This window comes from Teredinibacter franksiae (genome assembly GCF_014218805.1).
Classification (GTDB): Bacteria; Pseudomonadota; Gammaproteobacteria; order Pseudomonadales; family Cellvibrionaceae; genus Teredinibacter; species Teredinibacter franksiae.
Map to the genome: position 1 here is coordinate 346029 of NZ_JACJUV010000008.1, position 115343 is coordinate 461371.

Below are 115343 nucleotides of genomic sequence, written 5' to 3' on the forward strand. Positions count from 1 at the left end.
CTACTTAAGGGCACCGCCAGAAAACCCACCACCATCACCAACACCGGCATTGAAAAACGCCATTGCAGTGCCGCACGGGCCTCATTTGTACTCTGCTCGAGTAATTTTGATGTGGTTAACCCATCGGTGAATCGCTTAGCTTTCACCGCGTAATCGGGTTCAGGCAACATTTGTGAATAATGGGAAAAACTCACAACACGATAGTCCACATGGCCGGGTATACCAATATAGCGACGCCCATTTTTCAACAAGAGGTATTTGCGCCCAGAGTCTGGGTCTATCACTGTTTCGCCGGAGTCAGCAGTAACCACGGACAGGTCCAGTTCACTTTGCTGAGCCTGATCAAGCGCCATTGAAGGGTCGATGGGTGATACTTTGGCCATAAACACGTTGCGCAATTGCTTTTTGTCTGCCGATATAGATTCCGCGTAGCTGGTGCCCGTTCCGCTGTCGAGCGCATGGAAACGCGCAGGTTTGAGCGTTTCAAAGTCGGTACGACTGCGCTGCTCTGCCAACAAAGATTCCGACGCACGGACGCCCTCAGGCCCCAGGTACAAACTAAACACGCCAACCACTATGGCAACCACCAACGATGATACGGTTGTATAGACCACCAATCGCGCCTGGCTCATACCACAGGCATGTAAAACAGTCATTTCACTATCGAGGTACAGCCGCCCATAGGCGAAGAGGATACCGATGAACAAACCAAGGGGAAGAATCAGCTCTAAGTAAGCCGGTAAACGGTAGGCCATCAGCGTTAGTAGTATACCCGCATCTAGCTCACCGGCAGCGGCCTCGGCGAGGTAGTTCACAAATCGAGCACTGATAATAATCATCAGCAACACAAGGCTGACAGCGAACATACTGGTTAACACTTCACGAGCGAGGTATCGAAAAATAATCATTCTGGCTAGCGGTTGGGCAGATAATGGGAGGTTCTATTTAAGGTCGCGATTCTAGCAGATTTGCTGGAGAGAAAACGAACGCTTAAACTCCACCTTTAATTCCTTTCTCGTTTTGTATGGAAGTTCTCCCTTATGCTATTCACGAACAAAAAATCTGATGTGCTCTCGCAATCAACTCAGTGTGCCGCTGTCTTCGCCTATGGTGACACGCTGCTTGCCAGCGCAGACGCCATCGACAAGCAACAAGGTGGTGCACTAAGCGCACTTATCACCAACCATGATCTGAAGGATAAGCCCGGTAGCAAGCGCTGGATCACTATGCCCGTTGAGCCGAAGCGCCCCTATCAACGAGTAATGCTGGTACAACTGGGTAAACCAACTGGCAAAAAATCCACCTCGTTAAGCTCCGACAGCCTATTGACCGCACTGAGTGCTCTGGCCAACGCGCTCAGCCATGCTCCGGTAAAAGACGCCGCTATCTACATAGACGACATTTTCAGCGCCGGAATGAGCATACAACATGGGGACGAAACCGTAGGAGCCGGCTGGCTCGCCGAGCAACTAGCTGTGGCCTGTCAAAAAGCCTGTTATCGCTACACCGAAACCAAGAGTAAACCCGACCCCACCCCCAGCCTCAATAAAGTCATTTACACCAGCGTTGATGCAAATCGCCTAAAGCTCGTTCGACCTGCATTAATTAAAGGCTCTGCGATTGGTAGCGGTATTAACTACACGCGCCAGCTCGGCAACCTACCGCCCAATATTTGTACACCCGATTACTTGGCTGAGCAGGCTAAAATACTGGCCGCTAATTCCGAGAAAAAACTCACAGCCCGCAACCTAAACCAAAAGCAAATGGAAAAGCTGGGTATGGGTGCCTTCCTGTCTGTCGCCAAAGGAAGTGCCGAGGAAGGCCGCTTAATGATAATGGAATACAAAGGTTCGAGCGCGGCCAACGCTAAACCCCACGTTCTGGTGGGTAAAGGTATTACCTTCGATACCGGTGGTATTAGCCTGAAGCCCGGCGGCTCTATGGATGAAATGAAATTTGATATGTGCGGTGCCGCCAGTGTGTTTGGCAGCATGAAAGCGCTGGTAGAGATGAAAGCGAAGGTACATGTAGTCGCGTTGGTTGCAGCCGCCGAAAATATGCCCGCCGGCAACGCTTCCAAGCCTGGCGATATCGTGACTTCGATGTCTGGCCAAACCATAGAAATTCTCAATACCGACGCCGAAGGCCGACTGGTGCTGTGTGACACACTTACCTACGCCGAACGTTTCAAACCCAAATCTGTCGTGGACGTTGCAACCCTTACCGGCGCCTGTGTGGTCGCATTAGGCAACCATGCAACCGGCTTGTACAGCAATCACCAACCGCTTGCCGACAAACTACTGGCAGCCGGTATCCAGAGCAACGACAAAGCCTGGCAAATGCCGCTGTGGGATGAATATCAAAAACAATTAGACAGTAATTTTGCCGATATGGCGAATATTGGCGGGCCTGGCGGCGGCAGCGTAACCGCAGCCTGCTTCCTCTCGCGCTATGCGAAAAAGTACCCTTGGGCCCACCTTGATATTGCCGGAACGGCCTGGCACTCTGGCGCCAGAAAAGGCGCAACCGGTCGCCCCGTGGCACTGCTGGTTAACTACCTAGTGAATGCTTAATATGACACGTGTTAACTTTTACATACTCCAGGCAAACGAAGTGGTGGAAAGGCATCGCTTCGTTTGCAGACTGGTTCAAAAAGCCATTAACGAAAGCAATCGGGTACTGGTCGCCACCAGTACGCCGGAAGAGACTTTTCTGCTGGATGAACTACTCTGGAGCTTTAAACCCGAATCTTTCATTCCCCACAGTATTGTCGGTGAGCCCGACACAGAGAAAGTGCCGGTCGTTATTAGCCATACCAGCGACAGCCCAACTCACCATGATTTACTCATTAATCTACGGGCAATCGTTCCACCGGAGTTCAGCCGATTTAAAAAACTAGCCGAAGTTGTTGTTCAACAAACCGATATTTTACAAAGTACCCGTGAAAACTGGAAGTTTTATAAAGACCGCGGCTATGAGTTAACGTCTTTCAAAATATAATGTACAACTACCCAGAACCTATATATAAAGAACGTAATCGCCATGGCACGTATTTTCAACATATTACTTCTCTGCATTACGCTAGTGTGTGGTTCTATCGCCTGCACCACTTCCGCCGCCCCCACTGACGCTTTACGTTTAATTGGCCGCTTTGAACAACAGGGAGCCCAGCACCACTCCACTTGGCCTGGATCAGCTTTTGAATTTAATTTTGCGGGCAGCCAGGCAAAAATTGAACTGGCCAGCTCTGCGCGCGTGCGGTTTATTGTAGATGTGAACGGAAAACAATCGGACCTGTGGGTAGATGGCGCAGCAAAAACGTATACCCTCGCCGAAAAACTACCACAGGGTAAACACCATATTCGTGTTACCCGAGTAACGGAGTCTTTTGATATTGTATCCAGTATCTATTCCCAGCCGAAAGTGGACGGCAAACTTCTACCGCCACCAACTACTCTCGATAAAAAAATACTGGCTATCGGCGACTCCATTACCGCAGGCTATGGAATTGAGGGCAATAGTAAAGAATGTGGTTACAGTATGGAAACCAGTAACCAGCTCGCCACTTACGCGGCCATCGCAGCGCGTGAGCTCAATGCAGATATACAAGCAATAGCTTGGTCAGGTATAGGCGCATGGCGCTCATACGGCGAAAACACACCCGTTAACCCCACTATTTTAGATCGTTACGCCCGCACACTAGCAAACAATCCAACAAGCCAGTGGCCCCCAGAAAATTTTCAGCCCGATGTCATAACCATTGCAATTGGTACCAATGACTACTGGACCGGAAGCGTAACCAATGAATATCGCCTAGGCATGAAAAAACTCGTAGCAAAAGTGCGTGCAGATTACCCTGGTAAACCCCTCTATTTAATCGTAAGCCCCATGCTGGGTGGCGAGGCCCGGCAATCACAAATATCCGAAATGCAAACGCTCCAAACTCCCAGCATAAGGGTCGTAGACCTGGGTAAAATAGAAGCAAGCGACGGTTATGGTTGCGACTATCACCCCAATTCCATAACGAATAAGCGAATGGGCGAAGAGCTGATTCGGAGAATACGCAAAGATTTGCATTGGTGATTGGAAAAAAAAACCTAGACACACTCACACCTTGCAATCACCTTAAATTGCAGCAGCAGGATGTGCGGCTTCTCGCAAACTGAGCGCCTACAGCGCACATTAACGCGAAGCCAAAAAAAGCGTCGAAACAACGAGCACCCCCTTTCATGCACTATACCGCCTCCAATTTTCTTCAGGTTGCATTTATAACGGAACTGCTGTTCGGATTATTACTGCTATGGGGAAACCCTCGGTTTATCGCTCTTAGGCTTTACTTAGGCGCAGCGACAGTGCTTATGGCCCTGAATTTTTTGGAGGAGACACACGCACTACCCTTCCACTACTTACTAACACCGTCGTTTACGCTATTGGAAGGCCCGCTGTTTTACTGGGTAGTGTCACAGCTGGTATTTGCCAACTTTTGTCTCTCGCGAAAATCCTTACTGCATTTATTACCCGCTTTTATAAGCTTACTATTCAATAGCTGGCCCCAATGGGTATTAGCAGCGGGCACACTTAGCCAAATCATTTACTTTTATTTCGGTGTACGACTAACGCAACGTTACGCAATAGCGTCAGAACAAAGCCGGTCAGACGCGTTCGATATTCGCGCTGACTGGATAAGACACTTACTTTGGTTGATGATTGCCATAGCCGGTATCGACGCCATTCGCCACAACCTTCAACCCCACCTTCCTTCGCTAGGCTTAAAAGCATGGTATTTCACCATGCAGTTCTGTTATTTCCTGATGATGGGCTACATTATTATTCGCGCTGTTCGTGCACCCGCCATGTTCAGCGGCCTTAGCATCGCTGAGCTTAGTTTAAGCGAATCGTCACCGGCTATTGGCGAACAACAAAACAAAGAAGCAACTCATTTATTTAACGAACTCAATGCACTGGTGGAAGGCCAACACCTATATCGAACGCCACGACTATCCTTGAAAGACCTAGCGGTGGCTACGGGCCTAAATGAAAAGGATATTTCTTGGGCGGTAAATTGTGGTGGACAAACGAGTTTTAACGATTACATCAACGCCCTTAGGCTAACGGAAGTAAGCCTACAACTATCGGGGAATAGTCCTACCAATGCAGGTAATACTCTAACTGTATTGGATATTGCTTTTGCCGCAGGATTCAATTCCAAATCAAGTTTTAATACGGTATTCAAAAATCATTTCGGCGTTACACCAAGCCAATACCAGTCCCAACAGCGGTAAAACCTTACAAGACAAGCCCTAAGGAAGTTCAGAATCGTGATTCTGGGCGCTCTAGCGTGTTTCAGGCCTCAAGCTTCCACCTCAATTTTTGTGAGGTGATGCCATGACCATTATTCGATTTGCTCGAGTTTCAACCACAAGTATATTGCTTATTTGCGCCTTGTGCGCTGCCGTAGCCAGCCTCTTCTGGATCTATCGCTGGTACATGCCCCCAACACCATCACCGGTAGGTTCAGCGAATAACAGCATTGTAGTTGTGGGCGCACGCATTGTTGAAGTAAGCAAAGGTCGCATCACAGAGCAGAGAAATATACGCATAAAGAACGGCTTAATCGTAGAAATAACGCCAACAGCCGTAACTCCTTCCGCTAATGACTTAGTCATCAATGCAGAAGGAAAATACATCATGCCTGGGCTAATCGACATGCACACCCATGTATGGGAGAAAGCCGACCTTTATGCCATGTTAGCCCACGGCATTACCCGTACTCGAGTAATGTCGGGTAATTCACCTCAACGTATTTTTCGCAAATGGATTGCAAAAGGTAAGCTCCATGGCCCGGCCCTTAGCCTTTCTGGGGCGCCTATTAACCAACACTCTCAGTATGCCAGTGGCCCGCATCACAAATTTATCAGCACAGAAACGGAAGCCCGAGAACTCGTTCGTGCGCAACATCGAAGGGGCTATAACCTGTTAAAAATATACGATGGCCTGTCGCCAAAGTTGTTTAACGCCCTCTCAAACGAAGCGCACGTATTGAAGATACCATTCGCTGGACACCCACCTTTTTCGATCTCTCTAAGCGAATTTTTAGCCGCTAAACCCCAGTCTTTGGAACACGTTGAGATGATTTATCAAGCACACCTAAACTATGCATACGATACGGTGCGCATTAAAGAAGTAGCGGAAAAAATACAGGCATCCAAAGTGCCCGTGACACCCACCCTATACGTTTACGATGAGGTTGCGGCAATAGCCGATCGGGGCGAAGCTCATTGGCAAAAAATTCAAGTACCGCTAGAGTTCCTACACCCTGTTCTGAAGAAATTAGGCCATTCCGATGTAGCCCATATTCACGCACAACGAATGCAGCAGAATTGGCTACAGAAATCAGTATTTTTCGCTAGAATAACGAAACAATTACATCAATCGGGCGTTAAACTTTTGGTAGGTTCAGATGGCGGTATGCCCTACTCGGCCAATGGCATTAGTACACTGCGGGAAATGGAGCGCCTACAAAAAGCCGGTATACCAGCGGCCGAAGTACTTAAAGCTGCAACCGTTAATGCTGCGGAAACACTATTGGTTGAGAATAAAGTGGCGAAGGTAAAAGCAGGCTATGCCGCTGAACTGTTGATCTTACCCGAAAACCCTCTCAACGACGTTAACCATGTACACCAGCTGGAAGGCCTCATAAATGGAACTCAATACTATAGCTCTAACGCTATAGAGACAATGCGTAAACTGGCGAAACAACACATGTCGACATTCGAGTTTTATTATTGGTGGGTCATTGATAATTATTTTATCTAACCAGCATGTCGCCAAAATCATCAATCGAAAAAAGGTGTTTAGCCGTCAAGCACGGTCAAAATCAAACCAGCGGTATTACCCAACATTCTTTGAATACTTACTACATTCCCCCCACGCCCTTATGCCCCTAGTGGTCAGTCACGCTTCCTCACTACCCGTATGAAAATTTGCGAAAAAACCTGAAACGGGAAGTCGAAAATTACAATAATTTCAGTAAATAAAACACAAAGTGCTGGGAGACGGTAGAATACACAGAAACACGGGATTCTCGCTCATCAAAAATAGCTGTATCCCCGAAATATAAAACAAAAAATGCATTAATAGCATAATTTAGGGCACCTTTATCAAAAGAACATTAAGGACACCTGCCTCATGAAAATCCTGGTCGACGCCGACGCATGCCCCGTTGTGGTAAAAGATATATTGATCCGCGCTGCAGAAAGAACAGCAACGCAGGTTATATTTGTCGCGAATCAATTTATCAAAACACCACCGTCGCAATATATTTCTTCGCTCCAGGTACAAAGCGGCTTTGATGTTGCAGACGAACAAATTGTTAATATGACCGATACCGACGATTTGATTATCACCAGCGATATTCCGCTGGCTGCCGAGATAATTGATAAAGGCGCTTTGGCCCTCAGCCCAAGGGGCGAACTATTTACCGTAGACAACGTAAAATCACGGCTGAATATTCGCGATTTTTTGGAAACCATGCGCAGCAGTGGCATACAGTCTGGTGGCCAAGCGCCCTTCGGCCAACTGGAAAAACAAAAGTTTGCCAATCAACTAGATCGATGGCTGGCGAAAGGAGGGAAGTAAATGCCTAGTATTGACACCACAACGCACATTCGGCCAAGTACAGAATACGATATGCCCGTTATGCTTAACTTGCTGGCATTACTCGGTTATCCGCATACAGAAAATAGCCTATTGCAAAATGTAAATGCCATAAGAGCGCGCGGTGGTGAACTATTTATCGCAGAAAACAAACAAGGTGTTGTTGGTTGTATCTCTGTCATTTTGGATGTGCGCTTAGCCGAGGGCTAAAGGGCGAAATTGTAAGCTTGGTTGTCGACAAATCTGCTCGATGCCAAGGTATTGGCAGATGCTTGGTTAACGCTGCCGAGCAGTGGCTCTTAAAAACTACGCCCCACATTCAACTACGGGCCAATACTTTACGCCGCGATGCCCACCGGTTTTACACATCACTTGAATACGCAGAAGTTAAAACACAAACAGTCTTCAATAAAAAAATGGCCTTCTAGGTCTTCAATAGTTTAACACTATTACTGATTATTAAACCGGCTCCATGGTATACCTACATCCTGGGCCGCCGTTCCCGCACATGACGTGCATGGACGCACTAATGCAGCGATTGCATGGATGCAATGGAGCTGCCCTTGTGCTCCAAGGCATACCTACATCCTGTAGGCAAAAGCCCAAGGTTTTTGGCCTTGGGCTTTTTGGGTTAGGCAGTTTCTGCCTGGTAAGAACAGCTAACTTTCGTTATCACCACCAGTAAACAGATGCCCAGGGGAAATCACCCGCTGTTGACTGGAAGTAGTAGTAGTCATTAGCAGCCTTAGCTGGCAAAGAACCACCAACGGTGGTTACCGCCGTACCGGAACCGTTAATGGTTACGGAAATACTGCGACCGGCGAAGTTAGAAGCACCCCAACCATACACGTTATCTTGCGTACGGAAGCAATGTGCATCGGTAGTACTGAAACTACCAGACTGCCCACCCGATACATCTACACAGTTGCCCACAGAGGAACTGCTTGACGAACTGCTGTTAGATGACGAACTCAAACTACTAGAACTACTAGAACTACTAGAACTACTAGAAGAACTGGAGCTACTACTAGAGGAGCTGGAACTACTAGAAGAACTGGAGCTACTACTAGAGGAGCTGGAACTGCTAGAAGAACTGGAGCTACTGCTAGAGGAGCTGAAACTGCTAGAAGAACTGGAGCTACTCGAACTAGAGGAGCTAGAACTACTGCTCGAAGAGCTGGAGCTTGCACCACACGCACCCATATCCGACCAGGAGAAATCACTACCCGGTACCGTATTGGTGTACCAGTTAGCTTGATACAGCACATTCTCGTAGACCATCTGATCACCAGCGCTGGCGTGATTGTAGTCACCGCCGGCCCAATCTTTCGATGTCCAGTTTGGATATACATTCACTCCCGAACAGCTACCACCGGTTGAACTAGAACTAGACGAGCTGGAGCTGCTGCTTGAACTCGAACTACTGCTAGAACTCGAGCTGCTGCTAGAACTCGAGCTGCTGCTAGAACTCGAGCTGCTGCTAGAACTTGAAGAGCTAGAAGTACTGGAGGATGAGCTAGAGCTGCTACTAGAAGATGAGCTACTGGAGCTGGAAGAGGAAGAACTCGAGTTTCCTGCCGGGTCGGCCATCATAATACCACGGCCATTAGTACCCAAATAAACACGACCGTGTATACGAGGGTCTCCGGTAATCGCTTCACCCATGTTACCAAACTGGTTGGCATCGTCGTTAATACGAATCCAACTAGAGCCTTCATCATCGGAACGGAACACACCGCGAACGCCTTCCACCTGAGCGACTAAGTATATGGCAGGGTAGTCAGAACTTGGAGCAGCCTTACCGAAGCCAACGTTATCGCCTTCATCCACCAAAGGCATTTGCGTAAAGGTTACGCCGCCATTTGTCGAGCGCCACAACCCGTGGGTTGTCACGCTTGGGTCTGTGTCGTCGATATAACCACCGGCCAGCCATATGTGCCCTTCGTTACTAGGCGCAACTTTAAACTGCAGATGACCAGCAGACGGTAAACCGCTCGCGGAGGATGCTGTGAAGTTTGCACCGCCGTCTGTGGAGTAGTAGAAAGTTCCGTCGCTATAGGCGTAGAACCTGTCACCGTTAACGCGGTCGGCTTCCACTTTTGCGCCAGCGGGGACACCACTCGAAGCTGTCCAGGTTGAACCAATTGTGGTCGAGTAGTGGACACTACCACCGCCCACACTCCATACAATAGTTCCGCCATCAGCGGCCATTGCAACGGTACCACCCTTAGTTGGTGTTCCTGCATTGGATGCCTGCCACCAGGAATTACCGCCAGACGTCGATACACCGATGTAAACAAAACCATCGGGGGTATCACCTACAGCCTGACCGACACGCACCATATAATTCGGGTCCAGTTCGGCAAAGTCGATACTGGTGGTCGTGCCGTGGAAAGGAGCCTGAAACGGCAAACCAGGTACAAGCGTCAAATCATCGTGTTTAAATCCACCGATGTCAGCCAATGCTGAGAACAGGTGTGCACCCGCGGGGGGGCTCACTAGATCTTGAACAGCAGTTTCTTCCAAACCTTTCACCATTGGGCGAATGGTGACGAGGCTACCGGTGGAATCAAAAGAGTCCCAATTGGTTAGGTTTGTCGAACCATAAATGGTGGCACCTGTACCGTAGAAGAAGCGATCTGAATTAAAAGGGTCAATTTCAACAGACTCGTTCATCCAACCCAACTTCAAAGACTCTTCGGGTGGCTGTGGGTTGCCGCCGAAATCCAACCAGGGCACTTCGCTAATATCATGTTCGTAACGCTTGGTACGATTAGGGTACCCAGCCCACTCCCAAATACCTTTCCATGTTGCTCCTCCATCTGTGGAGCGGTACATAAGCAGATCCGGCCACCAAGAAACCTGCGAAGCCACCATAATAGTGCTTGGGTTTTGACGGTCGATTGTCAGGCCACTGTAGCCGAAGTAACCACCGTTAGCCACAGACAGCGGGGTAATATCGGTCCACACCCCGGTGTTAACGTCGTATTTCCACACCTCCCCTTCAGAGCCATCGTAAGGGCCACCGGTATTACTGGTGGCGATATAGAGGAGCCCGTTTACATCATCAAACTTACCTTTGTGCGGAATATAGCCTGTAGGTGCGCCAGGAATAGCTTCCCACGTTTGGCCGCCATCAAGACTCTGATACAGTGCTTCGTTAAGGTCGGCAACGCCCACAAAAATTCGTTCTGAACCGCTTCCCGAAGAACCTGAAGTTGGATCGAAAGTTACCCACACCACACCCTGAATTTTATTCAAGTAGTCATACTCGTCGGCAGGGTCTTGAATATAGGTGCCCACATTGGGAAAGTTGTTGACCTTGTTCCAGGTAACTCCGTAATTGGTCGAACGCAGTAAGCCTTCACCCAGCTCAGCACCAAAATAAATAGTACTGTTGTCGTTGGGGTCGATGCTTAAACGCTCACCCATGCCACGACCAACCATATTACCGCCCACTTTAAAGGGCAACGGAGTCAAATCCCAAGTATCACCGCGATCGGTTGAACGCGCGATGGCGCCGTTATTGGGATCCCAGTCATTGGTGTACATACCTACAGCCATATAAACACGGTCTGTGTCGACAGGGTCTGTTGCGAGACTAAGGGTGCCGTAGTAGCCCCAGTTGTCCCAGCCTACCCAGTCGGATATTGGATCCCATTCTTGGTTAGCTTCGTCCCAACGATAAGCTCCACCAATATCAGTGCGAGCGTAGGCAAGGTTGGCTTCTGATTCGTTAAAAATAATGCCGGGGACAAAACCACCGCCATCAACGCGAACGTTTTCCCAGGTGTGCTCTTGAGTACTTAAAGCACTACTGGTGAGAGGGGCTAGCGATAAAGACACTCCGGCAACGGCAAACGCCGCGCACCGAATAGCTTTCCGCAAACATGATTTAATTACCATCTAACACACTCCTTCTTATTAACATGTGCGTGTTTATGAGGCCTGATACAGCAAAGTTAGGCGTTATTGCGAGTTTTAGAGGTTTACTGCTCGGCCGTGGCGTCACAGGGTTCAACCGTTTTTATTGTTATTATTAGTTACTTCTTAAGTCCGATTGCATGAATCGAGTGAAATTGTATTGCATTGAGATGTTTTTATATGCGGACAACCGTCCATATTTAAAATATACCTAGAATTGATCCTAGGAGAAAGAGTATGCAGATGCAATACAGAACATAACCTAAATCTGCCAACCACCGCCGATTTTATAAAAGAGCACGATTTAGTGTTACGTTAAACCTAATACCTAATTACCAGTATTTGTAGGGTAATACCCATTCATGTAGCTTAACAGCGCCTGCATAAACCGCTAAGATACACCTTTCGCTAACCATTGAGATCTCGCCAATTGAGCTCAAAATTGTCTGAAAAACCCTCTGCATCGAGGGAAGAGCTGCTTCATGAGCTGGAAGATATCCATTCTTCCCTGCTCTCGGGCACGCCTGTCAGTCGAAAAAGTGCAGTTGATTCCCCCCCAACGGAAACCCTCCCGGAAAATTCAGCACCGGAAGATTCTGCTATCTATGATGAGGAAATACCTTTAGTGAACGACCCGGATGATGACCTGACCCCAGCAAACAATACTGAGCCCGTTTTACCTGGCCAACAATCGCTCTTTGATGAGCAAAACCGCCGCGCTGCAATCGAAGATGCAACCGAAAGCGATTCAACTGCAACACCCGAGCTAAAGGCCGAAAACCCGTTTTTACCGGCCCATATTCGAGAAAAACTCAACCAAAACCGCTCTGATATGCTGGAAAACCTAGCCAATGTTGGCGCTACTCTGGCACAACAGGAAGACGCCCTTCACCACCAAAAAGATCGCGAGCAAGGGGCTGAATCATCTTCGGACGTAAGTGGGTTGGTGGATGAACTCGTGCAAAAATACCTACCCATGATGGAAAAAGAGTTACGCATACGCCTTGGGCAACGCCTCTCCGAAGACGAAGACTCCTAATTTAACCAAAACACTACCCACTAACTCTAATCACGCGCTGCAAGTCCCGAACTTGCAGGGTATAATCCCGCGTCTTTAAATTCTTAAAACTCCTCTACCTATACGGTGCATGCACTAACCCTATGGACAAAACTTATCAGCCCTCGGCAATAGAAAAGCAATGGTACGAAACCTGGGAAAGCAAAGGCTACTTCGCCCCCAGCGGCAAAGGTGACCCCTACTGCATTATGATTCCACCGCCCAATGTCACGGGCAGCCTGCACATGGGCCACGGGTTCCAAGAAAGCATCATGGATGCCTTAATTCGCTACCACCGCATGAAGGGCTGTAACACCTTGTGGCAAGTAGGCACCGACCACGCCGGTATTGCCACGCAAATGGTGGTAGAACGCCTGCTGGGTGCCGAAGACAAAACACGCCACGACTTAGGCCGCGAAAAATTCATCGAAAAAGTATGGGAATGGAAAGAAGAATCCGGCGGTCACATTACACGCCAACTTCGCCGCCTAGGTGCATCGCCCGACTGGAGTCGTGAACGCTTCACCATGGACGACGGTTTTTATAAGGCCGTACAAGAAGTGTTTGTGCGCCTATACGAAGACAAGCTCATATACCGAGGCAAACGCCTGGTTAACTGGGACCCAAAACTGCACACCGCGATTTCCGACTTAGAAGTTATCAACGAAGAAAAGAAAGGCCACATGTGGCACTTTCGCTACCCATTAAGTGATGGCAGTGGTCATCTCACCGTCGCCACTACCCGGCCGGAAACCATGCTCGGCGACACCGCCGTTGCCGTAAACCCGGAAGACGAACGCTATAAAGCGCTTATTGGTCAAACCATTAAGCTACCGCTTACCGAGCGTGAAATTCCGATTATTGCCGACGACTACGTCGACAAAGACTTCGGCACTGGCTGCGTAAAAATTACGCCCGCCCACGATTTTAACGACTACGAAATGGGCCAACGCCACAACTTAGAGATGATCAACATCTTCAATGACGATGCACAACTCAATAGCAACGTGCCGGAAAAATACATTGGTATGGACCGTTTTGTTGCACGCAAGCAAATCGTAGAAGATCTAGATGCACTTGGTCTGCTCGACAAAATAGACGACCACGTACTTAAAGTACCTTACGGCGACCGCTCCGGTGTCGTCATTGAACCCTACCTCACCAACCAATGGTACGTTAAAACCCAGCCACTGGCCGACGAAGCCATTAAAGCTGTTGAGGAAGGCGATGTTAATTTCGTACCCAAGCAATACGAAAATATGTACTTCAGCTGGATGCGCGACATTCAAGACTGGTGTATTTCCCGTCAACTATGGTGGGGCCACCGTATTCCGGCCTGGTACGACGAAGCCGGCAATGTGTATGTTGGTCGCAATGAGGAAGACGTGCGCCAGAAACACAACCTCGCCGATGACTTAGCATTAAGGCAAGATGAAGACGTACTCGATACTTGGTTCAGCTCTGGCCTTTGGACTTTCGGAACATTGGGCTGGCCAGAAAATACCGACTTTTTAAAGACCTTTCACCCCTCCTCCGTGTTGGTTACCGGTTTCGACATTATCTTTTTCTGGGTGGCGCGCATGATAATGCTAACGCTCTACTTCAAAAAGGAAGTGCCCTTCCACACCGTTTTCGTTCATGGTTTAGTGCGCGACAGCCATGGCCAGAAGATGAGTAAATCGAAAGGTAATGTACTCGACCCCATCGACTTAATTGACGGTATAGAGTTGGAACCCCTCGTTGAGAAGCGTACCGCTGGCATGCAGGTGCCACAGCTTAAACAAAAAATTGAGAAGATGACGCGCAAGGAATTTCCTGAAGGTATTGCCCCTTACGGTACTGATGCCCTGCGCTACACCTATTACTCATTAGCCTCTACCGGTCGCGATATTAATTTCGATGTAGGCCGAATTGAAGGCTACCGTAACTTCTGTAATAAAATCTGGAATGCTTCGAATTACGTTTTCATGAATACCGAAGATGAAGACTGTGGGCAAGACGGTTCAGACAATTACGCATTAACACTAGCGGACCGCTGGATAATCTCCCGCCTACAGCAAGCCGAGGCAGCCGTTGCCGAAGGCATGAACACCTACCGCCTAGATTTAGCATCACAGGCGCTATACGACTTTATTTGGAAAGACTACTGCGACTGGTACTTGGAACTCACCAAGCCGGTACTCTGGGACGAAAACGCCAACCCCGAGATTAAAAAAGGCACGCGCCGCACACTTATTCGCGTACTCGAGACCACACTGCGTTTGGCTCACCCAATGATGCCGTTTATTACCGAAGAAATTTGGCAGCGTGTTAAACCCCTAGCGGGCGCCGAAGGCGAAAGTATTATGTTAGCCGCCTATCCTGAAGCCGACGAAAGTAAAATCGACCCGCAGGCCATGGCCGACATCGAATGGGTTAAAGACGTTATTGTTGGCGTGCGCAATATCCGTGGCGAGATGAATATCCCACCCTCTAAGCAACTGCCCGTTTTCTTTAAAAACGGTAACGACAACGACAAGCGTTGCTTGAACGACAACAGTCAATTCCTTAAAAAACTGGCGGCTTTAGAATCTACCGAATGGCTAGACGCCAACGAGGAAGCGCCGCTCTCGGCTACAACACTCGTGGGCAAATTAGAAATTCTAGTGCCTATGGCTGGTCTTATCGATAAAGACGCCGAATTGGCTCGCCTACAAAAAGAAAGCGATAAACTGGAAAAAGAAGTGGGCCGATTAAACGGCAAGCTCAATAACCCCAAGTTTGTGGATAAAGCACCCGCCGACGTTGTACAGAAGGAAAAAGATAAGCTAGCCGAAGCCCAGTCAGCTCTAGGAAAATTACAGGAGCAGAAAGAAAAAATTGCGGCCTTATAACCCACACAAGAAAAGGGGCGCACAGCCCTTTTCTTGTGCTTAGGACGAGATGTCGGAGCGTACACCTAACACCTACTGCTTTTAACTTTAAGGCACCTCTTTTACTAACTTTAGGCCTCTAGGTTCATCCGCAAGGAAAGAATTGCAGGCATGCTGCTGTGGCTTGGTGAAAAAGCTTTAACTCCAAGTATCAATGACACACAGAGCCCCGAAGGACTAAGCTTGGCAAACCGTGAGAGGCAAAAAAAATTATTAGAGGAGTCCTTTATCGACAAGGTTTTCTTTAAATACCGACCGACACCCCAAACAAATACTTACTCCAAATAATACTCACACCAATATATTCAGAGCAAAAATCACTACTTTTATAGTAATATTTCGTCCATTGCCGCTGAACGGGTATTACCAACAGGTGTGTTATCGCTGCTATGGTAGGTAAACACCAGTGATAACTTAGTGGTATTCGTTAAATTTCTGGAAGCGCGGTGCAGTAGATTGCAATGAAAAAACAATAAGTCGCCCGGATTTAACACTAGGGTTATCGCTTGTTCAATAAACGAAATATTTTCATATTTATCTGCAATAAAAAAAGTGCTCTCGTCGAACTGTTGTGGCGAAAAATTTTCACAATGACTTCCTGGAACAACCTGCAGCGCACCGTTTTCTGCCGTTTCATTCCCCAGAGCCAACCAAGCCGAAATAAGCTCGTTTTTTTTGAAGTGCCAATAGCGGCTGTCTTGATGCCAGCCGGTATCGCTACTATAGAGCGGCGACTTCGTCATCAAGCAATTGTGGTGCGCCTGACTAAGGCTAATGTCTGAGCTATTTAATAGTCGCTGGATGCAGCCTTTTAATGGCTCACCCGTAGCAAGCGCACGCCAAGACGGCTCTCGTTGACAGGCACCGAGTAAGCGCCGAATGGTTTGGCCACCCGTCTCTTCAATCGCTAAAGGCGCGCCAGGGTATCCAAGCTGAGCTTCTAGCTCCCATGGTTCGGTCGGGTGCCTATACTGCTGCTGGGCCAACTGTTGCAGTTTGCCCAGAGCATCGCCCGTAAGCCATCCCCTAACCACAAGAAAACCATTTTTCTTAAAACTGGATAATTGTGCTTGAGTTAAGCGAACATTATTGCTGGTCATTTACTTTCCAAACTTTCCACATGGGTAAGGTAACTACCAAACTGAAACAAGTCACTTACGCCAAGACTCCGGCAGCCAAAAAAGCCGGCTATAATACCCTATTCCGCGCCATCGATTTGGCCCAACTTTCTCACCCTATTTTTTTATCCAACGCGGTGTCCTGCTTTAACAAGGGTGGAACACTCAGATTTCGCCTGATGAAAGAAAACGTATTACTCATGGTTTTCCGAAGGATGCTAAAATGATTTGGCAGAACCTTAGCCATGGCATTTTCTTGCGTTATATTGCTATATCTAGGAGTCAAAAATGACAGTCGGCCCGTGCCATCTGAAGAAGCAAGGGGACCCCTGCTCATATCCAACTTAGCAGCGAAAACCGCTATTTCTATACTTGTCGAAGTCGGATATACATAAGAGATGCCACTCGGTATGACTAAATTCTTGTGCCTTCAGAATCAGCTTTCCACTTTGAAGTACTCCCCAAAATATTTGCCTTTGGATTGAAAAACATCTATTACGTTGCTGAGATCGGCAATAATATATGGAGCGAAAATGAGATTAGGATCATAAACGCTGTGGATAAAGTATCATTTGAGTTTCTTGGAAAAGACTGCTCCTAATAAGCAGCTCAATTATTAGGGTGACCTTACGGTAAAGCCTAACAAAAAATGTGCCTACAAAGCTCCTGTAGTTATTGCTAGAAAAACCGACTCTTAACCCAAAATCACTATCTATACTCCCACTCAAAATTTACAACATGCCGGTTGTCTATTTCACACTCTCGCACATATCCAACATCCACATTCCTCAACCGTACATCATTCACAGGAGCCAGTTCATTGCCATCGATTTTACTGATATAACTCACTTCCCCTACCGTAATGTTGTACAAATCAATGCCTTGAATATGGGTAAAGCGTTTTTCATAAGCCGCCATCAATTCCCGCCACTGATAAAGCACATCGGTTTCAATGGCAATCACACTGCCACCGATTTTTTCAGCGCTGCAATTATGTACGTACACGTTACGCACATAACCTCCACGATAGGCGTTGGTTTTTAGATACACCAAATTCCCAAAACTATCGGCATCAGGCGTGCCTTCGACGTACTCCCTATTTGCCGTTGAACCATTTTCAAAATGACAATTTTCGATAAATATATTTTCAATACCACCCGAAAGTTCGCTTCCAATCGCTAACAGGTGGTGTCCATTTTTTATAGTGCAATTACGCATCACAATGTTTTTGCAAGGCGTGTTCAGTTTCCACGCTTCACTATCACGACCCGCCTTGACCGAGATAGCATCATCGCCCTGATCAAAGACACAATCTTCAATGAGCATATTTTGGGTCATTTCCGGATCAACGCCGTCATTGTTATGGCCATGCGCTTCAATCTTTACCCGGCGAACTATGACATCTTTGCAAAGGTACGGATGCATCACCCAAAATGGACTGTTTTTAATCGAAATACCTTCAACCAACACCTGTCGACAGCGGTTGAATTGAATAAAATGCGGTCGCAGATTAGCGCCTTCATAGGTCATGTCTCGCTCTTGTAACGGTACGGCCTCAGCAGCCATTTTATAGAGTGATTCAATGGCCTTCATATGCGCCTTAGGGCGTTCGTACCAACTCGTCCAAATATCCAACTTCGCTTGCAGGGTTCCTTCACCGGTAATCGCAACATTCTCGCATTCATAGGCATAGATTAACGGAGAATAATTTATGCACTCCATCCCTTCCCAAGACGTTTTTACTCCCGGCAAATAGTCCTCCGGCGTTTCGGAAAAGAGAAGAACGGCCCCCTTGCTCAAGTGTAAATTGACATTGCTCTTTAAATGAATTGCCGTACATGGCCATATCCCCTCAGGAACGAATACAACCCCACCACCGGCATCACTTGCAGCATCAATGGCACGAGTGATAGCCTCCGATGTTTTTTGCTGATTTGCACAATCAGCACCGAATTCTGAGATAGCAAATTGTTTGACACGTGAAAACCGTGGTACCGATATAGCTGGCATTTTGAACGGAGCTGGAACCTTTATCTTTGCATGCATGTTTCGACTGTTACTATTTCAACGACCCCAATAGAGTTACGCACCTCAGCTGCGGTGCCCCCATAAAACAAATTGATTGTACCTGTATACTATGTGACTATAAACGACTTATTTTGATCATTTTTGGATCATAGTTACGGCTCGCCTCTCATCATCGGCAGGGTCGAAATACCCAAGAGGTTTTTATGAAGCATGCTGTCTATCTGCCCTTTTTGCTCCTTTCGCTCACAGCCTGCGGGGGTGGAGCAAAAACCGATGAGAACTCGCAAAGCTCAAACAGCTCTTCATCAACCGCCAGTATTTCTTCAAACCCCAGCTCCTCAAGCTTTTCCAGTAGCTCCAGCTCCAGCTCCAGCTCCAGCTCCAGCTCCACAGACAACGCTAGCTTTTCGAGCGCGCCTAGCTCAACGAGCAGCTCGAGCTCTATTATTGGCTCCAGTTCTTCTAGTAGCTCCAGTAATTCCAGTTCTTCTAGTAATTCCAGTTCTTCTAGTAGTTCCAGTTCTTCTAGTAGTTCCAGTTCTTCTAGCAGCTCCAGTAGTTCCAGCTCTTCTAGTAGCTCCAGTAGCTCTCTCGAATACGGTAAATCCGACTGCAACGCGCCGAATATTGCACCAGCAGCCATTGTTGATGGTGCCTATTTTGTTGCCCCAGACGGTGACGACGAAAATACAGGTACCGAAGCCGCTCCATTTCAAACTGCGCAAAAAGCACAATCCGTTGTGCAGGCGGGAGGTACAGTTTATTTCCGTGGTGGACGTTATGTATTTGATGATTTAAGTACAGACATCGGTGTACTTTTTAACAAAAGCGGTGAATCAGGTGCGCGCATTCACTATTTCGCCTACCCCGGCGAGACACCGGTTTTCGACTTCTTTGATTTAACACCGCAGGCACGTATTCGCGGCTTCAGTGTTCGCGCAAACTGGTTGCACTTCAAAGGGTTAGAATTAACCGGTGTACAGCAAATCTTAACTAACGTTAATGAAAGCTGGGCCATTCGTATAGAAAACGGGGCCAGTAATAATATTTTCGAACACTTAAACCTGCATCACAATGAAGGGCCAGGATTATTTATTGCCGATGGCGGTAACAACCTAGTGCTTAACGTTGACTCTCATCACAACTACGACCCGGATCGCGGCGGCGAAAATGCCGACGGCTTTGGCTGCCACTCCAATGATGAAGGCAATATTTTCCGAGGCAATCGCGCTTGGTACAACAGCGACGACGGTTTCGATTTTATTAATTCCTCAGGCCAGTGTACTGTCGAATATTCCCTCGCCTTTTACAACGGCTTTATTCCCGACACCACCATAGCCGCAGGTAATGGTGCCGGAATAAAAGCAGGCGGGTTTGGCTTGGACTCATCTAGATTTCCCGCTGTTATACCCCGGCATATCGTTCGCTTTAATTTGGCCGTTGGCAACCGCGCCCAAGGCTTTTACGCAAACCATCACCCTGGTGCTCTGGAATGGATCAACAACACAGCCTACCGAAACCCCAAAAATTTCGATATGCTCGCCGATATGGGCGCTGCGGGGCATTATTTACGTAACAACATTGCACTATCACCGGGTACCGCCTTGGCAAGAGCAACGACATCCGAAATTAGTCAACAAGCGAACTCGTGGAATACCGGCTTCAGCGCTAGCAATAATGATTTTGTCAGCTTAAACGAATCCGATGCGCTAGCAGAACGAGACAACAACGGTCACCTTCCTGCCAACCTATTTATGCATTTGGAACCTAGCTCCAGCTTAGTAGATACAGGTAGTATTGTAGGTTTTGACTATCATGGACGTGCGCCCGACCTGGGCGCATTTGAAAACTGGGGTTGCGAGTGAAGCTTAAACTCTATCAGCTTCCGCCGAAGCCGCTTGCAGCCAAAGCTTAGTTAAACAAGCAAAGGTGTCTTCGGCATCCGCGGGGCCGGTATCTTCCAGTAAAATAGGTACGCCTTGTTTTCCCGCTTTAAAGAGTCGGGTAAACACACCCAGCCAATCCATTTCTCCGGTACCCGCAGGTATAGGGCCAGATTTTTCCGGGCCATTAGGGCCGCTTTCCATACGATAATCTTTCGCATGCAATGCAACAATGTGCTCACCAAAGCAATCGAAACAATTATCCAAAAAAGCCTCCATATCGGCGATGCCTTTTTGGGGAACTAAGTTTACAGGGTCGAATATAATCCCCAAAGCATCCGAGTTCATTTCCTCTATCAATATTCGTGCATGCTCTGCCGACGACAACGCATGAATATCGGCGACCGGCTCCAAGCCAACCTTCACCCCATTAGGGCCGCTTTTTTCAGCGACTGTTATTAACCGGCGTAAGGAATGCAGCGACACCCTAAAAGCCGCTTCAATAGCGTCTGGCCCAGTGCCATAGGGAACAGGCGAGCCCGTTTCGGTACCTACAATTTTACAGCCGAGCTTAGGCGCCGCCTCTATGTGTGCTTCAAAACGTTGAAGCGCAGCCTCACGCTCGCTCATATTAAGCGTAACCATATCGATATAGCACCCTAATACAACAACGCTCAATTCACTTTCTTTAAAGGCGTTACTAACAAATGCCAAACCACTTTCACCTAAGTCGCTGGGTAACATCGGTTCATTAGGCAAAGCTTTGGCAAGCGCGAGCTGAACACAGGCCGCACCAGAATCGGCAATACTAGGTGCAAGCGCCTCTGCGGGTAAGGTTCCAAAATCGTGTGCACGAAGTCCGAGTAAAGGTTTCATCATGGCGTATCTTCTTTCATTATTCACATTGAATAGTTGATGGTTATTGATTGGTGAGATTCCTGTAAGGCGGTAGTACTCAAAAGCCGTACCCCTCGTTTTCGATATAGTTCATATCCCTACTTACAGCACTTAAAAACAACAAAAGTGCTCGGTAGGGCTCTATCAAGAAGTAAAAAGAACTGTCCCGACGATATCAGAAAACGCCCCTTTTAAACGCCTGACTGCTCTGCTCATAGGGTTCATGTCTAGGCATTTTCCGAATCAATAGTGTACAAAATAACAGCTCAAAATGCCAGATATTGACCACAAATGATCATTTATGACTAATCCAAGCACATTGGCCACTAAAATGAGGTCTGACACAAGGTTTGACTAATGGGCCGCGCTTCAAGAGGCTTTTAAGAATTACAAATAGCAAAGGCCCCAATGACCATAACCACTTAATAGGCGGGCACTAAGGGGGCTTATTAACCCGATTGTGAAGACGGCGCTTACGAACACGCCTCAGCCCTGCCACAATTACGCTGTAGTACCTTGTGCATATTCGCAACCGAACCTGCACTAGAGGCATAACCGAGGCCAAAGTTCATTGGTGTTTGCACTGCGCTTATAGTCTGGCAAAGTTTGGCCCATGGAATCTACAAGCGCAAAACTTCAATATTATCCAAACTAAAAAGCTGAGGTTTTCTTATCGTGGCTGTCAAATTTTTATTACGGAAAAAAGACTGAAACGCGTGATTATTAAATACCCATCACGGCGCTGAGACAGCGGCAGAAAAGCCCGCGGCTATAATAGCTAAAAAGCCCAGGCCATCTCTGGCTAGGGCTACTGCAGCTAAGGGGGAGAACAATTTCAAAAAAATAGGTACCAACCGTAAGGCATGCGCCCTAGGATTTTTTGCCCCTATTGTCTATCATAATCCAACGGGTACATGTCGAATGAATTGTCTACGCCATCGTTATCGGTATCGAATGGGTAGTCGTCTTGCGCATCCAGTGAGCCATCGCCGTCACTATCCCGATAAACTACACCATTGAAATTCAAACCCGGCAACTGATTTGTTTCACCAAAATCCCAATAAAACACGGGTTCACCGTCACTGTTGTAGTAGTCGAGGTAATCCCATCCATTATATAAATAGTTCGTACCATCACATGAAACAGGGACGTACGCCCCTTCATGTAAAATAGTGCATTGTAAATCTACAATAGATTGAACTGTTTTTGAATTGATACGCTGGGCATTGTAAACACTCTCTTGAGCACCGGTAGAATCAAGCGGAAAGTAACTTCGATAGATTTTTGATGTCGAATTTCTTCCCCCTGAACCTGCAAGCGCCCCACCCAAACCAGTGGATGTTATACGGCCCGTGGAATAAACATAGCGCATCACACTGCTTGTATAGAAATACCCAACCAATCCGCCAACATATTGCTCTCCCGTTATGGCGCCAGTATTAAATGCAGTTTTTATCTCAGTTTTATACGTATGACCAACCAAACCACCAACCCGATCGGCACCGCTGATAGAACCGGTATTGAAAAGGCCAGTCAAAGCTCCGCTAGACATCGCTCCCGCAAAAGCACCAACGTAATCTGACCCGGCCACAAACATCAAAGACCCGGCAAAACCAAGGTTAGATACCTCTACACTTTTTACAAAGCTGAAAAGCCCAACATGAGTAGTTTGCGGCCGATTAATATATAAATTGTAGATAACATGGCCATTTCCAGCAAACCGAGTATTAAGCATACCGGCTTGACCACTTATGGGGAACCAACCTTCTCCTTCGTTCCAATATGCGTCCTGCTCATCCATAACGCCGTCAGTATTAGTATCAAAATCAAGGTCTTGGGTAAGCTCAAAACCAAAACAGCCACCAGCGGGGCAGCCCATTGACTGACCGTATAATGTTGTGCCAAAAAGATAACCGCTATTATAATAGGTATTATTACGGATTTCGTTTAGATCCTCCAAATCATTAATTTCAATCAGACCATTACCGTCAACGTCATAATCGGTACGGCCGCCCTCCGCGAATGCGGCCATTGACCCCAAAAAAAATACCAGAAAGGTTAATACAGTTTTACCATTTATCAATTTAATAAACTCCTAAAACGATGATTAAGTTACTTGCTGTAACAGGTTTCAGTAACTTATCAGATTAAATTGAACGCCACCTGAACCACCCCGAATTAGAAGAGGTTTCAACGGAAATACCCTATACACCACTCACCAGCGTGTTATTTTGGCACGATTTGATTTGCCTGCATATATACATAGAAGCTTGTCTTCTCACACAAACGCCTTTATCAGCAAAAGATATTTTTCGTACCGTAATAATCTAAGTAGCCCACATTGAGTGAATCACATCGCCAAGAAATGGGTGCATTTACGCCGGTTTGTAGATATTACCCACAGGGCCATTCGCAAAATATATGTGATTTTATCGACAACCATCTACCGACCTATTCTCGATAGGCTCATTATCTCAAGCCCCAATGGTTTATACTCACGACCCAGTTTGGAGTAAACTTAATACTTAGCGGGCTTCAAAGAAAAACTAATAATTACAAAGAACATCCGCTTAGGCCAATTATGACGCGATATTGCACCAACAATTCCACATAAGGTTAAACCCCGCTCCACGCTCTTCCTTAAAAAAAAGTCTCGCACGATTTTTTTCGAGACGAAGCATTCCACACCAAGCATAATTACCAGCCAAAAAACATAGAAATAATATCATAATAAAAAAATTTCATTTGATGTATTCTTTTGACGTGGCTGCCTAGATTTTATAGGAAAGCTTTGAAAATCCTAATTATTAGCTATTAGTTTTAGAACTGAGACATCGGCAGAAAGGTCAGCCTCTACAGCTAAAAAACCCCAGCCATATCTGGCTAGGGTTTTTCCAACAAGGGGGGAAACGATCTCAAAAAAGACCTGACGGCAAACGTAAGGCCTAACCCGAATCGCACTTACCTACGCCTTATGGTCCTCCAGCATCAATGCGTGTGCATATTTGTGAACACCCACATTAACACAGCTTTTCGGTGGAGCCTTTATCGAAAAACCATCCAATTAATTCAGTGTGTTTTTTTGACGTGACTGTCCTACTTATTTCCATCGCATATGATCTGTTGTGAGCAAACCAAACACCCCACCCCAAAATGAGGCCCAACAGCCCCCCCTAATTAATAACAGCTCCATTTCAAGGTGCGCCCGGAAAGAGCCTTGAGGTTTAAGCAAGAGAAAAGCAAGCGTCATGGCCCGAAAGGCCAAAACACCGTAGAACCAAGCATTAGCCCGTATTGGCGTAAACCGCCTGCGAACACGCTACACCCTTGCCGCAATTACGCTCAAACACCTGGGCGTAATCGGCCATGCGCGCCACCGAACCAGCACTGGAACCATAACGGCGGCCAAAGTTCTGAACGTGGTCGATCCACTTATTTGGATTAATACCCAACCGCGACACTATGGCCGGAAGTTCGCTGGCGATGGCTCCGCGCTTATCGTCTCGCAGAATACGGCCGGTGGTATCCACCAACTCAAAATAATCTTCACGGGTAAAGGGCAAGGCATGGTGAGTATCGGTATGGGAGGAACCATCAAAGGGCATTAACGGCGCTTCGGGTAAGGCATCCAAACCCATTTCAGCTTTTATTTCACGCTGCTTTTGAATACGAGCATTCAATTTCTGCTCGTCTTTAGATTTGGTATTTTTGTATTTTACGTAATCGAATAAGCGCTGCTGTATGGAGGTGAAATCACTTTCCATAAGATCTGTTTCCATCGCCGCCCGAATGGGGTTGAGGTCGACATAGGCCATGCAGAAGCGCTGCTGTATGGAGGTGAAATCACTTTCCATAAGATCTGTTTCCATCGCCGCCCGAATGGGGTTGAGGTCGACATAGGCCATGCAGCTTAGTAGTGCGGCTTCATCCAATAGAGCCTGACTTTTAAAACGCCCTTCCCAAAACCGGCCTTTACAGTTTTCTTCCTCGTTGGCCATACGGGCTATGGTTTCATTAACACCGCGCATAAACCAGCTGATATCGTATAAGCGTTTACGCCACTTTTCGATAATCTCATCCACTGCCGCTTGCGTAGCCACATCAATAGCCTCCGGGTTCTCCAGCCAGTGATCAACCAGCATATGGCCGCTATACAACTGCATCCAGCGCTCGGCCACTTCTTTATTACTCCATGCCTGCGCCCTAGCCTTATCCGCATGCAGCACAACATGGTAGTGGTTGCTCATTACCGCATAAGCACACACGTCCACCGCATACACATACGACAAAAACCGCAAGCGCGATACGATCCACTGCTTGCGGTGATCGTAATTCTCACCCGTCGAATGATCTTCACCACACAAATATGCACGCCGAACACAGCGTACATAGCAATGGTAAAACGGTGTTGAATCTAGAGAGATTAATGTTTCGCGGCTTTGGGTCATGGTTGCATAAATTACTAGAGCCCGGGAGACTTGTCAAGTTTTTGGATGTCCTTTTCTTTTCACCTAAACTCTAAGTATCTGATAACTGGAGATAAATATGGGACTTCTTTATTCACATTTGTCACTTCACGAACGGCAATTAATGTTTAATTGGCATCACTACCACAGCATACCCATTCGAGAGATTGCTCGCAGACTCGGTCGTTCTCACTCTACAATTTCACGAGAACTGAAACGCAATATCTCAAGCTACTATGTACCAACCTGGTACCCACACCTTGCCCAATCGATGTATGAGCGGAAAATGAGGGTTAGAGCGCAACGGGAAAACCTGAAAAGTAGCAACACTCAAGGCTACGTCATTGAAAAACTCAAGATAGGATGGACACCAGAGCTAATCTCAGGCCGTTTAAAGCACCATGAAACTCTACCCTATGTTTGCCATGAAACAATCTACCAATACATTTACAAAGAAGCACCTGAACTAATTTCCTGTTTGGCACGAAAACACAAATAACGTAAAAAGAAATATCCTGCTAGAAAATACAAGCAAGCAATCAACAACAAAACATCCATCCTAGAGCGCCCCGAAATAATCAATGACCGACTTGAATTTGGTCACTGGGAAAGTGACTCCATCATCTCTGCAGGTCAAAAACCTGGCTGTAACGTTGTTATTGAGCGCTGTACTCGCATGGTTCATATCACTAAGTTGAATGCAAAAACGGCAGAAGAAACGGAAAAGGCCCTTGTAAACAAGCTTATTCACCACCCATGCGATTTCGTAAAATCCATTACTTATGACAACGGAACCGAAAACTCTAACCACTTAAAAACTAATGATCAGCTAAAATGCGACTCGTTTTTTTGTCAGGCTTACCACTCATGGGAAAAAGGTGCTGTCGAACAAGTGAATGGCTTAATTCGTCGTTTCTTACCCAAAAAGACCGATATCACTCAAATTTCAGATAAGAAAATATTAGAGATTGAACATATTCTAAACTCTCGCCCAAGAAAATGCCTTAATTACCGAACACCACTCGAAGTATACGAACAGTATCGCAAAGATCTTCCAATAAGCTCAGCCTAGAATGAAAAAGGCCGACTAGAAATTAATTTCTGTCGGCCTCAACTTGTCACGGCCATCGGCTCCTCAGCCTGTACCGCTAATTTAGCGTAGCACAGCAGGATTAACTTGTCCAAAAATACCTGCGGGGTTTGGGGCGGCAAGCCCCAAGAGCTAAAACACAAAACAACTATCTCTTAGTGTCGATTGGTATAAGCAAACCATTGATCCAGAAACTAAAAAGTAGTTAACTTGTGCTGCCCGTGCACTTTAATCTTGAAGCTGGCGAGTCTGGAAGACTTGTCAAGTTTTTGGATGTCCTTTTCTTATTTTCGGATGTCCTTTTCTTATTTTCCGGCCATCTCTGGCTAGGGCTTTTGCAGCTAAGGGGTAAATGAATTCAAAAAAGACCTGATGTCAAATGTAAGGCCTGACCCCTAGGGCTTCTTTGGATGTCTTTTTTCGTTCAAAATGAGCCCAACAGCCCCGGCCATCTCTGGCTAGGGCTTTTACAGCTAAGGCACTAATTAACGTGGCTGCCCCGCTAATTAACGTCGCTGCCCTATGTGTTGATTCCTACAGACAATTATCAAAAACTCCCAACACTATCGCTACGACCAATGACACATTAAGAGTTAGGCTAGCGCCAAGAACCCCCTTTGCAAAAAAGTACTTTAACATCTCACCATCCTCATCGTTTATCAAAAACCCCATCTGTGCTACTACAATCACGGTTCGACCGACCACTTTCAATCACATTTTGACCTGTCTGCCGATTAACTAGGTATGTGTAGGTGGTTAAATGCCCTTGATGCTCGTACGTAACGCTATATTTCGATTCACCCGGCTCATGTGTTCGAGATTGTGCGTTAGCTTCACCGTATACATGTGTACCGTATAACCCAAGCCCCGAGACTACAACCCCAGGTATAAAACCAAATACTTTCCCCACCGCTGCACCACCAACCAAAACAATTACACCTGTAGAGGTTTGATTGCGATTAACCTCCGATGCTCTTTGCTTATTCCAACTTTGAGCTTGGCTAGGCGTTAGCGGTCCATAGCCGATATTCACATCAACAAGTCTCCCACTCTCTGATCCACCGCTTTCACACCCACATTTCGACAACCCCATCGGGTCAACAAAATTCAAAGGGTCCCCCCCAACATAAGCATAAGTATTAATCCCCCCACCCAACCCAATCGGATCACTCTGAACATACCGCCCCAACGCCTGATCATAGTGACGATGCCAGTTATACCAAAGGCCAGAAATCTGGTCTAAATACTGCCCAGGAAGACCGATTTGAACACCCAGAAGCGGAGCCGCAGGATTATGGTGTTCAAAAACCCGACCAAAAGCGGAGTTTTCAGCACTCCAACCCAGCTTATTATCCGATAAGCGGTACGCCTCATAAGGGCGGCCCAAATGATCGTTGTAGAGTGCATAAAAATTTTGTCTATCATCAACAATACCAACAACCTCCCCGCCTAAATACACATACACTTGCATCTGGCTCGTGGAACTCCAGCTATTACGTCGCGTTTCAGCCAACAATGCACCGTTAGTACTATAGAGATAATGACGGCTTTGCCCATACATATATTTTTTAACCGTTCGCTGTCAAGTTTTTGGATGTCCTTTTCTTCATCAATGTTTGGATGTCCTTTTTTTTATATATTGGATGTCCTTTTTTTTATATAGGACTGCAATGTCTTTATATAGTGGTTTCTTAACCTGGCTGTCCTATTTATTTATAAAAAATAGTATGTGTGGCATTAAGCCAACCAACATCTTCGCTACAAAGCCCGAAACTCCAAACAAAAAATAGGGAGCCAATGGCCCCCTATACATACAAACTAAAGTTCAATAAACACTACTACGGAAAGGTAATATCTCCCTCGGCATCGGGTGCACCTGTGAACTTAAACTGATACTGATAAACACTACCCGAGTTTAGAACAATACTGTCGCTGCCGTCTGCAGCAGTACCAGTACCATCATCCACGAATACGCCGTAATTTTTTACGCTTTTCGAAATTCGCTTACGCGGTGCTCCGTCCTCAATACGGTATAACTCAAAATCATTATCCGCTTGGGCAGGGTCGAAACCCTGAAGATTCCAGCGTACCTCAATAGCATTACTACCATCTTTAGCCACAATGCGCGTGGACATGTTCGACCCATCAGCGGGTGCCGTACCGTAAGTAATTTGAGCCTCCGGAACGGTGCTCACAGCAGCAGGATTATTGATTTTGAACATATACCAATAATCAACGCCTTTAAACAGAGGCTCAACACTTCCGTCGTCAGTGAATGTACCAGTAGCATCTACCCCTGCCGCAACACGCACACGCTTATCCGTAGAGTCTTTGTCATTACGGTAAACATCTATGGCGCCATCAATCACATAACCCTGAAGGTCCCAACTTAAATCAATGGCATCACCATTAAGTGTGGACGTAAGGTTGGTCATCTGAGGCTCAGCCGTCGGCTCAACTGTTGGTTCAACTGTTGCGCTAAAGACTATATGACCCACTTCAGCGGAATTAGTACCGTCGGCTATGAACTTAAACTGATAGTGATAGGTATCACCTAAAACCAAATCACCTGTCGCTGCCGTGTCATCACCATTATCTTCAAATGTACCCCAGGGCTTAACACCTCTCGAAATACGTGTACGCCCAGAGACGCCACTTTGGTAACGGTATAACTCAATGGTGCCGTTAGTAAGAGCAGGATCAAATCCCTGAAGGTTCCAACGTACTTCAATGACATCACCATCCGGAGTGGACTTGATGGAAGTCGTCAGGTTTTCCCCATCAGCGGGTGCCGTACCGTAAGTAATTTGAGCCTCCGGAACGGTGCTCACAGCAGCAGGATTATTGATTTTGAACATATACCAATAATCAACGCCTTTAAACAGAGGCTCAACACTTCCGTCGTCAGTGAATGTACCAGTAGCATCTACCCCTGCCGCAACACGCACACGCTTATCCGTAGAGTCCTTGTCATTACGGTAAACATCTATGGCGCCATCAATCACATAACCCTGAAGGTCCCAGCTTAAATCAATGGCATCACCATTAAGTGTGGACGTGAGGTTGGTCATCTGAGGCTCAGCCGTTGGCTCAGCCGTTGGCTCAGCCGTTGGCTCAGCCGTTGGCAATGCTGCTACGTTATAAACAATCTCCGCTTCAGCGTCAGTATTCGGGTTACCACCATTAATCTTGAACATGTACCAGTAGCTTTGCCCATCAACCAAGGCTTCTACACTGCCGTCATCAACAAAGCTGCCACTAGCCAGCAAGCCTACTGCGATGCGACTTCGTCCGCCTATTGCATCAATTGTATTACGGTACAACTCAACAGAAGTAATTTCAGATGGGAAGTGTTTCAAATCCCAGCTGACATTAATGCCATTCGCAACCAAACTCGTTTCCAAGTTGGTTTCGGGAGGCAAGCTCACAGAGTTTGTAACCTGCGAAGGCTGGATTTCACTGTCAGCGTCTGTTACTTCAACCCAGTAGTAATAGGTCGTATCTGCTGCCGGCGCTGCATCAACCCAAGACGTTTCAACTGCATCGACAGTTCCCATTGATTCACGCTCAGATCCATCCGGATTAGTGCCTCGGAAGATTTCAACACTGGCAACATCAACACTTGAGATTTCCCACGAAACTTGCATTTGCAGAGGTTCAGTGCTCTTCACTTCAGCCCAAGCACCTACCATTGGTAACCCTTCATCAGGAGGAATGAATGCATGTACACGAGGCATTACGGGTTTTGCGCCGCCCTGCAATGTAACCTTTAACGTGTACCAATAGTTCACACCAGGTAGGGCTGGCCCCCAATCACCTGCAGACCTCCGTGGAGTATTGTCTACATATGAGCCAGAAACAGGAGCACTTGATAAAATACGAACACGACCACCATCACTATCACTGGTATTTCGGTATAGCTCTACAGAGATAATATCCTGGGCGAAGTTACCTACTTCCCACGTTATTTCGATTGTATTATTAACGAATTCAGCTTCAGTTGTTCGAATGGACTCAGGTACGTGCACACCAAAACGTGCATCCGATAAATAGGTTGCGGCTGCAGTTGCATCGCTAAATTCTACCCAATAGAAATAGGCTGCCCCCTCTACAACACTACTTTCATCAATCCAGAACTCCGCCGATGCATCAACTGAGCCAACCAAAGTTTTAGCACTCTCGTTAGGAATATCATCAGCAGCGAGAGCGTCTACACGATAAATTTTGATTTCGGAAATATCAATATTCTCAGTTTCCCAAACCAGCTTAACGGGGCCCTCATTAAAAGCTTGTGATTGAACAGCACCCACCCAATTGTATGGCAATAACGTGGAGGTGAGCCTGGTTTTACTGGTGTGCACCTCATCCCCTACGGTAGATGACAGCTCGGCCCAGTAGTAATAATCGACATCGGGTACCACGTCAGTGTCAACGTAGACAAGCGCATCACCCGTCAAGGCTTCAGACGTCAGGTTCGCGATTGAAACACGCCCTTCTGGATCTGCATCGCTATCGCGGAAAATTTCGATTCCGCCGATGTCAAAGCCATTCGTGTGCAAGCGCACTTCAACGTCGTCAGCATTACCCTGAGCAACAAATTTCGCCCACTCCCCACCTTCGATGGCAGTGACATTGGCTTCCCAGCGTAAATCCATACCTGGCCCCACATAGAAGCTTGGGTGCGGTGGCTGGTTGTAACCCACATTCTGCCACGCAACGGCTTTACGGTACTGATCATCGTGCATGAGTGTATGCATACGCGTACTAGCGGAGTGCGGTGACGAATAGATCATCAGCTTACTGTCGATCGAATCGGACCACACAACCTCTTCACGCCAGTCACCAAACAAGTCAGCCTGTAAGCTGGGGTTGGCTTTAGTCCCATTATTGGACGAAGCGCCATCATCACCAGCGTTCAACATGGTGTAGTCTTCGGCGCCCAAGTAGTTCCACTTAGAGATACTGGTTCCATCAAGAAGTTCGCGTAACAAATCACCTTCCCACCAAATAGCGAAGTTGATTGTACTTGGCATGTCTCCACCAAGATCAGCTCCATCAGCCGCCGTAAGGTTGCCTCGCGAGGCCCAACTTTCGTTACCAATAAAACGCGGGTCAATATCGGCACTTATACCACGACCTACGTCACCCGTAACACCGGGAACACCCCAAAGAATCTCGCCTGTCGCGGCATCGTGCATTTCTACACCATTTTCACCATAGCAATCTTCGCTTTCGTGCGGGCTAAAAACTTCCAAACCCGCGCGCGCCGGATTAAAGTCGCCCATATGGATCGCGTCACCATCACATAACCCTGTGGCGTAAAGAATGCGGCCATCATCATCAATAGCACCAGAGCCGTAAACAATTTCATCTTTGCCGTCGCCATCCACATCACCTACGGTTAGGTTGTGATTGCCTTGCCCATACATGTCGCTACTGAATTGGCCATTAGCCCCTTCTACGGCGATGTCGCTATCAAACACCCAACGGTCAACGAATGCACCATCTACCCAGTCGAAAGCCGCAACAACTACACGGGTATATACACCGCGAGTCATAACCAAACTAGGATTGCCCTCACCAAAGGAAGCAACAGCGGCCATCATACGGTCAACGCGGTTACCGTAGGAGTCACCCCAAGCACTGACAACACCACGCTCCGGAGAGAAATCTATTGTATCTAGCGCTTCAGCCGAAAGGCCATCAAACATGGTGAGGAATTCTGGCCCCTCAATGATGTAGCCACTGTCATTGCGGTATTCTGCCTCAGAGTCACCAATTACAACACCACGTCCATCAACGGTGCCGTCGGCGGTTTTTATGGCCAGCTCAGCACGACCATCACCGTCAAAGTCATAAACTATGAAGGGATTGTAGTGGGCGCCAGCGCGAACATTTTTACCTAAATCGATTCGCCACAACTGTGTGCCTTCCAAGGTATAGGCGTCGATAAATACATTACCTGTAATACCTGACTGAGAGTTATCCCTTGAGCCACCGTTCACCTGCCCCTCAGCGGTGTCTACTGGCATCCACTTAAGAATGATCTCGTACTGGCCATCGCCATCTAAATCTGCCGCACTCGCATCGTTCGCGTCATAAGTGTATTTTTCATCGCCAATCCGCCCATCTTTTGGCCGATTCAGATCAATGGTGTGGTAGGCCGCAGCCCAAGGTTGAACAGCTGCTGAGGCACCAACCTCTGTGTCGCCAACCATACCGAGCACCTGGTAGCTATCACCAGGCTGACCGTCTTCATCACTAAAAAAGGTCGTGTGCGTAAGTGGAGACTCGTTTAATTTACTGCCATTTCGATAAACATCAAACGCGATCAACGAACTATCTGTTCCCAGTAATCGCCAACTAACGGCATTGCCTTTAGTAACCGGAAAGACAACCAAGCCCCTATCCAGATACTCCACTTTAGCCGGGTCCGTTTTAACAATGGGCTCTGGCGTTGGTGCGGCCGTTGGCACAGGCACCTCTACAGGTGCGGGTGTAGCCGTTGGATTCGGTTGTTCAAACGACTCACCGCCGTTATATCCACCACCACAGGCACTCACGAGAAGTGCTGATGCCAGCGTGAGGCAACCCCGTTTCGTAATTTTTTGCCAGTAAGTACTGGCGCAGGTTTGTTTGAACATCTATATGTCTCCAGGTAAGAGAGGCGAAACAGCGTAAAAATGCACGCAGATCTAACGCTTTTTAGTTTAGCTCAAGCCATTAGAGCGCCTGAACACTTCCGCCGAATATCTTGTTAATAGTGAAAGCCATTTTTATTGTCGAAACAACAGAATCATATTCCATCAGCTTTCATCATAACAGCTCATTTAAAATCATTTCAATGATTGTGCGAGATTTCGACAGATAGTTTTTTTATTTCTACAATTAATTCCGAGCTAGCAAAAAAAATACAATTTAAAACTAAAACATTAAGCGAAATCGATCAAAAACAACTACTTTAGTGGTATTAAATATGTATTTTTCCTTTTATTTTCAAATAGTTATCGCGAAAAAGCTCAATATCCCCACCACAATCCCTTATATCAACTTTTTTTTACTGCTAAAAAAACAAGTTGCGAGAAGATTATTTGGGTCAAATTTACTCAAACAACAAAACCTCTTTGTTTCTTTTTGCACGCAACCTGTTCCGTTTGGTTACAAAAACGTCTAATTAGCCATGGTTTAGTCGCTACAACTGACCGCTAATGATTGGTATTGATTTAATATGCGTTGACCCGAGTAATAGTTCTGCTTATTATCGGGACCATAAAACGAAACCGCTTACATCCTGCTGGGAGATGACAATGATAAGCACCACTCAAGATCTACCGTACGAAACACCCAAGCCCAAGGCTAGTTTTAGTAAAAAGCTTTTGGCACAGCACATTGCCAGCCTACTTTCAGGTATATCACTTACTGTTCTAGCTAGTAGTGCGGCGCTCGCACAAAACACCTCCGAAGAAGCTGCTGAGTTTGAATTACTGGAAGAAGTTGTTGTTACTGGTATTCGTGCCAGTCAGCGCGGCGCTATCGACCTCAAACGCGAAGCTGGCACTATGGCCGACGCCATTATTGCTGAAGATGTGAGTCAATTTCCCGATAAGAATATAGCCGAGGCACTACAACGCATTACTGGCGTGCAGATGACTCGAGACTTTGGTGAAGGACAAGGCATCAATATTCGCGGTATGTCCCAAGGCTTGAACCGCACTGAAGTTGATGGTGTGTCCGCACTAGGCGCTGGCTCCAGCCGAACCGTTGACTTTACTCAAATGGCTTCTGAGCTGGTTCAGGTGCTAACGGTAGTAAAAGGTTCTGAAGCTCGTATAACAGAGGGTGGTATCGGCGGAACCGTGCAAATTGAAATGCGCAAGCCCAACGATTTCGATGATCATTTCTTTTCTACTTCTTGGGAGGCAGAAGTTAACGACCTAACTGAAAACGCCAGCCCCAAAGGTAACATCACCGGCGTGTACAAAATTACCGAAGACGTTGGCGTAATGCTAAACCTCACCGCATCCGACAAAAAAACCATGATCCACGCGCTGCGGAATACCGACTGGGATCGCTGGGCTGATTACGATAACTCTCCAGAAAAATCTGTTGTTAACCCCGATTTTGCAGGCGCTCAAACAGTAGAAGATTGCACCACCGCATATGGCGTGAACGGCAGCGATAACACAACTGATCTTAGAGACTGTGAGGAGCAATGGTGGGACTTCACCCCAACAACACCGCGCTACGGCATGTGGTCGCGCGACGAACGGAGAATTAGCACGAACCTTGCCTTTGGCTGGACAGTTAACGAGAACCTCAACACCTTTGCAGATGTCACCTACAACGAACGTGACAAAGAGGCTCTTGACCTTAACTTGCATTTAGAGTCAGGTAGTGCAGCGCGCATTTACTCAGACTCTGTAGTGGTAGATGATGAGCATAACGTACGTGCATTCACAACGGCAAACTCTGGCATCACCAACCGAACCCTGCAATTCGACTGGGTACAACGCAGTGCGCAGGGGAAAGTCGGGTTTGAGTTCAATAAAGATGCTTGGGATATTTCGGGTATTGCTTCCCACTCTACTAGCTATCAAGATATTGATTCTCGCGACACCCAAATTACGCAGAAAGGCGTCGCAGGCGTTCGGGTGGAATTGGATGAGCGCGGCGCACCGGAATTCGACCTCACCTCAGGTTATCGCTGGCAAAACCCAGACGCGCCAGAAAACGAGCCGTTTGAACGAATCAGCGTAAATGACCCCACCAACTATAACGAGCGCGCCCGCTACAAGTACGCGCCCTTGCATGAAGAACAGGACGAAAGCTCTGCAAAGATAGATATTGCCTATAACTTTGACGAGTTTTTTGTCACCAAGCTGCGTACCGGTGCCCGATGGGCAGAGCAGTCTATTGAGTCCACCGAATATCAGGTCAATATTATTCGTGACGTAGGTACCAGCTACGGCGTAACAGACGCAAACGGTAATCCTGTGCTCGGCGACGACGGAAAACAGCTTTCGCGCGAATGGACCATCGAAGACATGAATGATGTAGTCCAGGGTTCTACTTCTCTATCGCCCGAATTATTCAGTAGCTTTGATCTAGATGTGGCCACCATTGGCAACTACCAAGCCGTCGATACAGCCATCTTGATTGACCGGCTTACCGCTATCGATGCAACGAGTGTCGACCGCAACCAGCTACCTCCACGCGCAGGCGCACTCGAAATTACGGAAACAACGGCAGCAGCCTATCTACAAGCCGATTTTGAAACGGCCATTAAACATATGCGCCTCTGGGGTAACGTGGGCGTTCGCTATGTTGAAACAGAAACCGCAGCTGTAGGTGATGTGCGCATTACCACCAAGGTCGACCCGATTAAGTACCTCGAGGACGGTGTAACACCTGACCTAGATGAAAATGGTAATACCCAAATTGATCTAGATCCCATCACCCTGTTACCCAAAACGGCAGTAGATGTAGCCTCTTTCGATGGACGTGATCAGTCCCAAGGTAATTACAGCGATGTATTACCCAGCATTAACTTAAACCTGGAAATAACCGAAGACCTTAACCTTTACGCAGGCTGGTCAAAGGTTATGGCACGCCCCACTATCACAGAACTTAATGTCGACGCGAACTGCACCAAGTGGGAAACGTCACGCGCGGAGATCAATAACAGACAGAATACCTGTACGGCGGGCAACCCGGATCTCGACCCTTACAGGGCCACTCAGTATGACATTGCACTATCTTGGTACCCCAATGACGACTCTATCGTTTCGCTGGCCTACTTTAACAAACAGCTCACCAGCTACCTCGGCCCAGCACAAGTCTTCGAAGACAAAGATTTCTTTGAGGGCGGGGAAAACGCTGGCGTGCTTTACGATGTTACCCAAAAAACCAATATTACGGGTGTAACCACAAGCGGCATCGAATTCCAAGTAAAAACAATTTTCGACTTCTTGCCTGCACCGTTCAATAACACCGGCGGAGACTTTAACATCACGGTCATGAACGACGCAGACGATGTACCCCACACCAGTAAACTGGATGGAGAAGTACTTCCTCTGCTAGAGCAGTCCAAAAGTAGCTTCAACATTGGCGGTTTCTATGAAGACGATAACCTTTCTATTCGCCTAGCCTACAACTACCGCGAAAAATACCTGAAAAGGACAGCCGGTAAATCTGGTGCACCGGTATTTGTAGACGAAGCCGGCCATCTTGACGGCAAGGTAATGTACACCATCGGGGAATCTGGCTTCACAGTGTTTGCCGACGCTCGAAACATGTTGAGTGAGGTTTACTTGGAATCAGCTGGCGAATCACGGCTTTCAGATTTGCAGTGGGCTGGCAGAACCTATGCCTTTGGTTTCACCTACAAATACTAATTAGGAATCGAGTTGCCCACCTTAGGGTGGGCAGAACTTCCTAACCGGATTAACGACTACTGAATAATGAATTAATTGGCGGAACAGCAAATGAAAAACGATAGAAAAGCGCCGTACCCTTTAAAGCAAACCGCTTTTGCGTTGCTTCCACTGGCAGCAGCCATCGGCTTAACTGGCTGTGGTGGTGGTACCGAATCTTTCAACTCTACAACTCCCACACCTCCCCCACAGTATCAATCGGAAACAACCGAGGTTATGTCGGGGTTAGTGGCTTATTACGATTTCGAAGGCTCACTTACCGATGCGGCCGAAGTGTCTTTACAGGCGGTAGCCGTTGGCACCACGACTGAAGAGACTGACTACGGCAGCATGCTATATGACATTACCGGCGGTATACACGCCATGTCTACAACCGGCGTATTTGGTGGAGTGTCGGGATTACTGCTGCCTGGAGACCTACTGTCAGGTGACAGCTACAGTGTTTCAATGTGGGTGAAACCCGAATCTGGTAATGAAGGCCCATTGTTTTTTGCCAAATCAGAGAAAGGCGCCATAGTGCTCGACCACAGCGGGCTCACTGTTTCAGGCTTAACCGGGCAAGGTAAATATGGCGAATCTACGGTAACCTATACCAGCAATGATTACACCATTCCCTCAAATGTATGGTCACATGTAGCTCTCACTGTTGAAGAAGGCCTTCCAAACGTTTACGTTAACGGCGAACGCGCTTACAAAGGCGGTACTCTCACCGAATTGAGAACCGAGCTTGCAGACGAGCTTGTGCCGGAAGCCGAGCCTTTCATTATGGAAGCCGATAACTTCAACGATCTATTCTCCGGCACCTATAACTCTATTGCTATTGGTGTAACAGACTCAGATGATACTGCACCTTTCGCTGGTAAGATCGACAACTTGCGTATATTTGACTACGCCCTGTACTACGGCAATGTCACTGTTCTTAGCCGCGAGCCGATTAATGAAGGCCCCGCGGCCGACATTACGAGCACCTTTTCAGGGGCCGATATAACCGTTAGCTGGATTCTAGATCGCTTCCCTGCCGACAGCATAAGTATCAGTCGAGAAGCTTTTGAGGGGGCAACAACTGAACTCACTATCCCCGCTTTAGCTGGCTCGGAAACGTCCTATACAGATGCGGCCGTACCAACCGGCGAAAACTACCGCTATTCTCTCACCACAATGGATACCACTGGCCACATCTTTACCTCTGAAGCGAGTGATTATGTGCGCGTTCCCGGCAATGCTCCCTACGCCGGCGTATCGGCCATGCTGAATGAAGAAAGTGAAGATATCGAGTTAAACCTGTACACCGAAAACCTAGCGGTTGGCAGCTATGACGTTCTTCGAAGCATCGACAATATTATTGATAATGCTGAAGTCATTGCCACCGGTATTACCGAAAGCAGCTACATTGATGTCAAAGATGACGACTCGAAACTCGCAGCCGGTACGTCCTACTACTATTGGGTAAGCGCTACCGATGCAAATACCTTAGCCGTCACCAACTCCCTCTCACTACCGGCCGCGTCAGCAACAGCCGCTGGCGAATTTATTCCGCAAGGGGTATTCGTACTGCAAGAAGAAACCGATGGCCAGTGCTATGCCGATGGTGCAGCTTTCCCTGCTGCGCCTGGCAGTCTAGATGGCTTTGAGAACACCAACCAGGGCTTCACTGGACTCGGCTACATTAACACCGACAACTATGTTGGCGCAGGCATGTACTGGCGCGTTAACGTCGAAACAAGCGGTAGCTACGACCTGACTATCCACTACACCAACAGTGATAACGAAGGCGAAGATCGCTCAGGCATACTGAATGTGAACGGCGAGGAAGCTGTCAATCCAGTAAGCCTGGTAGTAACCGACGAGTCCGGCCTCTGGCAAGTCTACGGCGATGTGAAACACGCCATCACTCTCGAAGCTGGCGACAACACCCTATCGCTTAAAGCTCTGACATCCAAGGGCCTAGCCAATGTCGATTACCTTAGGTTCGAAGCCCGAGACCCAGATGGCGCCACGCCAGTAGGCGTGCCTTGCCGACAATAGTTTTCATAGCTCTCCTAGCATGACCTTACTCAGCCGGGCCTAGCCCGGCTTTTTTTCGTCAGCACTAATGACATGCCAGCCAGAATAATCAATATCGATCAGTTTCAATCAATCAAAGCCTTTATGTCAGGTTAGCCGAAAAAACGCTTTTCCCCTTTAAAAACAAGGTATTATGGAGCTGTCGCCAAAAAAAACCCCGAAAACATCGTAACAATCCATATGATCCTGCTCATGTAAATGTATTTTTTTGATCGTTTTTGGCGTGATTTTACAGCGCTGGTGTATTACTATCAGTGTAATGAAACCAACGGTTTATAGCCGCGATTACTTATTCAGAGAATTAACAGGAATTACGTACAATGCCACTACTTGCCCACGACATTCCCTTCAACACCCTGCAAACCAGCATTGATAAACTCATCGACAATCTGGTAAACATCACCGACGAAACCGGCGAATTTTTGTTAAAGCTAGAGGACGGTCGGGTAATCGATACCAAAGGCTGGAACGACTGGGAATGGACCCACGGCATTGGCTTGTACGGCCTACTCAAACATTGGGACATCACCGGCGATGACAATTCCCGTGTAATTATAGAAGACTGGTTTAAAAACCGTTTTGCCGCCGGAACCCCCACTAAAAATATCAATACTGTCTCCCCCTTCCTAACTCTCGCTTACATGCAAGAAAGAACAGGGAACCGCAGCTACCTTCCGTATCTAGATACTTGGGCAGAATGGGTTATGCAAGGCTTACCCCGCACCGAAGAAAACGGCTTTCAGCATATTGTTTTCAACTCTGAAAACAATCAGCAAATGTGGGACGACACTCTAATGATGAGCGTATTACCACTGGCAAAAATTGGCCTGCTGTTGAATCGCCCTCACTATGTAGAAGAAGCCAAGCGGCAATTTATGCTACACATTAAATATTTAGCCGATACTAAAACAGGCCTATGGTTTCACGGGTGGACTTTCGACGGGCGGCACAATTTTGCCAATGCACTTTGGGCGCGCGGCAACTGCTGGGTAACCATCGCCATTCCCGAATTTATTGAATTACTCGAGCTACCCAAAGACGACGGCCTGCGACTATTCTTGTTAGAAACATTAGAGACTCAGGTTAAAGCGCTTGCAGAATGCCAACATAAAAACGGCTTGTGGCACACACTGCTAGACGACCCAACCTCCTACCTCGAAGCTTCTGCTGCCGCTGGTTTTGCTTACGGCATTATGAAAGCAGTAAGAAAGGGTTACCTGAAAGAAGAGTACGAAGAGACCGGTATTAAAGCGATGAAAGCCGTACTGGACAACATCGACGACACCGGCGAGCTTCAGCAGGTCTCTTTTGGCACCCCCGTGTTCGACGACCTTCAGGGTTACAAAGATATTCCGCTCACATCCATGCCCTATGGCCAGTCCATGGCAATCTTGGCCTGTGTCGAGCTTATGAACCGCTACATTTAATCGCCAACGAACAATAATCGCTTCAACAATAAATACAGAGGCAGAGCATGCAAGAACGAAAAATCGGTTTTACTAACTATGCAGCCTATGGTCTGGGGGATGTCCTCGGAGCAGGCTCCATGGCCGTAATCAGCACCTGGGTACTATTTTTTTACACCACTTACTGTGGTTTGGGAGCATTACAAGCCGGTATTATTTTTGCCACCGCTCGTATTATTGACGCCGTTGCCAGCCCATTAATTGGCTATATGTCGGACAACGCCGATTCTTCACGCCTCGGTCGCCGTTTCGGTCGTCGGCATTTATTTTTACTGCTTGCCATTCCACTTCTACCCAGCTTTGGATTTATGTGGGTCAGTGGTCAGCACTTCTTCTATTACCTTTGTACCTACGTTTTCTTCGAAATGGTATACGCCTCGGTATTAATTCCCTACGAAACACTCGCCGCGGAAATGACCGACGATTTCCGTAAAAAGGGCATGTTCGCAGGCTCGCGTATTTTGATTGGGCACCTATCAGCCATTGCCGCCACCATACTGCCCGCTTGGATAGTTTCGGCCCTTGGCGGTAAAGATTCGCCCGATACCTTTTTAATTATGGGCGGTATTTTTTCCGTGGCTTTTATGGTGGTTGTAGGCATAGTGTATTTATTCACCTGGGAACGTAAAAAAACCGAAGCAGAATTAATACAGGCTCAAAGCAAGAAGCAATCTATTGGCAGCGTTTTTGCCAACCTGTACAAAGGGCTAGGCTTTACCCTGAAAATACGGGCCTTTCGTTTGCACTTAGGCATGTATTTGGGTGGCTACATTAGCCAAGATATCTTCAATGCCGCTTTCACCTACTTTGCCGCATTTGTACTGGGGGGCCTGTTCGCTTATTCATCCAGCGAATCGCTATCACTCACCTCTTATATGGCAGCGGGTATTTTCACTGTTCAAACGCTGGCCGTTGCCGCCGTGTTTGCAGCCGTTGCGTTTTTACCGAGATTTTTCCCAGCCCATACTTACCGTTACGCAGTGGTCGCCTACATTATTGGCATAATCGGCTTAGCGTCATTTTATGTGTTAACACCAGAGAGCCGTAGCGCACAATTATTATGGCTAATTATTTCACTTGTTTTCGCAGGCATTGGTCGCGGTATCCTTAATTACATTCCGTGGAATACCTATAACTACATGGCCGATGTAGATCAAATTGTTACCGGTCAACGGCGTGAAGGCAGCTTCGCGGGTGTAATGACCTTTATTCGCAAAGCAGCCCAAGCAAGTGCGGTATTTTTTGTTGGTGCTGCGTTGGAAATGGGTGGGCTAGAAAAAGGAGCAAAAATTCATAGTGCCGAAACCATGGAGTCGATTATTTTAATCATGACCGTTGGCCCCATTTTAGTTTTGCTTTTTGGCTACTGGGTTTCCACCAAGTTTCATCTAAATACCGATACCCACAAAGTATTGATGGGTGAAATCGCACGGTTCAAAAATGGCGAACACGAGGCTTCTAGTCCCGAAAGTAAAGCCATTGTTGAGGATTTAACTGGCTGGAAATACGAACAACTCTGGGGTAAGGCACTTAAACTCGGCGAAACACCGACTACCCAAGAAACCACTGACAAACCGGCATAACAACCGTCAGTAGACCCACCGTCTATGCATTGCAGCGGCATTCATTAGCTCTGGCTTGAGCTTGCCGCTGCAATGTATTTAAAAACTTCTAAATACACCCTCCTCTTTAACACCAAACCTACCGCTACTAAATACTGTATGTTCGACAGTTTTCACTATGTCGACTCTCGATGAAAGCTAACCTCCGGCAATGACCAAAACCAACTCAACGCCATGTCGCTGCGCCGCAACCAGCTAAATGCCTATTACCCGCCCATATTCGTGCAGTTACCCTTTGCGCAAAATTCGGTACTGACGTGGTGGCAGCCCCATGAGCTTGCGGAATACCCGCGAAAAATAATAGGGATCTTCGTAGCCTACTTCGACTGCAATAGGCAGAAACGGCGCTAGGTAATCGTAGTTTTTTGTGAACAGCGGCGTTCTTCACTGTAGAAATGTGCGAACACCTGCGTTGAACCACCGTAGTAGCTCCCCCTCTTTACCGGTGCCGCCAACATCTAGGTGGCCTCGCTGTATTTACGCGGCCCAATATCGGCGCGTATACCATACTCCTCGGCCTGCAACGTAGGAACGCAGGCAAAGGCGGCTAATACCGCCAAACACCCCCAAACACCCCATTGAGATACACCTCTCAACAACGGTGAATGGTTGCGCTCGCGACGATTTTTTTCTATACAAATCGCACGGCTTGCCATTGGTAGGCACCGACTCGCAATGATTTACCGCGAATTTTCTCACCGGTAACGGCATCTACCGCCTTACCCGGTAAACTGACTTTTCCGCCCTTACCATCCATATTAATCAGCACCCAAAGTCGCTCGCCGCTTTCGGTTATGCGTGGACAAACCACCGTGCCAGCCGTTGCTTCGTGTCGCTCTGTTACACCGGCCAAATCGGCATAGTGAGCAACAATACGGTCTAGCATTACTCGCCCCTGCTCGCCATGTGGATGGGCGCCTAACAATACTACACGGCCCTTACCGAGCTTGTGCTCCGTAATAAAAGCCCTGCCTTCGGCTACGCCGGAACGGATGTGACCTTTGACTTCGGTACCCTCAAGCGGTTGTACGGCCGCACACCAACCACTCAATTCACTGGTAATACCAAAGGCTTCGCCCTTGGTACCTGTGTCGGTTAAAGGCACAACAAATTCCGTTTTCACGTTGAGAAGAGCATCGAGTAAATTGAGGCCCGCGTTCAACGGTATTGAATGATCTTCGCCACGAATACCCGTAGCAGGCCCTGCTACCCAAATGCCTCCCGCCTCAACAAATGCAATTATCTTTTTAACAAAGACCGCATCAACATAAGGCATGGCTGGGGTAACCAGTAACTTCAGCCCTTCGAGCCCTGCCCCCTCGAAACGCACATCGCGGTGAAGTCCCAAATCACGAAGCTGGGCATGCCACATCTCTATTACGCCACGGTAAGTAGTTGGAAAGCCTTCGCGTTTGTCGAGGTTTTCGGTTTCTATCATGGCCCGCGCGCGGTCAGAATAGGTCAGCGCTACCTCTGCGGACGCTACCTTGCTTGCCGTTAATAGGGGTTCGAGTAACTCGCGTGAACGGTTAACGGCTTTCACTTCCTCATAGCCGATACTCGGCTCGTTCCAGGTAGACTTAATTGCGCTGTGGGAAATTTCTACTCCTGCACGCTGTTGACGCCAAAGCCAGTAACCAAAGCCTTCGGCCCCCAATGCGTAAACCAGCGAGGCTTCTATGGCAACGTAGCCTTTCGGGTGCACCGGGTGATGTTCCCCCAGCCAACCGTTATGCGCAACACTGGTTTCCATTAGCCAGAAAGGCCTGCCGGGAATAGCTGCTCGGTAAAGGTCTGAACGAAATACCAAAGCGCCCCATTTGTCTTTTGTGGGGTAAGCATCGAAGGCAGCAAAATCGAGCGCTTCCATAGAGCCCTCGTGGTGAATGTTAAAAGCGGGGTTGTCATTATGGGTTATCGGCAAATTCGAATGCTTGCGAATGATCCGCCGCTGCTCTTTCATGAAATCAACAATGGCCTCCCTGGAGTAAAGTCGATAGGCCGTACTCAGAGACGCACTGTGCATAAAGGGGGTTTTAACCGGTGCAGGTACCTGCTCAAAGTTTTGGTAGTACTGGCTCCAGATCTGGGTGGCCCAGGCCTTGTTTAACGCCGCAATATTACCGTAGCGATCTTTCAACCAACGGTGCCAGCCAACAACGGCTGCATCACTGAAGTCTTCAGCAACATGGGCCTTCATCTCGTTATCGATTTGCCAAGCAATAAGCGCGGGGTGACTCGCTAGCTCACCGACGATGGTATCAATGATTTTAAAGCAGGCTTTTTGGACTTCGGGGTGGGCGTAACTAGCGTGCTGACGTGCCCCGTGTGACATGATATCCCCGTCTGCATCCTTGAAACAGTGTTCCGGATGACCATGCGTGAGCCATATCGGCGGGGTGGCCGTTGGTGTACAAAAAACGACATCAATACCTGCCGCGTGAAATTTGTCGAGGCTACGCTTGAAGATGCCTAAATCAACTGAGCCTCGCACGGGCTCGATGGCCGACCAGATAAACTCCCCCATACGTACAACGTTAATACCCAGGGTTTTCATCTCTTTTATGTCGGCATCGATATTTTCTTCCGGCCAAAGCTCGGGGTAGTAGCAAACACAGTGATAAAGCTTTTTAAGCTTGTAGTGCGCATTGGCTGCCCGAGAAGCCGACAATTCGGTGTTGGCATTGGTGCCAGCGCCAAGCGCTACTGATGAAGCTAAGGACGCGCCTGCAGCTGCTAGGCCTGTGAGCTTGCAAAGCTCACGACGGTTAACGGTCATGTAGAGTCTCCCCGGTGACACAGTGGTCACACTGTTATTGTATTGTTAGGGCATCGCCCAAACCCGTTATATTACGCTCATTAAGACCCGGCTTCACTCATAAATACTCATTACAGCTCATATTAAGTCAACCTAAATTTAAAAGAACATAAAGCTGTGTATCAGCTCACTTAAAGGGTCGCTACATACGACAACTGTATGAATTACCCTCAAGAAATAGAAGCCTAAAGCATTGTAATATTAGACGTTAAATTAGAGACTTCAGTCCTAAACCCTTTACCGGAAAGTATTTATAACAAATCTACAAAAAGCCCACATAAATGGGCCCTCAATTTTTCACCGTTTAATCACCCCCCCCCCCCGCTAAGAGTACAATTTTTACCTGCATCGCTTAGTGAGTTTTTAGTTACATTTTTCGTTCATCACCCTCTAGGGCACCTTCATAAATAACTCGTAACACGTCGAAAACGCTTCATGAAATCTGGTGCTCACGCTCAATTCGTCCAGAATTTATCCGTAGCAGGACAATCCGGTAATAATGCATTTCAAAATCAATATATGTGCGAACCAGATGTTCTTATCGTTCAAATAGTTCACCTAACCGAATCGCCATACATTAAGCTAAAGCAACAAATAGAATAAGCATTTAAAAGCATTAGAATATCAAGGCCCTACCAAAATAATAGTTAAACGCACCGTCATTTTAGAGGGCAAGGATAAACTCAGCTGTAAACAACATATCGGTTACTAACGCAATCAATTTTTTGCAGCTATTCTTGACAAAACAGCACGAGTCAGACATAAATACTCACTTCATATAGCCTCACAATAATCATCCGTGGTTGGGAACTACAATATGCAAAAAATACTATTTTTATGTGTAGGTGTTGTAATCGGCACGCTAGCAAGTTACTTCTATTTCGCTACTTCGATAGAGGGCAGCACACCAACGTTAGGTAACTTGAATTCTGGTAATCAGGCAAACGCCACCGCTTCTGCTCCTTTAGGCAATGACTCTGCCTGCGCCCCAGCCACTTCATCAATGATGGCTCAAATAAAGCCAGAATCCTTGCGTTCAGATAACGCCTCCCCACTCGCTAACAAGGCTGAAGTAGAGCACTTAATGAAGGCATTTCAACTGGGCAGTGAAAACTTATACAGCAGCAACGAATTCAAAGATTTGGCCTATCTGGTCAGACACAATAAAAGCGTTGTTGAGAAAATAAAAAATCAAATACTGGAAAGCGAATCGTATGATGAGCGCATGTCCTTGATTGCAGTACTTGCCAATGATGAAAGCGAGGAAACCGTTGACTTTGCTACATCGTTAATTCAATCCATAGATAGCGAAACACAGAATTTTGGTTTTGAACTTTTGTTCTCCATGGGGGACGACAGAGTTAACACGCCGGCACTTAACGCAACCCTTCTAGATGCAGCAAGCTATGAAACAAACCCTCAATCTCTAGGAAATATAATAAACCTATTAACCGCGGGAAAGCTCGACGAATCGACAAAAGCCAAGGCAAACGAAAGCTTTCAACGCCTAGTTTCAAGGGGCGAAAATAGCACCGTTACCGCAAGAGCGATTGATGGTATAAGCCGGCTCGGTAATCAGGACGCCATTTACCTAGCCGTAACAGACCACTTAATTGACCCCGACCCAGACGTTAAAACGGCGGCTATTAATGCTATTAGTTATCTGGATAAAAACAAAGTAAACCAGGAAATGATTGAGACCCTAAAACACCTAGCCAATAATTCTGAAGAACCGTCAATTGTTCGAGAATACGCAACAATGATTCTGAAGGACCTTTAAGCTCCTTCAATAATTATTTTTTTGGACACGGATCGTCCACTCTGAAAGTGAACATTTATTCATTAGCTTCCCAAATCATTCTATTACCGCTTATCGGCATCCGTCACACTAACAGCAACAGAAGGAACCATAAGCAGCTACCTTCAGCTATTGTTGACCTCATCAACTACCGGCCACCGACAAACTCAACCCTTTCGGCACTACTCTCAAGAAAAATCCACGGTGCTTTCCTTCAGGCGAACAAAACCCCACAGTGAAAGTAGTAGTAATGAACGAATTCTCGAGCCCCCAATAAAAGTATAAATACGCTTAAAGACACATCTAATAATCAATTTTACCTATGCGCAGACGGGCAAGCCTTAGCGTAAAGCGGACCGTGTAGCGGTAGGCTGGCAGCCTTTCCAAACAAGGCAAGGCTGCAACAAAGCTTTCAGGGCCGCGCCCTTCGGCGCCTGCCAATGTATACATAGACGCTATTAACAATAGGTATGAATAGCCGATGAAAAATTTCCAGCTGTAACTGATAATATCTAACGCCGTTAAACTTTAAGCAACAACAAAAGCCAAGGCAGCCGAACACTTTAAACGCCTTATTTCAACGGGCGATTGCAGGGAAATTACCACAAGAAAGTAATCATAAACAATCCCCGAAACCGCGGAAAAAATAGATCACATGCACTGACTGTCACGCCAACACACCGCTTACTTAAAATAAAAAAATATCTCGCGAACACCAAAACAAAATACAAACGGCTACGACTAGCACAACCAATACAGCTAACAGGAATTCAGATTCAGAAGGGGGGATTTGACAGAAAAATTTGAGCCATTCACCATATAATATGGGGTATTTCGAGAATCAATAATACCGAGAGAATTTACAATAACACTTTGGAAGAACTATAGGCCACAGCTAAACTATATTGGAGCACTCCAATTTTTTTACTGTTGTAAAACCAATAGTGGTCTCCCCGCGCTGCCGGAAAACCACTACTGACCTAGAAACCATCGAAAATTAACTCTTGGGTACGCTACTAGGTACCAGTACTTCCATTACAATTCGCACTAATGGAACTTCCTGAGCTGTTTCGAACTCGACAGTTTACGCTACCCGATTTTTGTACATTACCGCTCTTAACTTTGTTGTTCGAGCCTTCCTGAATATAAATACCTTCTTTATTGGCGCCAGAAATATTAACAGAATTCACCGTAATACCTTGAGAACCCGACACAACAAAATAACCGCGTCCTGAAGATCTTGATATCACTTCACTTACGCTAATGTTAGGACCTGCGCTGTTAGCAAAACGTAATGTGGCATAACCGCCATTCTCATCATTGTCTGTACCATATACTTTACCAACACTGCCGTTTTTACTGCGATTTAGTAGTAACCCACAGTATTTAGTGTTGTGCATCTCGATATTGCTGATGTTAAAACCATCAACATCCCAAAGTTCTATTCCGTGACCATTCAAGTTCTTACCATTAATATTGCTCAATGTGATATTACTATTGGAGGAGCCTTTCTCGAAACGGATGCCACCATAGTTCGTATCGCGTAAAGTAACGTTGCTAATGGTTAATTTTTTGCAGTTCTTTACCCAAATACCAAATTGAGGAGTATCCTTTATGTTTACATTTTTTAAGGTAACATTTTCCTTACCATGACACTTAAAAAGAGGATTACTACCAACTTTATCGCCGTAAATATTTCTTCCCCCAAAGTCATAGGTTTGTCCGCTTTGTAGCGATACAGTTGAGGTTGGGTGACCGGAAATTGTACTTGTGTCATATGCATGAGCATTAAGCGCGAAGCAGGATAAAACACAAACAGAACTCAGGACCAATAAGCTACAGTTTATTTTATTTGAAAACTTTTTCATTTAAATGCCTTTTTTTATGATTCAGGTGTTTACGATCAATTATTTCCCTACATAGCTTCAACAAGAAATAATTATCGAACATAGGGTATTCAAACCCATATACCTACTCCTTAGCAATAAAACTCCAAAAGCGTTGGCCTTTTCAGCCATTTTTATTTGTAACTACCTTAGTATAAACGCCCTACTTTACTACGACTTAAAACGACTATCTTCCTCCTAAGTTGCTGCAAAATTAGTATCGGGCGCAACCAACATATACACCCCCCTCACCAATTCAATGCCTCAATGACCGAGTACTTCCAATGACTAACGAGGCCTTCGATTACCTTTAGACGACAATTTCAGTGCGACAGCTCTGCCGGCAAGACCAACAAGCAACAAAGCTCACTTCCTTCACAACCAGCGAAGCTCAGCCTTGGTGAGCGTCCCCAGCGTTTATTGTCGTGCTCAATATGAGCCCAACAATCAAATCATATGCCTACGCCCAAAGGCGCGTCAATATATTTACGTCACTATCGATCATAGTCGATCAAACTGAGTTGTTAAGTGGCACGAAAACAAACTTAATGTAACTTTTTGTGACACGTATCGAAAAAATATTATCAATGCTCGTCAATTGAGAAGGCGTCGAGCCACAAAAATCAACGGTTTATTTCCATGGTCAGCAGTAGGAGCCTCTGCAGCCAGTTTACTTTCACACACTCGCTATAATCACATTATCGTAAGTGAAAACCTACGAACCAAAGTTCACGCACCCTCTTAGAAGAGGACATAATAAACCATTGAAAATCAAAAGTTTTATAGTAATTTGGCCGCTCTGAAGCCCCAAAAAACACTATTTGATCAAGCCGGTTCATTACGCCAATATTGCCAGCATCTTGTATAATAACTGTACATATCGACACCCACAATCAGACCTACCCGACAAATCTTTTCCAACCCGGTCTCCCGGGATTGCATCACCTAACCGAAAGAAAAACAGCTCGACCTAAATTGACGTATTATGATCAATAATGACTGGAATGTAAGGGGGGTATCCGTATGACGGCAAGGGAGGTGGCCGGCAACCGATTATCGGTATTTGCTCATTCCACCTCACAGCTACCCTGGAGAGCGCGGCGCCAAAGGCATCGAGTTTTCCTTAAGTGCCTCGCTCCAACATCTCGATGTCGATTCATCAATCCCGATTGCAGGTTTTACAATTATGCACTGCAAGATTTCTGTCAGATAGATGTGGCAGAGTTAGGGGGCTACGTATACCACTAACCAAGCTTTAGGTGATTACGGCGTGCTCAGAGCCCAATAGCAGCTGACAAAAATATCGTTTTTTCGGCCAATGGGATAAGAAGTAGGGTTACTATTAAAACTCGCGACAAAGCTAGGGTTTTGTCGCGAGTACATTACTTACATAGCGTCGCGGTATATTTGCACCGTTTGCGCGAGGTTAACGTCTCTAGGGTTAGTGCCTTTACACACGTCGTTCAGTGCATTTTTTGCCATTGTTTCTAAATCACCTTCTTCTACACCCAGCTCTTTAAGGCCTCGCGGAATACCGACACGGAGGCTTAGCGTCTCAATGGCTTTTAAGGCCGCTCTGTTAGCCTCCTCAAGGCTCATTCCATCGGTGTTGGTCCCTAGCGCATCTGCCACTTTGGCTAGCTTATTCCCACAGGCTGATGCATTAAAACGCTCAACGTGAGGAAGAAGAATGGCGTTGCAAACACCATGGGGTAAATCGTACAGACCGCCTAGCTGGTGGGCCATAGAGTGAACGTAACCCAGACCACAGTTATTGAAGGCAAGTCCAGCAATATAAGACGCCCATGCCATTTTACTGCGCGCTTCGATGTTTTCCCCATCCGTAACGGCCGCTTCTAAACTACTGCCAATCAATTCGATAGCTTTTAGTGCAAGGTGATCGCTCAGCTCAAAGGCACCAATCGACAGGTAAGCCTCAACAGCATGGGTTAGGGCGTCCATGCCGGTTGCAGCGGTAAGGTCCGCTGGCTTTGCCAGCATTAACTCAGGGTCGCTAATGGCCACACTTGCCAAACAGTTTTTGTCGACCATTACCATTTTAATTTTGGTCTGTTCATTGGTAATAACGTAGTTAATGGTCACTTCGCTGGCCGTTCCGGCCGTTGTGTTAATGGCGATGATGGGCGCAGACTTTTTTAACGATTTGTTAATGCCTTCGTAATCGGCAATTCGCCCTCCATTAGTGGCAAGAATACCTATGGCTTTAGCCGCGTCTTGAGGAGACCCTCCCCCAAACGACACAAGGGCATCGCATTGCTCATTTACATACAGTGAGAGGCCTGCATCAATACACGCCGTATTGGGATTGGGCTGCACTTCATCAAAAAGGGTATAGTTTATAGAGGCTGCTTTAAGTATTTTTTCGAGCTTGGCCACCAGGCCAATAGCGGTCAGTACTTTATCGGTCACAATTAGAGGCTTTGCACAGCCCAGCCCTTGTAGTTCTTCAGCTAAAGATCCAATCGCTCCGGGGCCTACAAGGCTTATTGCGGGCATCATTAGGCGGCGTACTTGGTCCATTGTCAGTTCCTCATGGTGAGTTTGAATCATGTCCCGACCATTAACGCTCATTTACAGTCATAACCGCTTAATCTGAATCAGAAAGAGGCCGTAATATTGAATTATTAGCTTCGAGGACGGCAATCAAACACGCTAACGTAAAGATATAAGGAACCATTACTCCAAGCCGGGGGATGAAGAGCGGTACTTCAGAACAGGGGGGTGGGCAAACCGTTGATGGGCACATTTAGACGGCTAGTTAGAACGTGTATCGGCTACTACAGCTATACCCCAGATCATGGACGATACCTCAAGCCGATGCTAAGAGGGCCCCCCTCAGGGCGCCTACGGATCTAATTTCGGCCGCCTACTTTTAATTATGTAGTAATAGGTGCAATGACGATAAAGGGACGTCCGGGAGCTACTGCAAACCTGTATTAAATTGTTTAATTACTCAGGTGTTGCCCCTGTTTAAAAAAAGAACCGGCTTGGCCGGTTACTGAGGAAGCCTAAAACTATCCGGAATCTCCTGGCGGCTAACAAATATCTGATCCAAGACTACTCCTGAATCAACACCATAGACACGAAGTCGCTGTTTACCTTGTTTGACCGAACTCACGAAGGCGCTCATGCGTACGCTCCCGCTTAAAACCGCGCGTTTCCATTGCCGATCTTTCACTTGCCTTTGCAGTGTTACCATTTGAATTCCAGAGGTAGAATCACCCATTGAAAAGGCAAGTTTCAATGTGGTCTCGGTATTGACAGGAAAGCTAGGCAGCAGTGAAAAGTAGATATAGTAGCCCCCGGACTCGGACAACTCAAACTCATATTCCAGATAAGGCGAACGTTTTTCTATATCGCTTTCAGTATCGGCACGCTCAACCATAGGGTATAGCACAACGGCATCTCCTACCCGCCCCAGATCGCGAACGACCTCCCAAGACGAGCCTGACTGACTATGGGTTTTTATAAAAGCTTCGGCTTCCAGATAAACATCAGGTTGCGCGTTGCTCACGCCTTTGTATTCAAGGGTGATAGGCGTTTTCACTGCGCCCAATAAAGTGCTGGCAGGGAGCTGCACTGAGCTCTGCCGGTACGATCGCCACAGGTTATCGGCGGGCTCTACCGACATCATTCCGTGCCATTTGCCGTTTGAAATATCTTCATTATATAGGCGCGTTAATTCGGTTAATGCTTCTTGCGCTTTAACCGCCCGCTGCCCATGAGTCTTTGCCATCGCTAAGGATTCATGAAACCAGCGAGAATATTGCTCCGCATGAAAATAACGCCGGTTCGCCATGGCACTTGCCAATACCGGGTATTCGACTAATTGAAAAAATGCATCGTATTGCTCTGCCGATATATATGTCTTAATCGCGAGCACTTTATCTTCCAGCTTTTCAAAGTTAGCCAGACGAATTTTCACTTCATCGGCGCTTAGATTACTGCCTTTGCTGCGGGAGTGCGGTAACCACCATTGAAGATGTTCCGGCTTACGCTGGAAATTCAGTTCAAAATACCCCCGCATAATTTCGCCGATTTTTTTACTCTGACCTGGATCAGCTTCTAAACCGTCACCGGAAAATTGCTGCTGAGCCCAGCTTTCTAAATACGTATGCTGATTCTCCAGGGTCCACCGATCAATATCCCATGCCATTTGCAAAAAGAAATCCATTCCAATTTCCGCAGGCTTTATATCTCCAACGTTCGCTATCCATAGCTTTCGCGCGCCCAAGGCATAAGCTTTAGTCATTTCCTCCCAAACCAAAGACGTAGGTGTGCTATATAACCACAAATAGGAGAGAGGTGAACCAAGGTACGACAGGTGATAATAAACACCAGATCCTCCGCTGCGACTGCGCTCTTGGTCGTTGGGTAATTGGCGTATATAACCATGGTTATCATCAGGCCATATAAGGCTAATGTCGTCAGGTACAGTCAATCCATCACGATACAATGCGAGAACTTCTTTATAAGGAGTAAATGCTTGGGGAATACTGGCTAACTTGGGGTCAACGTGAGTTTGTAACTGCTTACGTTGTTGTTGGAAAATATCTTCCAACAATGCAATTTTTTCTTTGTTCGATGCGCCACCGCTCATGCCTGAGTCGTGGATTCCACGCATACCTATGGAATAAATGTTTTCATACTGCCCATTTTCCTTAACTCTCTGCTCCCAGTAGTTAAGAACCTGCTGCCGATGCGTGGCGAAATTATAAGATGATTTAGCGTTTGGCCACTCTTTTACGTTGTTTCTCAACATCGGTTCGGCATGTGAGCTTCCCATTACAATACCGTACCGGTCAGCCAATACTTTATTCTCAGGCACTTCATTAAAAGCCAAACTAACCTTGTGCATTGCCGGCCACAGGGTGTTTGCTTTTAGGCGCAATAATAAATCAAAGACTTTTTCGTAGGTTTTCGGGCCAATATTACCCAAGCCCTTTTCATACTGACTGGCCCAAGGTTGCAACCCCCAATCTTCATCATTGATAAAAATGCCCCGGTACTGAACAGACGGAGGTCCAAAGCGATGTAAACCCTTATTAATATAAATCGCCTTGGCTTTTTGAGGGGTAACATCAGCCCACCAATGCCAAGGAGACACACCCATCGCTTGTGAAAGCTCGTACACCCCATAGGCGGTGCCACGTCTGTCACTTCCCGCTATCAATAGAGCGCTCTTTCCTGGGCGTTGTGGGTCTTCAACGGTTTTTATTACAAAGGACTCCCAAGCGCCCTCCAAATGTGACAGATCCAGAGACGTAGAGTGAACAATACTTTTTATTAAGGGGGAACGTTCAACAGACCCAACAATTATGCGCATGCGAGAAGGCGAACCAGGAGATGCCGACAACGCCTCTTCTCCCGTGACTGAAAGTAAATCGCTCATCAACCCACGGGCGGCGATTTTTACCACTTCGTAGTCGCCTTCGTCCCACACCACTTCAGCTGGGCGGTTTTCTCCATGTAAAAACAAATAACCCGGCCGGGGATTTTTCGACACCAATTGTTCATCGGAGCTATGTGTCAAAGGAGCCCAAACAGACAGAATGGGCAACAGAGCTATTAAACTAATAATGTATTTCATTTAAAGGAGGCCTTGCTTTACTCTGCTTTCTAGTGTGCCTTCGGCATGAAATTTAACGATGAAAAAGCGAGAATTTTTCGCCAATCATTTATAGCAACATATCGCGATTCAACTCACTAATTTTGGTGTTACCCGAAAGTCCCATCGCAACGCGCATTTCATTTTCTAAAATTGAAATGACTTCCATAACGCCCGCTTTTTTACGTGCACTCAGGCCATACACCCAAGGTCGACCAATCATCACTGAACTAGCGCCCATGGCAACCGCACGCACAATATCCAAACCTGTTCGTACACCGCCGTCTAGAATAGACGGAATGTCACCCTGCAGCGTATCAACAATATCGGGTAAAGCTGTTATGGCCGACATTGCGCCGTCTAACTGTCGACCCCCGTGGTTAGATACAATCACGCCATCGGCACCTAATTTTTTTGCCTCCAGTGCATCCTGTGGGTCCAAAATACCTTTTATAATTAAATTGCCTTTCCAGTTTTCGCGAATAGTCTCAAGTGTTTTCCAGGTCACACTGGGGTCAAAGTTTTTATTCATCCAAGTCCAAAATTCGTCAATGCCCGCATTCTGTCCTAATGCCGGGGCAACGGTACCTAGGTTATGTGGACGGCCCAACAGCCCCACATCCCAGGCCCAAGCTGGGCGAATCATCGATTGAAATACCCGCGCGCATTGACGGCGCAGCATACTGCCGCCGGAAAGACCCGAACGAATATCACGGTACCGAGAAGATGGAATAGGCATATCCACTGTGAATACCAGGTTTTGGGTACCAGCTTCGCGGGCAGATTCCAAAACACTGTTAAGGAACCCTCTATCTTTAATCATGTACAACTGAAACCAAATAGGCTTTTCCACGCTTTTCCGCACTTCATCAATGGTGCAAACGCCAACGGTGGATAAACAAAACGGCACTTTCTTCTCTTCCGCCGCCTGTGCAGCCAAAACTTCTCCGCGCCGAGCATTAAGCCCAGCAATGCCAACCGGCCCCAATATCAATGGCAGGTTGTATTTTTCACCAAATAGAGTACAACTGGTATCAACTGAAGAAATATCCCGCAATACCCGTTGGCGCACGCGAATATCCTGAAAATCGGATGAGTTCTTTCTCAAAGTGGTTTCGCTAAACGCGCCACCGTCTATATATTCAAACAAAAATTTGGGTAAACGTTTTTTCGCAAGAATACGGTAATCTTCAATATTTGCTGGAATCACTTTGTAACCTATTGATCGTTAACATTGCGGCTGCATTGCAGCCGGGAACAGACATTTTGGGGAGTTGTAACAGAACATGCACCCATTTTTATACAGGTGCATGCCGGCACTTTAGGACAATCTATTTTGATTTATTACGGCCTAAAGCCTGCCCAACCAAGGCTAGATTTTGAATGGCCGCCAAACCCCATTGGGCCGCTTCGTTGGTCGATAACCAAGGAGCCTCATCTATTGGATTTAATACATCAGGTCCTTCAATTCGTTGAGACCCAATAACTTTTTTGCCTCTCCATTCGCGCTGAAACTCTTGCCACGCACGAACCGCCAGCTTTTCATCGCCGGTTTCCGCTGCCACATACGCCGTTAGTCGAGAATGAGCCACTGTCAAGCTATTGCCCTTCAGGCGCTTACCAAGCTTTCGCTCTTGCTCCTTCGGGCTAGCGTTGTAGTAACGACCATACTCTAGCCAAGCTTGCTTAAAGCTAGGTACATCCAGCAGCTGATTTAACTCGGTACATATTTCGATCAAACCAAAAACCGCACTAAGATGAGAAATACCTGGGCTAACATCCTCAGGTGCTAATAGCTTTTTGTTTTCTACATCATAACCAAATACACCGGTAAAAAATCCATAGGGTTGGCCACCAATAGTGCGCATGGCATCCTCCAAGCGCTCGCGATATTGAGAGTCGCCGGTTCTTTCCCAGGCTGTCAGCCAATTTGCCGCAACCGATCCCCAGTCGGTACCCACGCCCATACGCACATCGCCAGGAACCGGTTTTTTGTTGGGTATTTTTCGCGTGGGTATTACTTGAGCCAATTGAGTATCGGCATTAATGACTTCGTCGAGCACATCACCGGTTCGCTCATCACCGGTTAAAAAATAATGGAACCGCCGATAGGCCGAAGTACTGATGCGTAACTGCTTTGCACTGCAACCCCAATGTTGAACATTGTGGCGAGAACCAAAACCTTTAAAGCGACCTAGGTGGTATATATCAACATCGCGATTGTGACGAGTCATGGCTTCGGCTAAACGGAAGGTCTCGGCATCGCCAGTACGTAAATAGGAATACCACAACCAAAGATCGGGCGATAATTCTGAGTTGTCCCAAGCATAACCACCTACATCATAACGCCATACATGACGATCGGCATCGTAGGTGTGCATGATGTCGCCGTAATTCCAAAAGCCATACCAATGCCGTTGGTCAACCTGCTGCTTATAGAATTGCACCGACCAAGCTAAACGATCTTCAATGGCGCCTTTTTCCGGTGACGATCGGTCCGGTAAGCTCCAAAGAGCGCCAAACACCCCTGACGCTAAATAATCTTCAGGAGCAGCCACGACTTGACCCGGCTGGCGTATAGCATCAGCCATCTCCACAATATCTTGGCGCGCAGGCGTGTGACTGTGTAGCTGAAGGGTCATTTCGGTGGTACGAGCAACACCCTGTGCTTCACCGAAACCTGGTTCGTAATCCTCGTAAGTGATATTAAGTGCATCGAGCTGCTGTTCGTGTGTTTCCTGTCCTAAACCATCGTGATAAAAGCGAACATCCATTGCCGGTGCCTCGGGCGACCAGAACCACATGGTAGCCGTAGCTGTATCAGTACCAGCATTTCGGACATCCAGTTGCACAGGGTGTAATTGCCAAAAATCGCGCATACCCATCAGCAAACCGCCGGAAACACCGCCTACATAAGCAACACCCGCAGCACGACTACCCTGATCTGAATCGATCCAGCCGTGGCCTGTCTTGGTACGTTTACGAATTGAAAATCCATTGGCATTCAGCTGCGTAAGCGTGACATCGTTCCAGACCGGTATCCAATGCATGCGACTGCTTACCCGTTCATCCCACTCTTTTAGTGGTGGCGTGGCAATACCCGCAACCTGAGCATCGCGAACAACCTGGCCCGGATCTCGGCGTAATCCGGTAATTCCCTGGGGTGACTCCCCCCAAATGCCATCGCCCTCTCCCACTATTCGAATATGACGATTGTATAGCTCGTCGCGCATGGGGATATCAACTTGAAGGCCCAAACCACGAATAAAGTCTCTGTCACTTTCACCGTCAAAAACAAAGCTATGACTGATACGAAGGCTATCGCCACCAGCATAGAAATAAAGACGCAGAGAGAACGGCAGCCATTCACGATTTTGTTCGGTACGATGAGTTCCGGTAACCTTTATCGTTGCACGCACAGGGCCAGACTGTTCAACAATTACCCCTCCTATTTTCGACTCAAACGATTCCACCGAACAGCTTTCACCGGGCTCACATTCAGGCTTACTTTGCACCAAACCAACCAAACGGGCATTTTCAGCAACTAACTGCCCCTTCCGCAGCATTTGCTGAATTATCTGATTACCGGTACGCGGGATTTTGCATGTGATAACGCCAGTATCAATTTCGATATAGCGGCGCTTTTCCTTCACCTTGACAGTACTCGCGGGCCTAACAGTTACACCCTTCCGAACGGAAAACTGTTCACCTAGGGTTGTATTGGCCGGTACCGCATGCGCAGTCCATTTAACAGACCCATCAGGCCAATAGGCCGTAGGCCATGATTGAAGAGGTAGTGCTGCGCCATTTTGAGATTGCAACGTCAATGACTCTTTTGTCTGCAAGGTGCCGGGCTTCCAAGGCTGCCCCCAAGTAACAAAAGGGTGCGCTGCTGGCTCCTGCCCCTCCAACCAGCTTAAAAAGCCGGGGACACGCTTAGGCGTTTTTACTGGCGCCTGCATCGCCGAAAAAGCAACACCGGAGGCAAATGGAAGTGTAGTAGCAAGAGCTCCATTAAGGAGCAGTTCGCGTCGATTCATTGAGTGAACACCCTATCTATCGTTATGTTGCGCCATAGTTTCAGCATTATTTTATATCACAGATGCCATTTTATGACTACTATTGATTAAATATGATCGTTTTAACCAATATAATATTGTAAAATGTAGGAATATCGAGATTTAATTATGCTTAAAAGATTCACCATCAGTTTAGTGCTTCTGCAACTCGCGCTTTCCTGCGACGCCGATAAAGGAGAATTGCTATACAGCAATTCTTTCGGCAACCCGGAAAATGTGCGCAACTGGACTATGGAGGGCCCTGGAAAGCTGACTTTTGAAAACGGCTGGATGACGCTTTACTCTCCCAATGAAACGATGCACCACGTATTCTGGTGCCCTCAAGAATTCCCAAACAGTTTTATTGCCGAATGGGACGCTCAGAACTTGAATTCTGAGGCTGGCTTGGCCATTGTATTTTTTGCAGCCAAAGGGATGAACGGCGAGGATATTTTTGATTCGGCGTTAAACAGACGCAATGGCACTTTCAAACAATACGTGCAAGGCGATATACGCAGCTACCATATTAGTTACTATGCCAATGCCGCACACAATAAAAATCGGGGCCATGCAAACCTACGTAAAAACAACACTTTTACTTTACTGCAAAAAGGTGCTGAAGGTATCCCTACCGAATCAATGGCAATACATAAAATTCGCTTAGAAAAGCACCAACGTCAAATTACTCTTTGGGTAGACAGTAAAAAGGTTATTCATTATGTCGACAAAGACGATAACTATTGGAAAACAGGCAAAATAGGGTTTCGTCAAATGCAATGGAGCCGCTTTCGCTACAGAGATTTTAAGATTTGGGCTTTGAAACCAACCAAAAAATACGATTAAACAAGAATATACCAATAACTATTTGAAACTTAAGAACTTTTCCGATATAAGGTCGGATCAGAACGCCTCATTAATGCTAAACCACCATCACGAACGAAAGCTGAAATTACCATGTTAGAAAAACAACGCCACCAACTGATCATCGATCTAGTAGAGCAAGCACGCTTTGCCAGTGTTAGTCATCTATCTAATGAACTCAGCACTTCTGAAGCCACCATTCGCCGCGACATAAATAAGCTATTTGAGCTGCAAAAACTGAAAAAAATTCGCGGCGGCGCCGAATCGATTGCAAGCGGGAAGGAGCCAACACAACGGGCATTATCCGCCAGTTCGTTCGAAACCAATCACGAAATGCATTCCGACAAAAAACGCCGTATAGCCGAAAAAGCTGTCGAGATTTGCCAAGAAGGAGAACCCATTATCGTAAATGGAGGAACAACCACCTTCATGATGGGAGAGTTTCTGGTCAAACGCAGCGTAAGTATCCTAACCAACTCCTTTAAGCTGGCTCACTACATTGGCAAGCACGGGGAGAATCAAGTTACGTTGCCGGGTGGCGAGCTTTATCGTGAGCAAGGCATTGTTCTTAGCTCCTTCGAGCAAGATACCATTCAGTATTATCACAGCAGCAAAATGTTTATGGGTACCCAGGGCATTACCCGTGTAGGTGTAACCGAATCTGACCCACTGCTGATTCGTGCCGAACAAAAAATGCGCAAACAGGCCGATCAGCTTATCGTGTTAGCCGACAGCTCAAAGATAGGCCAGCGAGGCAACTTTATTTTCTGCCTACCAGAAGAGGTCGATATACTAATTACTGATGACGAGGCAGATCCAAAACTACTGCAGGAATTACGCGAATTTGGCATTGAAGTGATTATATCCTGAGGTCATTAGCTCCAAGTTCTATTGATTTTTAGTCCATAACTACGGACTATTCCAGCAGCTCGACTTCCATTCTATTTTCTCTACAAACTATTCTAGGGCTTCGTATTATAAGAACGCCCTGCTACGAGTCACAGCGTGTATTCGGGGAGAATACTTACCTAAAGCGCTTATCTATATGAACGAGTCCACACGCAGCTGACCTTGAGAGAGCTTTACCCCCCCTCAAAGCTGCGCGTTAACACTTGACTGGAAGACACAAAATGCCTTTTATACGATTCCAGAACCACTTTGCCCGGTGGAGGGTCGCTCTACTGCAACCTTGCTACGGTATTGGCTATCTCGGAAGGCCTGAATAGGCGCTACTGCGCCGCCATTATTAGTTCTGGCCATAACCAAAATACTGGAAACATCCGTATTAAAAGCCTCCTTCAAGGTGTTACTTGCCATGAGTGCGTCATTGCTTTCTTGATAACCGTATAACGTTTCACGATTTACCAGCAGCGCCTGAACATAGCTGCGCTGGACTTCAATAGCCGAATTCATCAAACTTTCGACTGGGTCCGTAACATTGTGTGATTGATCAAGCATATAAGATGGATTAAAACCTTCTTGCTTGCGATACTCAGCATCAACCAGCTCATTAAAAATAAGGAATTGTTGATACGGGTGAATACTGCCGCTATCCAGGTCGTCATCACCATACTTACTGTCGTTAAAATGAAAACCCGCCAGCTTTTTAAACTGTATTAAACGCGAGACAATCATTTCGATATTCACATTAGGCGCGTGGTGACCTAAATCGACCAGTGATTTTGCTTTTTCGCCCAATTCCATGGCACACAATATGTTGGTGCCCCAATCCTGCATGACAGTCGAGTAAAACGCAGGCTCAAACATTTTATGTTCGATAGACATTGTCCAATCGCCAGGTAATGCCGCATAAATGGCTTTCATGCTATCGAGATAACGCTCCAGTGAATGTTGAAAATGCTGCTGTCCTGGAAAGTTCGAGCCGTCTGCTAGCCATACCGTAAGGGCATTGGAACCAAGCTTTTGACCAAGCTCAATACATTCCACATTGTGCGCTATTGCTTGCTCGCGTGTGGCTTTGTTGGTATGACTCAAACTGCCGTATTTGTATGAGTGCTCTTGATTGGCCTGATCCTGAAACGTATTAGAATTAACGCCATCAAAACCCAACCCAAGGTTATCAGCATGTTGCTTTAATTCACCTGCGTCTTCTACTTTGTCCCATGGAAAATGAGGAGACACCTTACCGGTGCAACGTACCAACTGGTTTATAACACCGCAATCGTTCATTTTTTCAAAAATATTGCGCGGCTCACCAACGTTAGGGAAACGTGCAAACCGGGTACCGCCAGTGCCAACCCCCCATGAGGGGACTGCCACCTGAAAGCGACTAGCCTTTTCGGTAATATCGGCAATGGATATGCCGCGCTTTTCCAGTCGTTCGCCCAGCGCATCGTGGTCCTGCTTTACCGTTGGCAGGTGGCTCTCATTATGCTCCGCTACAAACTCTGGTGTAATCGTATATCCCATTTTTTTAACCCTGTTTCAAGTAATATGATCTTTGCGCCCTCTATCCGCACAGCCGTATTTATTATCGTGTGAAGCTTGCGGCGTTGCCCGCATCCACATTAATAATGTTACCCGTGCTTTTTGCAGATTTTTCCGACGCCAGGAAATAAATTGCTTCTGCAACGTCTTCAGGCAAAACACTGCGCTTTAACAAGCTGCGCTTACGGTAATGATCTTCAAGGTCATCACCGCCTTTACTGTATGCCGCCGCGCGTTCTTCCCGCCACTTACCGGTCCAAATTTTCGAACCTCTCAAAACGGCGTCTGGATTTACCGCATTACAGCGGATACCCAGCGGTGCACCTTCCAACGCCACAGAACGACTTAACTGAACCTCTGCTGCTTTTGCAACACAGTAAGCCGACGCATTAGGTGAAGCGACTAATCCATTTTTACTCGCTACCACAACCATGCTGCCACCTATAGTTTGCTGTTTCATAATTTTGAAACCTTCGCGCAAGGTAAGGAAGTAACCCGTGGAGAGGATATCCATATTGCGATTCCACAGATTTAAGTCTGTTTCATCCAATGGTGCCGAACTGGCGATTCCGGCGTTAGCAACCACAGTATCCACTCCGCCAAATTCAACTGCGCTGTATTTAAGGGCAGCGACGACCGTATCCTCTTTTGTAACATCACAAAGAACACCGCGAACCACATCTTTGCCAAACACCTGCTGCAGCTCTGCAACACTTTCGGAGAGCGCGCCTTCATCGATATCTGCGAGACACACACATGCTCCCTCTGAGGCCAAACGAATAGCAGTCGCTTTACCAATACCTCCAGCGCCTCCCGTAATAAAACCAATTTGACCTGCCATTGATTTGGCTTTTGGCATTCTTTGTAGCTTGGCTTCTTCTAACAACCAATACTCAATATCAAAAGCTTCTTGCTCATCTAGGCCCACATAGGTATCAACGCCCGCCGCTTCGCGCATTACGTTGATGGCGTTGATATAAAACTCACCGGCAATACGCGCAGTAGCCTTATCTTTCGCAAAAGTGAGCATGCCGACGCCAGGAATAAGATACACAATAGCGTTTTGGTCACGAATAGCAGGGCTGTTATCGCGTTTGCAGCGTTCATAGTAGGCCGTGTAACTTGCTCGGTATGACTGTAGCTGCTCATCCAACTGTTCAGCGCAGGCGGAAATGGCCTGGAGAATATCGGCGGCCGCTGGGTCAAAAGCTACAACAAGAGGGGCAATTTTTGTTCGCAGGAAGTGATCGGGGCAGGAAGTACCCAATGCGGCCAATGGTGCAAGCTCCTTCGAGTTTACGAACTGTAAAATTTCAGCTGAATCGTTGAAATGCCCCACCTTATATTGATCGTCACTGATCTTGCCACGAATCGAAGGCATCAACTCTTGAGCGATTTGTACACGCTGCTTGGCGTCCAGAAGATTGTTGTATTTCACCCCACCAAAAGCTTCAGACTGGTTGTTCTCTTCCAACCAAGCCGCGCATTTTTGGATGATTTCCAAGGTTTTCAGGTAACAGTTTTTAGCGCTATCACCCCAAGTAAATAAGCCATGCCCCTGCAACACAATTCCGTGCATGTGCGGGTTAGCTTCGGCCATGTCTTCAAGCTTTAAGCCAAGGTCAAAACCTGGACGCTGCCAAGGCAACCAACCCAATTCACCACCGAAAATTTGCTCCGTAAGAGATCGGCTATTGGCGGTACAGGCAATAGCAATAACCGCATCGGGGTGCATGTGATCGACATGGGAATGGGGAATATAGGCATGCAGTGGCGTGTCAATACTGGCCGCACGGGGGTTGAGGTTAAAGGTACAGTGCGGCAGGTATGCCACCATTTCATCTTCAAATTCCAGCCCGCGATACAGCTCTTTAAGTTGGTACAACTTCTTCAGGTGCAGGGTGGAAAAACCATTCAATTCGATGGAGCCAAGGTCTCCGCCAGAGCCTTTTACCCAAAGCACTTCCTCATCAAGCCCCGTAAGCGGGTCTTTCTCTATGATTTTGGCTGAAGTGTTACCACCACCGTAATTGGTAATGCGCAAATCTGAGCCTAATAGGTTTGAACGATACTTTAATAGCTCCGGCTCGCTAAGCGTGGCCGCGTATTCATCGTCCCACAGGTTTTCCAATACAGTTCCCATAAAATAAACACCTTTATCTTGTTCTAATTACACGTAAAAAACTGCAACAGAATATCGCTCAACTACATGTAATGATTTAATTTGATCACTTTCGATTGTAACTGATTGGTTTTTAACAGGCAATCGTCATTGCACAAAAACAGCCACGCCGGCCGTCAGACCATATGAAAAACCTGTCTCAGCGGCGTAACCACCGGGCTACCATCGGGGTTTGAGTCCATTATGTCGGCCATATAAGCCCACCATTTTTTCATGATGGCCGTTTCTGGCAACTGATCCATACCATGATTATCAGTACGCCAGAGTACGCCATAGAGGGTATTCGATACTTCATCTAAAAAAATGGAGTAATCCTGAATACCTGCAGCCTTAAGCTCCTCAACCAGCTCCAACCAAATGTCGTCGTGGCGCTTTTTGTACTCTTCTTCACAGCCCGGATTGAGCTGCATAGTGAAAGCAATCTTTTCCATTATTTGCTCCTTATGTTTATTGCCTGCCACTGGTATGGGCCAATTTCGACCGAATGACCTAACGACTGCCCAGTTTGAGCCTCTATCGACCTTGGAGGCAGTTGCAGCCGGCCTCCCTTGCCGTCCATATTGACTGCCAGCCATAGCTCGCCACCAGCAGCCGTCATTCTGGGGCTAACAATGGTACCCGGTGTTACCTCAAACTTTTGAGTGACTCCAGCTCGTTCGGCATAGTGTGAAATCATTTTTCGGACTAGAGCCAAACCCTTTTCACCATGGGGTTGTGCCCCTAAAACCACCACTCGCCCGCGACCCAGCTTACGCTCACTGATAAATGTCTCACCGGCGGCAACGCCACTCTCTATAACACCAAGACTCTCTGTGCCCAGCTCAGGCTCCAACGCAGCACACCAGCCACTTAACGGAACAGATAAACCAAAAGCCTTACCTGTTGTATTCGTTTTTGTGAGCGGTACCACGTAGCGGGTGGCAACCCCAGCCAGCGCATCCAGCAACCCTAGGCCCGCCTCCGTTGGCACCGTGTGCTCACGCCCCCGAGTACCCGTAACCGGCCCGGCGATCCATATCCCTCCAGCCTCAACAAATTTAAAAATTCGCTGCGTAAATGCTTCGCTTACATAGGGCATTGCAGGCGTAATCAGTAATTTCAGACCAGATAAATTTGCCCCTTCGAAACGGACTTCACGGTGATAACCTAGGTCGCGAATGACCGAATGCCAGTGCTCAATGACTCCTCGGTAGCGCTTCGGAAACCCCTCCCGTTTATCCAGAGCTTCGGTTTCGATCATTGCGCGCGCATGATCAGAGTATGTAACGGCTACCTGCGGCGTTAACACTTGAGTGCCAATCAGCAAGGGCTCCAACTGTTCACGTGCCTGACCAACCTGCTGCACCTCACTGTAACCAATACTCGGTTTGAACCAAGCACTCATCACCGCACTATGTGGCAGCTCTGCACCGGAACGCTGTTGACGCCAAAGCCAGTAGCAAAAGGCTTCGCCTCCCAAGGCGTAAACCGAAACGGCTTCAGCTACTAAATAGCCTTTAGGGTGTGGGGGTTGATGATTGCCCAACCAACCGTTGTGTGCCGTACTGGTCTCCATTAACCAAAAAGGCCTACCAGGTATTGCAGCGCGGTATAAATCAGAACGAAATACCAGAGAACCCCATTGCTGAGCGGTGGGATAGGCATCATAAGAAGCAAAATCCTGCGCACGCATGGAGCGCTCGTGGTGGATATTAAATGCTGGGTTGTCGTTGTGAGTAATAGGCTGGGTGGAGTAGCCTTTTAGAATATTCCTTTGCGCCACCATAAAGTCGGCAACACTTTCGCGGCAGAACATGCGGTAGGCCGTACTCAGTGAGGCATTATGTAAAAAAGGTGTTTTTAATGGCGCCGGCACCTGTTCAAATCGCTGGTAATGCTGGCTCCAAATGTGTGTACCCCAGGCTTTATTTAACTGTTGAATCGTACCAAAACGTTTCTCCAACCACTTATGCCATGCGGCCACCGCGGCATCACTAAAGTCTTCCGCCACATGGGCTTTCATTTCATTATCGAGCTGCCAAGCAATTAATGCTGGATGACCGCCCAACTCTTTTGCCATCGCTTTTATTATGCGAAAACAAGCTTTTTTTACGGCTGGGTGCTCATAACTGGCATGCTGGCGGGCGCCATGAATATAAATTTCGCCTTCGGCGTTTTTGTGGCAACGCTGCGGATGGTTGTGAGTGAGCCAAATGGGTGGTGTAGCCGTGGGCGTGCACAATACAACGTCAATGCCGGCTGCATGTAATTTGTCCATTACCCGTTTAAAAAAATCGAGCGATATTTTTTCCCCCTGTTTCGGCTCCATGGTAGACCAGGCAAACTCGGCCATACGCGCGACGTTAATGCCAAGTTTTTTCATTTCACCAATATCACGATCGATATCGGCTTCCGGCCAGAGTTCTGGGTAGTAGGCTACCCCGTGATAAAGCTTTTTCGGTTGATAGGGTACCGGAGACGACGCCTCCGCCCGAAGCCCTGGCACCGGTAGCGTGCCAGCTACAGCGGTGAGCTTTAGCAACTGCCTTCGATCGAGCGTCATGAACTTTCCCTCAGCACTTAATTTGTAATGTCACTCTGACAAATAATCCAACTAACAACCGAACTAGGGCAAATTGAAAGCCATAGCAAGCTCATCAATAACAGCATCGTTCATCACTTTGACGCTACCTAACTGATGCGCCCCAATAATGGCTTTTGCTGTGTACTCCGCAACTTCTAGCCGGTCGAATGCCTGCAATAGACTTTCGCCCGTGACCAAAATGCCATTGTTCTGCACCATCGCCAATGGTTGGCGTGCGGAGATTTGATTAACTATACGTGTGTGATCTTGGGTGAGGCTCTCAATAGGCAGCGTTGCAATATCACGCAGCAATATATACGCCTCGGGAATAATACGAGAATTCAATTCTTTACCGGCGACATTAAACGCCATCACATTGGGCGCATGGGCCAGTATAAAAGCCTTAACATCAGCATGTACTCGAAAAAGTTCGGTTACCAATCTACTCGACCTACTTGGAAATTTTCCCTTTTCTCGACGACCATTTTTCACCAGAACAATATCACCTTCACACAAATATTTTCGATCGTAACTATAAGGCGAAATCAAGAAAGAAGTATCATCCAGCCGAACGGCAAAGGTGCCATCAGTACTGGTGATGAGGCCCTGTTTATAACTGCGCCGCATCATTTGAACTATATCGCGCCGAATCGCTTTTTCTTTACTGGAGGGAGTGCCGGGGATGAATTCGGGTAAGTCGTTACATTTTTTGTCGTAGATTGTCATTTGCTCAACACTAATACAGCTATGACCACCCAACACCTGGGCCTTTATTTGTATACGAGCAGAAAAATCCAACGTTTCAAATTGTTTGAATGCTTCAAACAAATTTGGAGAGGCCGTTACAACACCATGATTTTCCAGTAATACTGTATTGAAACCTTCCCCAAATGATAACGCTATTTTTTCTCCCAAATCTGCACTACCCGGCAAACCGTAGGGTACAAAATCGACTGCCTTGCAGATATGTCGTGTATTCGGCAGCATATGTAAATCGGGTGTTTTACCGGCTGCAGAAAACGAAACAAGCGCCGGAGGATGTGCATGTAGAACTGCATCTAAATCGGGCCGAGCCTCATAAATAGCCAAATGAAAAGGATATTCAGAAGAGGGCTTGTGCTTACCCTCAACCTCACCATTTTGAAGTATGCAAACGATATCATCTCGAGTAAGGCTACCTTTGTCGACACCTGCCGGTGTTATCCATATTCGGCCTTCTTCGTCTCGTATAGAAATATTGCCACCAGAGGTGGTTGTCATTTCATAGTTATAAATACGCTCCATGATCATTACGATCTGGTCAACTGGGTGAAGATACTTAAATTTTTGGTCCCGAGCGTCTTGTGAATTCTCGTTCATTAACAATTACCTTGAAAGCAGTGACAGCCATGCTTGTTTATAAGATGAGATAAAAGATTGGAAAACGGGCGTGGCCTCCGCCGAAAAAAGTTCGTAGGGCCAGTTTTTGGCATTGGCCTGATCAAAAAGGCATGCTGTTCCGGCTGTTGTACCGGTTGCATCTCGCGAAAATAAAATTTTATGCTTGCTGCGTAAGCTGGCCAATATTTGCATTAGCCAAGTATTGCGGGCAAAGGCACCTTCAATAATGACTGTGGAATTTTGATTTAGGAATTCAAGACAATGATCGGTCATAAGTGCCAGATACAAGGTTGCCAAAGCTGTTTTTTCGCTTTCGCTCAGTTCCTGTGTTTCTATGCCGACAATTGTCCCTTTTTTGTTTCTATAGGGCCCGCCTTGCTCCGAAAAGGCTGGTAAAGCAAAAATACCGCGTTGGTGAAGCGCAATAAAATCGGCCTCCGAAGCATCTTCGGTTCCCGCCAGCACTTGCCATTCTCGCCCGCCCATAAAGCGAATGCAGGAAGTAGGTTCAGCAAAAGCATTAACATTCGCAAGCATGTCTTTGTCTTCGTCCAAACAACTGGTGGGACTGCCAATGCCTGCAATAATTATCCAAGTACCAGACGACACAACAGCAAAGGGTGCCTCTTGACGAAAAAGGTGTGGAACCAGTGAGGCGTTGCTGTCGTGAATACCGTTATAAACTTCACAGCTATCTGGTAAACCCAGCTCCTCGACTAATGCCGGGAGAATGAAACCAAGGCGTTCACCGGTGGCCGAGATAGGAGGGAAAAGCTTACTCCAGCCTTGGGCTTCAACCAAGGAAGAATAACCCTTCGTGTTTGGGTTCCAGAGGTCGGTATGGCAGCCCAGCGACGTCATTTCTGACACTGAGCGACCGGTCAACAGATAACACCAGTACTGCGGGTAGAACAATAGCTGTTGCGTTTGAGCAAAAGCTTCGGGAAACTTTGTCTGAAGCCAAAATATTTGTGCGCCCAAGTTCAAGCCAAAAGGCAGTGCCGGACTTAAGGTTTCAGTAAAAGGTGGACGCTGGGCATTGTATTCGTGCCGAATCTCGTCGATTGCACCGTATTCATAATCGAGAACCGGTAACACCAAGCCCTCCTTGCCGACACAGGCAATGGTGGCACCATGGGTGGTTACACCAATTCGTTCAATTGCAAACTCCCCTGCCCACTGTTTTATCTGATGCTTAAACCAGCACCAGATAGAATCAGTATTCGCACTGCGGTATTCCCCAGTTTCAAGCACATGATTTTCAGTTAGCGCACTGGCTATCAATTCACCAGAAGTACTGTCTAACAGGCTGAGTTTGATATTGGTTTTGCCAATATCAAACACAGCGCTACAGCGTACGTTCGCTTGTGTAGTCAATGGTACCTCTCCTAACACATCACTAACCGACCAAAAATTAGTCATATTCGACTATTACTAACCATCCAGACCTATAATATAACACCTTTTGACATCATATGATCGAATTTGACGTTTTTTCATTTGATGCGAGTCATCAATTCCCCAAGACGGGTCCATACACGCTAGGGCTGATATCAGAATTACTTGGAGCAATAATACGTACAATGAGGTAGGTGGAATGTTGCTTCATAGCGTATACGCTATGCTTGGTTAGCTTGTTTTGACTAATGTATGACTCCCCCCTGGAACACCTGTCACACTCAACATTACCGCACCATACCCTAACGGCAAGAACTTAGTTTTGTCGGCATACAAACCCATCATTTGACCTGTTGCCTCGAATTTGGAATACGCTTTTAGCTTGTGCGGGGGAAATCACCTCGGGGCTAAAACGCATTTATTGCCCAACACATACGGCCCTTTTAATTCTGTAGGAAAGAGAGAAGCTTTTGGCTTTTATAACTGCACCTTAAAAGGTTCTGCGGGTAGACCAGCGCCATCCATTAAATTGGCATTAACCGGACTATCATCCCAAGCATAACGTACTTCTACGGGTGAACGGTTTTTCAGCTTGAGCACTACTTTTGTACCTTTCACTAGCCCTTCCAAAGGCACGAGCTTTCCAGCTTGATCTACTACCTCAAAGCCCAATACGGATGCCTGACCATCTCGAATAGCCAAGCCCTTTGCCGAATTAAATTTTATGACCAATGACGTACCTTTTAGTTTTACGCTCTTCAGCTCTGGGCCCCGGTAATGCTGTTTTTTGTCTCCATAGGTTTTATTAAGTGCAATGACAGCCAGCCGCTCACCTACCGTTTTTTTATCGCGCGGGTGTATATCATTCGCATCACCAACATCGATTGTTATCGCCTGCCCAGTGTTGGGTAGCGTTAGTGCCGCCGTTTGTGATTCGCGCAAAGTTGCCCAGGGCCTCACTAACGAATCGCCATCATTCGTATCAAAACTAGCGAGCTGTACCCAATAGAAGGCTAACTCAGGCTGAGCCCACTTTTGTCGCCACTCGATAATCATCTGCTGAAACTGGCGGGCATACTGCGTGGCCCGAGTTTCCTCAAAAGCATTGGATTCACCTTGATACCAAATCACGCCTTTTACCGGGTACTGAAACAATGGGTACATCATTTTATTATACAGCGCTGTTTCAACCTGATTCATTGCACCGTCGGTATCAACAAATACTTTATCTGGCCTAAATAGCCATTCACCCGCTAGAGACGTTTTTTTACCTTCGGCTGTCTGTACGTACAACAGCTCTACATCGGAATAAATTCCACCACCACCGCCGGTATCTTCTACGCGAATCGCAACGCTATTAAGCCCAGGCTTTAAAGCTGATTCAGGAACAGAGTAAGTGCGAATTTCATTAAACGCTCTGGTTTCCCCAACCTTTACACCGTTTACCCAGGTAATATCGTTATCATCAATTCGGCCTAAACCTAGCGTAATTCCGCCAGCGATATCTTCGTGAGTTAATTGAAACTGTTTACGGTACCAAATAATCCCATCGACACCATTGTAGCCCTGCCCTTCCCACAAGCTTGGCACAGAAATTTCGGCCCACTCATTCGTTTGTAATTCTGCAGTACTCCAGTCCGCATCGGCATCACCTAATTTATTTACCAGTGCACCGGGCCAACGCTGCATTTGTTTTAGCTGTGCCGACCTGTAATCATCATTTTTTTGTTTGTGCTTTCCCAATACTTGTTGAATTTCCTCAACCGATAAACCCAACGCCCTATAGCTCATCCAGGCTTCAATAGAGCTGCCGCCCCAATTACTGCCAATAATGCCAATGGGTACACCCGTTTGTGCAGCCACTTTTTTGGCAAAGAAATACGCCACACCACTGAACTCACCCGCATGCTCGCTCGTTGCAGAAAACCACTCGCCACCCGCCAATCTATTTTCAGGTGCTACACTCCAGCTTTTCGGGATTTTAAAATGGCGAATATTGGTATTATTAAGTAATTGTAATTCCGTTTCTGCACCTAGGCTGTCTTGTAACAGCCACTCCATGTTGGACTGCCCCGAAGCAACCCACACATCACCTGCAAGCATATTGTTGACTGTTTTTATCTCGCCGCCCGCCTTAACCACAAGCGATACACTTACGCCCGCTTTCAGCGGTTCAAATATTGCCTGCCACTCACCTTGGGCATCAGAATCTACGACTTGAACACGATCATTCAGCTTTATGGTTACGGCCTGCTCCGGTTCTGCCCAGCCCCAAATAGATACGGGTTGGTCGCGCTGAATAATAGCGTCATTACTCAGCAATAAGGGCAACTGAATAGACGCCATGGAAAACGCCGGCAGTAACAATACGCCCAAAGTTACAACCCTATGAAAGAACGGTATAAACCTCATATTTTTCTCTTTTTAAATCGTATTGATGGTAATTTGACATAAGAACTTTCACCCTGCTTAGCGTAAACCTACTATTGGGTAACCTATTATAAGATTATTTTGTTCGCGGCCCGTTACGAGCACAGAGGTCTTTCGGCCAGGGGTACAGCCAATAATTCGATTTGTCCGTAGGAACCCAATCAGGAATCATGGGGTTACACATTTTTATAATGGTTCGCTTTTCAAAATTAAGTTTTTTTAGTGCCGTTGACGTCGTTGGGTGCGTATAAAAAAGTTTATCTACACTGCCATCGGCAATGGCTATATTTAACCCATACTCCAAGCGTTGCGCTAAATTCTGGCGCTCTGGATTGACGTAAAGCGCGGTCATGCTGGGGTAACTCAATACCAATTTAGACTCCACCTGAACAGGCAACCCTTCGTAAATTTTAAGTTCTGGAATAAGTTGGCGTGCACCACGGGGGTAATAATCAAACCGCCCAGCTACGAGCATATTTACCAGCGAAGGTACATTATCGGTAGTAACACTGCGCAAACCGGTTTGCGCCAGAACTTCAACATCCGACCAGCCCTTGCCCTGCCCGGCGACAAAACCCCTTAAATCCTCAAGGTTGTTAATCTGACTAAAACGCGGCTGATCCCCTTTACGAATAATGAACACGCGAAAACCCACCATGCCTTTGGCAATAGGGATTTTGATAGGGATTAGCGTGGTCTCCCGCTTTTGATTTACGGTAAGCGAGATTACGTCTATCAATTCATTTTTTTCCAAATAGAGCATCATCCGTCGCAGGGGTAGATCACGCCTTAGAATGCGTACGTCGCATGGGCCATATTTCGCCTCAGATTTATTCAGAATAAGCTGAATGATTTTGAAGGTGTAGTCTTCCGCTGGCTCCTTCGCCTTGTACTTTGGCGGGAACCATAGCATAGGCGTCGATTCACCATCGCGCAGCTCACAAGCAGCGACGAGGCCTGATAACATCAGGCCTAATGCAAGGCACAAAAAAAAACGGATTAAAAAACAGCTCATGTATATTTTTATAGCGCTTGGCTGTGCATTTAACTGTCGATTATAAGGTTTTAAACGTGCGAGTCTCTACGAAAATTGATTGAATTTAGAGCAAACACGCATTTCCCATACGCTTATGTAATTATTTAGGTCACAAAAAAGCCCGCACGAAGCGGGCTTTGTGACGTAATTTAACGGTTAACCGTTAAAAGGCGGGAAGCTCGTCCAATGTGATAACTAGGTTGTGGTTATACACATGAACTTTATGAGCGTTGGTATTGTAGTACTCACCCGTCCAGAAGTTGCCACTACTGGAAACACCCTCAGCTGTATCCGTGTCGTTCCAGACCATGAAGTACAGCCACCAAGCGCCGTCCTGCTGCATCAGATCTGGGTCTGGGATGTTGCTGTTCTCACTCATAGCCACCATCTTCTGTTCGTGCGGGAAGCTGGCGGTGAGATCGTACACATCCACTTGAGACTCGTAGTTCTGTTCACCGTCGTAGATATCATAACTAACGATATCGACGTAGTTATCACCGGGGTACCAAGCGGAATTCTGACCGTTCCAGATCCAGATCAGGTTGTTCAAGCCATAATCGTTAGTGAGCGAGTCATACAACCACTGCCACAGTTTTACCTGAGCATAGGCCGGTGGTACGCCGTCGGTACGGTCGCTGCGACCCCACCAGAACCAACCGCCGGAAGCTTCATGCAAAGGTCTCCACATCACCGCAACACCCGCATCTTCAAGACGCTGCAGCTCAGCGGCAACCATGGCCACGTTGACTTCCATGTTAGCAAAAGCCGTACTGCTGGTATCCAGCTCACCGTTAGCCATTGGAATCTGGAACGCCGTGTCTGCAGTGTAGAAATCGCCGGAATGAGCCGTATCTGGGTCACGCCAATGCCATGCGAATGAAACCAATCCACCTCGATCCCAATGCGCAATGGCTTCTTCAGTTTGCTGCAGCCCAGGCCAGCCTTCATTACCGTACATCAGGAAGTCGTAGCCCATTACTGCAGGAGCCCTACCAGTGTCGTTAATAACACGCTGATACATGTCTATGCTGTCCTGCCAGGTAAGATCCTGCTGACCAGCCAACATGTAGTTACCCCAGATAGAGCGCAAATAATCGTATACGCCCTCTGCAGTTGCATCAGAATTTGGGTTGACCAAATCTGCGCGCATTGCGCTCTGAGTGTTATCTGTCATACCTGGGCACATAGTTGCAGAAAGGCAAATGTTGCCGCCTTCCGTACCCCAGCTACCAGTATCGGTTGCACAAAGGTCAAGCTGACTACCGCCAATTACACAGTAATCGTAATTGCCAACACCGGGATCAGCTGCAGATCCGTATACGATACAGGAGTATGCATTTTCCCATCCCCAGCCATCACCATCAGGGTCAGAATCTCCCGAGCGACAGTAAGGGAAGCCATTACTTGCTGCGTTTGGAATAACATTACCGTTAGAAGATGAGCTGCTTGAGCTTGAAGAAGAACTACTGGAAGAGAAGCTACTGGATGAGCTTGAAGACGAGCTACTAGTCGACGAGCTTGAAGAAGAGCTGCTAGAGCTAGAGGAAGAGCTGCTAGAGCTAGAGGAAGAGCTGCTAGAGCTAGAGGAAGAGCTGCTGCTCGATGAGCTTGAACTACTAGAAGAACTAGAGGTTCCGTCACAGGAGCCCTGGCTGGTCCAAGAGTAGTCACTACCTGGAATGGTATTGGTATACCAGTTCGCCTGATAGAGTACACCCTGATAGACCATCATATCACCCGCGCTAGCGTGGTTAGGGGTGCCACCTTCCCAATCTTTCGAAGTCCAGTTTGGATATTCGTTTACGCCGTCACAAGTGCCGCCAGTAGAACTACTAGAGGAGCTACTTGAGGAGCTAGAGCTGCTGCTGGAAGAACTACTAGAGGAGCTACTTGAAGAGCTAGAGCTGCTGCTGGAAGAACTACTAGAGGAGCTACTTGAAGAGCTAGAGCTGCTGCTGGAAGAACTGCTAGATGAGCTGGAGCTAGAACTACTGCTGGAAGAACTGCTAGATGAGCTGGAGCTAGAACTACTGCTGGAGGAGCTGCTACTAGATGAAGAACTGCTAGATGAAGAACCTCCATCACAAACACTGCCCGTCACAGTAGGGATTTCGATTCCGTCTGGCGATGACCCCTGAAAGCCAAATTGTACGGTTTGGCCAGGCTGAATAGCCCCATTCCAACCCATATCGCTTGCGCTATAAGGGTTGCTACCCGAAAGGCTTGCATTCCACAGGTTGGTCACTTGGTTATCACCGGCGTATTCCCAACCAACCGTCCAACCATTTACGGCAGAACCTGTGGTGTTGGTAATTTCGATACTTGCTGTGAATCCCGCGCCCCAATCATTGGAAACTACGTATTCGCAATCAGCAAGTGCCGCTGGCGCAGCAACACTTAAAGCAACCGCAGCACCGGTAGCTTTAAGTGTACGCCTCATTGCACGTTTTAAGCTAATGGCATACTTATTTTTATCTGCCATGAACATTGTCCTCTTATAAAGTTTGATTTACACCGATACTCATTACCAGCCCTGCGAAATGCACAGCGGTAACTATCGGCAATCGGTTTAGACTCTTCAACTTATGCTGCAAACCACTACCTCTGGTTTTTCACTCTAGAGCCCAAGCTGTATAACCCACACCGGTTTTCACCGCGGCAAATATCGCCGCTTAAATTGAATAAAGTTAGGATTGCACAGTGATTTGGTAAACACATATAAAACGTCAAAAAAAGGGGCGTTTACCGCCCCAGCTTTTAACCTTTAGTTAGCAGCACCCACCAATGCGTTAATGATATCGGGGTAAACCTGATTACCGCTGTTCCGATCAAACAGGCCCATACCACCATCACCGGTATAGCCGTTATCCCAGTAAACCGGTACCAGCCCATGATCAACTGCCGACTGCGTGATGTACTGATTCCAGCGAACCCGCGAGGCTTCGTGCCCTGACACACTCTGACGCGAGACGACACCGTACTCTCCGAGAATTACCGCAACACCCTGATTCACGAAATTGGATTGCATCGTTTGCATTTGTGCATCGGCCCAAGATTCGTTGGCCCAAGTTTCAACAGTGCTTGGCCACTCGGTGACACTGCTATCAGTATTAAGGGTGAAGTTGTAAGGGTCGTAGTAATGTACTTCCATGAACAAGCGATTACTTGCACTGTCGGAAGGTACAACCGCGAAATTTATTGTGTGATCAATATTGGTGTTAAAACCCTGCACCACCAAATACCGGTCTGCGTTGATGCCACCGGTTGCACGAACTGCATTCACAAATGTCTGGTTGTAACTGTTCTGTACATCTACATACTCTTGGGTAGGTGTACCGTAATCACCTTCGTTCATGACTTCGTTGGTACCGGCAAACAGCAAGCGATGATCGTAATCACGGAAGTGGGTGGCGATCTGAGTCCACATAATTGACAAGCGATTATTAAGTGTATCCTGATTCGCGTAGAAAGGATGATTCAACCAACCTCCATCCCAATGCTCATTCATGATCACATACATATCTTCGCTAAGCGCATAATTTACCACCTCGGCTACCCGACTCATCCATACGGGGTCAATGGTGTAATTGGTAGAATCAGTGAACACACTCCAAGCAACAGGGATACGAATAGTATCGAAGCCGGCCGCTTTAACCGAACTGATTAGCTGCTGCGTTACCGCAGGATTACCCCATGCCGTTTCATTGCCGGGGCCCATGGCTTCGAGTGAATTACCCAAGTTCCAACCAACACCCATCTGCTGCGAAAACGCAACCGCATCTGAGCCACTGGTAGATGAAGAGCTTGACGAGCTATTAGAGCTAGATGAACTTGAATTACTCGATCTGGAGGAACTGCTGGAACTGGATGAGCTGCTGGAACTGGATGAGCTGCTGGAACTGGATGAGCTGCTGGAGCTCGAGGAACTGCAGCTATTCACTACACCACCATCGCCCCATTGAGTATTGCAGGTGTCGACACCTATACAGCTTTGGTTGTTTTCCCAACCCCAGCCTTCACTCTGGTTTTCACATGCGGCATACAAAGTGCCGTACCAATCACACTGAGCGGAACATTCACCTGCGGAAGAGCTGCTGGAGCTAGACGAGCTGCTGGAGCTAGACGAGCTGCTGGAGCTAGACGAGCTGCTGGAGCTAGACGAGCTGCTGGAGCTAGACGAGCTGGAGGAGCTAGACGAGCTGGAGGAGCTAGACGAGCTGGAGGAGCTGGAGGAGCTGGAGGAGCTGGAGGAGCTGCTTTGCTCCCCACCGTCTGCGCTACACCCAAGGATAGTCGCGCTGGAATCATCACCATCCCCCTGAAAACCGAAGGAAACCGACTGGCCCGGCTGAACACTGCCATTCCAGCCCAAATCTACCGCAGTATAAGGGTTACTACCTGAAACATTGGCGCTCCACGAACCGGTAACCGCAGAACCACCGTTTTGAGACCACTCTACCTCCCAGCTACTTATTGCACTGGAACTATCGTTAGCGATTGAAATTGAAGCCGTAAAACCCGAACCCCAATCGTTCGTAACACTATAGTTGCACTGAACAGCAAGTGCCTGCGATGACAGCAAAGAAGCTGCCAGGAAAACACAGCCTACTGTTAACGAACGCAGGGGCTTCCATAAACGACTTATAGACATAGCTTTATCCTCTGAATTTTTCGTAGGCGATGCTCTGAGCACAAGTCAACGAAACGTCTCTAGGTTAAGACAAGATCACAAATATGATTTATTGAGAATCTGTTGCGCAAAAAGCGCTTTTTTTATTTCAATACCGACGCAGAGTTGAGAGGAAATCGACTTCAAAGTATTCCCGACTGATAGGTAAATTTTTATTATTCCTACAGCTCGGTCGCGTTTGACCCTATTGAACGGCAGTACAAATACAGCACAAGCGCGTTAACCCTATTGCTGCGTCTATCGAAGCATAGCGCGTTTATTTGGTGAAATCGACCGATCACTGCACACTAAAGACTTCAACAAACACTGCAATAAATAACCGAGGCCGGCAGCGCGTTAATAAAATTTTGCTTTTCATTTATGGAATATTCAGCAGCGGATAAACTGGCTAATAAATATTGATGAAACCCCTCGTAACTAACGGGCAACACCCTTGTTTGATGACCATACACTTCCCCACCACAAAAAAAGAAATCAGTTAATTCCCAATATTAGTCAATACACAAGCTTGCATCATCATATTTAAAAAACACTTTGGTGGGTTTACGCTATGAAGGAAATTAATTTTCTTGATCAATTTAACCCGTATTTTGCGATGAGCATCAACTAAAACGCCTTGATAGCCACGCACTTTTGCCAAGGTTTACCACAAAGACACAGATAAATACGCCTAAAACATATCGAAAACACGAGCGGTACGAAGCACCTATAGCCTACTCCATTGCATCTCAATCATGAAAAAATGGCAGTAAAAGGGAATGGATTGGATGCGGGTGGCGCGCAGATCAACACACATCAGGCAAACCCCTCCACTCTGACCTAGAATGGTAAACACTCAGTCAATCAGCAAAAATGGTGGCCCTTTGGACGCTATAGACAAGCTAGAGCTATCTCTTGATAACTCTGAATTCACAAGAGAGGAAGTGCTACGTAAGGCGTGCGAATGCGTACACGAGCTCATACCAAAGGCCAACCTTGTCAGCCTTTGGCGGTTTAATGAGGACCGCTCCTCGATTATCAGTTTGGTCAATTACGACGCCACAACCGGTAAATTTGATGATAATGTAAGGCTAGACGAAAGTCGCTTCCCCGTATATTTCCAAAATATTGTTGAGCAGGAACTCATCGTCGCTTCAGACGCCAGAGAGCACTCAGCCACAAGCTGCTTTAATGAAGACTACTTCGAACCCAATAATATCTACAGTCTGCTAGATTTCGTGCTTCAAAAAAATTATAAACCTGCAGGTATTATTTGCTGCGAGAGCAAAGAAGTGAGAGCAAGCTGGAGTGCGCAAGACATTGAACATATCCGCATGGTGGCGGCACTTATTTCCTTCTTTTTTGAGGTTTAATCCCCATGCTAGCCTCTAGGGTTTTTACCCACTTCCAAAAGCTCCAATTCGAATACAAGCACGGAATTAGGTGGGATTTTTGAACGATTTTGACTTCCATAACCCAGCGCCGGCGGCACAAAAATCTCGAATTTATCGCCCTCCTTCATTAATTGCAGCCCTTCAGTCCAACCTCTTACAACGCGATTCACATAGTATTGCTTTGGTTGATTAGAGCCAGACGTTGTATCAAACACTGTACCGTCAACCAAACGCCCCGTATAACGAACCAACACCGAATCTTTTGGCCCAGGACTCACACCGTTCCCCGGCTGCACCAAACGGTATTGCAACCCACTATTAGTCACAACGACACCTTCTTTACTTTTGTTTTTCTCTAGAAAATCATTTGCAACAATAAGGTTGTCTGCGCGCAGGCGGTCAATACGCTCTTCGCCCATTTTTACTAATTGCTTCTGAAATGTCAGGTATACCTCACGCATTTCCTCTTCAGGGAACTGCAGCGAATCGCTTAGAGCATCCTCAATACCTTGCAGATACATTTCCATATCAAAATCGATACCAGGGCCCACCACGCTCTCGGAGAGCAACTTAGCTTTCTGCCCAATATTGATACCAGCACTGTATGCTTGCTTTTGGGCTTGAGTTGCAGGCTTCTTTCGTGAGTCCTGCTCTACGATTTCACCGTTACATGCACTGAGAGTAAAAAGAATAGATACTAACACTACAATTTGAATACGCATCGAAATCTCCATCTGTACTTATTTTTATAAAGGACACCCCTAAGAATTACTTTTAGGCTTGCGCATTAACCGAACCCAAAGCCGGGGCCTAAAGCAATTAATAGAACTCCCCTAGAGAGGATTCACACAAATTTTACCGAAACAAGCCTAGGATTCAACCCGATAAAAATGAAATAGTCTGTTTTTAGTCAGACGTCACAGAGAAACGGACAAAGAAAAAACAGCAATGTCTTAGTAGAAATCAGGCAACACAACGTATTGATTAGTCGTTAAAACCGACATCCAAGAGGTATGGCTTATCGCGCTCGTAGATGCCCGGAGGCAAATTTGTATTTTCCAGAAAAAATACTTTTCTGTTAGCACTACTTATCAACCGAATAGCTTCTGTATACGATTTCTGAAAAGTTTTATCCAGCTCACCAGACGCGTTCAACTTTTTTAAACCGACCTCCAGGCGTTCGGCAATTTTCGGGTGGGCTTTATTAACATTGATATAGGAAGGTAAATAAGTAAATAGGGCAAACCATTCAACAACCGTCAGGTCGGGATTAGACGACGCAAACTTTGCTTTTTCCCATATAACTTCGTGTGTACCTCTCATAAAAAGATCAAAACGATTCGCCGTGAGCATATTAGGAAAAGCATGATACGTGTCTGAATACACAACATGAAAGCCATTATCCTCCAGAATTTTTGCCGTGGACCACCCTCGCCCTTGACCAAAGCGAAAGATTTTAAGTTGCTCCAGCGAAGTGATATTTTTTAAAATTGGCAGGTTATACTTACGCGCAAAAAACATGCGGTAACTGGATAAACCTTTGTTTACCGGAAAGGGAACAATCAGTGTTTTTCCTTCCCAAGCCGCCTTATAGGGCGAAACGGCGACCGTTAAATTTTCGCCTTTCGTCAACTCAACCAACATACGCTGGCTAACCATAGCATGCTGATACACTTCGACCTCATAGGGCCCATAGGCCTCGGAAGTGACGTCGAGAGAAGCTTTCAATATATCGTAGTAATAATTATCACTAATATCGCGATAATCGGTTATTGGCTGAAATTTCACCACATCCATGGCTATCGCTGTGGAACAGGCAATCGAAAGGGTTAGCGCTAACAATACGCGAGCAATCTGCGGGACATATCTAATCAATAGCACGAATTCCCCACGTACCCATATATACCTATAAAGCACTTCATTACAGGAATGCGAACGTTGTTGCTTGTAACCCAGTAACGACCGAGAAAATAATGCACGAGCTTCCGACTCTTATAAAACCCTCACTCTTCCAATTAGAAGGGTGAGGCAAGGACATTAGAATCAAATCATTATACAAATAAGCATGCTCTCAGTACCAGTAATTCCGCTGGGTGTCGGAGCTCACTGAAACAGCATTTACAGAATACTGCTGACAACACTTAATTCAGCATATCCTTATAAAGTGTTCGGGTCATTTTTTCCGTATTGATAAAACCCCAGCTCCAGTCTTTGTCAAATTTCTGCAATGGGTTGGCAGCAACCACCTCGTCTTCAGTCAGGCCTTTTTTCTGCAGTTTCGCTACCGCTTTTTTTGCTTTTTTCAACATAGAGTAAGAGGATTTTAGTGCTTCTTTATCTGAAACAGGCCCGTGCCCAGGAATGATTACAGTCTCTTTGTTAGCCAACTTGTAAAGCGCTTGCTGGGCGGCAATATACCCATCCACACTGCCACCGTTGTCTAGATCGATAAAGGGGTAAAGCCCACTGAAAAGCACGTCACCCGTATGTATGACGTTCGCATCCTCAAAGTGAACGACCGAATCACCATCGGTATGGGCTTTTTCTAGATGAAGCACCTGAATATGGCCTCCATTCAGATGAAAACTGATGGCATGCTCAAAGCTAATCACCGGCAGCGCACTAGAAGGTAATAGTGCTTTATTGCCTTCCTTATCCTTCACCTCCATCACTTTAAGCCTATCGCGCACATTCGCGTGGGCAACAATATGGGCCCCTTCTTCGCCAAAGTACGTATTATTACCGGTATGGTCTTGATGCAGATGGGTATTAATTAAAAAATCCAGTGGCTGATCAGTAACCGCCTTAACCGCTACATTAAGCTTATCCAGCATTGACGGAATCGCATCATCCACCAGAACTGTACCATCGGCTCCCGTAGATACCACCACATTGCCTCCAGCAAACCCCCCTACGCCCTCAATCATATAGAGCCCATTGACAATCTTAGTGGTTTTAAATGTAATTTCTTCCTCAGCGAACGCGTTTTGACCTATGAGCAAAGCACAAAATATGTTCAGAATAAAAAGGGGTACAAATCGAGTAATTTTTATGTCGGGCATCGCGTTCTCCGTAGTGGCGCTGTAGTACAGGTTAAAAAGTATCTGTGAATTGTAGGAGTCTAGGCGTAACTAGCACCAAAACTTATATTTATCTAACATTCTGGATAAAACCTTATGCTCATTTTACAGGCTAGAACAACCCTAGAGTACATGGTTGAATACTCAACAACCAACGATTACCTGAGCAAACCTGGATCCCCGACCTCGCGATCAGCAGAAACTAGGCTGCAAGTGACAATTGGGCTATCGCAGCTCGAATAGGCAACCGTAATTGACCTACTACCAAAATGATTTAGCCTTTTCTAACATTTCCATAGTGGCTAACCATATCTAGCACCACAAGCGAGCAGCTCTAGATTATGTCCATAATGGCGGCCAAAAAACGAATCTCAAGCCCCAAGAGTCATAATCCCCCCGCCCTTGGCGTCAGATACCTCCCGCCCCTGACATCAAAATCGTCAACTGTACCGCAAAGCTGCCTAAGTAAAGCGGCTTATGGAAGTCCCCCTGTAGCACTCGCAATAAATTTAATTGGTGTAGAAACATTTTTTTACGATTCCCTACACAACATTCACCTAAAAACCTCTATATTATCTTTGCAAGGCCGTTACGGAGAGGAGTCGCGTATTAGAAAATAAATTTTTCTTTCCTCTACTGTGTCGTTAAATCGGTGTCGTTAAATTTAAAAAAGCATTATAGCGACAGAGGCTATTCAAATAGCCTCAATTGTAATATCGGATTGGCTTTGCGCAAAAAAACAGGATGTTTTTTACATACATGGAGACGTAACACTATGCATTACCAGCAATAACTCACCGCCAGTAAAACCCAATATTAACAGCATCTCATCAACTACCCGCAGCTACTTTACGCATAGGCGGGGGATCAATTGCATTCAAAATTTGAATAAATCAGATAAAGGAATTATATGAACATATTCAATAAAATATTTTATGCTGTACTATTTTTGACGCTAGCATCTTCAGCGTCTTCTGCCACTAACGCAAAAATAAATACAGCGACCAAGCTTAAGGTACTGGAATACAAACAACACCATTACAGCCAGTCTTCACTTAAAGCCAGCAGCTCCTCCCGTACCTACGATACGGATACCTTGGCACTGTTGCCCACCCCCTTTATTGTTGGAGGTAGCAATACCACTGAAGGTGACTGGCCCTCCATTGTCGGCCTTATTCAGGCCGGTAACGAACCTCTGTATGGGCTATTTTGCGGCGGTAGTTTGATTCGCCCAAACATCGTTTTAACCGCATCCCATTGCGTAGACGGGGCGAGCAACTCCGACATAAACATCTACGTTGGCTCTCAATCATTATCTTATCCGGGCGACAACGGAGAAATTATTGGGGTAACCCAAATCGTAATGCATGAAGGCTACAACCGGAACACACTGGAAAATGACATCGCACTTATTTTTCTCGAATCGCCCTCATCCCAACCCGTAATACCCACCCTTAGCGCCGCGCAAATGGAAACCCTTTTCCCTGGAGACGCGATGTCTGTCGCCGGCTGGGGCAATACCAACCCATCGAACCCGATTTTCCCCGACCATCTACAGGAAGTCGATGTTAATTACATAGACTCAGATACCTGTCAAGCGGCCTATGAATCCATGATGGGACCCAATGCCATTTTGGATACCATGATTTGTGCTGGCACACCCGAGGGTGGTAAAGATTCCTGTCATGGCGATAGCGGCGGCCCGCTAATCGTGAACCTAGACGGTACCGACGTCCAAGCTGGGATTGTCAGCTGGGGGAACCCTACCTGCGCACAAACGGGCTACTACGGCGTCTATTCAAAGGTATCTCACTTCGAAGCTTGGATTTCTCACAATATAAACCGTTTACTGAGTGACTTCCCCGTATACGATGCAAATCTCCAAACCTGTATCAATATGCACGCAGCGGACAATAACTGGACGAGCGTAGACGACGTAACCTTCCTGAACTGTAACGACTTAGGCATTAACTTCCTCGATGGGCTAGCGGCTTACACCAAACTGGTCGACCTCAGCGTTGCGGGCAATCCTCTGTTCAATTTGGCACCCTTGAATACAGTTTCATCCCTGCAGACCATTGACTTGTCTTACACCCAGGTGTCGGATCTTGCACCGCTACTTCACTCCACCGGCTTAACGTCCATCAGTATCTTTGGAGTCAACGGCATTACCTGCCTTAACCCCGATACGGGCCCCTATACCTATGAGCAAATGGGCGCAGCTTGTTTTAACTTACTTGTTAACATTCAGGTTGACGACCCGAACCTGCAGGCGTGTATTATCGAATATGCTGCCGCGCAAAATATTATTGAAACACACAACCTCTATATTCTGCAGTGTGATTCCTATGGTATTTCATCACTAAACGGCATTGAACAATTAACATCACTACAGGTTTTCACAGCGGCTTCCAACAACATCGCCGATGCATCCCCGCTAGCGCAGCTACTCTCATTAGATTTTCTTGTGCTCGATGAAAACTACAACCTCAACGTAAATACGCTTTCCAACCTTTATAACCTTACCGGTATAGCGCTCGCATTTGATGCGCTAACCCAGATAGATTTTCTCGCTAACCTGTACGCATTGGAATTTGTATTCCTTGGATTCAATCACATTCAAAACATCGATCCAATTGCGAATTTGCCTAACTTGACCAATCTATATTTGGTAAATAATCAGATTACCGACATCTCAGCGCTTTCTGACTTAACTAACATTTACCAATTGGATTTAAGCAGCAATGCGATTACTGACATAGCGGCGTTAAGCAATATGCAGGCACTCAATTATGTTTACTTAGATAACAATACCATCAACGACATCAGTTCATTGGAAAACAGCATCTTTCTATACGAACTGAACCTTTCTTACAACAACATTGCCAACATTAGCCCGCTATCACAATTACAACAACTTGAGTATATCTGGCTATACGGTAATTACGGTATCTCCTGTGTTGACGTAGACGCTAGCCCCTTTTCCTGGGCGTCACTACCAGAGAGCTGTTTTATTGCACCGGATATGGACAGCGACAACGATGGTATAAACGATAGCGAAGACAACTGCCCCAACAAAGCCAATAGCAACCAGAAAGATACCGACGGTGACGGTTTGGGTAATCGCTGCGATAGCGACGATGATAACGATGGATTTACCGATGCTGAAGAAAATCGAGTTGGCTCAAATCCGAAAAACCCAAACTCCACCCCGATCAGTATTCTTACAGATGCCGATAGCGATGGTATCCTCAACGATGTCGATAATTGTCCTAACAGGAAAAACCCCAACCAGAAGGATTTTGACCTAGACGGAATGGGTAATGCCTGTGACCCGGACGATGACAACGACGGTTTCAGCGATGCCAAGGAAAACAATGTAGGTTCCAACCCCCGCAACCCTCTGTCCACACCAGAAACCATTGCTTGGGATGCCGACGGAGACGGCATTGATGATGCGTGGGATAACTGTGTAGGTAAATCCAACCCCAATCAGAAGGATACCGATCAGGACGGAATGGGTAATGCCTGCGACCCCGATGACGATAACGACGGCTTCACCGATGCTGAAGAAAAAGCGGCGGGAACTAACCCTCGCAACCCAAATTCTTACCCAGTTTAATAGCTAACCATAAAAAAGCCCCGAATAAATCGGGGCTTTTTTTGTAGGTTGTTAAAAACGCTTTATTCACGCGTTAAGCGAAACTCTCCGCCACCCTGCTTCAATATCAAGACGCTATTCTCTGGTTCAAATGCTATTTTAAGCGCTGCCTGATCAAAGCGAAACATATGCTCCGCATAAGCTTCCAACGGAAAAGCCGACTGACCAGTTGCCTGCCCTACCAACACACCATCTTCAATGCGGATTACAATTTGCAACGGAAATGTTGGTGAACTATAAGTACCCACATACGACTGAAGTTTTTCTGTAGGAACAACAATAGCAGCCGAAAAAATGGGCATCTCATAGGCTTTGCCAAAATACAAATTGAGTGTACCAATCAATATGTCATTGACACCCATTGAGGTGCCGTTAGAGATATAGCTAACCGTGACATTATTGTCTTCAAAATGGCCCGCATTCGATTGAAAACCATCAATAATGCCGTTATGACCCAGCACCTTTTGCTCATAATAGGGGAACTCAATCAGCCCCATACCCAAACCATCCACTAGGGTTTTCATATGTATCAATGATTGCTTGGATACCAGCTTTCCATTAAACAGCGCACTAAAAAAGTGATTCAAATCTGTGGGCGTCGACACAATACCACCCGCGCCCAAGGGAATACTCATGTCAGATTCCGGCGTTTTCTGCCAATCGCCTTTTTTAAAATAAGAGTAAGCGGCATTCTTCTCCTCAGTAATTTTTCCTCCGTAGTAAGTGTCACGTAATTTTAACGGCTTAACAATACGCTGCTGCAACAATTCAGCATAAGCCTCCCCCGACACTTTTTCTAAAATCATTGATAGCAGAACATAATTGGTATTAGAGTACTCAGTTTTTTCTCCAGGTTGAAAGATTGTTTCCAGTTTTGACAAGCGAGAAAGAAGTTCTGCCCGAGATTGAGGCGTAAACATCCAGGAGCCAAAGTCCGGCAGGCTAGTGAAGTTAAACAACCCTGATCGGTGACGCAATAAATGCTCTACTGAAATACGAGAGGCATTGGGTATGGAGGGAAAATACACCGAAATTTTTGTGGAATAACTTAATTTACCTGCTTCCACCATTTGTAGCAGCATTACCGCAGTAAACGTTTTCGAAATAGAGCCAATACGATAACGGGTATTGTTTTTGGCGCGTATCTTTTTTTCAATATCAGCATAGCCAATACTGCGCTGATAAACCTCTTTACCGTCTTTGAATATGGAAACGCTGCCCATACCAGCATTGTTTTTTTCGATCAAAGAATACAGCTCATCGAGTTTTTTAGTGTCAAACTCCGCCGCAAACAATGAGCCCGAGAGTAATACCGTGGTGACAGCCGTTATAACTCGCTTCATATTCCCGTCCTTCGGATTGTGCATTTAAGCGGAGTTTACATCCTAAACTGTGACCACTCCGTTACCATATAAACGGGGCAACATAGAGCCCCGCTATATTAAAAGCTTAACGCATTAGTAGCGTGGCCAACCGCTTGAATCCCAATTTAACGTGCTAATTAGCATTTTGGGCGTACCGTTATCGGTTGCGTCATAAGCATGGCGCACGATCAAATCGGTATTCAGAATATCCTGCCCGCCCGGGCCAACCCAAACACTGTTGCCACCATCAAGTAAGCTTCCACCACTGTTCATCATATCAGTACCGTTTTTATCCAAATAGGGCCCGCGAATATCGGTAGCACGACCATAGCGAATTTGGTAAGTGCTACCGACACCGGCACAACAAACACCAACAGAGACAAACAGGTAATAGTAACCCTGACGATAAATGACTGTTGGTGCTTCTATACCACCCGAACGACTAGCAATGGGATAGAGGGAACCATAGGGTTTCATCGTCATAGGGTTTACGCGCATCAACTTGATGCCGCTGTTCCACGAGCCAAACGTCAACCAAGGGGCGCCGTCTTTATCAACAATAAGGTCTGGATCAATCGCGTTGAAGTCGTTGCTATTGGTGGTGTTAATAACTAGACCATCATCACGCCAATCGCCGGCGGCAATACTACTGGCGGACGTTAAACCAATGGCCGAAACACGCGAACCAAAAGTAGAAACCGAATAATACATCCACGCCCGGCCGTTATAATGTTTTAAGTCGGGTGCCCAAACATCGATACCTTCCTGGCCCGGTACATAGCTGCCCCACCAACTTAAACCACTGTTGAAAATGGGAGCAGCACCATTCCAGTCGACGCCATTACTGGAGTACTTACCATAAATTCCAGGACCCGTCTGAAATAGCCACCAGGTACCATTTTCGTATGCAATAGCAGGGTCGTGAGTGACAATGTCACCGGCCAGAGACCAGTGGTTCGCTGCACCATTAGTCGTTGATGGGTCCCAGGGCGCCCCTTCAATACTGCCCACTTTGGTCATTTGCCAGAGCTGGGCATCGGCACCCCAATACCCCCACTGGGCTATATTGGCACCATCGGCAGTATCAAAATTAAAGAGATCCAATGCTTTTCCGCTGTTGCGGTTGCCTAGGCTAAAATAACCGTTTCCTCTATCTGTAACCTGCCACTGCTGAGCCGCTCCACCCCAGTATTCCCACTGCGTTATGCTGTCGCCGTCGGCGGTGCCAGAGCTATACACCTCCATGGCCTTACCACTATTAAGGTTGATCAGAGAATGGTAACCATTATCGGTACCCGTCACCAACCAGCGCTGGGTATCGTGTCCATTGGCAGGCCACTGATTAATGTTGGCACCGTTATCTTGGGATGCTCCTCCCACTTCAATTAATTTGCCACTGTGCTTAGACTTGATTTCATACACGCCGCTATCAATTTGTGCCAACGCCTGGCCAGTCATCAACAGGCAGGTGGCCAATAGTGCTGTAAGCATTACTTTGGGGCTTCGGATCATCAATTTCTCCTGGTTTTGTTGGCAGTCTGGCTTTGATTTTTATGGGGTGCCTTCTGGGACACCTATAGCCAGCGCCGGTATAGCAAAGAGCGATTTAATAACTCAAACGCCCCGATTATTGTTATTACGCATAGTTTGACGACAAGGCGCTGTTCGAGCGCCTTTCGTCAAATTGATTTATATTATTATATTTCTATTGAGTCAAGCGGCTGCTGGTACAAAAAGGACTCGGGAGAGTAGGCTATTGCGAATCTGACGACAGCTTTAGCTGACTACGCACACGCTGTACATAGTTCTGAGTTTCGGTATAAGGGGGAATTTTAAATCCGTGGCGCTTCACAGCATTCTCGCCAGCGTTGTAGGCGGCCAACACCAAGTCTAGGTCATTATTAAACATTTCCATCAGATCCCGCAGGTAACGCACTCCGGCCTCAATATTTTGCCTAGGGTTTCGACGATTATGCACACCGTATCGTTTAGCCGTAGCCGGCATCAATTGCATTAGCCCCATGGCTCCCGCCTTCGATACGGCATTGGGATTGTAATGGCTTTCTACGTGAATCACCGCTTCCGTTAGCTCTGGGGCTATTGCGTAACGGCTGGAGATACTCAGCACTATGGGTTTAAATGTCTTGCGGTTTTCCCGATAGTTGCCGTTGCGCGCAGGAAGCCGCCAACCTTTCCAGCTTTTCACCATACGTACATAGCCATCGTGGTCGGGGAAATCGGTGTACCGAACGTGGCCATTGCGGTCGACATATTTGTGGGGAACACCCACACGAGAGGCATCGGCATTTACGGGAGAAACCAACATTGCACTGGCTATACACAAGCTAATCGTAGCTAAACGTAAACCTACTTCAGCCAATACCTGCATATTTCTACCTCTATGAACCGTTGCTAAACACCCGCTAATTTGCGCACTAGAATCGTGCTTATCGCGTCATTTTCTTTACGAAGACAACAACAAACAGTGCCAGGGTAAAGCTCCCAACAAAGGCTTCAATAGCCGCAAAGGCACGCGTTATACCTACCGGCGATAAATCGCCATAACCTAACGTCGTAAACGTTACCACACTGAAGTATAGCGATTGAAAAAAGGTTAGCAGGTTCTCCGTAATCGAAGCTGAAGCCGCATACTCCACCATGGCCCCACCATCGGACACTCCGGCAATAAAATAAATACACGCAAACGAGAGGATAATAATGAGAGAAAAGCTCACAACCCTTACGGGCTCTTCGCCGTAACCACAAAATAGATCGACCATTTTCGACAGAAAACGGGTAAAACCATAGCGCGGAAGCTGGTACCGACGCATTATCATCTCACGCTGAAAAAATCGCCCGGCATTCTCGAACAAACCCTGAGATTCGGTGGTACGCCTTAAATTACGATAAATTTCTTCCGCCTGCTCGAAATAATCTATTTGCGCTATACGGTTACCGCGGGTTTCATAGGCCTGCGTTTCCTGGCGTAAAAATCGGTCCCACTCAATATTGTCGAGCTTCACACCCTTTAATTTCACTCCCAGTAAATTGGTATTCAGCAGGCATGAACAGTTCAAATTGGCCATTGTTAAATTGGCCTTCATCAGTGAACTGCCGGTCAGGTCTAAATTGAACAGGTGCGCGTTTGTCAGATTGCAGCGGTACAGGTCTGAATAGACGAGATGGTAGCCTTGTTTAGACCCATGCCGAACGAGGTTTAGCCCCTCCAAATTCGCATAGCGTAGGCTAAAGCCAACCATCGGCCGGCCCGATTTAGCCCGAGCCTCCAGGCGAGCGACTAAGTCTGCTTCCAATTTTTTACTTTTACTATGCCAGTAACAAACCCCATCGCACTCTACCGAGTCTTCACAGGTTTCGCCGTTCGGCCCAACGTAAGTGCAGGTTGCGTGGTTTGACATGATTTGCCTCCAGTATCACTGGTGTGCGATAAGGGCACCGCTATTAATTGCACACAAAGCCCAAAGGGCGTGGTCTGGCTAAAATTAATTAATAGAGGTGCCCATAAGTCTAGGGCAGGAAAAGAAATCTGCCAGCGAGTAGACGCCGGCAGATAGGTGTACGGAAGGATAGGAAGGCTTAATCCCTATAGGGCTGAAGGGTATTGATCTTGCCGTTTTCGTCGTAAGTCATTTCGGCCATTTTAATGGAGCGCAGATGGGTTACACCTTTCGACAAACTTGAATCATGGTAAAACAAAAACCAGCGATCTTCGTACTGACAAATGGAATGATGAGTTGTCCAGCCCACCACCGGGTTCATTATACGACCACCATAGGTAAAAGGCCCGTAGGGGTTGTCGCCAATCGCATAACACAGGAAATGAGAATTACCGGTTGAATATGAAAAGTAATACTTGCCGCTGTACTTGTGCACCCAGGAGGCTTCAAAAAACCGGCGATCGTGATCACCCGCCAACAGCGGGTTGCCCTGCTCGTCTAAGATTTGAATCTCACGCGGCTCTTCGGCAAATTCCAACATATCGTCGCGCAATTTGGCCACTATGGGGCCAAGTGCGGGTTCGGTATCGAGTGGTTCGGCGAGTGTGCCACTGTACTTATTTTTTCGGTAGTGCTGCAACTGCCCGCCCCAAATACCACCGAAGTACATGTAATGCTGGCCATCGTCGTCTTCGAACACCGCCGGGTCTATAGTATAACTGCCGTTAATGGGCTCCGGCTCGGCAGCAAACGGTCCTGTGGGAGAATTGGAAACGGCTACGCCTATCTGAAAAATACCATCGCTCTTTTTTGCGGGAAAATACAAATAGTATTTACCGTTTTTATGCGCTGCATCGGGAGCCCACATTTGTCGCTCGGCCCAAGGCACATCTTCAACACGCAGCGCCACACCGTTATCCACCACCTCGCTTTCGGGTGTATCCATTGAGATAACGTGGTAATCCGCCATTCCAAAGTGATCGCCATTATCATTAAACGGAATACCGGCATCAATGTCATGTGAAGGGTAAATGTAGATTTTGCCATTAAACACATGTGCAGAAGGGTCTGCTGTGTACATGTGTTTTACCAGCGGTTGCGAAATCGCTTTCGCATTTACTTCGTCAAAATCCAGTAGAGTGTATTCTTCATCAGCCATAAATAAATCTAACCTTGCTAATTTTATGATATACGTCGAGCAGCAAGCTCACTTTCAATGGTGTTTTCCATTGTTTTATTGATTTTGTAGAAGAATAAGCTAGCGGCAGCTATAAAAAATGGGATCGCCGCGTAAACACTGACGGCCAATTTAATGCCGGTAACAGTCGATTCGCTTTGAATATTCAGATCACTGTCGTAACCATAGCTATTCAAAATTACAGCAGCGATGGTTGAGCCAATGGTTAAGCCCCCTTTCAGGCCCAAGATCATGGCCGAAAAAATTATGGCTGTAGCACGGCGATTATTTTTCCACTCGGAGTAATCCGCTACATCGGCAATCATCGCCCATAAAAGCGGAATGGTGATGCCATAGAAAAAACCGTGAAGAATTTGAGAGATAAACATTGTACCAACAGCGTCTGGCGGGAAGGCCACAAATGCCAATACAAACAAGGTGGAAAGCACGAGAAAAATACCAAAGATATTGCGCTTACCAAAACGGTCGGCCAGAGGCTTGGACAAGCCAATACCCACAATCATAAATAGAATACCGCCGCCATTAAACAGTCCAAAACCTGAAGCGCTCGGCTCATCGGGCCATCTAAAATCAAAGCCCATACCGCCAAAGAAAGCCGTAAGCCAGGTAATGAAACCGTTAAAACCAATATCATCAAGGAACCCAGACAATGCAGGTTCATCAACAAAATTGTTGAAGTAGTAAATATACATGCCGCCTTTTAACGCAAGCGTAACAAATACCAGAATAACCACGCCCAGCATGACGAGCCAAGGCACATTATGGAAAAGGTCTTTTACGTCGTCGGAAAGCCGCGATTCGCTATCGCGTGGCGCCACCACACGCTCCTTGGTGGTAATAAAAGTAATAACAAAACAAATCACACCCACAACCGCAAATACCGACATCACAGCTTCAAAACCGGCGGCTTTGTCACCGTCGCCCACCATTAAAATAATGGGGTACAACAACACCTGAATGATAAACTGAGCAACCATTACCGCCACAAAACGGTAGGCCGAGAGGCTGTTACGCTCCGACATGTTACCGGTCAGCACGCCACTTAGAGAGGCATACGGCAAGTTGTTGGCTGTGTACAACGCCACCAGTAATAAATATGTACCAAAAGCGTAAATAACTTTACCGGATTCACTAAAATTGGGAGTGCTAAACGTGAGGAAAATACAGATAGCAAATGGAATAGCCGTCCACAATACCCAAGGGCGGTACTTACCCCAACGGGTATTGGTGCGGTCGGCAATGGCTCCCATAATCGGCGCAAACATTACGCCACCAATAATGCCACACCAAAAGATCACCGACTGCGCCGACGCATTGCTGAGCTTGTACACATCGGTATAAAAGAAAACGATATAGGTTACCAGTGTCTGGAACACCAGATTCGCGGCTAAATCCCCTAGGCTGTATCCAATTTTCTCTTTAACGGAGAGTTTGTCTGTTATTGTACTCATAGGGCTCACGTCGCCTTCATTATGGATTGTATTGGCATTTTACCTGCCACTAAGTTACCCCCGCAGGCCTTCCCAAACGGCTTTAAGTCATTTTGACTATATTACTGGGCGGCGCACAAAAAAGATAGTCAAAACGACAAAGCGCTGCCGTAGTCCCATCCCCCCCTAAACGAGCTGTTAGCGCCCGCAGTCATGTCTATACTCTTAAACAGTTTGAATGATCTAACCTATATGGAGATAGACCGCCGATGGGAACCCCGATAGACCCCCACCTAAAAATACTCGCGCAAAAGGACGGCTCCGACCTATACCTGAGCACCGGTGCACCGCCCTGCGCCAAATTTCAGGGCACCCTGAAACCACTCTCTCAAACAGCCTATAAAGCGGGCGAAATCGAAGCCATTGCCAACAGCATTATGGATGAAGAGCAGCGTGAGCAGTTTATGCACGAACTGGAGATGAACCTTGCTATCTCCATTCCTGGTGTTGGTCGTTTTAGGATCAATATTTTCAAGCAACGCAACGAGGTTTCCATTGTTGCCCGCAACATCAATACCGATATTCCTCAATTCGACAAGCTTGGGCTGCCCGAAGTCCTAAAAGAAATCATTATGGTAAAGCGCGGGCTGGTATTGTTTGTTGGGGGTACTGGCTCCGGTAAATCCACTTCACTGGCTGCGCTCATAGATCTTCGCAATACTAACTCCGGCGGTCATATTATTACCATTGAAGACCCTGTCGAATATGTACACAAGCATAAAAAGAGTGTCATTAATCAACGGGAAGTGGGTGTCGATACCCGCAGCTTTCGCAATGCGCTGAAAAACACACTACGTCAGGCGCCAGATGTTATTCTTATCGGTGAAATCCGCGACAGAGAAACCATGGAGCACGCACTGGAATTTGCCGAAACAGGTCATTTAGCCATTTCAACGTTACATGCCAACAACGCCAACCAAGCCCTAGAGCGTATAATTAACATGTTCCCCGAGGAGCGACGACCGCAACTTATGCTGGCGCTATCACAAAATATTAAAGGTTTTGTGTCACAAAGGCTCATTCCAACCGTTGATGGCAAACGCTGTGCGGCCATCGAAGTTTTACTCGGCACCAAAACTATTCAAGAACTTATTCTTAAAGGGCGGCTCGAAGAAATTAAAGGGATTATGGAAAAATCGGAAAACCTCGGTATGCAAACATTCGACGCAGCCCTGTTCAAGCTCTACAAAGCTGGCAAAATAAGCATGGATGATGCACTCTCTAATGCAGATTCAGCCAACAATTTGCGCTTGCGCATTAAACTTGCCGAAGGTAATGCCGTACCATCCGTTCAGGATGCAAAAAAAGCGTCTACAACCGCATCCAATACAGATTCAGGCTTTGGAGAATTGTCCCTTGAAGCCATTGAAGAACCGGCAGAAGAGCCACCCCCTGGCAACCCTTTTATGCCCAAACAATAAACTTAATGTCCCAATAAAAACGTAAATCCCAAAGGAGTAACCTATGTTAGAAAGTAAAGAAGGTCAGCGCGTACCCGATGTCACCTTTAAAACACGCCAAAACGACGAGTGGGTAGCGGTCACCAGCGAAGAAGTTTTTGCTGGAAAAACAGTCGTCGTATTCGCGCTACCCGGCGCCTTTACTCCCACCTGCTCTTCTACCCACCTGCCCCGATACAACGAACTAGCACCGGTACTTTTTGCTGAAGGCGTAGACGCCATAGTTTGCCTTTCGGTGAACGATACCTTCGTCATGAACGCCTGGAGCGCCGACCAGCACGCCGAAAACATCACCTTCCTACCCGATGGCAATGGCGAGTTCAGCGCTGGCATGGGCATGCTAGTAGACAAAGCCGAAATCGGTTTCGGAAAACGCTCTTGGCGTTATTCCATGTTGGTGAAAGATTCAACAATCGAAAAAATGTTTATTGAACCCAATACACCAGGTGACCCGTTTGAAGTCAGCGACGCAGACACCATGCTCAAGCATATAAATTCAAACGCCAACCTGCCCAAGCGTGTAACCCTATTTAGCAAACCCGGTTGCCCACACTGCCATCGTGCCAAAAAAATATTGACAGAAAAAAAGTTCAAGTACGAAGAAATACTGCTAGGTGAACACGGCGTAACCTTCAGCTCACTCAGCGCGGTTAGCGGCCAGGGAACAACACCGCAGGTATTTATTGACGGTGAACATATTGGAACGGCAGACGATCTTGAAAAATGGCTGGCTAGCAACAGCTAACATGTGCGCTTAAGGGCAACCTCCTGTTAATTAATTTCAGCCTCTGCGAGACTTTGCAAGCCTTAGTGTAAGGCAGACTGCGCAGCGGAAGGCTGGTTGACTTTGCAAGCGGGCTAACGCGGCAATAAGGTTTTCCAGGCCGCGCCCTTTCGGGCAACACCATAAAAACCTCTGTAGCACTCCAGAGGTTTTTATTTTGGGGAGAAAAAAATGACGAAAACTGTATTAATTACCGGCGCGTCTTCCGGCTTTGGTGCCGCTGCCGCTAAAAGGTTTGCCGCCAAGGGTTATAGGTTAGTGCTTTTAGCTAGACGCATAGATAAACTCGAAACGCTAAAAATAAGCCTGCCAGATCCACAACGTATTTTTACTGCAGAACTAGATGTTACCGAAAGCAACGCCGTTAAAAAGTGCTTCGATTCATTGCCCCATGAATTTTCAGAAATAGATATTCTAGTCAATAACGCGGGTTTGGCTCTCGGGATTGAATCGGCCGACAAAACCGATTTTTGCGACTGGCAAACCATGGTCGATACCAATATTACGGCATTACTCCGCGTCACCCGTTACTTCCTTCCCGGTATGGTGGCCCGTAATAGTGGCCACATTATCAACATCGCCTCCATCGCTGGCAGCTGGCCCTACCCTGGAGGCAATACCTACGGCGCCACTAAAGCATTTGTCCAACAATTTACACGCGGATTAAAAGCAGATTTACTCGGCACAAATATTCGGGTAACCGAGATAAGCCCAGGCATGGCAGAAACAGAATTTTCAGTCGTCCGTTTTAAACAAAATAAAGACAAAGCAGATAAAATCTATAAAGATGCAAAGCCTCTTACAGCAGAAGATATAGCAGAAATAATTGAGTGGGTCACGTCGGTACCCGCGCACGTAAACATCAACAGCTTAGAAGTTATGCCTGTATGCCAAGCTTGGGGCCCACTGACGGTCAGTCGCTCAGAATAACTCAGAGCACCTCTATTTCATAACACCTTCGGGAAGCAACATTAGACACTACCACTTACGTAGTTTATTTAATGTTGCCAATTAAAAACTAAAGCGCCCACCGTTTTGTACCAACTAAAAATTATGCGTGCCAATCGCGCATATTTTATTTCCTTTGGTTTACCAATCTATCCACCTAGCAACCAATCAAACAACTGTAATGGTATGACCACAAGATTTGATTAAAAAAAAAGAACGATTAATAGTTAATTCATTTATAAAATCAGTATAAATACACATTGCATCACAGATTAACTTATTACATTTTCAAATTTAGAAAAAAATTAGCAATAGTTTTTTTATTACTTCGCCTGAGTTTACAGCACCCCGTTTTACGTTAGACTGGCCTAACCAAAGGAAATACCAATTGCGATAGCCCTACAATACTTTCGCTCAGCCGAAATATTCATGGTCTAACCCACAATAAAAACCGTTTCCTTTGAAGCATACAGAGCTTCCTACCCTTTGTATCTCTACCGCTAGTCAGCCCGGGTATCCACACTTTATGGGCCTGACTCTTCCAATAAAAAGAGAAATTCAGGATTACAATAATAAAAAAATATCTCAGTGCGCTTACCTGCGCAGCCGGGCTTGTATTTGCCTCCGGCTCAATTCAAGCTGCAACAGGCTTTGCCACCCAAAACGGCGGCACAACCGGTGGTCAGGGCGGTTCCGTTGTTCGCGCGACCACAGGCACTCAAATTCACGAAGCCATATGTAATCGAGCTTCAGACAATACGCCCATCATCATTGATGATTAAGGGGACTATCACTCCAAGTAACACTGCTAAGGCAAGCGGTAGCTGTAACACGGCTGACGGTGCAATTGAACTGAAAGAAATCAGTAATATTACCCTCGTAGGTGTTGGCGGCGGCGAACTTTTTGATGAAATTGGCATTCACGTTCGAGCGTCGTCCAACATTATTCTGCAAAACTTACACATCCGTGACGTTAAAAAATCTAACGGTACGACCTCCAACGGTGGTGATGCCATTGGTATGGAAGCCGACGTTTTCAATATATGGGTCGACCACTTAACACTCGAAGCATTTGGTGGTGAAAGCGAAGGTTACGATGGCTTGTTCAATATAAAGAACAACACCAAATACATAACCCTTTCCTACAGTATTCTGAAAAACTCTGGCCGTGGCGGTTTTGTCGGCTCCGGCGATGGCGATGGCGATGGCGATGGCGATGGCGATGGCGATGGCGATGGCGATGGCGATGGCGATGACGATGACGATGACGCGCCCAATAACCTATCACCATAACTATTACTACAACATTGATTCCCGTACACCCTTGCTGCGCTTTGCGACTGCACACTCGTACAACAACTACTTTAACGGAATCAATTCTTCTGGTATGAACCCGCGTATCGGCGGAAAAATGAAAGCCCAGAATAATTATTTCGAAAATGCGAAAGACCCTATTGGCACTTTCTATACTAACGATAGGGGTTACTGGGATATAAGTGGCAATATTTTCACCGAAACCGTAACCTGGACAGCCGATGGTGATAAGAATCACCCCGCCGGACCAAACCCCTCACCCACTACGTCTATTAGAATTCCTTACGGATATCAGTTGGATGACGCCGGTTGTGTACCACAAATCGTGCTTACTACTGCAGGTACTAATAATGGCATGCTCACTTCCGACGTGTCTTGTGCTGTAACGTCTTCCAACTCAAGCAGTTCTTCCAGCAGTGTTTCTAGCTCCTCCTCTGTTTCAAGCAGCTCTTCAAGCAGTACAAGTGTACCGGCAGGATCAAACTTGAGTATTGGTGCTGGTTCTGATGGTTCTAGTAAGCTAAGCGGCACCAGTTACGGAAGCGTACGCGATGGCAATCTCAGCACCTACTGGGAACCCAACAGCTCCACTGGGCGCGTATCAGTCAAGTGGGATTCCAGCACTACCGTTAGCTCAGCAAATATTATTGAAGCCGCAGGCTTTGAAGGCAACATCGGCAATTGGCAGTTAGTGAATAACGACACAGGTGCAGTACTAGCCTCTGGCTCTGGCGCGGGTGTTATCAGCTTCTCTTCTGTTAGCTTAAGTAAGATTAATTTCGTTATTAACAGGTCTAGTGGTACATCTACTGTGGCGGAATTTGAAACCTACGCAGGCACCATAGGTTCCTCTAGCTCCAGCAATTCTTCTTCCAGCAATTCTTCTTCCAGCAATTCTTCTTCCAGCAATTCTTCTTCCAGTAATTCGTCCTCCTCGAGCAGCTCCTCTTCCTCCAGTAGTGTTGCCAACGTTACGGCAACCATTCAAGAAAACAATACCGGGTTCTGTGGTGTTGACGGCTCTGTCGACAACAATAGCAGTGGATATACGGGTGCCGGTTTTGCCAATACAGCCAATGCCAGTGGCAATGGTATTGATTGGGCTGTGAACGGAGAAGCAGGTAGCTATACCATTCGCTGGAGATTTGCCAACGGCTCATCCACCAATCGTTCGGGCGTACTCAGTGTAAATGGCTCGTCTGTTTCCACAGAGGATTTTGTAGGCACGGGCAGCTGGACCTCTTGGGCAACAACTTCCGTTACTTTAAACTTGGGTAGCGGCCACAAGTTGCTGCGCCTTCAAGCGAATCAAGGTTCAGGGTTAGGGTTAGGGTTAGGGTTAGGGTTAGGGTTAGGGTTAGGGTTAGGGTTAGGGTTAGGGTTAGGGTTAGGGTTAGGGTTAGGGTTAGGGTTAGGGTTAGGGTTAGGGTTAGGGTTAGGGTTAGGGTTAGGGTTAGGGTTAGGGTTAGGGTTAGGGTTAGGGTTAGGGTTAGGGTTAGGGTTAGGGTTAGGGTTAGGGTTAGGGTTAGGGTTAGGGTTAGGGTTAGGGTTAGGGTTAGGGAACGTAGACTATCTGGAAGTGACAGGACCCGATGCAACAGCAACCTCCTGTACACCTTAGCTACCGCTTAAATAGAAGCTTAAGTTCAAAATAGCTTTGTGAATAGCTTCGTCTCTGGCGGCCTGAAGTTAGGTTGCCAGAGGCCTTACCCTATCTCAAATCCCTGTTCAGCTGAGTTCACCGCGGCGATATAATCTACCCCAACAATCTAGTATCCGGTGAAAACTACCGGCAGCAATACCCTGCCAAACCCAAACCGACCCGCCCGTTAAATATCAACCGCCTAGCCGGAAAGTGCAAGACTGCACTGCAAAAAAGAAAAATGCTTTAAGATACCTATAGCAAACCTCTAATAAGGTATGTTCCGCCGATGGTAAATTATGGTTTATCGCGTGTAATAGCGCCAATCCACTGGTCAATAAGCACATCACATTGATTAGCGATACCTATTGACGCATTTTCGGGCTCCAAATGAGTACGCAATATACCAATGATAAAAGCCCAGGTACCATTAGTAATAAGAGCTACATCCAGCTCTTCTTTGAACAAATCCTGCGATTTAAGCGCGATGACTGCCATGTTCAATGCGCTATACACCATATTGCGCTTATTGAGCAAAAACGTCTGCAGCTCGGTATCGCTGTTGGTGAACTCCATACTGCTGAAAATTATACGCAACGCCTGATTTAGACTGGGGTCGCTAAAGGCATCTTGCAGCATGCTTTTTAAAATACTGACGAAATCCTCCAGTGGGTTAACCGCAGAAAGCTGCTGCAAAGATTGAATTGTTTGCTGCTGCAGATGGCTAGCTGAGCGCTCCCAAAGGGCCTTAATCACAGCATCTTTATTTTCAAAATGCCAATATACGGCACCACGAGTCATACCCGCTGCAGAGGCAATATCGTTGAGCGTGGTTTTAGCTAGCCCCTGCTGACTAAAAAGCTGTATCGCCGCGTCTAATAACGCGTGATACGTCTTTTCTGCATCCTCTTTTGTGCGCCGCGCCATAACAGGGCACCTCTCGCTGATTGGTTTTTGAACTTGTCTATTATTATACATTCATGTATGTTTGTAAACATTCAGGCGCGGTGTTAATCAGCTACCCTTGGTTCATTCCTAGCGCAGTTGTTGTCAGCTCAAATTTATTGTGAGGTAGATAGTCCACATGTATAGGCTTTTTGTATTGGCCAGTATTGGAATCGCTTGTTTCACCGGGTGCTCTGATGAAACCACAACAGCTGATTCAGCCGCCATCGTGCGCCCGGCAAAAATAGTATTTGTCGAACCTTTGGGTGAAAACCCGCTTAGGATCTTCCCGGGTACCGTTGAAGCATCGGTTAAATCAGACCTAGCCTTCCGTGTTGGAGGCTTATTGGAATCGTTACCGGCCTTGCCCGGCATGGAGGTTAAAAAAGGTGCCCTCCTCGCTGAACTTGATGATGCCGACTACCGCAACACGGTTCAGGATAGGCGTGCAAAATACAGTCTGGCTAAATCCCAATACGATAAGGTTATGAAGCTGCGTAAACACAATCATGTGAGCGAAGATCAGGTCGATCAAGTCGCCGCCAATTTCGACGCAGCACAAGCAGCGCTTTCACTGGCGGAACATAACCTAAAGCATACCCACCTAACCGCACCCTTTGACGGCGTAGTAGCCAATGTACAAACCGAAAACCATCAAGTCGTAAACGCATTTCAAACCGTTATGGAATTGCGCGGGCAAAACTCACTAGATGTGCGGTTTAGCATCCCCGAAAGCCTGCTCGGCAAGCTTCGACGTATCGATAACCCATCAATCCTTTGTGCCCAGGTACGCTTCAACGCATTTGCAGAAAAAACCTTTAAAGCCTGCTTTAAAGAATATGAATCTACACCAGACAGATTAACCCGCACATACAGTGTTGTTTACAGTATGCCAACAGTAACCGAAATTCCGGTGCTACCAGGTATGGCAGTAACCGTAGAAACCGATTTAACCCACCTCATGCGGGATGAATTTAAAAAAGGCGTATTGGTACCCATTTCAGCTGTATTTGAACAAGCCGAGCAAACCTTTGTTTGGACCGTAGACGACACCGGCGCAACACATAAACAAGCGGTTACGGTAGCCAGTATTCAAGGCAGTAAAATCATAGTCCTCGACGGCCTAACGGTTAACGATGCCGTTATTGCCGTTGGTGTTACCTATATTCAGGAGGGAATGAAAGTTCGCCCCATGATCAAAGAGCGCGGCCTTTAATGGGGAGCCTGGCATGAAATCCATAGAATATATGATTAAAAATGTCACCGTCTCCTGGATGGTAGTCATACTACTGGTCGGCGGGGGAGTTCTGTCTTTCCTCGAGCTTGGGCGGTTAGAAGACCCCGAATTCACCATCAAACAAGCCGTAATTGTTGCGCAATACCCGGGAGCTTCGGCCCTAGAGGTGGAAGAAGAAGTCACATTACCCATCGAAAATGCCATTCAGCAGTTGCCCTATGTCTACCGAATAAAATCGACAACCAGTGCCGGACTGTCGCAGGTAGAGGTAGAAATGAAAAGCGTCTATCGAAAAGACGACCTGGCGCAAATCTGGGATGAGATGCGACGAAAAATTAGTGACTTAAAACCTTTTTTGCCAACCGGTGTCTCTCCGCCAATGGTGTACGACGACTTTGGTGATGTATACGGTGTGTTTATCGCCATAGCCGGTGAGGGCTTTAATTACAAAGAGCTATCGAACTATGCCGACCTCTTACGGCGCGAATTAGTATTGATAAATGGCGTAGGTAAAGTCTCGGTAGGTGGTGAGCGTGTAGAGCAAGTCTATATTGAAGTGAGCCGGTCTAAACTTGCGGCCTCTGGATTTTCTACCGATACCATTCGTGAACTACTAAAAAGCGAAAACTTAGTTAACGATGCGGGCCATCTACAGGTGGGCTCCGAGTATTTACGTGTTAGCACAAAAATTAAAGGCCCAGAAGGCCTAGAGAGCCTCGCGGGTATTTTACTGGGCAGTATAAATGGACAGTTAGTGTACCTGTCCGATGTTGCAAATCTTTCAGCGGGGTTTCAAGACCCACCGAGCCACCTATATCGCTTTAACGGTTCACCAGCACTTACCTTGGGGGTATCATTTACCGCCGGGGTTAACGTAGTGGAGGTTGGGGAACGTATCGATGCTAGGCTAAACGAACTCGAATACCAGCGTCCCATTGGCATGGATGTTAATTCCATTTATAACCAGCCAAAAGAAGTTGAAAAATCGGTAAATAGCTTTCTTATTAGCTTGCTACAGGCTGTGGTTGTAGTGGTTGTCGTATTAATGTTCACCATGGGATGGCGACCGGGCATTATTATGAGCGTGGTGTTACTGCTAACCATCGCTGGCACCTTTATCATAATGAATATATACAATGTCGATCTACACCGTATTTCATTGGGTGCACTAATAATTGCCCTAGGGATGTTAGTGGACAATGCCATCGTGATTACCGAAGGCATTATGATTAGCCTGCAGCGCGGCGCCACCCGCCTGCAAGCGGTAACAAAAACCGTAAGCCATACACGCTGGCCATTATTAGGGGCAACATTTATTGCCATTACCGCATTCGCCCCTATAGGGCTATCCCCCGACGCTAGTGGTGAATTTACGGGCAGTCTTTTTTGGGTTTTACTTATTTCACTATTGCTCAGTTGGGTATTTGCAGTAACCCTAACACCGTTTTTCTGCTACTTAATGTTTAAAGAGCAACCAAAAGGTCAAATCAACGCAGACGAAAAAACCGTCGACCCCTACCAAGGTATTATCTACCAAGCCTACAAGGCCATCCTGCATATGACCTTGCATTACCGCTGGCTAACAATGCTTGTGATGGCCGCGTTATTAATGTCGGCTCTATTTTCATTTACCAAGGTTAAGCAAGCCTTTTTTCCCGACAGCTCCCTACCCGTAATTATGGTGGATTACTGGCTTCCAGAGGGCTCCAGCATTCATGCCACCGAAGAAGACATTACTGCACTCGAACACGATGTGCTCGCAATGAAACAAGTTAGGCAAGTAACATCGACCATAGGAGCCGGCGCAACACGTTTTATGCTTACCTATGCTCCGGAAAAGGCGTTTCCCAGCTACGCACAACTACTGGTGCAAACCCATAGCTATCAAGACGTTAGTCTAGTGCTAGAAAACACTCGAAAAATTGTGCGTGAAAAATATCCTCAAGCATTTGCCCGTTTCCGACTTCAGAGCGTCGGGCCATCAACAGCAGCTAAAATTGAAGCCAGAATTATGGGGCCAGATACGGCCGTACTGCGTAAAATTGGTAGTCAGATCATCGAACTCTTTAACAGCGATCCGGATGCGATGAATGTACGCCAAGACTGGCGTGAACGTACAAAAGTTGTTGAGCCCTTAATGGATGCAGCGGCGGCAAGGCGCTTGGGTATTAGTCAATCCGATTTAGATGCCGCTATAAAGCGAACCTTAATCGGCGAAAACGTGGGTACGCTTCGAAATGGCTCCGATTCTTTACCAATTATATTGCGCCCCCCGCAACATGAACGCGAGGGCATTAAGCAAATTACTCAGGTACAGGTCTACAGCACCATGACGGGTGAGTATGTGGATGCCGGTCAATTTTTACTGGGTACCCATTTGACCTGGGAAGACCCAATTATTAAACGCCAGGATCGAAAACGTACTTTATCGGTACTCGCGGACCCAAGCGAAAACAGTAACCCCTTTGCTCTACTTGCAAAGTTAAAAGGCCCCACTGAAGCACTATCTCTTCCACCGGGCTACAGTCTTGAATGGGGTGGAGAATACGAAGCCCAGCAAAAAGCGAATAAGGCCGTGTTTAAATTTGTGCCATTAGGTCTACTGGTAATGATTATTATCACTGTATTTATGTTTAATTCGCTAAAACAAACACTGGTTATCTGGATTACCGTACCACTGGCAATTGTAGGTGTAGCCTACGGCCTACTGCTCTTCGGTGCACCCTTTAGCTTTACCGCACTACTGGCGGTTTTAAGCTTAATCGGTATGCAAATTAAAAATGGTATTGTACTAGTAGAAGAAATAAAAAGGTTAAACGAAGAGGAGAAAACGAACTGGCACGACGCAATCACCGACGCCGCCATTAGTCGTTTACGGCCCGTCACGATGGCCGCAATCACTACCATACTGGGGATGATCCCGTTACTTTCAGATGTGTTTTTCAAACCTATGGCCGTAACGATTATGACAGGGTTGGGGTTTGCGACAATACTCACACTCATTGTAGTACCCGTATTATTCGCACTTTTCTATCACGTAAAAGAGTAATCATACATACTGGAGTGGGATTTTCGAAACCTGTTATTCGCGGCAAGCCCCCACTAAATCGTTACCACATACTGTGAGAGCCACATAAACACTAAAGGGTTCAACCCAATCGAGGATAAAGTATTTACTTTTTTCATGCGTTTATTTCTACGAAAAAACAAACGCAATTAAGTTTACAGCAAACGCGTGTATGCTTTAATGGCCGCGCCCGCTAATGTCGAATTGCGGTTATCCAACATACGCTGGTAATGACATAATAGCTTACGAACATAGGCGCGCTTGGTATCCGTCATTTCTTTCCATAAACCGTCTCCAATAGTAGACACTGGCACACACTCAGTAAGAGCACCCTCTCCAATAGAAGAGCGACGACTGTCATAACGCACCCAAAAATGCTCGTGACTAAACTTTTTCTCGGTGACAAAGGCTTCATCAATCAAACAAAAAGGTCTGCTACGCAGAAATTCGCGCAACTCAAACGTTTGGCAATTCGGGCTCAACATAAAATCAAGGGCCACCTCACCGCCTAAACGAGTCAAAACACCCTCAAGCATTGTTATCAAACTGTTGCCGCCAACGCCGGCAATAATGATCAAAGTGCGCTTCTGCGGTACGACCTCTAACGCCTCCAACTCACGGACATCCGCTGTTATAAAACTCAATCGACCATCATCTAAATAACCAAAATCCTCCACTACCTGATCGATGATGGCAGCAACTTTATCAACAAGGTATACATATGCATTCAAATGCTTTTTATGTAAATGCAAACCTAATCGACCGTGGTCACAACATAAATCCCAAATAGTGTCATACGGCTGAGCAGAATCGACCCACCGAAATATGTGATCTAAGCGTTCACCTAGACGCCGAACGATTTTCTGTGTCATAACTATTTTTAGTTTAGGGAGCCTCTGGTTAAGCGTAAGGGTCTCTGAGGGTTGCAGCTTTTAGCCTGTAAAGGCTGCTCACCAAGCGGGCCAATAACTTAAATGACCGTAGGTTAGCTTCATAAGCAAGAGCAGATGTTTTTCACGCACAAAAAAGTAACCTACAAAGGCGACTTTAAACGTCGCCTACAAGCAGTAACCTATCGTAGCTTTAGCTATTGAGGCGCATACCAAATGGGGGATGTCCAAGCCCGCTCTTGGACCGTCTTCGGTACATCTTCAAGCACCGGCAAATTATTTTTTACAGCATCGTAAGTACTCCAACGAGGCGTTGGGATTTCCAGCACCCGCATGTAATACAGCGCGTATTGCTGAGGATCAAAATTGTCGTCTTTCCAGTACCCAATCAGTTCGCTACTACCGATTGAATTACTGTATTCAGCCCGCGCAATGTCAACCGTATTGCCTACCTTTGGTAATGAACCATCCTCATTCAGCTCTCGATTATCTGACCAAACCACATTAACAATCCGCTCCTGCGGCTCCCCTTTTTCATTTACCCAGCCTTTAATGATTTGGATACGGTCTAAATTAGCCCCGTCGGGATCCTTACTCGCATAAACATTAAAGCCCGGCGCGCGCTTACTTTTCTGGAGCGTGCCGCCCATCGGTACACCATGTTTGTAGCCATTTTCAACTAGGCTCACCGAATTATTGCGCTGTTGCAGATGCTCACCCGCAAAGAACCTTGGTTGTATACGCGTACCAGAAGTCGCAAATGTTTCTCTAGCTCTTAGCGCATCGTAAATTGCACCGCGCGTATTTTTGGGTGCCCACACGCCCGTCATCGCTCCAGGGCTTGTATCTTTGGCCATTATCCATCCGCCAATATCGCCCTCACGCCTGCGCTCCACAGAGTTGTCAGCGGCACCATGGCTACCAATATAATTATCTTCCACAACATCGCTCGGCGTACCATTATGGCTATCCGTACCGCCTACAAAGCCCAACTTGTAAGGGTTGCTACCCAGCTTAGCTTGAAAATCCAATCCTTTGATAACGGCCCAGCGTACAAAGTTTTCTTTTGCAAAGCTCCGCCCACTGTAATTTGTCATGCTATCGGCATTTTCGAAATCTGCAAATTCATCGGCCGGCCAAAGTTTGCGATTGACCTCGGAATTTCCTTTTATTTGCATCATCTCTATAAGCGGCTCCCACTTTGCTCGACGCTTTGCATACTCGCCCGTTAGCGGTTTTCCCTTATTATCCACGGGCTCAAACATCAACCCCTTACTGGCATTCGAGTTATGCGGAATGGCTAACAATGTCGAACCCTGCTGCTCTTGCTTTTCAAGCCAGCCCCAAACGACTTCTTCATCACTGGTATCAATCGAGCTTATTGGCATGTGCGGCAATTTAAGGTCTCGAAAAATAATATTGCGGTGCATATTCCCACCCTTAGGTGCTGCACTCCATTCAAATGCTGGCAACGTAGTAAACTTTCCCGGCTCGTAATGTTCTATTGCCGCATCAATAATAACTTGCCAGCCCATTTTGAAAACGTCATCGCCAGGGTAAAACGGCGTATGCTGTGGTGAACCTGAACGATTATTTGAGACAACGTATTTAAGAAACCAAGCTTCTTGGTCTTCAAAATTATCGAGAGATCTCAGCTCTACTAGTTCCGGCTGCCCATGACCCGGCGAACCTTCGACCAACGTTGAATACATTTCACCCAAAAACTCAGAGTGATCGGTAACTGCTGCAAAATCCAAAGGTTTAACAATGTTGTGTATTTGCCCGTTAACCATCATTGACTCGCCCTTCGCAAATACTAACACCTCCCTGAAATACTAACGCCTCCCTGAAATACTACCGCCTCCCTATTGTACCGACCGGCATATGGGTCGTACGTAACCATAAACAAAATACACTTATTTCACTTCACTTGTTAATTTTGGCCGCTTATGTCTACATCTCCGGTATAAAGCTGAGGGGTTTTCCTAGCAAGCTTGTGAAAATAGCGTAACACAAACAGACTCATCTTCGTTTGCGCCTTTCCCGTTGCTGGCACTGAACCCTTGATATTCACATATTCTATGTACCCCCACTGAAAACTTGAATATCCAACAGTATTCGCCCAAGAAGTATTTCCAATGAATACGGAGACGTAAGCGTTTATACGTATCCATCGACACCTGAGGTTACACATACCGTTACTAGCTCCGGAATAATAATGCATTTCAACAGAAACACTAATAATGCCAAGCTAAACCCTTAGCCTAAGAGCTTTAAAACGTAAGCCGCAAAGGGGGGAACAGTTCTTTTTCAGTAAAGAAAATGCCGGAACGCAGACCTTTTTGAAGCACAGAGTTTTATAAAAATTTATTTACATCTACCATAGAGCAGCCCCATAAATAAGAGGTTAGACTTTATTTCCATTTATTACCCCGAAAAATAGGCTGGAAAATCAACTCTACACGCTGCAATTACCCTCAATCATAAATAGAACACGACACTGCAAAAAAAACCTGCAATATCGTGTTTAGAACTTACTTAGATGCTTGATTCTTTGTTAGTGCGCTGCTTAAGGTACTACCCCACTGATGAAAATGTTCTTTCAAGTTATGTTCGTGGTTAAGTCGTGTATTTTCTTGAACATTTTTGCCTATATTTTGAACTCCCTCCGCTAGCGTTAGGAGGTCGCCTGTATGTGCATCCCGCAATCGCACTTCAAATTTAATCTCGCCAGACCCCTGAGTAACGCCAGACTTATCTCCACGCTTTGCCCAGGGTGTTAAACGAACAACTTTAATATCAACGAGCATTGCGTTTGCCGAAGCTTGTTCAACAACCTTGTATTTACCACTCTCCGATAAACCAGCGGATATACTTTCAAGATATACACTGCGCATATAACTGATATTCTTCTCGCTGATCACCCACTTGTGTGGCTTATTGTTTTCTGCCCAGGGTGGCGGAACCACATTCTGGTCAGATAAATCGAGCGGGGAAACCACAAATTCGCTGTACTTGTTCAAATCCATTCCCGGACGAACATATTCAATAGAAACATCTGCCTGTGCGCTGGAGGCCATTAGCGGCAGCGCTACCAAAACAAATAATGTCATGGCGCGGATCGCCATTTTTATCACACCAAAGGTGTTTCGCATATTCATTACTCCTTGTTTACAAATTAATAACCAAACTATTTTTATTAGAAACTTCGATATTATCATGGGCTTTGGTATTTCCTGTATTCTAGGTACTTACGTTCATACATACGTTCATACATACGTACATTCATACCACCTACCCCATCAATACAGCTAACAGCACACTAAGAATTGGGCAAATCACACGCTCGCCTTCAATTAAGCTGAAGCCTGAAAAGCAAGAATAGAATAAGCGCCACGCTCATTAAACGCTCCCGAGCGCCAATGTAGCAAAATGCAGCATTCGAAAAGCGATTGACGGCTACTTAGCAAACCGCCAGAGCAAACTTAAAGCCAAAGATCAAAAGGCAATTATAACAAGCACTTCTTACCCCGTCCTATTTCAATTTCAATAAACCTAACCCGTATGCGAAAGACACCTTTAATCCGAAGAATATCCGGCGCGCAAATTATTGATCACCAGCAAGCGGTCTTCAGCCTTTTATAATCCATCGAAATCAACAGACACCCCTGTAATAACCACAAATAAATGATGAGAATAGCCCCAATCACCACAATAGCTGGGGCATAGAGCCATCGCATTTTTACCTTGCGGAACAGCCAAGCGGACTAGCCCGTTGGTTCCCGCCCCTCTAACGGTAATCTATCCATACGTGTTGGGTACTGCTCCGGATTGCCATTGACTGCTTTATTGTTGGGTTTGATAGTGCTCTAGCGCTTAAGCCGTGCACTGGAATGGAATTGTTAGCCACGGCCACTGCAAAACCCCAAGCCGTAGCCCACCTAAAGTCAGCTACCAGCAACAGTTGGGCACATAATGTACCGTTGCAACCTTAGGGCATCAGTAACGCACAAGCCCTTTTCAAGGGTCAATCAATGCAACCCACACTACACTCTAGCCCGACCTAAGGCTCTAGCATCAGCTACTCCAGCTGCTCACACTTGCACTTGCCCTTCCCCATAGACAGTCCTGCGATCTATTGGGTGCCTGGAACCCCGCCTACAGACTTTCCTGCGTGCAGCTTATATTTACTTTCAATGTAATCCAATACTTCGCTTTGTGCGTAACAACCAAACAAGCTTTACGACTTACAAGGCTTCAGCTTCCATATTCTTTCTCAAATATTATAAAAGTGATGAACCCTGAACATATCGCCATAATGTGGTTTAGAAAAGACCTGAGACTCACCGACAACCCCGCACTTGTTGAAGCAGCAGCAAAGGGCCGGGTATTGCCTGTATTTGTGCTTGATGATGACAGTCCGGGTAAGAATCAATATGGCTCTGCGAGCCGCTGGTGGCTTCATCACTCGCTTGAGGAGCTTAACAAACAGCTCAATGGGCAACTACACATCTACAAGGGTGATGCCAAACACATTATACCCAATCTGGCAGGGAGTTTTGCCAACTGCTCCGTTCACTGGAATCGTAGCTACGAACCGTGGCGCATACAAAGGGATAAAACAATAAAAGCATTACTTGCCGAAAAAAATATTGATTCTAATAGCTTTAATGGATCGTTATTATGGGAACCGTGGGAAACCTTAAAACGCGATGGAACACCTTATAAGGTGTTCACTCCGTTTTATCGAAATGCGTGCTCTAGCGCTATTCAACCGCGTACACCCGTAAAAAAACCGAAGCTCAAACTGGAGGATAGCCCTCACAACTCTTTGGATATTTCTGCACTTAACCTTCTGCCAAAAATCCCCTGGGACGCACAATTCAAAACTCATTGGCAGCCCGGTGAAGCCGGTGCGCGAAAGCGAACCAAGGTGTTTATTAAAAGTGGAATAAAGGACTACAAAGAAGGGCGCAATTTTCCCGATAAAAAAAACGTCTCGTATTTATCTCCTCATCTGCATTGGGGCGAGCTATCCCCCCATCAAATCTGGCATGACATACAAGCGTTAGCGGCAGGAGAAAACGAAGATTGCTTTAAAAGTGAATTAGGTTGGAGAGAGTTTTCCCACGCTCTTTTGTATTATTTTCCGACGATTACACACAACAACCTGCAATCTAAGTTTGATGCATTTCCATGGAAAAATAATGCGCGATTACTGAAAGCCTGGCAGGAAGGTAAAACAGGTTACCCAATCGTCGATGCTGGCATGCGTGAACTGTGGCAAACTGGCTATATGCACAACCGAGTAAGAATGATTACAGGTTCTTTTCTCGTTAAAAATCTTTTGATTCACTGGCACTACGGCGCCAAATGGTTTTGGGATTGTCTACTAGACGCCGACCTCGCAAACAATAGTGCAAGCTGGCAATGGATAGCCGGGTGCGGAGCAGACGCTGCCCCCTACTTTCGTATATTTAACCCGGTGACACAGGGGCAAAAGTTTGACTCAGACGGTGCCTACACACGTCGTTTCGTACCGGAACTGGCGAATCTGCCCGACAAGCTACTGTTTAGCCCATGGCTAGCGCCTGACTCAACATTGCAGGCCGCTGGCGTAGAGCTAGGGGTAAACTACCCTAACCCTATTGTCGACATTAAAACATCAAGAGTTGAAGCGCTTGATGCCTTCCAAAGTATAAGAAGATAAAGTTGAGGCACCTCAATTCGAGGCTTAGACGTCTTACTGAAACCACCAATTTATACCGTTATTGATAGGCCACCCCCAATAATCAACTGGATTTACGCATCCAAACTGACTGAGAGTTTCGACAAAATGTGTAAACGCCATCTGAACTTCTATCGTTACTATCAAAAACGGTTATCGAGATGGCTCGACAGGAATTAACTTCTGCCATTGGCACAAATACACCTTTTATATTTTTGTTCGGGAGTCGCCAGGAAAAAGGCCTATTATCGGCCCCATTTTCTAGTGTGTAATCTAGCTCACCCTTAAGGTACTGCCAATCTTGTTTTGAAAAATTACTGGTTGCAGCCTCAACCACCTTCCACTTATCAGCTCTTTTACAGAGATCGAAATGATATATTTCGGCCCTATTTTCGCCTTTTTTTAACGCAAACCGTATCCGTCGGCACTGCTCGCCATTCATTTGATAGCTAAACTTTGGTTCGAACACGCCTCTCAACCCACTGGGATGTTTCCACTGTAAAGACTCAAGATCTTTAACAGCTTCAAGTGTTTCTCTGGCAGATTTTTTTATTGTTGCCACTTCATCCTTATTCAACCCGGAGAAAACCGAACCATTAAGAAACCCATAGTTTGAGGCAACCGCTGTTGACGACAAGCACAAAAGGCACAGCAACAATAGCTTTCGCATGCTGAATATCTCCATAACAGTGAAACAAAAATAAAAACGAAACTTTCCTGATCTCGCCAACAATTAAACTGAACGCACTTTGCGTTTAAAAGGTACCGTTATTAATTGATCTTAACCTCTGGTTAAAATCATTCAGCAGAGGTGCCATTAACCTTAAGGTGCTCTCCTATTAAACGGCCAATCAATACACTCAAGTACATCACACCACTACATGCCTCGAGTATAACCAACGCCTGCGAAATTGGTCTTTGAGGCGCTATATCCCCAAAACCTAACGTTGTAAGCGTTACAAAACTAAAGTAGGTACATTCGAAAAACATGGCACCTTTATTAATCGAACCAATACCAGAGAAAGCATCTGGTAGATAATGATGCGTAATTATATAAACCTGCCCCCAAAGAACGCCGAGCAAAAGATACACGCAAATAGCACCTACTATGCGATTGCGGTTTATTTCACCTCCACCAAGCACATCTGAAAGTGCCAACCAAACAGTAAACACATAAAAAGCTAAAAGTACAAAGTTGAGATATATAACTGGCGGAGCTGAAGTAAACATACTGGCAGTCGTTATGAATAATGCCATTGCTGCCAACCCCCACCCAATTATCGTCACATAAACAACATCGGAGAGGCTCCAAACACTAACAATCAACATTGCGCAGAAAACAAACTGCACCAGCGGCGCACTGGACAACAACCGTGTTTCCACAACCAACGGCATTGCCAGCAAAACAAGCAGAAGCCCGAAAAACAGGTAGGAATAATTAATATCTTTTTTCAATTTTAAGGGCATTCTTGTAACGTCTATCGTTAAAATTTCGAAACGGTGGAGCTTACTCTAGCGTCACTCACCTAGCTAACACTGACAGGCATATGACACAGGCAACAACTAAATACAGTAATTTCGACGGGCTCAAAAAATCACTTCAGGGTGCTAGCAACATTATCTATCGCCTTAAACCACTTACTAAAAGCCAACTTCATCTTCCTAATGTTGTTCATTCGGTCATTGCGCTCCAGATACATGCTATCGCCCACCTCTTCCTCATGCGTAGCATATGCAACCAACTCTCCTGTGGATGCGTCCGTAAGCTTTATAACCATTTTTACGTACCCTACGCTGTGAGTGAATATCTTTTCGCCTGAACTACGATCATTGCTTCTATCTTTAGACGCTGACGGATAGAAATCGGTAAAAACAAACTCTCCGGATAACGTACCTTCGCCCACCCCTTTTGCAATGGAAAGACTTTTATCACCGGTAAATGTTTTTTCCGCCGTTTCTCTAAACCCGCGCTGTAACGAGGCATGATCTTGTTCGGTCAACGCCCATTTATCACCGGAATTTAAGCGTCGATCATCTATTTTTAAAGTGCTTAGGTTGAGATCAGCCAAATACAACTTGCTGTAGCGCGCAAACACATCCCCAGACAATACGTAAAGCTCGTCAAAACCAGCCCCCTCTACCCGGCTTAGTTGAGGGTGATTTGGTGCCGATTCGCCAGCAACAAACTCGGGAGTACTTGTGCAAGACACCAAAAACAAAGTAATAACTAAAAATAATATTTTCATGCATGAATCTCCAAAAACCTATGGACGAATATTTAGGGACATTTTAATAAAGGGTGTAGATGCTATATTTTGTTCGAATTCGACGTTACCCTGCTCTTCAATCGAGTAACGACCAAAACCTGAATACCCAGCACCGACTTCCCCCCAAAGCATGCTAAACAATTGCCGCTCGTACGAAAGCCCTACATTAACCTGGCTAATACTTTTTACGTCAAGCTCAGTTTCACCATCTGCAACCCACTGACTAGTCGAATAAATTGCGCCCAATCTGTATATGCTGTGCTTATTGGGGGCATATGAAATGGCAGGCCAGGGTAGGAGTGCACTCACGCTCCATTTTTTACCCAAATACAGATCGAAACCAATATACGGGATATATGTTTGCATAGATTGCTCGTTGATACCAACTAAGCCCCAGTAGGTATGGAATGTGGGACGATGACGATAACGAAATCCCCCTCCACCAATACTTCCCCAAGGATGATCAATAGACTTGCCAAAATCGAAACCGCTATAGTAGTAATAGAACGCGCCCACCTGAATCGACGTACTAGGCTGGCCAACCCAAGCCAGCATGCCACCCGCCGTTTTTATCGTGCGTTTTTGGTTTTCACCTCCGGGAACGTTCAATTCTATTGTCTCGTAGTCGAGGGTCTCGCCGAGCAAAATCATGTTCTTTTGGCCCACCCACACCGGTAAACCCAGCGCATGGGAATAGTTTTGAAGTGAAAGTTCGCAGCTTTCCGGCCCACAGTCCTCCAACTCTATGCCACCTTGAACATTCCCCCCCAAATAACCAACAGGGAAAAACGGGACATTCGAAACATTCCGGTCAAAAACAAAATCACTGCGCATTACAGCATCGATAATATTCTCACCAACAGCATGGGCGCGAGCTGTTACAACCACTATCGAAAAACAAAAAACACAACGCCAAAATTTCACAAAATTTACCCTATTGGTTTTCGCTGGTAGTAGGTCCATCTCTACCGACCTTTAGCTTTACGAGAAAATAGCCTCCAACCAAACATATCACAACAAAACCTGCCGCAAAAATAGTTAGCGGGTCCGAGTGGTGATAGTCAAGCGTGATGAGATGACGCGAAGTTGCAATTATAGCGATAGCTAAAATTGCCTCCATTTTGATACTGCTATTTTCAGCAAATGACTTAACAGTACCTATTAGTTCAATCCCCAACAAAACCAGTAGAAAACCGCCAAAAACATGGTAAAGACCTGTCTGTAATCGTCCAATCGGCTCCGCTATTTTCTGCCCTTCAGAAAAAAGGGCCACTATAGGCTGAACATCCACGACAGTTTTAAGTAAAACGATTGTAAACATAACCGCCGCATACGTAATGGCAATCATCAGTAAAACGGCCATTACAAGTGTAATCAAGCGCTCGAAGCGAGGGTAAACCTCGCGAAAAAAACGTTCTGTCATCTATCCATCCCCTAATTATGTATTTTTTTCCGAGTGCTACTGACGTAATACGCTTATATACCGCAAACGTTTATATCGCAATTTTTCACTATTCAGCTAGGCAGCCTATACGGCGATCATTTTTGCCCTTCACGCATATCCTATTCAACAAACGCAGGTCTATACACTTAGCGCGTGGGCCCTATCTATCTTTTCCTGAATTACCGTACCGCGGATACAAG

General features: G+C 46.6%; 74 protein-coding genes and 1 pseudogene (1 of these 75 only partly in view). 30 read left to right on the top strand and 45 right to left on the bottom strand.

The window, feature by feature from the left end; genetic code table 11:
* On the bottom strand, positions 1-908 hold the 5' portion of the coding sequence (lptF, locus tag H5336_RS21225) for an LPS export ABC transporter permease LptF (RefSeq protein WP_185236452.1). Its footprint begins 238 nt before the window's first position; 908 of the gene's 1146 nt are visible here — the first part of the coding sequence; the start codon lies at positions 906-908; the stop codon falls past the left edge of the window.
* Between the two features lie 132 nt (positions 909-1040).
* Here lptF and H5336_RS21230 point away from each other — a divergent pair, with 132 nt between their 5' ends.
* The 8 genes from H5336_RS21230 (at position 1041) to H5336_RS23945 (ending at position 8084) form a co-directional block, all read left to right on the top strand.
* Entirely contained in the window at positions 1041-2573 is a 1533-nt protein-coding gene (locus tag H5336_RS21230; RefSeq protein ID WP_185236453.1) for a leucyl aminopeptidase, read from the top strand.
* Position 2574: 1 nt separating this feature from the next.
* On the top strand, positions 2575-3000 hold the full coding sequence (locus H5336_RS21235; RefSeq protein WP_185236454.1) for a DNA polymerase III subunit chi: 426 nt from the start codon (positions 2575-2577) through the stop codon (positions 2998-3000).
* Positions 3001-3042: 42 nt separating this feature from the next.
* Complete coding sequence (locus H5336_RS21240) at positions 3043-4083, top strand: SGNH/GDSL hydrolase family protein (protein WP_185236455.1); 1041 nt, start codon at positions 3043-3045, stop codon at positions 4081-4083.
* A gap of 146 nt (positions 4084-4229) precedes the next feature.
* A complete protein-coding gene (locus H5336_RS21245) occupies positions 4230-5282 on the top strand; it encodes a helix-turn-helix domain-containing protein (protein WP_185236456.1) in 1053 nt (350 codons plus the stop codon).
* A 103-nt stretch (positions 5283-5385) separates the two neighbouring features.
* Positions 5386-6816, top strand: a complete 1431-nt coding sequence (locus H5336_RS21250) for an amidohydrolase family protein (RefSeq protein WP_185236457.1) — start codon at positions 5386-5388, stop codon at positions 6814-6816.
* 372 nt (positions 6817-7188) lie between these two features.
* Positions 7189-7638 carry a YaiI/YqxD family protein gene (locus tag H5336_RS21255; protein ID WP_185236458.1) on the top strand — a complete coding sequence of 150 codons (450 nt, stop codon included), beginning with the start codon at positions 7189-7191 and terminating at the stop codon, positions 7636-7638.
* Complete coding sequence (locus H5336_RS21260; RefSeq protein ID WP_185236459.1) at positions 7639-7866, top strand: hypothetical protein; 228 nt, start codon at positions 7639-7641, stop codon at positions 7864-7866.
* On the top strand, positions 7824-8084 hold the full coding sequence (locus H5336_RS23945; protein WP_221628259.1) for a GNAT family N-acetyltransferase: 261 nt from the start codon (positions 7824-7826) through the stop codon (positions 8082-8084). The genes H5336_RS21260 and H5336_RS23945 overlap by 43 nt, the downstream gene beginning before the upstream one ends.
* Positions 8085-8328: 244 nt before the next feature.
* Here H5336_RS23945 and H5336_RS21270 read toward each other — a convergent pair whose 3' ends face one another.
* Positions 8329-11562 carry a cellulose-binding domain-containing protein gene (locus tag H5336_RS21270; RefSeq protein ID WP_185236461.1) on the bottom strand — a complete coding sequence of 1078 codons (3234 nt, stop codon included), beginning with the start codon at positions 11560-11562 and terminating at the stop codon, positions 8329-8331.
* A gap of 460 nt (positions 11563-12022) precedes the next feature.
* Here H5336_RS21270 and H5336_RS21275 point away from each other — a divergent pair, with 460 nt between their 5' ends.
* Positions 12023-12619, top strand: a complete 597-nt coding sequence (locus tag H5336_RS21275) for a hypothetical protein (RefSeq protein ID WP_185236462.1) — start codon at positions 12023-12025, stop codon at positions 12617-12619.
* A 122-nt stretch (positions 12620-12741) separates the two neighbouring features.
* Positions 12742-15510 (top strand): valine--tRNA ligase, encoded by a 2769-nt coding sequence (locus H5336_RS21280; protein ID WP_185236463.1) that lies wholly within the window; start codon positions 12742-12744, stop codon positions 15508-15510.
* 365 nt (positions 15511-15875) lie between these two features.
* Here the strand turns inward: H5336_RS21280 and H5336_RS21285 are convergent, their stop codons facing one another.
* Together H5336_RS21285 and H5336_RS21290 are read right to left on the bottom strand one after the other, a co-directional pair.
* The gene (locus H5336_RS21285) at positions 15876-16649 is read right to left on the bottom strand and encodes a phytanoyl-CoA dioxygenase family protein (protein ID WP_185236464.1); all 774 of its coding nucleotides are present in this window, start codon (positions 16647-16649) and stop codon (positions 15876-15878) included.
* Positions 16650-17375: 726 nt separating this feature from the next.
* The gene (locus tag H5336_RS21290) at positions 17376-18677 is read right to left on the bottom strand and encodes a glycoside hydrolase family 28 protein (RefSeq protein ID WP_221628260.1); all 1302 of its coding nucleotides are present in this window, start codon (positions 18675-18677) and stop codon (positions 17376-17378) included.
* A 221-nt stretch (positions 18678-18898) separates the two neighbouring features.
* Between H5336_RS21290 and H5336_RS21295 the strand changes: the two genes are divergently transcribed.
* On the top strand, positions 18899-20560 hold the full coding sequence (locus H5336_RS21295; RefSeq protein WP_185236466.1) for a right-handed parallel beta-helix repeat-containing protein: 1662 nt from the start codon (positions 18899-18901) through the stop codon (positions 20558-20560).
* A 3-nt stretch (positions 20561-20563) separates the two neighbouring features.
* Here H5336_RS21295 and H5336_RS21300 read toward each other — a convergent pair whose 3' ends face one another.
* From H5336_RS21300 to H5336_RS21310, 3 genes are all read right to left on the bottom strand, one after another.
* Positions 20564-21457: a sugar phosphate isomerase/epimerase family protein gene (locus H5336_RS21300; RefSeq protein WP_185236467.1), complete on the bottom strand. Its 894-nt coding sequence runs from the start codon at positions 21455-21457 to the stop codon at positions 20564-20566.
* A 904-nt stretch (positions 21458-22361) separates the two neighbouring features.
* Entirely contained in the window at positions 22362-23558 is a 1197-nt protein-coding gene (locus tag H5336_RS21305) for a hypothetical protein (RefSeq protein ID WP_185236468.1), read from the bottom strand.
* A 1201-nt stretch (positions 23559-24759) separates the two neighbouring features.
* On the bottom strand, positions 24760-25839 hold the full coding sequence (locus H5336_RS21310) for a transposase (RefSeq protein WP_185236681.1): 1080 nt from the start codon (positions 25837-25839) through the stop codon (positions 24760-24762).
* A gap of 181 nt (positions 25840-26020) precedes the next feature.
* On the opposite strand from H5336_RS21310, the gene H5336_RS21315 reads away from it, so the two are divergent.
* Positions 26021-26440 (top strand): helix-turn-helix domain-containing protein, encoded by a 420-nt coding sequence (locus tag H5336_RS21315; RefSeq protein WP_185236469.1) that lies wholly within the window; start codon positions 26021-26023, stop codon positions 26438-26440.
* A gap of 21 nt (positions 26441-26461) precedes the next feature.
* Positions 26462-27013: pseudogene (locus H5336_RS21320) on the top strand (IS30 family transposase); the annotation flags it as partial.
* Positions 27014-27680: 667 nt separating this feature from the next.
* Here H5336_RS21320 and H5336_RS21325 read toward each other — a convergent pair.
* Complete coding sequence (locus H5336_RS21325) at positions 27681-28592, bottom strand: RHS repeat-associated core domain-containing protein (protein WP_185236470.1); 912 nt, start codon at positions 28590-28592, stop codon at positions 27681-27683.
* Between the two features lie 277 nt (positions 28593-28869).
* Positions 28870-33675 (bottom strand): rhamnogalacturonan lyase family protein, encoded by a 4806-nt coding sequence (locus tag H5336_RS21330; RefSeq protein ID WP_185236471.1) that lies wholly within the window; start codon positions 33673-33675, stop codon positions 28870-28872.
* Positions 33676-34338: 663 nt separating this feature from the next.
* Between H5336_RS21330 and H5336_RS21335 the strand changes: the two genes are divergently transcribed.
* From H5336_RS21335 to H5336_RS21350, 4 genes are all read left to right on the top strand, one after another.
* A complete protein-coding gene (locus H5336_RS21335; protein WP_185236472.1) occupies positions 34339-37425 on the top strand; it encodes a TonB-dependent receptor in 3087 nt (1028 codons plus the stop codon).
* 90 nt (positions 37426-37515) lie between these two features.
* On the top strand, positions 37516-39489 hold the full coding sequence (locus H5336_RS21340; RefSeq protein ID WP_185236473.1) for a LamG-like jellyroll fold domain-containing protein: 1974 nt from the start codon (positions 37516-37518) through the stop codon (positions 39487-39489).
* A gap of 359 nt (positions 39490-39848) precedes the next feature.
* Positions 39849-40955, top strand: a complete 1107-nt coding sequence (bglB, locus tag H5336_RS21345) for a beta-galactosidase BglB (protein WP_185236474.1) — start codon at positions 39849-39851, stop codon at positions 40953-40955.
* A gap of 47 nt (positions 40956-41002) precedes the next feature.
* On the top strand, positions 41003-42577 hold the full coding sequence (locus tag H5336_RS21350) for an MFS transporter (RefSeq protein ID WP_185236475.1): 1575 nt from the start codon (positions 41003-41005) through the stop codon (positions 42575-42577).
* A 267-nt stretch (positions 42578-42844) separates the two neighbouring features.
* Here H5336_RS21350 and H5336_RS23950 read toward each other — a convergent pair whose 3' ends face one another.
* From H5336_RS23950 to H5336_RS21365, 3 genes are all read right to left on the bottom strand, one after another.
* Positions 42845-42991, bottom strand: a complete 147-nt coding sequence (locus H5336_RS23950; protein ID WP_185236683.1) for an AraC family transcriptional regulator — start codon at positions 42989-42991, stop codon at positions 42845-42847.
* A gap of 83 nt (positions 42992-43074) precedes the next feature.
* Positions 43075-43272 carry a hypothetical protein gene (locus H5336_RS21360; protein ID WP_185236476.1) on the bottom strand — a complete coding sequence of 66 codons (198 nt, stop codon included), beginning with the start codon at positions 43270-43272 and terminating at the stop codon, positions 43075-43077.
* Positions 43248-45395, bottom strand: a complete 2148-nt coding sequence (locus H5336_RS21365) for a beta-galactosidase (RefSeq protein WP_185236477.1) — start codon at positions 45393-45395, stop codon at positions 43248-43250. Before H5336_RS21365 ends, H5336_RS21360 begins: the two co-directional genes overlap by 25 nt.
* Positions 45396-46251: 856 nt before the next feature.
* Here H5336_RS21365 and H5336_RS21370 point away from each other — a divergent pair.
* Entirely contained in the window at positions 46252-47214 is a 963-nt protein-coding gene (locus tag H5336_RS21370) for a HEAT repeat domain-containing protein (RefSeq protein ID WP_185236478.1), read from the top strand.
* A gap of 1034 nt (positions 47215-48248) precedes the next feature.
* On the opposite strand, the gene H5336_RS21375 is transcribed toward H5336_RS21370, so the two are convergent.
* From H5336_RS21375 to H5336_RS21395, 5 genes are all read right to left on the bottom strand, one after another.
* Positions 48249-49100 (bottom strand): right-handed parallel beta-helix repeat-containing protein, encoded by an 852-nt coding sequence (locus tag H5336_RS21375; protein WP_185236479.1) that lies wholly within the window; start codon positions 49098-49100, stop codon positions 48249-48251.
* Between the two features lie 1404 nt (positions 49101-50504).
* Positions 50505-51659: an iron-containing alcohol dehydrogenase gene (locus H5336_RS21380; protein ID WP_185236480.1), complete on the bottom strand. Its 1155-nt coding sequence runs from the start codon at positions 51657-51659 to the stop codon at positions 50505-50507.
* Between the two features lie 475 nt (positions 51660-52134).
* The gene (locus H5336_RS21385; RefSeq protein ID WP_185236481.1) at positions 52135-54729 is read right to left on the bottom strand and encodes a glycosyl hydrolase 115 family protein; all 2595 of its coding nucleotides are present in this window, start codon (positions 54727-54729) and stop codon (positions 52135-52137) included.
* An 88-nt stretch (positions 54730-54817) separates the two neighbouring features.
* Complete coding sequence (locus H5336_RS21390) at positions 54818-55957, bottom strand: L-lactate dehydrogenase (RefSeq protein ID WP_185236482.1); 1140 nt, start codon at positions 55955-55957, stop codon at positions 54818-54820.
* Between the two features lie 121 nt (positions 55958-56078).
* Positions 56079-58787 carry an exo-rhamnogalacturonan lyase family protein gene (locus tag H5336_RS21395; protein ID WP_185236483.1) on the bottom strand — a complete coding sequence of 903 codons (2709 nt, stop codon included), beginning with the start codon at positions 58785-58787 and terminating at the stop codon, positions 56079-56081.
* A gap of 147 nt (positions 58788-58934) precedes the next feature.
* Between H5336_RS21395 and H5336_RS21400 the strand changes: the two genes are divergently transcribed.
* On the top strand, positions 58935-59648 hold the full coding sequence (locus tag H5336_RS21400; protein ID WP_185236484.1) for a DUF1961 family protein: 714 nt from the start codon (positions 58935-58937) through the stop codon (positions 59646-59648).
* Positions 59649-59759: 111 nt separating this feature from the next.
* Positions 59760-60536 carry a DeoR/GlpR family DNA-binding transcription regulator gene (locus tag H5336_RS21405; RefSeq protein WP_185236485.1) on the top strand — a complete coding sequence of 259 codons (777 nt, stop codon included), beginning with the start codon at positions 59760-59762 and terminating at the stop codon, positions 60534-60536.
* A 267-nt stretch (positions 60537-60803) separates the two neighbouring features.
* Here H5336_RS21405 and rhaI read toward each other — a convergent pair whose 3' ends face one another.
* From rhaI to H5336_RS21455, 10 genes are all read right to left on the bottom strand, one after another.
* Positions 60804-62096, bottom strand: coding sequence for an L-rhamnose catabolism isomerase (rhaI, locus tag H5336_RS21410; protein WP_185236486.1), 1293 nt, complete (start codon positions 62094-62096; stop codon positions 60804-60806).
* 61 nt (positions 62097-62157) lie between these two features.
* Entirely contained in the window at positions 62158-64257 is a 2100-nt protein-coding gene (locus H5336_RS21415) for a bifunctional rhamnulose-1-phosphate aldolase/short-chain dehydrogenase (protein WP_185236487.1), read from the bottom strand.
* A gap of 155 nt (positions 64258-64412) precedes the next feature.
* Positions 64413-64727 carry an L-rhamnose mutarotase gene (rhaM, locus tag H5336_RS21420; RefSeq protein WP_185236488.1) on the bottom strand — a complete coding sequence of 105 codons (315 nt, stop codon included), beginning with the start codon at positions 64725-64727 and terminating at the stop codon, positions 64413-64415.
* Positions 64727-66838: a beta-galactosidase gene (locus H5336_RS21425; protein WP_185236489.1), complete on the bottom strand. Its 2112-nt coding sequence runs from the start codon at positions 66836-66838 to the stop codon at positions 64727-64729. Before H5336_RS21425 ends, rhaM begins: the two co-directional genes overlap by 1 nt.
* Positions 66839-66901: 63 nt before the next feature.
* On the bottom strand, positions 66902-68218 hold the full coding sequence (locus H5336_RS21430) for a class II aldolase/adducin family protein (RefSeq protein WP_185236490.1): 1317 nt from the start codon (positions 68216-68218) through the stop codon (positions 66902-66904).
* 6 nt (positions 68219-68224) lie between these two features.
* The gene (locus H5336_RS21435; RefSeq protein ID WP_185236491.1) at positions 68225-69616 is read right to left on the bottom strand and encodes an FGGY-family carbohydrate kinase; all 1392 of its coding nucleotides are present in this window, start codon (positions 69614-69616) and stop codon (positions 68225-68227) included.
* A gap of 498 nt (positions 69617-70114) precedes the next feature.
* On the bottom strand, positions 70115-72049 hold the full coding sequence (locus H5336_RS21440; protein WP_185236492.1) for a sialate O-acetylesterase: 1935 nt from the start codon (positions 72047-72049) through the stop codon (positions 70115-70117).
* Between the two features lie 94 nt (positions 72050-72143).
* Positions 72144-73034 carry a substrate-binding periplasmic protein gene (locus tag H5336_RS21445; RefSeq protein ID WP_185236493.1) on the bottom strand — a complete coding sequence of 297 codons (891 nt, stop codon included), beginning with the start codon at positions 73032-73034 and terminating at the stop codon, positions 72144-72146.
* A 232-nt stretch (positions 73035-73266) separates the two neighbouring features.
* Positions 73267-75585, bottom strand: a complete 2319-nt coding sequence (locus tag H5336_RS21450; protein WP_185236494.1) for a glycosyl hydrolase — start codon at positions 75583-75585, stop codon at positions 73267-73269.
* 282 nt (positions 75586-75867) lie between these two features.
* Positions 75868-77754 (bottom strand): cellulase family glycosylhydrolase, encoded by a 1887-nt coding sequence (locus tag H5336_RS21455; RefSeq protein ID WP_185236495.1) that lies wholly within the window; start codon positions 77752-77754, stop codon positions 75868-75870.
* A 902-nt stretch (positions 77755-78656) separates the two neighbouring features.
* On the opposite strand from H5336_RS21455, the gene H5336_RS21460 reads away from it, so the two are divergent.
* Entirely contained in the window at positions 78657-79145 is a 489-nt protein-coding gene (locus tag H5336_RS21460; RefSeq protein WP_185236496.1) for a GAF domain-containing protein, read from the top strand.
* An 8-nt stretch (positions 79146-79153) separates the two neighbouring features.
* On the opposite strand, the gene H5336_RS21465 is transcribed toward H5336_RS21460, so the two are convergent.
* The 3 genes from H5336_RS21465 to H5336_RS21475 form a co-directional block, all read right to left on the bottom strand.
* Entirely contained in the window at positions 79154-79888 is a 735-nt protein-coding gene (locus tag H5336_RS21465) for an FKBP-type peptidyl-prolyl cis-trans isomerase (protein WP_185236497.1), read from the bottom strand.
* A 262-nt stretch (positions 79889-80150) separates the two neighbouring features.
* Positions 80151-81047, bottom strand: a complete 897-nt coding sequence (locus H5336_RS21470) for a transporter substrate-binding domain-containing protein (protein WP_185236498.1) — start codon at positions 81045-81047, stop codon at positions 80151-80153.
* Positions 81048-81307: 260 nt separating this feature from the next.
* Complete coding sequence (locus H5336_RS21475; RefSeq protein ID WP_185236499.1) at positions 81308-82228, bottom strand: MBL fold metallo-hydrolase; 921 nt, start codon at positions 82226-82228, stop codon at positions 81308-81310.
* 928 nt (positions 82229-83156) lie between these two features.
* On the opposite strand from H5336_RS21475, the gene H5336_RS21480 reads away from it, so the two are divergent.
* Positions 83157-85868, top strand: coding sequence for a trypsin-like serine protease (locus H5336_RS21480; protein ID WP_185236500.1), 2712 nt, complete (start codon positions 83157-83159; stop codon positions 85866-85868).
* A 62-nt stretch (positions 85869-85930) separates the two neighbouring features.
* Here H5336_RS21480 and H5336_RS21485 read toward each other — a convergent pair whose 3' ends face one another.
* From H5336_RS21485 to H5336_RS21510, 6 genes are all read right to left on the bottom strand, one after another.
* A complete protein-coding gene (locus tag H5336_RS21485) occupies positions 85931-87250 on the bottom strand; it encodes a serine hydrolase domain-containing protein (protein ID WP_185236501.1) in 1320 nt (439 codons plus the stop codon).
* Between the two features lie 114 nt (positions 87251-87364).
* The gene (locus H5336_RS21490; RefSeq protein WP_185236502.1) at positions 87365-88783 is read right to left on the bottom strand and encodes a family 43 glycosylhydrolase; all 1419 of its coding nucleotides are present in this window, start codon (positions 88781-88783) and stop codon (positions 87365-87367) included.
* Between the two features lie 241 nt (positions 88784-89024).
* Positions 89025-89660, bottom strand: a complete 636-nt coding sequence (locus H5336_RS21495; protein WP_185236503.1) for a lytic transglycosylase domain-containing protein — start codon at positions 89658-89660, stop codon at positions 89025-89027.
* Positions 89661-89718: 58 nt separating this feature from the next.
* Positions 89719-90690 carry an ion channel gene (locus tag H5336_RS21500; RefSeq protein WP_185236504.1) on the bottom strand — a complete coding sequence of 324 codons (972 nt, stop codon included), beginning with the start codon at positions 90688-90690 and terminating at the stop codon, positions 89719-89721.
* 178 nt (positions 90691-90868) lie between these two features.
* On the bottom strand, positions 90869-91888 hold the full coding sequence (locus tag H5336_RS21505; RefSeq protein WP_185236505.1) for a glycoside hydrolase family 43 protein: 1020 nt from the start codon (positions 91886-91888) through the stop codon (positions 90869-90871).
* Positions 91889-91911: 23 nt separating this feature from the next.
* On the bottom strand, positions 91912-93378 hold the full coding sequence (locus H5336_RS21510; RefSeq protein ID WP_185236506.1) for an MFS transporter: 1467 nt from the start codon (positions 93376-93378) through the stop codon (positions 91912-91914).
* A 248-nt stretch (positions 93379-93626) separates the two neighbouring features.
* Between H5336_RS21510 and H5336_RS21515 the strand changes: the two genes are divergently transcribed.
* The 5 genes from H5336_RS21515 (at position 93627) to H5336_RS21530 (ending at position 99544) form a co-directional block, all read left to right on the top strand.
* Positions 93627-94838: a PilT/PilU family type 4a pilus ATPase gene (locus H5336_RS21515; RefSeq protein ID WP_185236507.1), complete on the top strand. Its 1212-nt coding sequence runs from the start codon at positions 93627-93629 to the stop codon at positions 94836-94838.
* A 43-nt stretch (positions 94839-94881) separates the two neighbouring features.
* On the top strand, positions 94882-95622 hold the full coding sequence (locus tag H5336_RS21520) for a glutathione peroxidase (protein WP_185236508.1): 741 nt from the start codon (positions 94882-94884) through the stop codon (positions 95620-95622).
* A gap of 210 nt (positions 95623-95832) precedes the next feature.
* The gene (locus tag H5336_RS21525; RefSeq protein ID WP_185236509.1) at positions 95833-96591 is read left to right on the top strand and encodes an SDR family NAD(P)-dependent oxidoreductase; all 759 of its coding nucleotides are present in this window, start codon (positions 95833-95835) and stop codon (positions 96589-96591) included.
* A 792-nt stretch (positions 96592-97383) separates the two neighbouring features.
* Entirely contained in the window at positions 97384-97902 is a 519-nt protein-coding gene (locus H5336_RS23685; protein ID WP_313558240.1) for a pectate lyase family protein, read from the top strand.
* Positions 97814-99544 (top strand): pectate lyase family protein, encoded by a 1731-nt coding sequence (locus tag H5336_RS21530; protein WP_313558242.1) that lies wholly within the window; start codon positions 97814-97816, stop codon positions 99542-99544. Before H5336_RS23685 ends, H5336_RS21530 begins: the two co-directional genes overlap by 89 nt.
* A gap of 318 nt (positions 99545-99862) precedes the next feature.
* On the opposite strand, the gene H5336_RS23515 is transcribed toward H5336_RS21530, so the two are convergent.
* Complete coding sequence (locus H5336_RS23515; protein WP_185236510.1) at positions 99863-100492, bottom strand: TetR family transcriptional regulator; 630 nt, start codon at positions 100490-100492, stop codon at positions 99863-99865.
* Between the two features lie 157 nt (positions 100493-100649).
* On the opposite strand from H5336_RS23515, the gene H5336_RS21540 reads away from it, so the two are divergent.
* Both H5336_RS21540 and H5336_RS21545 read left to right on the top strand, forming a co-directional pair.
* Positions 100650-101726 (top strand): efflux RND transporter periplasmic adaptor subunit, encoded by a 1077-nt coding sequence (locus H5336_RS21540; RefSeq protein ID WP_185236511.1) that lies wholly within the window; start codon positions 100650-100652, stop codon positions 101724-101726.
* A 13-nt stretch (positions 101727-101739) separates the two neighbouring features.
* The gene (locus tag H5336_RS21545; RefSeq protein WP_185236512.1) at positions 101740-104796 is read left to right on the top strand and encodes an efflux RND transporter permease subunit; all 3057 of its coding nucleotides are present in this window, start codon (positions 101740-101742) and stop codon (positions 104794-104796) included.
* A 173-nt stretch (positions 104797-104969) separates the two neighbouring features.
* Here the strand turns inward: H5336_RS21545 and H5336_RS21550 are convergent, their stop codons facing one another.
* From H5336_RS21550 to H5336_RS21560, 3 genes are all read right to left on the bottom strand, one after another.
* Entirely contained in the window at positions 104970-105686 is a 717-nt protein-coding gene (locus H5336_RS21550; RefSeq protein WP_185236513.1) for a tRNA (adenine(22)-N(1))-methyltransferase TrmK, read from the bottom strand.
* Positions 105687-105901: 215 nt separating this feature from the next.
* Positions 105902-107527 (bottom strand): DUF3604 domain-containing protein, encoded by a 1626-nt coding sequence (locus tag H5336_RS21555; RefSeq protein WP_313558246.1) that lies wholly within the window; start codon positions 107525-107527, stop codon positions 105902-105904.
* Positions 107528-108238: 711 nt separating this feature from the next.
* On the bottom strand, positions 108239-108859 hold the full coding sequence (locus H5336_RS21560; RefSeq protein WP_185236515.1) for a DUF3313 family protein: 621 nt from the start codon (positions 108857-108859) through the stop codon (positions 108239-108241).
* Between the two features lie 1139 nt (positions 108860-109998).
* On the opposite strand from H5336_RS21560, the gene H5336_RS21565 reads away from it, so the two are divergent.
* Complete coding sequence (locus H5336_RS21565; RefSeq protein WP_246439522.1) at positions 109999-111414, top strand: cryptochrome/photolyase family protein; 1416 nt, start codon at positions 109999-110001, stop codon at positions 111412-111414.
* Between the two features lie 82 nt (positions 111415-111496).
* On the opposite strand, the gene H5336_RS21570 is transcribed toward H5336_RS21565, so the two are convergent.
* From H5336_RS21570 to H5336_RS21590, 5 genes are all read right to left on the bottom strand, one after another.
* Positions 111497-112102, bottom strand: coding sequence for a hypothetical protein (locus H5336_RS21570; protein ID WP_185236516.1), 606 nt, complete (start codon positions 112100-112102; stop codon positions 111497-111499).
* A 128-nt stretch (positions 112103-112230) separates the two neighbouring features.
* Entirely contained in the window at positions 112231-112887 is a 657-nt protein-coding gene (locus tag H5336_RS21575) for a potassium channel family protein (RefSeq protein WP_185236517.1), read from the bottom strand.
* Positions 112888-113027: 140 nt separating this feature from the next.
* The gene (locus tag H5336_RS21580) at positions 113028-113678 is read right to left on the bottom strand and encodes a DUF3313 family protein (RefSeq protein ID WP_185236518.1); all 651 of its coding nucleotides are present in this window, start codon (positions 113676-113678) and stop codon (positions 113028-113030) included.
* 18 nt (positions 113679-113696) lie between these two features.
* Entirely contained in the window at positions 113697-114623 is a 927-nt protein-coding gene (locus H5336_RS21585; RefSeq protein WP_185236519.1) for a hypothetical protein, read from the bottom strand.
* Positions 114624-114633: 10 nt separating this feature from the next.
* Positions 114634-115122 carry a phosphate-starvation-inducible PsiE family protein gene (locus H5336_RS21590; protein ID WP_185236520.1) on the bottom strand — a complete coding sequence of 163 codons (489 nt, stop codon included), beginning with the start codon at positions 115120-115122 and terminating at the stop codon, positions 114634-114636.
* Positions 115123-115343 lie beyond the last annotated feature (221 nt).

What these genes read in the sequence shown, in the direction of transcription:
- H5336_RS21230 (WP_185236453.1), top strand. Translation starts at nt 1,041, where the DNA reads ATGCTATTCACGAACAAAAAATCTGATGTGCTCTCGCAATCAACTCAG.
- H5336_RS21235 (WP_185236454.1), top strand. Translation starts at nt 2,575, where the DNA reads ATGACACGTGTTAACTTTTACATACTCCAGGCAAACGAAGTGGTGGAA.
- H5336_RS21240 (WP_185236455.1), top strand. Translation starts at nt 3,043, where the DNA reads ATGGCACGTATTTTCAACATATTACTTCTCTGCATTACGCTAGTGTGT.
- H5336_RS21245 (WP_185236456.1), top strand. Translation starts at nt 4,230, where the DNA reads ATGCACTATACCGCCTCCAATTTTCTTCAGGTTGCATTTATAACGGAA.
- H5336_RS21250 (WP_185236457.1), top strand. Translation starts at nt 5,386, where the DNA reads ATGACCATTATTCGATTTGCTCGAGTTTCAACCACAAGTATATTGCTT.
- H5336_RS21255 (WP_185236458.1), top strand. Translation starts at nt 7,189, where the DNA reads ATGAAAATCCTGGTCGACGCCGACGCATGCCCCGTTGTGGTAAAAGAT.
- H5336_RS21260 (WP_185236459.1), top strand. Translation starts at nt 7,639, where the DNA reads ATGCCTAGTATTGACACCACAACGCACATTCGGCCAAGTACAGAATAC.
- H5336_RS21270 (WP_185236461.1), bottom strand. Translation starts at nt 11,562, where the DNA reads ATGGTAATTAAATCATGTTTGCGGAAAGCTATTCGGTGCGCGGCGTTT.
- H5336_RS21280 (WP_185236463.1), top strand. Translation starts at nt 12,742, where the DNA reads ATGGACAAAACTTATCAGCCCTCGGCAATAGAAAAGCAATGGTACGAA.
- H5336_RS21285 (WP_185236464.1), bottom strand. Translation starts at nt 16,649, where the DNA reads ATGACCAGCAATAATGTTCGCTTAACTCAAGCACAATTATCCAGTTTT.
- H5336_RS21290 (WP_221628260.1), bottom strand. Translation starts at nt 18,677, where the DNA reads ATGCCAGCTATATCGGTACCACGGTTTTCACGTGTCAAACAATTTGCT.
- H5336_RS21295 (WP_185236466.1), top strand. Translation starts at nt 18,899, where the DNA reads ATGAAGCATGCTGTCTATCTGCCCTTTTTGCTCCTTTCGCTCACAGCC.
- H5336_RS21300 (WP_185236467.1), bottom strand. Translation starts at nt 21,457, where the DNA reads ATGATGAAACCTTTACTCGGACTTCGTGCACACGATTTTGGAACCTTA.
- H5336_RS21315 (WP_185236469.1), top strand. Translation starts at nt 26,021, where the DNA reads ATGGGACTTCTTTATTCACATTTGTCACTTCACGAACGGCAATTAATG.
- H5336_RS21325 (WP_185236470.1), bottom strand. Translation starts at nt 28,592, where the DNA reads ATGTATGGGCAAAGCCGTCATTATCTCTATAGTACTAACGGTGCATTG.
- H5336_RS21330 (WP_185236471.1), bottom strand. Translation starts at nt 33,675, where the DNA reads ATGTTCAAACAAACCTGCGCCAGTACTTACTGGCAAAAAATTACGAAA.
- H5336_RS21335 (WP_185236472.1), top strand. Translation starts at nt 34,339, where the DNA reads ATGATAAGCACCACTCAAGATCTACCGTACGAAACACCCAAGCCCAAG.
- H5336_RS21340 (WP_185236473.1), top strand. Translation starts at nt 37,516, where the DNA reads ATGAAAAACGATAGAAAAGCGCCGTACCCTTTAAAGCAAACCGCTTTT.
- bglB (WP_185236474.1), top strand. Translation starts at nt 39,849, where the DNA reads ATGCCACTACTTGCCCACGACATTCCCTTCAACACCCTGCAAACCAGC.
- H5336_RS21350 (WP_185236475.1), top strand. Translation starts at nt 41,003, where the DNA reads ATGCAAGAACGAAAAATCGGTTTTACTAACTATGCAGCCTATGGTCTG.
- H5336_RS21360 (WP_185236476.1), bottom strand. Translation starts at nt 43,272, where the DNA reads ATGGCAAGCCGTGCGATTTGTATAGAAAAAAATCGTCGCGAGCGCAAC.
- H5336_RS21365 (WP_185236477.1), bottom strand. Translation starts at nt 45,395, where the DNA reads ATGACCGTTAACCGTCGTGAGCTTTGCAAGCTCACAGGCCTAGCAGCT.
- H5336_RS21370 (WP_185236478.1), top strand. Translation starts at nt 46,252, where the DNA reads ATGCAAAAAATACTATTTTTATGTGTAGGTGTTGTAATCGGCACGCTA.
- H5336_RS21375 (WP_185236479.1), bottom strand. Translation starts at nt 49,100, where the DNA reads ATGAAAAAGTTTTCAAATAAAATAAACTGTAGCTTATTGGTCCTGAGT.
- H5336_RS21380 (WP_185236480.1), bottom strand. Translation starts at nt 51,659, where the DNA reads ATGGACCAAGTACGCCGCCTAATGATGCCCGCAATAAGCCTTGTAGGC.
- H5336_RS21385 (WP_185236481.1), bottom strand. Translation starts at nt 54,729, where the DNA reads ATGAAATACATTATTAGTTTAATAGCTCTGTTGCCCATTCTGTCTGTT.
- H5336_RS21395 (WP_185236483.1), bottom strand. Translation starts at nt 58,787, where the DNA reads ATGAATCGACGCGAACTGCTCCTTAATGGAGCTCTTGCTACTACACTT.
- H5336_RS21400 (WP_185236484.1), top strand. Translation starts at nt 58,935, where the DNA reads ATGCTTAAAAGATTCACCATCAGTTTAGTGCTTCTGCAACTCGCGCTT.
- H5336_RS21405 (WP_185236485.1), top strand. Translation starts at nt 59,760, where the DNA reads ATGTTAGAAAAACAACGCCACCAACTGATCATCGATCTAGTAGAGCAA.
- rhaI (WP_185236486.1), bottom strand. Translation starts at nt 62,096, where the DNA reads ATGGGATATACGATTACACCAGAGTTTGTAGCGGAGCATAATGAGAGC.
- H5336_RS21415 (WP_185236487.1), bottom strand. Translation starts at nt 64,257, where the DNA reads ATGGGAACTGTATTGGAAAACCTGTGGGACGATGAATACGCGGCCACG.
- rhaM (WP_185236488.1), bottom strand. Translation starts at nt 64,727, where the DNA reads ATGGAAAAGATTGCTTTCACTATGCAGCTCAATCCGGGCTGTGAAGAA.
- H5336_RS21425 (WP_185236489.1), bottom strand. Translation starts at nt 66,838, where the DNA reads ATGACGCTCGATCGAAGGCAGTTGCTAAAGCTCACCGCTGTAGCTGGC.
- H5336_RS21430 (WP_185236490.1), bottom strand. Translation starts at nt 68,218, where the DNA reads ATGAACGAGAATTCACAAGACGCTCGGGACCAAAAATTTAAGTATCTT.
- H5336_RS21440 (WP_185236492.1), bottom strand. Translation starts at nt 72,049, where the DNA reads ATGAGGTTTATACCGTTCTTTCATAGGGTTGTAACTTTGGGCGTATTG.
- H5336_RS21445 (WP_185236493.1), bottom strand. Translation starts at nt 73,034, where the DNA reads ATGTTATCAGGCCTCGTCGCTGCTTGTGAGCTGCGCGATGGTGAATCG.
- H5336_RS21450 (WP_185236494.1), bottom strand. Translation starts at nt 75,585, where the DNA reads ATGGCAGATAAAAATAAGTATGCCATTAGCTTAAAACGTGCAATGAGG.
- H5336_RS21455 (WP_185236495.1), bottom strand. Translation starts at nt 77,754, where the DNA reads ATGTCTATAAGTCGTTTATGGAAGCCCCTGCGTTCGTTAACAGTAGGC.
- H5336_RS21465 (WP_185236497.1), bottom strand. Translation starts at nt 79,888, where the DNA reads ATGCGTATTCAAATTGTAGTGTTAGTATCTATTCTTTTTACTCTCAGT.
- H5336_RS21475 (WP_185236499.1), bottom strand. Translation starts at nt 82,228, where the DNA reads ATGCCCGACATAAAAATTACTCGATTTGTACCCCTTTTTATTCTGAAC.
- H5336_RS21480 (WP_185236500.1), top strand. Translation starts at nt 83,157, where the DNA reads ATGAACATATTCAATAAAATATTTTATGCTGTACTATTTTTGACGCTA.
- H5336_RS21485 (WP_185236501.1), bottom strand. Translation starts at nt 87,250, where the DNA reads ATGAAGCGAGTTATAACGGCTGTCACCACGGTATTACTCTCGGGCTCA.
- H5336_RS21490 (WP_185236502.1), bottom strand. Translation starts at nt 88,783, where the DNA reads ATGATCCGAAGCCCCAAAGTAATGCTTACAGCACTATTGGCCACCTGC.
- H5336_RS21495 (WP_185236503.1), bottom strand. Translation starts at nt 89,660, where the DNA reads ATGCAGGTATTGGCTGAAGTAGGTTTACGTTTAGCTACGATTAGCTTG.
- H5336_RS21500 (WP_185236504.1), bottom strand. Translation starts at nt 90,690, where the DNA reads ATGTCAAACCACGCAACCTGCACTTACGTTGGGCCGAACGGCGAAACC.
- H5336_RS21505 (WP_185236505.1), bottom strand. Translation starts at nt 91,888, where the DNA reads ATGGCTGATGAAGAATACACTCTACTGGATTTTGACGAAGTAAATGCG.
- H5336_RS21510 (WP_185236506.1), bottom strand. Translation starts at nt 93,378, where the DNA reads ATGAGTACAATAACAGACAAACTCTCCGTTAAAGAGAAAATTGGATAC.
- H5336_RS21515 (WP_185236507.1), top strand. Translation starts at nt 93,627, where the DNA reads ATGGGAACCCCGATAGACCCCCACCTAAAAATACTCGCGCAAAAGGAC.
- H5336_RS21520 (WP_185236508.1), top strand. Translation starts at nt 94,882, where the DNA reads ATGTTAGAAAGTAAAGAAGGTCAGCGCGTACCCGATGTCACCTTTAAA.
- H5336_RS21525 (WP_185236509.1), top strand. Translation starts at nt 95,833, where the DNA reads ATGACGAAAACTGTATTAATTACCGGCGCGTCTTCCGGCTTTGGTGCC.
- H5336_RS23685 (WP_313558240.1), top strand. Translation starts at nt 97,384, where the DNA reads ATGATTAAGGGGACTATCACTCCAAGTAACACTGCTAAGGCAAGCGGT.
- H5336_RS21530 (WP_313558242.1), top strand. Translation starts at nt 97,814, where the DNA reads ATGGCGATGGCGATGGCGATGGCGATGGCGATGGCGATGGCGATGGCG.
- H5336_RS23515 (WP_185236510.1), bottom strand. Translation starts at nt 100,492, where the DNA reads ATGGCGCGGCGCACAAAAGAGGATGCAGAAAAGACGTATCACGCGTTA.
- H5336_RS21540 (WP_185236511.1), top strand. Translation starts at nt 100,650, where the DNA reads ATGTATAGGCTTTTTGTATTGGCCAGTATTGGAATCGCTTGTTTCACC.
- H5336_RS21545 (WP_185236512.1), top strand. Translation starts at nt 101,740, where the DNA reads ATGAAATCCATAGAATATATGATTAAAAATGTCACCGTCTCCTGGATG.
- H5336_RS21550 (WP_185236513.1), bottom strand. Translation starts at nt 105,686, where the DNA reads ATGACACAGAAAATCGTTCGGCGTCTAGGTGAACGCTTAGATCACATA.
- H5336_RS21560 (WP_185236515.1), bottom strand. Translation starts at nt 108,859, where the DNA reads ATGCGAAACACCTTTGGTGTGATAAAAATGGCGATCCGCGCCATGACA.
- H5336_RS21565 (WP_246439522.1), top strand. Translation starts at nt 109,999, where the DNA reads ATGAACCCTGAACATATCGCCATAATGTGGTTTAGAAAAGACCTGAGA.
- H5336_RS21570 (WP_185236516.1), bottom strand. Translation starts at nt 112,102, where the DNA reads ATGCGAAAGCTATTGTTGCTGTGCCTTTTGTGCTTGTCGTCAACAGCG.
- H5336_RS21580 (WP_185236518.1), bottom strand. Translation starts at nt 113,678, where the DNA reads ATGAAAATATTATTTTTAGTTATTACTTTGTTTTTGGTGTCTTGCACA.
- H5336_RS21590 (WP_185236520.1), bottom strand. Translation starts at nt 115,122, where the DNA reads ATGACAGAACGTTTTTTTCGCGAGGTTTACCCTCGCTTCGAGCGCTTG.